86 protein-coding genes and 1 pseudogene (2 of these 87 only partly in view) are annotated in these 115343 nt (G+C 42.7%); 40 read left to right on the top strand and 47 right to left on the bottom strand.

Going from position 1 to position 115343, the window contains the following annotated elements; translation table 11 throughout:
* The 17 genes from HUW51_RS12375 to HUW51_RS12295 all read right to left on the bottom strand — a co-directional run.
* Positions 1-2930 carry the 5' portion of a sensor histidine kinase gene (locus tag HUW51_RS12375; protein ID WP_185274327.1) on the bottom strand. The gene continues 790 nt to the left of window position 1, outside the view, so 2930 of the gene's 3720 nt are visible here — the first part of the coding sequence; it begins with the start codon at positions 2928-2930; its stop codon lies off the left edge, out of view.
* 403 nt (positions 2931-3333) lie between these two features.
* Positions 3334-3531 (bottom strand): hypothetical protein, encoded by a 198-nt coding sequence (locus tag HUW51_RS12370; protein ID WP_228467025.1) that lies wholly within the window; start codon positions 3529-3531, stop codon positions 3334-3336.
* A 76-nt stretch (positions 3532-3607) separates the two neighbouring features.
* The gene (locus HUW51_RS12365; RefSeq protein WP_185274325.1) at positions 3608-4141 is read right to left on the bottom strand and encodes a DUF420 domain-containing protein; all 534 of its coding nucleotides are present in this window, start codon (positions 4139-4141) and stop codon (positions 3608-3610) included.
* Entirely contained in the window at positions 4131-4805 is a 675-nt protein-coding gene (locus tag HUW51_RS12360) for an SCO family protein (RefSeq protein ID WP_185274324.1), read from the bottom strand. The genes HUW51_RS12365 and HUW51_RS12360 overlap by 11 nt, the downstream gene beginning before the upstream one ends.
* A 9-nt stretch (positions 4806-4814) precedes the next feature.
* Positions 4815-5162: a cytochrome C oxidase subunit IV family protein gene (locus HUW51_RS12355; protein ID WP_185274323.1), complete on the bottom strand. Its 348-nt coding sequence runs from the start codon at positions 5160-5162 to the stop codon at positions 4815-4817.
* Positions 5163-5246: 84 nt separating this feature from the next.
* Positions 5247-6005 (bottom strand): cytochrome c oxidase subunit 3, encoded by a 759-nt coding sequence (locus tag HUW51_RS12350; protein WP_185274322.1) that lies wholly within the window; start codon positions 6003-6005, stop codon positions 5247-5249.
* Positions 6006-6074: 69 nt separating this feature from the next.
* Positions 6075-6659 carry a cytochrome c oxidase subunit 3 gene (locus HUW51_RS12345; RefSeq protein WP_185274321.1) on the bottom strand — a complete coding sequence of 195 codons (585 nt, stop codon included), beginning with the start codon at positions 6657-6659 and terminating at the stop codon, positions 6075-6077.
* 11 nt (positions 6660-6670) lie between these two features.
* Complete coding sequence (cyoE, locus tag HUW51_RS12340; RefSeq protein ID WP_185274320.1) at positions 6671-7567, bottom strand: heme o synthase; 897 nt, start codon at positions 7565-7567, stop codon at positions 6671-6673.
* Complete coding sequence (locus HUW51_RS12335; RefSeq protein ID WP_185274319.1) at positions 7567-8640, bottom strand: COX15/CtaA family protein; 1074 nt, start codon at positions 8638-8640, stop codon at positions 7567-7569. Before HUW51_RS12335 ends, cyoE begins: the two co-directional genes overlap by 1 nt.
* An 8-nt stretch (positions 8641-8648) precedes the next feature.
* Entirely contained in the window at positions 8649-10478 is a 1830-nt protein-coding gene (locus HUW51_RS12330) for a cytochrome c oxidase subunit I (RefSeq protein WP_185274318.1), read from the bottom strand.
* 307 nt (positions 10479-10785) lie between these two features.
* Positions 10786-11826, bottom strand: a complete 1041-nt coding sequence (locus tag HUW51_RS12325; RefSeq protein WP_185274317.1) for a cytochrome c oxidase subunit II — start codon at positions 11824-11826, stop codon at positions 10786-10788.
* A 24-nt stretch (positions 11827-11850) separates the two neighbouring features.
* A complete protein-coding gene (locus HUW51_RS12320; RefSeq protein WP_185274316.1) occupies positions 11851-13125 on the bottom strand; it encodes a quinol:cytochrome C oxidoreductase in 1275 nt (424 codons plus the stop codon).
* Between the two features lie 46 nt (positions 13126-13171).
* The gene (locus HUW51_RS12315) at positions 13172-13729 is read right to left on the bottom strand and encodes a c-type cytochrome (protein ID WP_228467024.1); all 558 of its coding nucleotides are present in this window, start codon (positions 13727-13729) and stop codon (positions 13172-13174) included.
* A gap of 113 nt (positions 13730-13842) precedes the next feature.
* Positions 13843-14370, bottom strand: coding sequence for a DUF3341 domain-containing protein (locus HUW51_RS12310; protein ID WP_185274314.1), 528 nt, complete (start codon positions 14368-14370; stop codon positions 13843-13845).
* Positions 14363-15790, bottom strand: a complete 1428-nt coding sequence (gene nrfD / locus HUW51_RS12305) for an NrfD/PsrC family molybdoenzyme membrane anchor subunit (RefSeq protein WP_185274313.1) — start codon at positions 15788-15790, stop codon at positions 14363-14365. Before nrfD ends, HUW51_RS12310 begins: the two co-directional genes overlap by 8 nt.
* A gap of 86 nt (positions 15791-15876) precedes the next feature.
* The gene (locus HUW51_RS12300) at positions 15877-18897 is read right to left on the bottom strand and encodes a TAT-variant-translocated molybdopterin oxidoreductase (protein WP_185274312.1); all 3021 of its coding nucleotides are present in this window, start codon (positions 18895-18897) and stop codon (positions 15877-15879) included.
* Between the two features lie 47 nt (positions 18898-18944).
* Entirely contained in the window at positions 18945-20249 is a 1305-nt protein-coding gene (locus HUW51_RS12295) for a c-type cytochrome (RefSeq protein WP_185274311.1), read from the bottom strand.
* An 804-nt stretch (positions 20250-21053) separates the two neighbouring features.
* On the opposite strand from HUW51_RS12295, the gene rpsF reads away from it, so the two are divergent.
* The 9 genes from rpsF to HUW51_RS12250 all read left to right on the top strand — a co-directional run bounded on the left by rpsF (position 21054) and on the right by HUW51_RS12250 (position 30871).
* Complete coding sequence (gene rpsF / locus HUW51_RS12290) at positions 21054-21434, top strand: 30S ribosomal protein S6 (protein ID WP_185274310.1); 381 nt, start codon at positions 21054-21056, stop codon at positions 21432-21434.
* Entirely contained in the window at positions 21431-21682 is a 252-nt protein-coding gene (gene rpsR, locus HUW51_RS12285; RefSeq protein WP_026463124.1) for a 30S ribosomal protein S18, read from the top strand. Before rpsF ends, rpsR begins: the two co-directional genes overlap by 4 nt.
* Before the next feature lie 14 nt (positions 21683-21696).
* On the top strand, positions 21697-22140 hold the full coding sequence (gene rplI, locus HUW51_RS12280) for a 50S ribosomal protein L9 (RefSeq protein ID WP_185274309.1): 444 nt from the start codon (positions 21697-21699) through the stop codon (positions 22138-22140).
* 157 nt (positions 22141-22297) lie between these two features.
* The gene (locus HUW51_RS12275; protein ID WP_185274308.1) at positions 22298-23284 is read left to right on the top strand and encodes a GSCFA domain-containing protein; all 987 of its coding nucleotides are present in this window, start codon (positions 22298-22300) and stop codon (positions 23282-23284) included.
* 70 nt (positions 23285-23354) lie between these two features.
* Complete coding sequence (locus tag HUW51_RS12270) at positions 23355-25382, top strand: thioredoxin domain-containing protein (protein WP_185274307.1); 2028 nt, start codon at positions 23355-23357, stop codon at positions 25380-25382.
* A gap of 402 nt (positions 25383-25784) precedes the next feature.
* Positions 25785-28313 (top strand): replication restart helicase PriA, encoded by a 2529-nt coding sequence (gene priA, locus HUW51_RS12265; protein WP_228467023.1) that lies wholly within the window; start codon positions 25785-25787, stop codon positions 28311-28313.
* Positions 28314-28476: 163 nt separating this feature from the next.
* Positions 28477-29541, top strand: coding sequence for a DUF6588 family protein (locus tag HUW51_RS12260; RefSeq protein ID WP_185274306.1), 1065 nt, complete (start codon positions 28477-28479; stop codon positions 29539-29541).
* Positions 29542-29639: 98 nt separating this feature from the next.
* Positions 29640-30389: a class I SAM-dependent methyltransferase gene (locus HUW51_RS12255; protein WP_185274305.1), complete on the top strand. Its 750-nt coding sequence runs from the start codon at positions 29640-29642 to the stop codon at positions 30387-30389.
* A gap of 137 nt (positions 30390-30526) precedes the next feature.
* A complete protein-coding gene (locus HUW51_RS12250; RefSeq protein ID WP_185274304.1) occupies positions 30527-30871 on the top strand; it encodes a Rieske (2Fe-2S) protein in 345 nt (114 codons plus the stop codon).
* A gap of 122 nt (positions 30872-30993) precedes the next feature.
* Here HUW51_RS12250 and HUW51_RS12245 read toward each other — a convergent pair whose 3' ends face one another.
* The 6 genes from HUW51_RS12245 to HUW51_RS12220 form a co-directional block, all read right to left on the bottom strand.
* Positions 30994-31656, bottom strand: coding sequence for a peptidylprolyl isomerase (locus HUW51_RS12245; protein ID WP_185274303.1), 663 nt, complete (start codon positions 31654-31656; stop codon positions 30994-30996).
* Positions 31657-31742: 86 nt separating this feature from the next.
* Complete coding sequence (gene hemC / locus HUW51_RS12240; RefSeq protein WP_185274302.1) at positions 31743-32684, bottom strand: hydroxymethylbilane synthase; 942 nt, start codon at positions 32682-32684, stop codon at positions 31743-31745.
* 11 nt (positions 32685-32695) lie between these two features.
* The gene (locus HUW51_RS12235; RefSeq protein WP_185274301.1) at positions 32696-33823 is read right to left on the bottom strand and encodes a DNA polymerase III subunit; all 1128 of its coding nucleotides are present in this window, start codon (positions 33821-33823) and stop codon (positions 32696-32698) included.
* Between the two features lie 118 nt (positions 33824-33941).
* Positions 33942-34265 (bottom strand): hypothetical protein, encoded by a 324-nt coding sequence (locus HUW51_RS12230; protein WP_185274300.1) that lies wholly within the window; start codon positions 34263-34265, stop codon positions 33942-33944.
* A gap of 191 nt (positions 34266-34456) precedes the next feature.
* Positions 34457-35665 carry a GlmU family protein gene (locus HUW51_RS12225; protein WP_185274299.1) on the bottom strand — a complete coding sequence of 403 codons (1209 nt, stop codon included), beginning with the start codon at positions 35663-35665 and terminating at the stop codon, positions 34457-34459.
* A gap of 72 nt (positions 35666-35737) precedes the next feature.
* Complete coding sequence (locus tag HUW51_RS12220; protein WP_185274298.1) at positions 35738-35983, bottom strand: type B 50S ribosomal protein L31; 246 nt, start codon at positions 35981-35983, stop codon at positions 35738-35740.
* 174 nt (positions 35984-36157) lie between these two features.
* On the opposite strand from HUW51_RS12220, the gene HUW51_RS12215 reads away from it, so the two are divergent.
* From HUW51_RS12215 to HUW51_RS12190, 6 genes are all read left to right on the top strand, one after another.
* Complete coding sequence (locus tag HUW51_RS12215) at positions 36158-36688, top strand: phosphoribosyltransferase family protein (protein ID WP_228467022.1); 531 nt, start codon at positions 36158-36160, stop codon at positions 36686-36688.
* A 9-nt stretch (positions 36689-36697) separates the two neighbouring features.
* A complete protein-coding gene (locus HUW51_RS12210; RefSeq protein WP_185274297.1) occupies positions 36698-37381 on the top strand; it encodes an alpha/beta hydrolase in 684 nt (227 codons plus the stop codon).
* Positions 37382-37398: 17 nt separating this feature from the next.
* Positions 37399-38010: a non-canonical purine NTP diphosphatase gene (locus HUW51_RS12205; protein WP_185274296.1), complete on the top strand. Its 612-nt coding sequence runs from the start codon at positions 37399-37401 to the stop codon at positions 38008-38010.
* A 166-nt stretch (positions 38011-38176) separates the two neighbouring features.
* Complete coding sequence (gene tgt / locus HUW51_RS12200; RefSeq protein ID WP_185274295.1) at positions 38177-39307, top strand: tRNA guanosine(34) transglycosylase Tgt; 1131 nt, start codon at positions 38177-38179, stop codon at positions 39305-39307.
* 228 nt (positions 39308-39535) lie between these two features.
* Positions 39536-40612, top strand: coding sequence for an LptF/LptG family permease (locus tag HUW51_RS12195; protein WP_185274294.1), 1077 nt, complete (start codon positions 39536-39538; stop codon positions 40610-40612).
* A gap of 183 nt (positions 40613-40795) precedes the next feature.
* Positions 40796-41731 (top strand): DMT family transporter, encoded by a 936-nt coding sequence (locus tag HUW51_RS12190; protein ID WP_185274293.1) that lies wholly within the window; start codon positions 40796-40798, stop codon positions 41729-41731.
* Here the strand turns inward: HUW51_RS12190 and ispE are convergent.
* Positions 41684-42496, bottom strand: a complete 813-nt coding sequence (gene ispE, locus HUW51_RS12185) for a 4-(cytidine 5'-diphospho)-2-C-methyl-D-erythritol kinase (RefSeq protein ID WP_185274292.1) — start codon at positions 42494-42496, stop codon at positions 41684-41686. The two genes, HUW51_RS12190 and ispE, sit on opposite strands and share 48 nt — an antisense overlap.
* 126 nt (positions 42497-42622) lie before the next feature.
* Between ispE and HUW51_RS12180 the strand changes: the two genes are divergently transcribed.
* Positions 42623-44164 carry a glycosyltransferase family 39 protein gene (locus HUW51_RS12180; protein ID WP_185274291.1) on the top strand — a complete coding sequence of 514 codons (1542 nt, stop codon included), beginning with the start codon at positions 42623-42625 and terminating at the stop codon, positions 44162-44164.
* A 24-nt stretch (positions 44165-44188) separates the two neighbouring features.
* Here the strand turns inward: HUW51_RS12180 and HUW51_RS12175 are convergent, their stop codons facing one another.
* From HUW51_RS12175 to HUW51_RS12160, 4 genes are all read right to left on the bottom strand, one after another.
* The gene (locus tag HUW51_RS12175; RefSeq protein WP_185274290.1) at positions 44189-45334 is read right to left on the bottom strand and encodes a trans-sulfuration enzyme family protein; all 1146 of its coding nucleotides are present in this window, start codon (positions 45332-45334) and stop codon (positions 44189-44191) included.
* A 229-nt stretch (positions 45335-45563) separates the two neighbouring features.
* Positions 45564-47150 carry an NAD(P)/FAD-dependent oxidoreductase gene (locus HUW51_RS12170; protein ID WP_317175626.1) on the bottom strand — a complete coding sequence of 529 codons (1587 nt, stop codon included), beginning with the start codon at positions 47148-47150 and terminating at the stop codon, positions 45564-45566.
* A 131-nt stretch (positions 47151-47281) separates the two neighbouring features.
* Entirely contained in the window at positions 47282-47734 is a 453-nt protein-coding gene (locus HUW51_RS12165) for a DUF4279 domain-containing protein (RefSeq protein ID WP_185274289.1), read from the bottom strand.
* Positions 47735-47756: 22 nt separating this feature from the next.
* Entirely contained in the window at positions 47757-48455 is a 699-nt protein-coding gene (locus HUW51_RS12160; RefSeq protein ID WP_185274288.1) for a carboxypeptidase-like regulatory domain-containing protein, read from the bottom strand.
* Between the two features lie 212 nt (positions 48456-48667).
* Here HUW51_RS12160 and HUW51_RS12155 point away from each other — a divergent pair, with 212 nt between their 5' ends.
* From HUW51_RS12155 to HUW51_RS12065, 19 genes are all read left to right on the top strand, one after another.
* A complete protein-coding gene (locus HUW51_RS12155) occupies positions 48668-49054 on the top strand; it encodes an ArsR/SmtB family transcription factor (protein WP_185274287.1) in 387 nt (128 codons plus the stop codon).
* A 56-nt stretch (positions 49055-49110) separates the two neighbouring features.
* Complete coding sequence (locus tag HUW51_RS12150) at positions 49111-49821, top strand: YjjG family noncanonical pyrimidine nucleotidase (protein WP_228467021.1); 711 nt, start codon at positions 49111-49113, stop codon at positions 49819-49821.
* Positions 49822-49951: 130 nt separating this feature from the next.
* Entirely contained in the window at positions 49952-50317 is a 366-nt protein-coding gene (locus HUW51_RS12145) for a hypothetical protein (protein WP_185274286.1), read from the top strand.
* Positions 50318-50563: 246 nt separating this feature from the next.
* The gene (pruA, locus tag HUW51_RS12140; protein ID WP_185274517.1) at positions 50564-52195 is read left to right on the top strand and encodes an L-glutamate gamma-semialdehyde dehydrogenase; all 1632 of its coding nucleotides are present in this window, start codon (positions 50564-50566) and stop codon (positions 52193-52195) included.
* A 166-nt stretch (positions 52196-52361) separates the two neighbouring features.
* Entirely contained in the window at positions 52362-53300 is a 939-nt protein-coding gene (locus HUW51_RS12135) for an alpha/beta hydrolase (RefSeq protein ID WP_185274285.1), read from the top strand.
* 407 nt (positions 53301-53707) lie between these two features.
* Complete coding sequence (locus HUW51_RS12130; protein WP_185274284.1) at positions 53708-54088, top strand: NADH-quinone oxidoreductase subunit A; 381 nt, start codon at positions 53708-53710, stop codon at positions 54086-54088.
* Positions 54089-54186: 98 nt separating this feature from the next.
* Positions 54187-54729: an NADH-quinone oxidoreductase subunit B gene (locus tag HUW51_RS12125; protein WP_185274283.1), complete on the top strand. Its 543-nt coding sequence runs from the start codon at positions 54187-54189 to the stop codon at positions 54727-54729.
* A 3-nt stretch (positions 54730-54732) separates the two neighbouring features.
* Complete coding sequence (locus HUW51_RS12120) at positions 54733-55245, top strand: NADH-quinone oxidoreductase subunit C (RefSeq protein ID WP_185274282.1); 513 nt, start codon at positions 54733-54735, stop codon at positions 55243-55245.
* 172 nt (positions 55246-55417) lie between these two features.
* Complete coding sequence (locus HUW51_RS12115; RefSeq protein WP_394353956.1) at positions 55418-56665, top strand: NADH-quinone oxidoreductase subunit D; 1248 nt, start codon at positions 55418-55420, stop codon at positions 56663-56665.
* Between the two features lie 60 nt (positions 56666-56725).
* Positions 56726-57235: an NADH-quinone oxidoreductase subunit NuoE family protein gene (locus HUW51_RS12110; protein WP_185274280.1), complete on the top strand. Its 510-nt coding sequence runs from the start codon at positions 56726-56728 to the stop codon at positions 57233-57235.
* Positions 57236-57383: 148 nt separating this feature from the next.
* Positions 57384-58730 carry an NADH-quinone oxidoreductase subunit NuoF gene (gene nuoF, locus HUW51_RS12105; RefSeq protein WP_185274279.1) on the top strand — a complete coding sequence of 449 codons (1347 nt, stop codon included), beginning with the start codon at positions 57384-57386 and terminating at the stop codon, positions 58728-58730.
* 159 nt (positions 58731-58889) lie between these two features.
* On the top strand, positions 58890-59882 hold the full coding sequence (locus HUW51_RS12100; RefSeq protein ID WP_185274278.1) for a 2Fe-2S iron-sulfur cluster-binding protein: 993 nt from the start codon (positions 58890-58892) through the stop codon (positions 59880-59882).
* Positions 59883-59888: 6 nt separating this feature from the next.
* Positions 59889-60974 carry an NADH-quinone oxidoreductase subunit NuoH gene (gene nuoH, locus HUW51_RS12095; RefSeq protein ID WP_185274277.1) on the top strand — a complete coding sequence of 362 codons (1086 nt, stop codon included), beginning with the start codon at positions 59889-59891 and terminating at the stop codon, positions 60972-60974.
* A gap of 231 nt (positions 60975-61205) precedes the next feature.
* Positions 61206-61691, top strand: coding sequence for a NuoI/complex I 23 kDa subunit family protein (locus HUW51_RS12090; RefSeq protein ID WP_228467020.1), 486 nt, complete (start codon positions 61206-61208; stop codon positions 61689-61691).
* Between the two features lie 81 nt (positions 61692-61772).
* Complete coding sequence (locus HUW51_RS12085; RefSeq protein ID WP_185274275.1) at positions 61773-62291, top strand: NADH-quinone oxidoreductase subunit J family protein; 519 nt, start codon at positions 61773-61775, stop codon at positions 62289-62291.
* A 147-nt stretch (positions 62292-62438) separates the two neighbouring features.
* Positions 62439-62768, top strand: coding sequence for an NADH-quinone oxidoreductase subunit NuoK (gene nuoK / locus HUW51_RS12080; RefSeq protein ID WP_185274274.1), 330 nt, complete (start codon positions 62439-62441; stop codon positions 62766-62768).
* Positions 62769-62853: 85 nt separating this feature from the next.
* Positions 62854-64803, top strand: coding sequence for an NADH-quinone oxidoreductase subunit L (gene nuoL, locus HUW51_RS12075; RefSeq protein ID WP_185274273.1), 1950 nt, complete (start codon positions 62854-62856; stop codon positions 64801-64803).
* Between the two features lie 14 nt (positions 64804-64817).
* Positions 64818-66272, top strand: coding sequence for a complex I subunit 4 family protein (locus HUW51_RS12070; protein ID WP_185274272.1), 1455 nt, complete (start codon positions 64818-64820; stop codon positions 66270-66272).
* A 167-nt stretch (positions 66273-66439) separates the two neighbouring features.
* Positions 66440-67822 carry an NADH-quinone oxidoreductase subunit N gene (locus HUW51_RS12065; protein ID WP_185274271.1) on the top strand — a complete coding sequence of 461 codons (1383 nt, stop codon included), beginning with the start codon at positions 66440-66442 and terminating at the stop codon, positions 67820-67822.
* A gap of 74 nt (positions 67823-67896) precedes the next feature.
* Here the strand turns inward: HUW51_RS12065 and moaA are convergent, their stop codons facing one another.
* Entirely contained in the window at positions 67897-68904 is a 1008-nt protein-coding gene (gene moaA, locus HUW51_RS12060; protein WP_185274270.1) for a GTP 3',8-cyclase MoaA, read from the bottom strand.
* Positions 68905-69010: 106 nt separating this feature from the next.
* Here moaA and HUW51_RS12055 point away from each other — a divergent pair, with 106 nt between their 5' ends.
* Together HUW51_RS12055 and HUW51_RS12050 are read left to right on the top strand one after the other, a co-directional pair.
* A complete protein-coding gene (locus HUW51_RS12055; RefSeq protein WP_185274269.1) occupies positions 69011-69253 on the top strand; it encodes a MoaD/ThiS family protein in 243 nt (80 codons plus the stop codon).
* Positions 69254-69455: 202 nt separating this feature from the next.
* Positions 69456-69866 carry a molybdenum cofactor biosynthesis protein MoaE gene (locus HUW51_RS12050; protein WP_185274268.1) on the top strand — a complete coding sequence of 137 codons (411 nt, stop codon included), beginning with the start codon at positions 69456-69458 and terminating at the stop codon, positions 69864-69866.
* Between the two features lie 80 nt (positions 69867-69946).
* On the opposite strand, the gene HUW51_RS24570 is transcribed toward HUW51_RS12050, so the two are convergent.
* Entirely contained in the window at positions 69947-71128 is a 1182-nt protein-coding gene (locus tag HUW51_RS24570) for an NTP transferase domain-containing protein (protein WP_228467019.1), read from the bottom strand.
* Positions 71109-71594, bottom strand: a complete 486-nt coding sequence (gene moaC, locus HUW51_RS12040) for a cyclic pyranopterin monophosphate synthase MoaC (RefSeq protein ID WP_185274267.1) — start codon at positions 71592-71594, stop codon at positions 71109-71111. Before moaC ends, HUW51_RS24570 begins: the two co-directional genes overlap by 20 nt.
* Positions 71595-71854: 260 nt before the next feature.
* On the opposite strand from moaC, the gene HUW51_RS12035 reads away from it, so the two are divergent.
* Entirely contained in the window at positions 71855-72178 is a 324-nt protein-coding gene (locus tag HUW51_RS12035; protein WP_185274266.1) for a DUF7009 family protein, read from the top strand.
* A 231-nt stretch (positions 72179-72409) separates the two neighbouring features.
* On the opposite strand, the gene HUW51_RS12030 is transcribed toward HUW51_RS12035, so the two are convergent.
* The 8 genes from HUW51_RS12030 to nirB all read right to left on the bottom strand — a co-directional run bounded on the left by HUW51_RS12030 (position 72410) and on the right by nirB (position 86815).
* Positions 72410-73348, bottom strand: coding sequence for a Nif3-like dinuclear metal center hexameric protein (locus HUW51_RS12030; protein ID WP_185274265.1), 939 nt, complete (start codon positions 73346-73348; stop codon positions 72410-72412).
* 188 nt (positions 73349-73536) lie between these two features.
* Complete coding sequence (locus tag HUW51_RS12025; protein ID WP_185274264.1) at positions 73537-74745, bottom strand: molybdopterin molybdotransferase MoeA; 1209 nt, start codon at positions 74743-74745, stop codon at positions 73537-73539.
* A gap of 223 nt (positions 74746-74968) precedes the next feature.
* Positions 74969-76426, bottom strand: a complete 1458-nt coding sequence (locus tag HUW51_RS12020; protein ID WP_185274263.1) for a rubredoxin — start codon at positions 76424-76426, stop codon at positions 74969-74971.
* Positions 76427-76702: 276 nt separating this feature from the next.
* Positions 76703-80230, bottom strand: a complete 3528-nt coding sequence (locus HUW51_RS12015; protein ID WP_185274262.1) for a nitrate reductase — start codon at positions 80228-80230, stop codon at positions 76703-76705.
* 383 nt (positions 80231-80613) lie between these two features.
* On the bottom strand, positions 80614-81987 hold the full coding sequence (locus HUW51_RS12010) for a NarK family nitrate/nitrite MFS transporter (RefSeq protein WP_185274261.1): 1374 nt from the start codon (positions 81985-81987) through the stop codon (positions 80614-80616).
* Positions 81988-82026: 39 nt separating this feature from the next.
* The gene (locus HUW51_RS12005) at positions 82027-83484 is read right to left on the bottom strand and encodes an alginate export family protein (RefSeq protein ID WP_185274260.1); all 1458 of its coding nucleotides are present in this window, start codon (positions 83482-83484) and stop codon (positions 82027-82029) included.
* A gap of 348 nt (positions 83485-83832) precedes the next feature.
* On the bottom strand, positions 83833-84204 hold the full coding sequence (nirD, locus tag HUW51_RS12000; RefSeq protein ID WP_185274259.1) for a nitrite reductase small subunit NirD: 372 nt from the start codon (positions 84202-84204) through the stop codon (positions 83833-83835).
* Positions 84205-84304: 100 nt separating this feature from the next.
* Positions 84305-86815 carry a nitrite reductase large subunit NirB gene (nirB, locus tag HUW51_RS11995; protein ID WP_185274258.1) on the bottom strand — a complete coding sequence of 837 codons (2511 nt, stop codon included), beginning with the start codon at positions 86813-86815 and terminating at the stop codon, positions 84305-84307.
* 765 nt (positions 86816-87580) lie between these two features.
* Here nirB and HUW51_RS11990 point away from each other — a divergent pair.
* Together HUW51_RS11990 and HUW51_RS11985 are read left to right on the top strand one after the other, a co-directional pair.
* On the top strand, positions 87581-89056 hold the full coding sequence (locus HUW51_RS11990; protein ID WP_185274257.1) for an ATP-binding protein: 1476 nt from the start codon (positions 87581-87583) through the stop codon (positions 89054-89056).
* Positions 89049-89699 (top strand): response regulator, encoded by a 651-nt coding sequence (locus HUW51_RS11985; RefSeq protein WP_185274256.1) that lies wholly within the window; start codon positions 89049-89051, stop codon positions 89697-89699. The genes HUW51_RS11990 and HUW51_RS11985 overlap by 8 nt, the downstream gene beginning before the upstream one ends.
* Before the next feature lie 963 nt (positions 89700-90662).
* Here the strand turns inward: HUW51_RS11985 and HUW51_RS11980 are convergent.
* The 8 genes and pseudogenes from HUW51_RS11980 to HUW51_RS11945 all read right to left on the bottom strand — a co-directional run.
* Complete coding sequence (locus HUW51_RS11980) at positions 90663-100013, bottom strand: LamG-like jellyroll fold domain-containing protein (RefSeq protein WP_185274255.1); 9351 nt, start codon at positions 100011-100013, stop codon at positions 90663-90665.
* 229 nt (positions 100014-100242) lie between these two features.
* The gene (locus HUW51_RS11975) at positions 100243-101028 is read right to left on the bottom strand and encodes a response regulator (RefSeq protein ID WP_185274254.1); all 786 of its coding nucleotides are present in this window, start codon (positions 101026-101028) and stop codon (positions 100243-100245) included.
* Between the two features lie 5 nt (positions 101029-101033).
* Positions 101034-102845: a tetratricopeptide repeat-containing sensor histidine kinase gene (locus tag HUW51_RS11970; RefSeq protein ID WP_185274253.1), complete on the bottom strand. Its 1812-nt coding sequence runs from the start codon at positions 102843-102845 to the stop codon at positions 101034-101036.
* A gap of 169 nt (positions 102846-103014) precedes the next feature.
* A pseudogene (locus tag HUW51_RS11965) lies at positions 103015-103185 on the bottom strand (phosphoheptose isomerase); the annotation flags it as partial.
* Between the two features lie 127 nt (positions 103186-103312).
* Positions 103313-108433, bottom strand: a complete 5121-nt coding sequence (locus HUW51_RS11960; protein ID WP_185274252.1) for an FG-GAP-like repeat-containing protein — start codon at positions 108431-108433, stop codon at positions 103313-103315.
* A gap of 267 nt (positions 108434-108700) precedes the next feature.
* Complete coding sequence (locus HUW51_RS11955) at positions 108701-112666, bottom strand: hybrid sensor histidine kinase/response regulator transcription factor (RefSeq protein WP_185274251.1); 3966 nt, start codon at positions 112664-112666, stop codon at positions 108701-108703.
* A gap of 173 nt (positions 112667-112839) precedes the next feature.
* Positions 112840-113340: a cupin domain-containing protein gene (locus HUW51_RS11950; RefSeq protein WP_185274250.1), complete on the bottom strand. Its 501-nt coding sequence runs from the start codon at positions 113338-113340 to the stop codon at positions 112840-112842.
* Positions 113341-113566: 226 nt separating this feature from the next.
* Positions 113567-115343, bottom strand: the 3' portion of a protein-coding gene (locus tag HUW51_RS11945) for a sodium:solute symporter family protein (protein WP_185274249.1). The gene runs 104 nt beyond the window's last position; the window shows 1777 of its 1881 coding nt (coding positions 105-1881); the start codon falls outside the window, past its right edge — the gene reads right to left on this strand; it ends in the stop codon at positions 113567-113569.

Raw genomic sequence — 115343 nt, 5'->3', positions numbered from 1 at the left:
GTAAGGGTAGTTTGTTTTAGTTTTTGCGTAACCAGTTTTAAAGGTACTGTTAAGGCCCTGGAAGCAATATAGGTAAGTACCATAAAAACAATAAACATGGCGGTAAAAATGTTCATTATGGTGGTAAAAAGATCAATCAGCTTAGAATCAAGCTCTTTTTCCGAATCAAAAAAGGGCAAGCCAATAAAAGCTTCTACCTGGTTATTATACTCATCTTTATAAAGCGGAATGTATAAGGCGTTAAACTGAATGTTACCGGCCCTTTCCTGTAACAACACCCTACGGGCGTGCCCTTCTTCAATCGTTACAAATGCTTCGGGGTTAATGTACCTCGACAAAAGTCCTGCCTCGAAAATAAGTGGTTGGCTCGAGAAGATTAATTTGCCCTGGCTATCGTAAAGGTTTATGTCGGTTTCTGATAAATCGGCGAGTTGCCGCACCTGCACGGCTAAACCATCCTGGCTGTCGTCGTTGCCATTCTTGGCAACGTTGCTCAAAAAGTTTTCCTGAATTAATTTGCCCCGTTTATAATAAGTATCTTCCAAGTCTTGGCGGTAAGAGCCGGTTACTAAACTGGCCGTGGCAATACTAATTAAAACTAAAGGAATTAAGATACCAAAGTTTAGATACAATTGAATTTTGGTACTAAAATTAGCGCTGAACTCCTGTATATACCGTGCCCGCATCAAGAAAAAGAGCAGCATGTAAATAAGCAGGTACAACGTGTGCACCAGGAATAAGGCCGAAAAATTAGAACCTACATCCCGTAAGGAATAACTAGCCGTGGTTACCACCAGTAACTTGCCGCCCTTCGTAGGAAAACCTAAATGATGGTACCCATTTACTTGCAACCCATTTATTCTTAACTCCGGATTGTCCAGGATGGCGGGTGAAAAAAAGCGCGTGTAATTATAATCACCTTCGTTGTAGGTCAGCTTTTTATCCTGGTAAAAAGCATAACTAAAATCCCGGTTATATAAAGGCTGAAAAAACTTTTGATCAACCAACAATTCCGGAATAACGCTGTAAGGAGTTAATTTTTTTAAATTTAGCTCCAATACAATGGTGGCTAAAGCTTTAATTACGGTACGTAACCGAATAAATTGGATGTACCTGCGGGAGTTTTGCTCTTCTTCTTCTTTAATTAAAAATAAACCGTCGCGCTCGGTTGGTACCGCATCGCGGAGTACATTTTTAATGTATAGCGGCAGGTTAATATCGCTATTCTCATTTCGGAGCGTTATATCATTCGGGTTTAAAATTTGGTCGTTTGCATCAAATACCAATACGTTAACTTCGTACTTATCAAAGTAATCGCGCAAATAATATCGTTCTATTTTTTGCGTGATAAAATTTACATCAATATAAGGGTCTAGCGCAAACTTGTTTCTAATAGAAATATCTGCCTGTACTTTCTGCGAAACATCATTCAATAAATACTCTCCTTGAATATCATTATCTAATAAAATTCCGGAAGCAAACTTTTGTTTGTTTACCAATAATAAATTCTGGTAATGCACGTACATGGCCAAACTCCCGGCTGCGGAGCTCATGCCAATAATCCAAAAAATAAATAAATAGGTTTGGTAAGGGTTAGCGGTAATATTCCGGCGAAAGCGGACAAAGATGATGGCTACAAAAAACAGTAAGCTTAAACCAAATAAAATAATACCGGCTTTATTGTTTAAGGCCCCAATCAGAACAAAAAATCCACCAGAACCAGTAAGCAGGTAATACCAGTACGGCGCTGTATTATCTGGTTGAACCGCGTGAAAGATTTGGGTTAAAAAATGAACAAAGATGAAAAATATAACGGTATGCAGAATAAAAGCCGTGTAGAGCAAAAATTTATAAAAAGAAAAATCTAAACTCTGCGATACATCCAACACGAGTAAAGAGTTGGTAAAAGAATCTAAATAAAACACGTACAATCCGTGCAGCATCAGGTAAAAGATTACAGCACAACCTAATTTTACTAAAATCCGCCCCCGGGTATTTAAATTTCTGAGCTGGTTGGTAATATGCAGCTTCCGGAAAATATAAGCCAGATTAAAAGTAAGTACGGCTAACAATATAGCATTTAACAATAAATCGCCGATGGATGGCGACCAGAAAGATGCGGCGTAGAGTTTGGGGTTGAAAACTTCCAGTTCCAGAACAGAAAACGGAAAATTAAAAAACAGGAGCATTATCCGGAGCCCGAACAATGGTATAATTAAAATAGCCAAGCCCCGCACAAACTCATCGCGCCTTAAGTACGACTGGCTTATAAAAATGAGGCAATAAACCAAAAATCCTATTCCTAAAGTAATAATGGCAATTGCTGCCTGGCTACTTTTCCGGACATCCGTTTCTACTAATTGCTGCAGCGAAAACAAGTAGGTGCCATCGGAAGTCCGTAATTTAGGAAAAGGCGAATTAGGATCGGTGAATAAACGAGCCTGCATACTCCCGAAAATGGCATCGTTTAACCCAGATTGCAGATAGTTGTTATTAATGCCAAAACTAACTTCCAGCGGAATATAGATAAGAATAGTAAAGTTCTGATGATTTTTTTTACTAACCAGATACCTCCCAAATTTAGATTCAATTACACTATACCCTTCTTTAATGGTAGCATTATCAAATTCAGTAACCGTAGTATGATCAGACCAAAAAACCAGCCGGTCTTGTTTTAAAATAAAACAGGGATATTGAGTTTTGCCTAATAACCTCAAAAAAAGAACGGTATCTTCCCGCAAATACGTTCTGGCTAATACCATATCCTGGTCGGCCGCATTAATGGCCTTGCTGATGTTATCCGCTACAAAAGAAATATTTTTATCTGCCGACGACTGGGAAAAATAAGTATACAGGTTAAGAATAGCGGCTGCCGCAAAACAGATGATAGCCGCTATTAAATGGATATAAGGAAATGGCCGGGATTTCAAATCAAAAAAGTATGGTTACACGAACTTATTCAAAAATTATGCAAATTCCGCAGAAAAGAACAGCTATTATGCTTTTAAAGTACTATTTCGCGAACCAGGTTGCATAAGAATAAACCAACTAAACCCAATGCTTAGTTTAACCCGGAAGCATGTTCTTTAAATTAAATTTTATCGAGTGCATTAAAGCCATAAGAATATGTTTAAATAATAATTTGTAATACCACCAGGAGCAATTTGCTTTAATGATCTAATTAGGCTAAATATAACGATGACAAAATTTAAAGAAATAAGTTTATTGTAGCGAGTGCCGGTAAATGAAAACATCAAAACTACTAAAAGCAAAAATCCCCGGAATTACCGGGGATTTTTGCTTTTAGTAGTTTTAAGAATGTAAATAACAGAACTATTTACCTTTATTTTTTCGATTATGCCGGTACCATAAAAACCCTACTGTACCCACCATAATGTAAGGGACCGACACCAAAAATAATATACCTTTGTTTAAGCCATTGCCAAATTTACTTAGCTTTTCATCGGCCCGGTTCGATTCAACCGACGAGCGGCATAAGGCACATTGTGCCGAAACAGGAATCTCTAGCATTGCAGTAAATACCACGAATGAGAACAGAAATACGAAAATTTTAAAAAATCTTTTCATACAATAATATTTAGCTAACTTAAATTTGATAATAAGGAGCAATCATAAAATATACCACTACGCCTGTTACGGCCACATATAACCAAATCGGGAATGTCCAGCGGGCAATTTTTCTATGCCGGTTTATTTGATTGCTCGCCGCAAAATACACCGATAATAATACCAAAGGTACGATTACTGCCGCTAACACAATATGCGTTATAAGAATTACGTAATAGATAGTTTTTAAGGTTCCTTCTCCCCCAAATTTAGTTGGTGGAGCTTGGTAATGGTACGTAACGTAAGAAATTAAAAAAAAGGCCGATAAAGTAAATGCCGTAACCATGGCAAACTTATGCCCCCGGATATTTTTATTTTTTACGTTATAGTATCCAATAATTAAAGATAGAGCAGTTAAAGAATTAAGCAAAGCATGCAACTTTGGTAAAAAAGTAACATCTACGCTACCTAGCTTACCTGTTTGGGGCACAAACAATAAAAAAGCTACGATTAAAGGAACTGCCACCGATAAAATGGCAATTAAAATCAAATAAGTACGATCGTTATTTTTCATTTTGCTGATAACTATGCAACAGCACAGTTATTTCGGTAATTAGGCGGTCTACGTCTTGCGCGTTGGTACCATCATAAATACCGCGCACATGTTTTTCTTTATCTACTAAAATTAGTTTTTCGGAATGAATAAAATCAGGCACGGTTCCGGGAACTTCCACGGCCGCTACTTTATAACCCGTCTGCGCTAAAGTGTAAATTTCTTTTTTAGGTCCGGTTACAAATAACCATTTTGCCGGATCAGCTTGGTACATGTTGGCGTATTGCTTTAATACGGCTACCGAATCCCGTTCCGGATCTACGGTATAAGAAATTAACTTTACTTGCGGATTATTACGGAAAGCCTCATTTACCCGTACCATTTGAGCCGACATTTTCTTGCAAACATCCTGGCAAGAAGCAAAGAAGAAGTTTGCCACATAAACGGTATTTTGCAAATCGGCCTGCGAAACGGCTTTGCCTTCTTGAGAAACTAAACGGAAGTCGGGAATTTTTTGAAAAACAGTATCTCCATCACGAACAATGGGCATTTCCGTATTTTCATCAACTTCCGGATAATAAAAAGGTAAGGCGTAATGGTTCGTACCAAAACCTTTTAAAAATAAAAATAAAAAAATAGGTACTAATAATAGTAAACCTAGTATTAGTACCTTCTTAGGTGACATATAATCGTATTATTTTAAATAATTATAAACACTATCGCCGAAGTAGGTTCCTTCGGTTATTAGAGCAATCAGTAACCAAATTAACAAAGCCGTAGGAATCAAAATACTCCAAATTAAAGATTTAGTCTCATGCTTTAAGTGCATGAATTCTGCTACGATAAAAAATGCTTTAAAAATGGTAAGTATAATAAAGATACTGTTCCGTAAAGTACTTGGGTCCATCATAAAGGCAAAAGCGAATTCTACGGCAGTTAAACCACATAGAATTAAGAATACCCGCCAAATACCTTTAGTTTGTGGAGCTGGAATATCGCCTAAAAATTCTTCCTCTTGTGAATGATGTGAATGCGAAGCCATATTTTTAAATTTTTTATACTGCTACTTAATAAAGTAAGAGCAAGTTAGATATATAAACTAATTAAACCTTAAAAGTGCTTTTTGTTAAACCAGGTAGAAAAAGGTAAACACGAACACCCATACTAAATCTACAAAGTGCCAATACAAACCTACCTTTTCTACCATTTCATAATGTCCTCTTTTCTGGAAAACACCATTAACAGTCATGATAAACATGATAATTAATAATACAATGCCGCTAAATACGTGTGTTCCGTGAAAACCAGTGATAAAGAAGAATAAATCGGCAAATAAGGGTGGCCCGTATTGATTTAAGGTAAGATTAGCACCAAATACCTTAGAACCATCGGCTAAGGTTAAGCCACCTTCTGTACCAGTTATAAAGTGAGCCCATTCCCAAGCCTGGCAACCAATAAAAGTAGAACCAAAAAGAATAGTCCAAAGCAGCCATTTTTCTACATCTTTTTTATCCATCCGGTGTCCAGCCTCCACGGCTAGTACCATGGTTACCGAAGAAAGAATAAGAATCATGGTCATTAAAGCCACAAAAGCTAAAGGCAAATCTACTCCGTGAAAAAATGGAAAGGCATTAAATACTTTATCCGGAATTGGCCAGTAATTCTGCGAAAACACGAATTTGTCATGCTCTCCAACATAGGCCAGGTGCCGGTGTCTGATTAAACCATAAGTTGTTAAAAATGCCGCGAATGTAAACGTATCAGACAGTAGGAAAAACCACATCATGAGTTTTCCATAACTGGCTTTCATGGGTTCATTTCCGCCATCCCAGGTTCCGGTATTAGGCCGATCTAGAGTTGCTGTACTAGATGTTGTGCTTGACATAGTTTGGTTATTAAGTATTCTAATTTTAACGGATAAACAAAGGTTGGCAATTACTGCCTAATAGTTTTATTAATGGTATACTGTTAAAAACACGTAAAGATACACCCAAAGCGCACTTAAAAAATGCCAGTACGTAGTACATAAGCCAATTCTTAATAAATTTTTGGCATGTACCCGATATTGAAAGGCAGAAAACAAAACAATGACCAGGAATATCAATCCTGTAATCAGGTGAAACCCATGAATGCCGGTTAAAACATACATGAAAGAACCGGATGGGTTTGATGTTGGTCCCCCGAAATAAATTTTATTAGTCACGAGTTCTCCCCATACATTCCACTGCCCTATCAAGAAAGTAATTCCCAGAATAAAGGTAACTAATAAAGCAATTTTTAAAATATTTATATTGTCTTTTTTAGCCAAAAAATAAGCCCATTGCATGGTAACACTACTCAGCACTATTAAAAGAGTATTTAATAGTAATCCACCAGGCAGGTTATATTCTAACCAGTTTCCTTCGTCGCGGCGAACAATGTATGCGCTGGTAAAAGCAGCAAACATCATTACAATACTCATTATAATTAACCACAAAGTAAATTTAAGCGGATGTATTCCTGTTGTGGTTCTATTCTCGTCAATTGCTCTCGCGTTCATCTCTTTCCTATCTATAATTTATCTAATACCAAGGCAATCTGCACAATTGGTAAATACAAAAAAGACCCAAACATAATACTCATAGCGGCCTTTTTAGAGCATGTTTGCATTAAGTAAAGTGTTTGAGCTAAAAACAATACCCCACACATTACCGCAATTATGGCTGATGTTTTACCAGTCATTCCAAACTGCAAAGGCAGCATGCTTAACGGAATTAGTAATAAGGTGTAAGTCATTATCTGAAAAGCAGTTTTTAAATTTTTACCACCTTCCATGGGCAACATTTTAAAACCAGCCCGTTTATAGTCATCATCCAATACCCATGCAATAGCCCAGAAATGCGGAAACTGCCAGGTAAATTGAATGCCAAACAAAATCCATGCTTCAATACTTACTACTCCAGTAGCTGCTACCCATCCTAATAATGGAGGTAATCCGCCTGGTATGGCTCCTACCAAAACACATATGGGCGAAATTCTTTTTAAAGGAGTATAAACAAAGCCGTATAAAATTAACGACATTAATGCAAGCACCGCCGTTAAGGTATTAAAGTAAAAGGCCAATAAGGCTATACCGGCTATGCCCAGTATAAAACTAAAAACAGCTGCTTCAGTGACAGACAAGGCACCAGTAGGTAATGGCCGTTGAGCAGTACGCTTCATTAACTTGTCCAGATCTTTTTCTAAAATCTGATTAACGATATTAGCTGATCCGGTTACTAAAAAGCCGCCCAGCATAATGAATAATACATTTAGGAATTCTAAATGCCCTTCCCCCAGCATATAGCCAATCGCACTCGAAAAAGCTACGGTACTGGATAATCGAAACTTCAGCAAACGAAAAAAATGCTTTACTTTCGTCATGACTAACAAGGCAGGCAATTCTTTTTCTACTTTTTCTACCAACATTATCTAACTGCCAACTTTAACACCCGATTATGGGCGGCGTAATAATAAACGATTAACATGTAAAACTGCAAACCAAATACAATGGTGGCTAAAACTAAATGTATTGGTTGTAAAGCAGCTGGAATGTCAAAATAGGAAATAATTATGCCCACCAGAATTTCTACACCCATACAAGCAAGTAGCCCGTTAGCTAACCGGCTTAAACGAGCATCATGCAAAGCATATAGTTGCCAGCACAAATATACATTCACTACAAATATAAACGCTGAAAAAGTGCGATGTATATAAAAAGTAGTCCCAATCTTACTTATCCAGATATCCCGGCCGGTATAGTTTAGTTCCGAGGCAATAATATCTACTAATTCGCGAACCTGAGTACCTAAAAGAATTTGCGCAAATGATAAAGCAATTACAAAATAAAAAGTACTGTAAACTTTATTACTTGCCTCTTGATGGAGTTGATGAAAAGCGCTTTTTTGCGAACGGGCAACGGCATATATCAACAGAGCAACTAATACCAATGCCAAAGCCATATGAATAGTAACCGTAATTGGCAAAAGATTAGTAGATACTACCAAGGAACCAAGCCAACCTTGAAACCCTACCAGAACAAAGCTGAAAAGGGATAAATAAAATATAACTGGATCTTTCTTTAAATACGGAAAAGAATAAATTAACGTGAGAAATATGAAAATACCAATTAATACTCCCACCAAGCGGTTTAGATATTCAATCCAGGTCTTTGTTACATTAAACTCGGTTTCCAAGTATTGCGATGGATGTTGAAAAATATTTTCAGCAACTTGCGTAAAACCTAAATTTTTTAAAAAACCGGCTAATTTCTCGTTTTTCTGAATACGCTTGTTTTTATAAACTTCCAGGTAATTTGTAGGTAATTGGCTAACATTAGTAGGAGGAACCCAACTACCAAAGCACTTAGGCCAGTCTGGGCAACCCATTCCTGAACCAGTACTCCGAACGACTCCTCCTACTAAGATTAAAAAATATACTGAAGCAATAGTTAGAACTCCTATATTTCTAAATCTTTTAGAACTAAAAGATTTATTACTCATATTTCTAGTTATTCAAGCTCCTTTTCGTTTGGCAAATTAGAAGACTTAGTTTGTGAAAATGGCACGGTTTGCGGAATATAATCTTCTTCAGCGCCTGGTTTAGAATAATCATAAGGCCATCTGTAAACAGTTGGGATTGGACCTGGCCAGTTACCATGGCCAAGTACTACCGGCGTAGTCCATTCTAATGTATTCGATTTCCATGGATTTTGCTCAGCCCGACGTCCGCGGAAAATGCTATAAACGAAGTTAAATAAGAAGAGAAACTGTCCCAGGAACGCCAGTATAGCTGCAATACTGATGAACATATTTAAATCAGCGAACTGGTTAAATGTTTCAAAAGCGGTCCAGGAATAGTAGCGGCGCGGGAAACCAGCAATACCCACGTAGTGCATTGGTAAAAACACCAAATAAACACCTAAGAAAGTAAGCCAGAAATGCACATAGCCCAATTTCTCGTCCATCATGCGGCCAAACATTTTAGGGAACCAATGATAAACGCCGGCAAACATACCAAAGAAAGCAGATGAACCCATTACCAAGTGGAAGTGAGCCACTACAAAATAGGTATTGTGTAACTGAATATCTACCGCTGAGTTTCCTAATAATATACCGGTTAAACCACCCGAAATAAATAAAGACACAAAGCCAATTGAAAACAACATGGCGGTAGTAAATACAATATTTCCTCGCCACAATGTAGCTAACCAGTTAAATACTTTTACTGCCGATGGTACCGCAATAATCAAGGTTAAGAACATGAAAACCGAGCCTAAAAACGGATTCATCCCGGATACGAACATGTGGTGCGCCCATACTACGAGCGACAGTATGGCAATACCTAAAATAGAACCGATCATAGCACGATAACCGAAAATAGGTTTACGCGCATTAGTAGATAACACTTCGGATACAATACCCATAGCAGGTAATATAACTATATAAACTTCCGGGTGACCCAAGAACCAGAATAAGTGCTGGAATAAGATAGGGCTACCACCCGTGTTTGATAAAGCTTCTCCAGCTATATAGATATCAGAAAGGTAGAAACTGGTACCGAAGCTACGGTCAAAAATTAACAACAAGGCGCATGAAAAAAGTACTGGGAAAGAAAGAACCCCCAGAATAGCAGTTACTAAAAATGCCCATATTGTTAAAGGCAGTTTAGTCATGGACATTCCGTTTGTACGCAAGTTTAGTACTGTAGTAATATAGTTAATACCACCTAACAACTGCGATACAATAAAGAGGGCCATTGAAACGAGCCACAAGGTCATACCCGCACCAGATCCTGGAATCGCTTGCGGTAAAGCACTTAAAGGTGGGTATATCGTCCAGCCCGCACTAGCAGGTCCAGTTTCCAAAAACAAGGATATGAACATAATAACACTGGATAAAAAGAAAAACCAGTAAGAAAGCATGTTCATAAATCCAGAAGCCATATCCCGGGCTCCTACCTGTAGCGGAATTAAGAAGTTACTAAAAGTACCGCTTAGGCCCGCTGTAAGCACGAAAAATACCATGATGGTGCCATGCAGGGTAACTAATGCCAGGTAAAATTCTTGATTTAACTTACCACCTTCAACCCACTTACCCAAAATAGGTTCTAACCAAGGCATGGTTTCGTTTGGCCAACCTAGTTGAATACGAAATAAGCTGGAAAGTGCGCCGCCAATAAAAGCCCAAATAATACCGGTTATAAGAAATTGTTTGGCAATTACTTTATGGTCCTGGCTAAAAATATATTTAAAAATAAATGGCTGATCATGATGGTCGTGATCATGCTCTTCGTGTGCTACCGGCACGTTATTGTGTAAAGAGATATCGGTGCTTGCCATGTGAAAAAATTTATTCGTTTCTTTTTTGTCCTACTAATACTAAGCTTTATTTAACATATCGGCTATAGGCCAAAGAAAGCTATCCTCTTATATGATACTTATTTTAAGTTGATCTTAGGAGTTAAAAATTTAAAATTTTAAAAAATAAGTTCAATTTTTTTCTTGTAGAAGCATTCATTTGCTTACAAACTTTAAACGTCTTCTAGCTTCCTATATTACACCAGATCTTACTAGCTGATAGTTTTATAGTTTTCGTAAATTTTTAAAATTTTAAATTTCTAATGCTAAAATCAATTATCCTAGATTTTTACAAGGAAGCTTTATTGGTTTCATTCGATTCCAAAACAATTCCTTGGGGCGATTTTCCATTTTGTAGTAATTCCGGCTTATCCGCTACAAACGCTTTCTGGCTATCTATCCATTTTTGATAATCTTCCGGCTCATCCACTATAACTACAGCCCGCATGGCAAAGTGGTTGGCACCGCAAATCTGGTTACACACCAACTCATATTTAAAGTCGGGGTTACCTGTTTCAGTTGCCATATCGGCCGTAGTTTTTGTTGGCACAAACCAAAACTTCGTAGGCATACCGGGTACCGCGTGCATCTGCGCCCGGAAGTGCGGCAGGTAAAAACTATGCAGTACATCGCGGGAGCGAATCTTAAATAATACAGGTCGGCCTTTAGGAATATGTATTTCGCTTGGCACTATATCATCTATACTATTTTGATCCGAAAAATCAATACCGAGTTCATTGGTTGCATCAATCAACTTTGTTTTTACGGTTCCTAATGCATTGTCAGCACCTGGGTAGCGCACAATCCAGTTAAATTGCTTGCCAACAATTTCCACCACTAACGCTTCTTTAGGTGCCGGGTCTGTGATTTTAGTCCAGGTTTTCCAACCTTTGAAAACCAACAGGGCCATAACAACGGCCGGAATAATAGTCCAGATTATTTCAATTTTGTTATTATGCGGAAAGAAATAAGCTCTTTTCTCTTCTTTATACTGGTAACGGTATGAATAATAAAATAGTAATATTTGAGTAATTACGAATACAATTGCCAGAATTACCATGGTCAGCCAAAACATATCATCAATCCAAACCCCGTGTACTGACCCTACAGGAATATGTATTCTTTTTTCAGCATTCTGGAAAGACCAAATAAAGGCAATGCCACCAATTATTAAGAAAAGTAAAAGTAAAACGGCGTTTACCTTATTACTTTTACCTACTCTTTTCTGAAAACTTCCACTAAATATGGAAGATAAAATTTGTATTCGAAAGAGTAGAGCTAATATGACTCCAATCAGAATTAATGATATTATTATCGCAAATGTAATCATTATAGGATGCTTTTAATTTTTTGCTTAAACTGTATGGTGAACACTTTCTTCCAGGAACGGGTGATTAACAGGAACCAATGAAGCTTTGCTTAAGCCTCTTGTGAAGGTTAACAAAAATATACCTAAAAATGTAAGTGCAGCACCCAACTCTATAAATCCGAAACCACTTTCCCCACGCAATGTTCCTGGCATGATCATCAAGTAAAAATCTAACCAATGCCCTACTAATATGGCTATACAAACCAATTTTAACATGATCATTTGGCGTTTTGCATCTCTAGTCATTAAAACAAGGAAAGGGAATACGAAATTTACTAGAAGATTAACAAAGAAGATCCAGGTATAATGATCTTGGTACCCGCTTAGTCTCTCCATAAAGTAAATAGATTCTTCCGGTATGTTCGCGTACCAAATAAGCATAAACTGTGAGAACCACACGTAAGTCCAGAAAATGCTAAACGCAAACACAAATTTACCTAAATCGTGCAAGTGGTTTGCATTAACCATTTTCATGTACCCATTTTGCTTTAGGATAATCACAGTTAAGGTAGTAGCAGCTAATCCGGAAACAAACCAACTGGCAAATACATACCAGCCAAACATAGTACTGAACCAGTGGGTATCAATTGAAAGAACCCAATCCCAAGCTGAAAGAGAAGAAGTAACGCCGAATACTACCAGGAACATGGCACCTATGCGAATGCTCTTATTATAGTATTCCAATCCGCCTTCTAAATCTTCTGCTAATGATTGTTTTCTCATCCAAAGGAAGAATATAATCCACAGGGCAAAATATCCTACCATGCGTATCAGGTAAAATGGAATATTTAAAAATCCGGCTTTACCAGCTATAATGGGATCGTAGTTTGGATTACCTACTTCGTATAAAGTATGATCTGTCCAGTGAAATAATTCGTGTTGACCAAGTAAAAATACGGCTAACATAATAACTCCACCTACTGGTAAGTAATAGCTTAATGCTTCTAGTACCCGCTTTATAAGAACGGACCATCCTGCATACGCCACGTATTGTACCGCAGTGAAAAACAACCCAATTACAGCAATACCAGTAAAATACACATTGTTCAACCACAAATTAGCGAACAAACGGTTTTTCCAGGTAATTGCGTGATGCCCGCCAGCACTAGCAGCTTCGTGTTCGCCGCCACCGCCGTGATGACCGCCACCACCGTTCATAGTTAAAAATATCCCCAAAATCAGCAGTACCAAACCTAGCCCAATCATCAAGTACAACCGGTTGTTTGTTCTTCCAGAAATATTTAATCTTTCTTCTAACATTATTTGTAAAATTTACGCTTGTGTTTAACTATTAGAACCTGGTTGGTTATTCTGTTGCTGTAGTACCTGTTGCTTGTTGCACATTATCACCATCTGAAGAAGAAGCTTCTGTTGCTGCTTCGCTATCTACTTGGTTGGTTTGCTCACCCGCGCCTTGCAGAACATTCTTCACGTACAACGAAATTTTCCACCGTTCCTCTGGATTAACCTGAGAACCATGGGGCATCATCCGGCCTTTACCATTGGTAATTACGTGATAAATATGACCTAAGCTGGCAGTTTTTAAAGCATCTGATTGCAGATTAGCTACCCCCTTAAACTTTTGACCAACTAAACCGTCGCCTTTACCTTCAGCGCCGTGGCAGTGCTGGCAAAATCTTTCGTACAACACCTGACCTTCTTCTAAAACCTGATCATTTACAGCTAAAGGATTTTTTAAATTATTTGCTTGATTCAAGCTATCATTCTTAGGAATGTGGTTGAAATAAGCCAGCTTACCTCTAGGTATGGTATTCTTTGCTGGAACCCGCATATTCATGCGACCCGGATTTATAGTGTTATAGTCTGCTTGCTTTAATGCCTCGTAAGCAACGTCGTCATACATTTGAGGCGCATACTGTGTTCCGGTGTCATTTGGCTCTTTACTACAAGAAAATAACGATACGGAAGCAAAGATTACCAAAGAATTTCTTAGCGTATCTTTTATTGTATTTCTCATTATTCTTCTACCTCCTTCTGGTTTACTTCCACAGCTCCATTCGAGCGAAGCAGGTCATTTACTTTAGTTATATCAGTTACTCCTTCTTTTACTTCAATAGCCATTACAAATTTATCATCTGTAGAGCGCACATCCAGTACGGGTACTTTTAATCGGGGGTACAAACCGCATACAATTAAAAAGGTTAAAACCATCCCGTGGGCAGTACAGAATACCGTTAATTCAAAGCTAACCGGAATAAAAGAGGGTAATGCAACATGTGGTTTACCGCCAATAATCATGGGCCAATCATATCCCATCATATATATCTGCATCCACAAGGCAAAAGCGAGTCCGCAGCAACCGTACAAAAAGGCAGCTATAGGTAAACGGGAACGCTTAATTCCTAATACATCGTCAATTCCATGAACAGGAAATGGCGTAAAAACTTCGTATATCTTAGTTCCGGCGGCTCTTATATTTTCAATAGCATGAAGTAAAACTTCTTCATCTTCAAAAACGCCAAGAATAAACTTCTTATTAGTCATGATGCTTGTTTTGATGAGTTACAGGTGTAGTAGCGTGCATGGATTTTTCAGGGTCTAAAGAATGTGGTACCCCTGAAGATGATTTTAAAATAGTTTTAACTTCAAACATGTTTACCACCGGAAAATACTTGGCAAATAACAGGAACAGTGTGAAGAATAATCCTAAAGTACCCACATAAATACCAATATCTATGCTGCTTGGCGAGAACATAACCCAACTAGATGGCAGATAATCTCGGTGCAAGGAGGTAACAATAATTACAAATCGCTCGAACCACATACCTATATTCACGAATATGGTAATGATAAAGGTAGCCACAATACTTCTTCTGATTTTACGAATCCAAAAAAGCTGGGGAGTAATAACGTTACAGGTCATCATGGACCAATATGCCCACCAGTAAGGTCCGGTAGCCCGGTTAATAAAGGCATATTGCTCATATTCAACACCAGAGTACCAGGCAATAAAGAACTCTGTTATATAAGCTACCCCTACAATAGAACCTGTTAAAATAATTACTTTGTTCATAGATTCAATATGTTCCAAAGTAATGTAATCTTTCAACCGGAACACATCACGGGTTATAATCATTAGCGTTAATACCATCGCAAATCCGGAGAAAATAGCACCAGCTACGAAATAAGGCGGGAATATAGTGGTATGCCAACCCGGAATTACCGCTGTTGCAAAGTCCATTGATACAATGGTGTGTACCGAAAGTACTAGTGGCGTAGAAACACCCGCTAATATAAGTGACACGGTTTCGTAACGAGACCAATGCTTAGCGGAGCCTTTCCAACCTAAACTTAATAAAGCATATGCCCGGCGTGCAATCGGTCCTGTTGCTCTATCGCGAATGGTTGCAAAATCCGGCACGAGACCTAAATACCAAAATACTAAAGAAACAGTAAAGTAAGTAGAGATCGCAAATACGTCCCAGAGTAAGGGAGAATTAAAGTTTACCCACAAAGAACCAAAGGTATTTGGCAAAGGTAAAACCCAGTATGCTAACCAAGGGCGCCCCATGTGTAATACCGGGAACATGGCCGCACAGATAACCGCAAATATAGTCATCGCTTCTGCTGCCCGGTTGATAGAGCTTCTCCACTTTTGGCGGAATAACAAAAGAATGGCAGAGATAAGCGTTCCGGCATGACCAATACCTACCCACCACACGAAGTTGGTAATATCCCATGCCCATCCTACGGTTTTATTTAAGCCCCATTCTCCAATCCCATACCATAAGGTGCGATAAACAGAGTAAATAAAAATGCCCAAAAAGAATAAGGCTACGGCCAAAGCGATTGCCCATCGGATATTAGGTTTCGCTTCTACCTGCCGGCTAACATCTTCCGTGATGTCATGGTATGTTTTTCCCCCAGTTACTAGAGGTTCCCTTATCGGAGATACATGCTGCATATACTTATTTTATTTTTCTTAGATTAATTCTTCCGTTTTAATAGTACGGACTTTGGCAGTCACTGTCTACAATTCTATTTCCCTAATTAAGCCAGATTTCTAATCTTCGTTAAATAGGTAACGTTTGGCTGTGTATTAATTTCTTCCAACACATGGAACGCTCTTTCACCTTGTTGTTCCCGTAATACTTGGGAAATTTGGCTTTCCGGATCTTTCATGTCGCCAAATATAATGGCGTTTGTAGGACAAGACTGAGCGCAGGCTGTAACTATTTCACCATCTTTCGGCCGGCGATTTTGTTTTTTAGCTTCTAATTTACCTAATTGAATCCGTTGCACGCAGAAGCTACATTTCTCCATTACCCCTCTGGCTCGAACAGTAACATCCGGATTTAAGACCATCCGGCCTAAATCTGAATTCATTTGCGGATTTGGTTCAGCAAATTTTTCGTTGTCGTAATAAGCAAACCAGTTAAAACGGCGTACTTTATACGGGCAGTTATTGGCGCAATAACGGGTACCTACGCAACGGTTATAAACCATTTGGTTTAAACCTTCTGTGCTGTGCATGGTAGCTGCAACCGGACATACGGTTTCGCAAGGAGCATGATTACAATGCTGGCACAACATAGGTTGGAAAATAACCGACGGATTTTCTGAAGGCTCTTCCATAGCATGGTATTTCTCCACAGTACCTTTACCTTCATCCGACTTATGCGCATCACTGCTGTAATACCGGTCAATCCGCAACCATTGCATTTCACGGCGATTCAACACCTCTTGCTTGCCCACTACGGCCACATTGTTTTCTACCTGGCAGGCTACAGAGCAAGAAGAACAACCAATACAAGAGTTCAAGTCGATGACCATACCCCAATGGTGATTCTTATATTCGTAATCTTGCCACAAAGAAACCTTTGCCGGAGTTTGAGCGCCTTCTGGTGTGGCTATCTTTACATACTCCGTTACACTTTTCGGATCTTTCTTATATTTATCTAAAGTAGATTCTTGCACAACCAACCGATCCATAATGGTATGGTGGGTTTGGGTTTGTGCAATTGGTTTTTGAGCTCCTGTTTTCTTTAGAGTTACGGTATTACCATAAACTAACCCATTATTAACAACAGAAATCAGTTTATAAGCATTTGCTCCTACTCCGTTAGCTGCCGGACCTGTATGCGTACGGCCGTAACCGGTGGCAATACCTACTGATCCTTTTGCCTGACCTGGTTGAATAAGCGCTGGCAACTCAACAGTTACCCCGTTAGCACTTACACTAAGTATATCATTTTGCTCTACTCCCATTTCCACGGCAATGGCCCGTGGTAGTGTAACATAATTATCCCAGGTTGCTTTGGTAATTGGGTCAGAAGTTTCTTGTAACCAAGGGTTATTTGCTTCGTAACCAGGCCCAATATTTACTTTCTCATAAATTACAGCTTCAATGCCTTTACCAGCGGCACTAGCTGCCTTATTTATAGCTACTGCTGCCGCCGCTAAGGTCATAGCGGGTGCAGTTGTTTTGGCAGTATTGAAACTAGAAACTCCAGTACCTGAATAAACTCCATCATGGATGGCTTTATCCCAGGCAGCTTGCGATCCTAATACACCTCGCCAGTTATTTTGTAAGTAATCGTAGTAAGAAGTATTATTACCAGACCATTTTAGCAGGCTTTCCTGTGCCTGACGGGTTTGGAATAAAGGGGAAATAGCAGGTTGAGAGAAGCTAAATTGTCCGCGTTTTGGCTCATAATCATTCCATGATTCCAGGTAATTATGATCCGGACAAACATAAGCAACACGCGCCACCGTTTCATCCATCCGGTCGGTTAAGGCAATGCTAAATGGCACTTTTTCTAGACCGCTAATTACTTTTTCGGCTTGCGGATGATCATATACCGGATTAGCTCCGTAGAATATAACGGCTCCTACCGTTCCGGCATTCATTTCATTGATTATCCGGATCATGTTGGCATCATCGCCTTGGCGTACCAGGGAAGGAGTTGTATCTATAGTAGTACCTTCAGCTCCGAGTGCCCGGTTAATTTCAGTTACCAACATTTGTACTGCTGGATCATTTGAACCAGCTACTACCAATGCAGCACCTTTGTTAGCTAATAACTCTTTTGCGGCAGCATCTAACCTAGCGTTATTGTAGGCAGGTGCATTAATTGGCTGAGCTGCAATTTTATTATATAGGGCAGCAACAACTAAGGCTTGTTCTGATGGTTTTACCGGCACCCGTATATCAGCGTTAGCTCCTGTAAGAGAAAGCGTAGATTCAAACTGGTAGTGCCGGGACATAGCCGGATTAGTTTTGCTAACCTTACGGGTAGTAATATATTGCTTTGCGTATTCAACCGGCGATAACCAAGTTCCCAGGAAATCAGCGCCAACACTTACAATTACTCTGGCTTTGCTGAAATCGTAACCCGGAATTACACCTCCGTTTGCTTTTAAAAGACCCGAAGCAGAGTTCGGATCGTATGTTACATGTTCAAAAGAAGTAAATTTTCCACCAAATTCATTAATGGCCCGCTTGGTTGTAGGACTTATTATGGTATTGGATATAAGCGCAACTTTACCTTTTACACCTCTTAACTTAGAAGTAATTTCACCATCTACTTTCTCCCAGGTAGCAGACTTTCCGTTGATTAAAGGAGCTTGCAAACGGTTTTTATCGTATAAACTTAACACAGAAGCTTGCGCTCTGGAGCTAAGGCCACCTTTAGTAACTGGTGACAAGCCGTTTCCTTCTAATTTTATGGGCCGACCCTCACGGGTTTTAACTAATACACTATTGTAATCGCTGCCCACAAAATAAGTAGAAGCATACCAGTTTGCGATACCTGGATCTACTTCTTCAGGTTTATTTAAGTATGGTATTGCCTTTCTTACCGGCGCTTCGCAAGCAGCAAGCGTAGTTGCAGCAATACCAAATCCTAGTAATTTCAGGAAATCGCGGCGGGGCGCTACTTCCTTATCACCTGCGTTATTTGTTTCTTTTACCGGAAGGAATTCAGCAAACTCATTATGTTTTGTTTTGTTGAATTCGGGAGTGTTTTCGAGCTCTTCCAGCCCTTTCCAGTACTTAATTGTTTCTTGCATATATATTATAAAGAAAACTCAGATTCTTAATTTAACTCAGATCAAGATTAATAATGGCATTTAGAACACTCTGTACCACCATTTGATGACACAGTGAATGCCGCTCCTTTATTAGCCTGATCATGCAGTTTTACCAGGTTATCGTAGTATTTATTTCCTTCGGTATTTAAAGGTGTTTCCCGGTGGCAGTTAATACACCAGCCCATAGTAAGCGGGGAATACTGGTAAACCACATCCATATTTTGAATTGGTCCATGGCAGGTCTGGCATTCTATTTTACCTACCTGGGTATGTTGCGAGTGGTTAAAGTATGCTAAGTCCGGCAGGTTATGAATCCGTACCCATTCGATAGGTTTGTTATTTTCAATGGCCCGGTAAATTTTTTGAATCTCCGGTGACTCCTTCTTGATTTGGCTATGGCAATTCATACAGATATTAGCCGAAGGAATGTTAGCGTTTTTGCTTTTGTAAACAGAAGTGTGGCAATAGTTACAGTTAATTTCATGCTGACCAGCGTGCAGGGCGTGCGAGAAAGCGATTGGCTGTGTTGGCTGGTAGCCTTGTTGAATACCTACGCCGTAGGTTTCTTCGATAACTGCATCCAAAACAATTACCGCAAATATTAACCCCACAATTACTTGTACGGCTCTGGATTTATATACTTTAGAAAAATCGAAGCGCTGGTTTACGATTTCTAAATCGCGGCCATCCAGATCTTTTTTACCTTTTAAATAACCGCTTAAAATGTTAGCGATTATTAACAAGGTAATTACCATTACAATAAGCACTACGATAAGGGCAATTAAAACATAGTCCAGGTATTTACCAGATGCACCAGCCGCATTTCCGCCACCTGGGCCATCGGTACCACCTTGTGCTACAGCCGAGCCACCGGTTGCCGGATCAGCTGGCAAAGCAGCAGGAGCCGCACTTGCTTTTTCAATGTATTTAAGAATGGAGGTAATTTGATCGTCAGAGAAAGCAAAGCTTGGCATTTGCTGTTTACCGTACTCATTAAACAAAGCCACTGCATCTTTGTCCCCTTTCTGCACCATCTGGGATGAATTCCGAATCCAGCTAATCAGCCAAGGCAATTTCCGGCGCTTGTGCACATCTTGCAAAGCCGGGCCAACTACTTTCTCGCCAATAGCATGGCAAGAGGCACAATTATTTTTAAACAGGGTTTCACCGGCAGCAGCAACAGCATCATCGCCAGAAGCAGTACCAGCCGTTAAGCCGTCCTGGGCTACAGAAGCCTGCTCACCTTGAGCAAAAGAAGTAGAAACAGTAAAACTTAAAAATAACAGAGATAAAAAGAACGAATATGTTGATTTGATTTTACAGCTAATCATAGCCAGGATCGCTTTTTTAGTAAGGTGAAACTACATTACGGGCACAAATCTACTATGCGAATTCTATTATTCAAACATAATAATCCAGATTTTTGAACCTTCTAATCTGTGCTTAATTTGAGGTTGCTTAATTACATGAATACCAATTAGTAATGACTATTTGATTACCTAATTTAGAATATTTTTAAATTACAAAATATGCATTAATAAAAGGAATAATTTTAAAAATATCCAGCCATTTACGGGAGAGTCATTCGAAAATAAAAACAACATACTTATTAATATAGATGCTGCTACGCTCTTTTACGGAGGCTCCTTCATTCTTTATATACTATTTATATTAGTACCTTAAATACTACTTTTAATTGAATTAGCGTTACTATTATTTATAAGCTTAGTATGTGTATGCGTTTTTAGGAATTACAAATACTAACCTATACAATTAAAAGGATATAGATTCAGGAGTTTTTAAGTATTACTCATTTTTTAAAAGAGAGTTTAAATTTTAACGCTTAAACACGCGTTAAACAGATAAATTCTTGATAATATACTCCTATTGAGTAACCACTACTATTTAAAATAATACTTTAACTAAGTTTCTTACAGAGGTTATTTAAAGGTAACGCGAATAATAGATAAATTAACAAAATCCTGCGTGTTGCTTCATCATTTATGTATACCTATAATATATACTATTATATACGATGCCAGCCAGCAGGTTTTTAATAAAGGTATCTGCTTGTTAGTAAAAGATTTATTCTTATATTTGCAACCTTAACTAAAAATTTAAAAATTTTAAGCCAAATGGTATTAAAAAATTACGAAACGGTCTTTATCCTGACTCCGTTGCTGAACGAAGCGCAGGTGCAAGAAACGGTCGAGAAGTTCAGACAGGTGCTTAAGGAAAATAGCGCCGACATTATTCATGAAGAAAACTGGGGGTTACGTAAATTAGCCTATCCGATTCAGAAAAAATCTACTGGTTTTTACATTCTGATTGAGTTTAGTGCACCATCTACTATTGTAGACCAGTTAGAAATTGCCTACCGCCGCGATGAAAAAGTAATCCGGTTCTTAACTACGGTTTTAGACAAACACGCTCTTTCTTACAACGAGCGTCGTCGTAACGGAGAAATGAATCAGCAGAAAGCTGCTAAAAGAGAGAAGGAGACCCAAGCATCATGAGTTTAGTTAACGAAAAAATCCACAAACAAGATACCCGTAAAAAATACTGCCGCTTTAAGAAAAACGGTATTCAGTATATCGATTACAAAGACGGTAACTTTTTATTAAAATTTGTAAACGAGCAAGGCAAAGTATTGCCTCGTCGTATTACCGGTACCAGCCTTAAGTTTCAGCGTCGGGTAGCGCAAGCAGTAGCCCGTGCCCGTCACTTAGCTATATTACCTTACGTTACTGATTCGTTAAAATAAGGAGGCCAAGAGAAATGGAAGTTATATTAAAAGACGACGTAAAAGGCTTAGGCTTTAAAAACGATATAGTAGAAGTAAAACCAGGATATGGCCGTAACTACTTAATTCCGCAGGGTATCGCCGTAATGGCCGATAAAACCAACAAGAAGATTGTAGCCGAAAATATCCGTCAGGCCGCTCACAAAGCGGAAAAATTAAAATTAGACGCTCAGGCTATTGCCGACCAAATTGGCGATCAGGTATTTGAATTACCTGCCAAAGTAGGTGAAAGCGGTAAAATTTTCGGTGCGGTTACTACCACTCAATTATCCGAAGCTTTACGGGCTAAAGGCATTGAAGTAGACCGTAAGAAAATCTCTTTCGACCAGGAAGTAAAATCTGCTGGTGAGTATACTGCTTCTGTAGCGCTGCACAAAGAAGTAAAACATACCGTACGTTTTAACGTGGTAGCCGAATAAGCTAAACTAAGTTTAGATATAAAAGTCCTGCTGGGTAAACCGGCAGGACTTTTTTGTTTTTAATTATAATATAAGCTTTGTTATAATTACTTCGTTAAAGGCTTATTATAAACCCAGCGTTTTTCAAATAAATACCCATTAACAATTTTTTAAAAAAATGCCTTTTAGCTTCCGTACCGAACTCAGTATACCACCCCAAAACCGGCGGCTGACTTTGCATACACCGGTTTTTACCGCTGGTTCTTGCTTTGCCGAAGTAATGGGCCAGAAAATACAACACTATAAAGTTCCCACGCTGGTTAATCCGTTTGGCACCATTTTCAATCCGGTTTCGCTTTTTACTTTATTGCAAGCGGCATTACAGTCACCGCCAACATTTACCGGGGAATTAGTACAGCGCGAGGAATTGTGGTTGGCTTATGATTTTCATTCCTCTTTTGCTGCCCCTTCGGGCCCTGAACTGTTAATGCGTATTCAGCAAGCAATAACGCAAAGCCATAACTTTTTAAAACAAGCGGATACTCTTGTTTTAACTTTTGGCACTGCCGTAGGATATATCCATAAGGCCAGCAACCAACTGGTGGCAAATTGCCACAAAATACCGCAATCGCAGTTTCAAAAACGCTTATTAGCAATTTCCCAAATAGTAGCATCCTTTAACAGTTTTTACGCTGTCCTGCAGCAAGTAAACCCAAACGCGCGAATTGTTTTAACAGTTAGCCCGGTTCGGCACCTCAAAGAAACCATCGAAGGCAATAGCGTGAGTAAATCTATTTTGCGGGTGGCTTGTCAGGAATTGCAGGAGCGCTATGCAGAAGTTAACTATTTTCCTGCTTACGAGTTACTTTTAGACGATTTACGTGATTATAGATTTTACAAACCCGATCTGATTCATCCGACGGAAGTTGCCGAAGATTATATTTGGGAAAAGTTTAAAACTGCTTACTTCGACCAGGACTTCCAGCAGTTTACCGAAAAATGGGACAAAATCAGGCAAGCGCTGGCGCATAAACCTTTTCATCCGGAATCGGTTAATCATCAACAATTTTTAAAAAAATTGCTTAACCAGCTAGAAGAGTTAAATACCAAAGTTGATTGCCGCAGTGAGATTTCTGCTGTAAAAAAGCAATTAATTGCAGGTTAAAAACAGGTTTTTACGTATGCCTATCACCGGCAGCTGTTTGCTGGTTTGCCACATGTAACCGATACTAACTATGAAGAAAGCGAACCGTTTGGTACACGAATCCAGCCCTTATTTGCTACAACATGCTTATAATCCGGTAGATTGGTACCCCTGGGGTGATGAAGCTTTGCAAAAAGCCCAAGAAGAGCAAAAGCCTATTATCGTAAGCATTGGCTATGCCGCTTGCCACTGGTGCCACGTTATGGAACATCAATCGTTCGAGCACGAAGGCATTGCAAAGCTGATGAACGAGCATTTTGTTTGTATTAAGGTAGACCGGGAAGAACGCCCGGATGTAGACCAGATTTACATGGATGCCCTGCATGCGATGGGTTTACAAGGTGGCTGGCCCTTAAACGTTTTTTTAAATTCTGAAGCAAAACCTTTTTACGGGGGTACGTATTTTCCACCGCAAAACTGGGCGCAATTGCTGCAAAATATTGCCAAAGCGTATACCGAAAACCGCGAAGAACTGGACCAATCGGCAGAGCAGTTTGCCGAACACTTAAACATTTCAGATTTACAAAAATACGGCATACAACAAGCTAATTCAGAATTTACCGATCAGGACTTCCGGCTGCTTTACTCTAATTTTAGTTTACGTTTCGAAAAAGAACGTGGTGGCATGGGGCAAGCGCCTAAATTTCCGATGCCGGTAAATTACCTGTTCTTGCTGCGGTACTATCAATACGACAATCATACGGCTGCCCTGGATCACGTAAACTTAACGCTCCGCGAAATGGCTTTTGGTGGTATTTACGACCAGGCTGGTGGCGGCTTTGCCCGGTATTCGGTAGATAGCGAGTGGCTGGTACCCCACTTCGAAAAAATGCTATACGACAATGGCCAACTAATTAGTTTATATTCCGAAGCTTACCAAGTTACCAAAAACCCGCTCTATAAAGAAGTAGTTTACGAAACTATTGCTTTTGTAGAACGCGAACTCATGAGCCCGGAAAATGGATTCTACTCCTCACTGGATGCGGATAGCGAAGGGGAAGAAGGCAAGTTTTACGTTTTTACTAAAGAAGAACTCCAAGAAATTATTGGCGCGGAGGAACCTTTATTTTCGGCTTACTACAACATTCGGGCGGAAGGAAACTGGGAACACAACCTAAACATTCTGCACCGCCGGCAAACCGATGAAGCATTTGCCGCTACACACCAGTTAGAGTTGCCCGTTTTAAAAGAGCTGGTTAAAGGCTGGAAAGAAAAAATAATGCAAGCCCGTTCTAAACGGGTTCGACCGGGCCTGGATGATAAAATTCTTACCTCCTGGAATGCTTTAATGCTGAAAGGCTTAGCCGATGCGTATTATGTTTTTCAGGATGAAAAGTTTCGCCAATTAGCTTTACAGAACGCTTATTTTTTACGGCAAAATATGAAAAACGGGTCAAAGCTGTTCCGGAACTATAAAAACGGAAAAGCCACCATTCCTGCTTTTCTGGAAGATTATGCATTGTTGATTCAGGCTTTCATCCGGCTATACGAAATTACCTTCGACGAAACCTGGCTCAACGAAGCCCATCAGTTAACAAAATATACCCTCCGTAATTTTTACGACGAAACCGAAAGTTTATTCTTTTATACCGATAAAGAAGGCGAACAATTAATTGCCCGTAAAAAAGAAATCATGGACAATGTTATTCCGGCTTCCAACTCGGTATTGGCGGCTAACCTGCATTTTTTAAGCTTGTATTTCGATCAACCAAAGTACGCAGAGATTTCGGAAGCTATGCTGAGCCAGGTAAAACAACTTTTGGTAAAACAACCCTCCCATTTAGCTAACTGGGCTAATGTTTATTATACCAAACTAAAACCTACCGCCGAAATAGCTATTGTGGGCCCAGAAGCACAAAGCTTCCGGAACTCTTTTGCCGATTTTTACTTACCCAATGCCATTTTCGCCGGAACCGAGACCGAGAGCCAATTGCCCTTACTCACCGACCGCCTGGCTTTAGAGGAAGAAACAACCATTTACGTGTGCTTTAATAAAACCTGCCAATTACCCGTAAACAGCGTAGCCGAAGCGCTGGAGCAGTTAGATAAAATTGGGTAAGCAGGTTGCTGGTTGAAAAGTTGGAAGGTTGGAAAGTTTAAAAGTTGCAAGGTTAGGTTGGTGATTGAAAATTGAAAAATTTAAAAAATTCTGATAATTAATGCTGGAGCGGGCGTTTTGCTCGTGCTTATTTGGTTGATAGGCATTAGCAGCATTTACCGGCACAGCTTCAATGGAAAACAACCACCCCTACCCCTCCTAAACTTAGGAGGGGAGCTTGTACCTCAACTTATCGGGTGTCATTCATTTCCCAACCTGTAACTTTCCAACTTTCTAACCTTTCAACTTTCCAACTTTCCAACCTTTCAACTTACCAACCTTCTAACTATTTGGGAAAGATTCGGGATCTTGCGACCTTTGCTTTAGCTGAAAACTCTTCGGCTATTTAAATCAGGAGAACTGTTGAGCCAGCCATTATTATTTCAATCATCAGAACAAGCTACCGAGCGGATAACTTTATTTGCCGACGTTATTCTGCCATTACCTTTACCTAAACTTTACACCTACCGCGTACCCTACGAAATGAACGACGATATCTTCGTGGGAACCCGGGTTATTGTACAGTTTGGGGCCAAGAAAATTTTAAGTTGCATTGTAGCCGATGTGCACGAAACGCCGCCTGCGGGTTATCAGGCCAAATACATTCTGGAAATTATCGATGAAACGCCGGTTGTAACTCCTCCCCAGCTTAAAATTTTTAATTGGATTGCCGAGTATTACATGTGCACCATTGGCGAGGTAATAAACGCAGCTTTACCATCGGCGTTAAAACTAAGCAGCGAGTCGCGCATTCAGTTACACCCGCAGTTTAATCCGGAGTATTCCAAATATCCGCTTTCGGCGGCCGAAGAAAAAATTATATTTGCTTTAGACCAGAATAAAACCCTCACCTTTACCGAGGTAGGTAATCTTCTCCAGATCAATCATTTTCATAAAATAATAAAATCGCTCATCCAAAAAGAGGCTATCATTATTTTTGAAGAAATAGCCGATAAGTACACGCCTAAAGTAGTCAAAAAGCTACGTATATCGCCGTACTTTATTCACGAAGCCGAGATGCTGGAAGAACTCATGAACCAGCTAGCTGCCCGCCCCAAGCAGTTAGACGTGATTCTGAATTACCTGCAAAAAGTACCCGTGCACCAAAATGTACACCTCAACGAAAAAGGCCTGGAGAAAAACGTGCTTACTTCCAGCCCCCATTTATCGTTGTCGGCGATTAATGCTTTAATTAAAAAAGGCATTCTGGAGCAGTTCGAGACAATCGTTTCCCGGTTTCCGGTAGATGATACCAAACCTCTTCCGGCATTTAATTTATCGGTACACCAGTTAGCGGCCCGCGACGAGATTTTAGATTTATTTGAGAGCAAAGATATTGTATTGCTGCACGGAATTACCGGCAGCGGAAAAACCGAAGTTTACATCGACCTGATTAAGAAAGCCCTGGATGGTGGCGGTCAGGTGTTGTATCTACTGCCCGAAATTGCCCTTACGGCGCAAATTGTAACCCGTCTGATTAAAGTGTTTGGCAACCGGTTAGGCGTGTATCATTCGAAGTTCTCCGACAACGAGCGCGTTGAAGTTTGGAACGGAATTTTATCGGGTCGTTTTTCGGTAGTTATCGGGGTGCGGTCAGCCATTTTCCTGCCTTTCCATAATTTATCGCTCATCATTGTAGACGAAGAACACGAATCGTCTTACAAACAATACGAGCCAGCCCCCCGCTACAATGCCCGCGAAGTGGCGCTGATGTTGGCCACTTACCACAAAAGCAAAACTTTACTGGGTTCGGCTACTCCCGCCGTTGAAACTTACTACAACGCCAAAACCGGGAAATGGGGTTTAGTAACCATGAACAAACGTTTTGGCGAGGCGGGATTACCCGAAATTGAACTGGTAGATACGCGCCGGGAAAGCCAGAAAAAAAACATGCACAGTCACTTTTCGCAAAAACTGCTGCATGAAATTGAGCAAAAATTAAAAAAACAAGAACAGGTAATCTTGTTTCAAAACCGGCGGGGCTATGCGCCTTACATTAACTGTCACGACTGCGACTGGATTCCAAAATGTAAAAACTGCGCGGTAAGCCTCTCCTACCATAAATACAATCGCGAGTTGCGATGCCATTACTGCGGCTACCACGAAGGAATGCCGCACGATTGCCCCGCTTGTGGCTCTACCATGATTAAAACCGTAGGTTTTGGCACCGAGAAAATCGAAGATGATTTAAAATTATTACTGCCTGAAGCCAATATCCAGCGGATGGACTTAGATACCACCCGTAGTAAAAACAGCTACCAGCAAATTATTGCGGATTTTGAAGCCAATAACACCAACGTGCTTGTGGGTACCCAAATGGTAACAAAAGGCCTAGATTTTGAAAATGTAAGTTTAGTGGGCATTATCAATGCCGATAGTATTATTAATTACCCGGATTACCGGGCTCACGAACGCGCTTACCAAATGTTTGTGCAGGTAAGCGGCCGGGCTGGCCGCAAAGGCAAAAAAGGCTTGGTAATTATACAAACCGGCAATCCTACACAGGGTATATTCCAAAAAGTAATCGAGAACGATTATTTGGCTTTATACGAATTTGAAATACAGGAACGTCGTAAATTTAATTTCCCGCCGTTTATGCGTGTTATTAAAATTACCGTTAAACACGTGGATGAGAAAATAAACGAGCAAGCCGCGGCAGTATTGGCGAAAGAATTTACTACGCGTTTACCGAAAAACCAGGTGCTTGGCCCGGAAGTGCCTTATATTTTTAAAATTCGGAATTATTACCTCAGCGAAATTCACATTAAACTCGACCGTGAACATACCAGCCTGAAATCGGCTAAACTCTTGATTGCCGATGCCATTAACCAGGTAAAATTAAATAAAGATTTTCGTAACATCCGGGTAGTGGTAGATGTAGACCCCGTATAAAGCTAGAGTTTACATGATAAAAACTGAAATCTTTAAAAAATTTAAATTTCGGAACTTAAAGGAGTAATTAAAGATTAGCAAAAATAACTATTGCGCTAGAATCAAGCACTTTTTTGCTAAATTCCTGTATAATTCATTTTTGTACTTTATCTATCTTCTAAAAATGAGAAAAGTTTATCTTCTTGTTTTAACTATTGGTTTGTTGTTAGTAAAAAACGAGGCTCAAGCCCAATCCGAAACTGCCGAGTTGATAAAGAGCGGCATTGTAAATGCCGAATTATTAGGCAAGGCTTACGGCACTCCTTTAAGTAAGGCTTTTGGTACCGACATAAATACCGGCTGGATTACTACCGGCGAAGCTTTTAAACCCGGTCGGTTTGAGATTAGAATATTCGCCAATGCTACCTTTGTGCCCCAAAAAGACCAGACATTTGATGTTAGTACGCTTGGGTTAAACTCTAACGTTCGGGTGGCCTCGGGCAGTGGTACCCAAGCGCCTACCGTTTTTGGGGCAGATTCGCCTGGCCCTTTGTTAAACGTATATGCCACCCGTCCCGATACAAAACAAGAAGAACAAGTGGCCTCTTTTAATACCCCACAAGGCATTGGAACCAACATTGCCCCTATTCCCATGGCTCAGCTTTCTGTTGGGGTAGTAAAAGGTACAGAATTGATGTTCCGGTTTATTCCCGAAAGCAAGGTGGGCGATTTAAAGCTTAATTTATGGGGTATTGGCATCAAAAATAATGTGAGCCAGTGGCTTCCGGCTTTAAGTGCCTTACCTTTCGATCTTACCGCCGCCGTAGCTTTTTCTTCTTTTAGATCTAATTATGGTTTGCAATTAAACCCTCAGAGCGGCGTAGCTAACCCTAATCCCCTGGATTATTCCAATCAGAAAGTTATTTTTAATTCCAAAGCTATTATGGCCCAGCTAGTTGCTTCTAAAACTATTTCGGTTATTACCGGGTATGCCGGCGTAACCTATAGCCAGAGCCATTCCACTACGGCCATGCGGGGCAATTATCCCGTAACCACTATCCGGGAACAAGCGCCTTACACCAAAGAAATTCAAAATATCACAGATCCGGTAAATATTCCTTTAGATTATAACCAACTAGGGTTAACGGCGGGGTTGCGCTTAAAACTATCTATATTGAGTATTAATGCCGAAGGTACCTGGGCCAAGTACCCAACCGTTTCGGCAGGTATCGGTTTAGGCTTTAATTAAACTGGGAGCTAGTTTTTCAATCTAACAAGGGCATCGGTATATTAGTAATGCAACCCAGTGCGTTGTAAATAACAAGGAACAGTTGCAGCGTACCCACCATGCACGTATTTTTTAAATTAAGCGGGTTTGTTTTAGTTTTTGCGGTAATCAGCCGGTTAGCGGGTTGTAATTACAACAGCCAGGCTACTACTGCTACGCAACGTACCGATTCATTGTATGTGTTTAAACCGCCCATCGACCCGAATGGAATTGGTAAGTACTACCGGGGCCGGCAAATTGCCTATACCATGGATCACGCCGAAGCTAGCTGGCTGGAACGCAGCGAACGCGAAAAAGAAGAACGCACCGATTTACTACTCCCGGCCTTAAACCTTCACCCCACCGATGTAGTAGCCGATATTGGCGCCGGCAGCGGGTACATGACTTTCCGAATTAGCCCTTTAGTACCCAAAGGAAAAGTATTTGCGGTGGATGTGCAGCAGGAATTTTTAAATATGTTGCTGGATAACCGCATTATAAACAACGCTTTTAATGTAGAGCCTGTTCTGGGTACCGTACATAGCCCTAATTTACCCGACCAAAGCGTAGATGTAGCCTTATTGGTAGATGCGTATCATGAGTTTTCGTATCCGCACGAAATGCTGCTTGCAATCAAAAAATCTTTAAAACCCGGCGGGCGCCTGATTTTAGTAGAATACAAAGCCGAAGACCCTTACGTACCCATTAAAGCGCTGCACCGGATGTCGGAGAAACAAGCAGTAAAAGAGGTTACGGGGGTGGGCCTAAAATTTGTAGAAAACCAAAGTATTTTACCTTTACAGCACATTTTGGTTTTCCAAAAAAGGTAAAATTTAAAAAATTAAGGTTTTGTCTCGGTAAGCATAAATGGCAACCGGTTGTTTTAACTTGTAACAATCCCAACTATCTGCTTTATTAAGCCGAATTTTCTAACCCACTACTATCTATATTCTGATTGGGCTTATTTATGACCGAACCAACTCCGAACCAGCAACATAAACTTTTTGATTCTTTAGCCGCAGCCGAACAGGCTTTACCCTTAGGAAAACCCCAGAAGTTATATATTTCTGGTCGGGCAGAAGCTATTTGTTTGGTCAGAACACGAAAAAGCATTTTTGCGGTACAGGATAATTGCCCGCATCTCGGCGAATCGTTAAGTAAAGGTACCGCCAATTACCTCGACGAAGTGGTGTGCCCGTGGCACAGTTACCGCTTTTCTTTGCTTACCGGCCAGGAGTGTAATAACCGCACAACAAACCTAAAAACCTTTGTGGTAGAAGTAAAACCCGATGGTGTTTATCTGCAGGTATAATTAAAAAAAAAACAGGTCAGTGCTGACCCTGACCTGTTTTTTACTACTGAAGCTGATATGACCAGCAACTGGTTTCGCTGATTACTTTTGTTACTCATATTTTAAAGTTGCAGCTATATTATTTAAGCCGGATAAGAGTAACCGTACAGTTTGGCTATTTTTTTCTTTTTTAATTTTTCTACTTTTACCGTCATCCGAATATCGGCCAACGGGCGGTCGCGCGGTCCTTTTGGTTGTTCGGCAATTTTATCAATTACGTCTAAACCACTAATTACCTGGCCAAAAACGGTATACTGATTATCTAAATGCGGTGTACCGGCGTGGTTTTCTACAATGTAAAACTGCGAACCACTCGACTCTCTTTTGGGATTAACATAATCACCTTGCCGGGCAGCGGCCAGGGCACCACGCACGTGCTTAAATTGAGGGTTAAACTCTGCCGGAATCTGGTAGCCGATATCGCCGGCGCCATCATTAGTGGGGTCATCATCCTTCGAGTTTTTATCTCCTCCCTGAATCATAAAATCATCGATAATACGATGAAAAGTGGTGTTATTATAAAATCCCTCTTTCGCCAATTTTAAAAAATTTGCTTTATGCTGAGGCGTTTCGTCGTAGAGTACCACCACCATATTGCCGAACTGCGTGGTTATGGTAACTATATTATCTTTCTTGGGTTTCTTCTTGGCAAAACCCTCGGTGGTACTTGCTCCCAAAAACAAGAGTAAAACAAAGATTTTTAAAATAACTGTACCAATAAGTGAAGTCAGCTTTTGATAAACCATATCCAGATAAAAAATTAAAAATTTTAAAATTTGTATTCAGCTACAATAAGATCATGCCAAATGGATAAGTTAATACCCACTTAACTTTAAGCACGGGCTTTCTTAATAGAATCCAGGATTTCGATACCACCCATACCTAAAATGTTTTGGGCTAATTTTGTTCCTAAAGCATCGGCTTCGTGCGGAGGCGCCTGCAAAGTATCGTTAATCATTTGCTGGCCATTTAAACTGACGATGCCGCCCGTAATTTCCAGGTGCGCGCCGTGCAAAGTAGCCAACGCAAACGACGGAATGCTGCAACCCCCTTCCATGGTGCGCAGAAAAGCGCGTTCAGCAGTTAAACAAATATGCGTGGGTTCATGGTCCAGGCAATTCCGGAGAGCCAGTTTTTTCGATAAAGGCAAATTCTTGGCGCATTCAATGGCAATGCTGCCTTGTCCGGCGGCCGGCACAAATTTATCTTCGGGTAAAACTTCGGTAATTAAATGGCTGTATTGCATCCGGTGTACTCCGGCGTAAGCCAGCAATATCGCATCGTATTGTCCGTCTTTTAATTTCTGCAAGCGCGTTTGCAGGTTGCCCCGGCACTCAGCCGTAATAATATCCGGATAGTAACGCTTGAACAAGGCCCGCCGGCGCGTAGACGATGTACCGATTACAATTTGCTCGCGATCCAGGGTAAAGCTGGAATCAAAAGAAATAACTACGTCGTTAACCTTCTCCCGCTCCATAAAAGCCAGGATCTCTAAATCGTCGGGTAAGGTAGATTGTAAATCTTTGGCGCTGTGCACGGCAATATCTACGGTTCCGTTGCGCAGACTTTCTTCCAATTCTTCGGTAAATACGCCTTTTGCGCCTATTTTATCCAAAGAACGATCGAGCACTAAATCACCTTTGGTCTGGATTATTTCTATTTCTACGTTAAAATTAGCGGCACGTAGTTTTTCCGCTACATGGTGGGTTTGCCAGAGCGCCAGGCGACTGCCACGGGTAGCTATGCGAATGGTATTTTCAGCCGGTTCGGGCATGATAAAAAGTTTTAATTTTGTAATTTTAAAAATCGGGCAATTTGAATAGAAGAATCAATAAAAACCATTTTGGCATTGGCATTCCGTTCGATGTGGTAATGCGCCTGGTTTAATTCTTCAGTTAATAAGGGAGCGTTACTTTCGCGCACCACTTTCGAAAATCTTTGAATAAAATCGCTCTCTGTGGGCGGAATAAAAGAAATTAAGCCGGGATCAATGCCGTATAGTAATACTTTGCGCAAGCTACTTAAAGCATAATGCAAAAAGTTTTTCTGGTTTTCGCGACCCATTTTTTGAAATTCATCGCTTAAATCAACCACCTCCCCAAACTTATTGGCATAGCAATGGCGCATCCATTTCACAAAGAAATCGAAATAATCGTTGGTCATTTCGGCGCTGAGCTGCATCGCCACCTGCAGATTACCTTCGGCTAATAAGGTAACTTGCTGCGCACTGGCAGCGTTGGCTAAACCTTTGCGCGTGAGGTAAGCAATAATTTCTTCGTCAGTAAAGGCGCGTACTTTTACAATTTGCGTGCGCGACAAAATGGTAGCCAGTAATTTATCGTGGCTATTGGCCACCAACAAGAATATTGTATTGGAGGGAGGCTCTTCCAGAAGCTTGAGCAAGGCATTAGCCGCCGCTGGATGCATCAATTCGGGCAGCCAAATTAAAATAATTTTAAAAGTGGCTTCAAACGCTTTTAATGAGGCAAACTTTACCAACTGCCGGCTCTCATCTTTCGAGATGTTACCTTGTTTGTTCTCGGCGCCAATAAACTGCATCCAATCATTTAAACTCTGGTACGGATTAGTTAATACAAACTCCCGCCATTCCGCTAAAAACTTCTGGCTCAAAGCATCCTTGGGCTGCGCTTTGGTGGTAGTTACCGGCATTACAAAATTAACATCCGGATGTATCAGTTTATTTATTTTAACGCAGCTCGCGCACGTACCGCAGGCATCGGCAGCTTGCTTGTTTTCGCAATTCAGATAGGTAGCATAAGCCAAAGCTAAGGCCAGATTAGGGCTTCCTTCCGGGCCTAAAAACAATTGGGCATGCGCCACATGGCGGTTTTTTACCGAGTTTACTAATAATTGTTTGGTGTCGTCGTGCCCCTCTATTTCAGAAAAAAACATGCAATTTAGTTGTTAGTCCGTAGACAATGGTTCAAAGAAAAAATGATGGTGCCTTCTTTCATTGAACTTAATTAATGAGCAGTTATAAACTATGGTCTCTTGTCCATAGACGATAGACTTATTTATTAAATTTTCTTAATCCTAAAATTAACCGGATACAAATAGCAATTAAAGCAACCAGAAACATTAACAGCACAATCATTTTTACTGTTGGTAGCAATAAAATACTACCGGCAATTAACAAACTGATAAAGCCCATGCTGCTTAAGTTATTACCCACAAAAGTAGAAAGCGCTTTTTTATCTTTTACATTTTTTACAATTAAGCCCGGCAACATAATAGATTCTATAGACTGCTTTTTTCTGATATGATTGCCGATCCACCCGAGCAAAATCCCACAAGAGCTAAATACTACCATTAAAATAATACTATTTGGCTGCATGCTGGTCATTTTTAAATTTTTATAATTTCTCCTGACTTAAAATAGGTACTAACGAAAAATATTCTTTCTGATTGCTATACTTTTTAATTAAAACTAAACTATTTATTAAGGATTTAAGATTGGCAAGTTGTATACTAAGCGGCAAAACAAATAGTAGTTAGATTCTTGCCATTCCTTTTTTATCTTAATAATTATCCCTTTTCCCAGGTACGGTATTCTTTGGTTTGCTCGTATACATTGCTCAGAATACTTTTTTCAATTTCGGTGAGTTGGAGTTGGCGGCGTTCCATAGCGCGGGCAGCCGATTCAAAAAATTTCGGCAAGGAGTAAGTTTCCATGCCGGGAGCCCCACCCCAGGTAAAAGAGGGAATAAAATTACGCGGATAACCCGCCCCAAAAACATTAGCACTCACGCCCGTTACGGTACCCGTATTCAGCATGGTATTAATGCCACATTTGGTATGATCGCCCATAATAGATCCGCAGAACTGCAGGCCTGTGTCTTTCATGCCGCCTTTGGCATAATTCCAGAGCTTTACATCGGCATAATTATTCTTCATGTTAGAGGTATTGGTATCGGCTCCTAAATTTACCCACTCGCCCAACACAGAGTTTCCTAAAAAGCCATCGTGGCTTTTATTGGAATAACCAAAAATAACCGAATTGCTAATTTCGCCGCCTACTTTGCAAAAAGGTCCAATGGTAATATCGCCGCGCATTTTGGCGCCCATATTTAACATACTGCCTTCGCCCAATGCAAATGCGCCCCGTATAACGGCACCTTCCTGCACTTCACTATTTTTACCCAGGTAAATTGGGCCACTTTCGGCATTAAGTACTACGGCTCGCAGCTTTACGCCTTCTTCCAGAAACACGTTTTCGGGAGCGTAAACTACTGAATGCGGATCCGTAACTGGACAGCTTTGCCGACCAGCGGTAATTAAATCAAAGTCTGCTTTAATTTGCTTGCCGTTCCGGGTAAATATTTCCCAAACCTCCTGAATAATGGTTACCTCGTCGTTAAAGTTTTTAGGTACGGCGTTGCTGCTGTTGTAAAAATCAGCTAAGGTCTCAAACACCTGATCGTTGCCGTTAAAAGCCAATAACACGTTGTTTTTAAATAAAGCTTTGCCGGGCTTCAGTTTTTTAAGCGCATTCAGCAAATCAGCGTTTGGGCAAACGGCCCCGTTAACGTATAAATTAGCCGTTGGCTTTGGGCTGCAAAGATATTTTTTTTGTAAGTAGGGCTGCGTTAAGTAAGAAACCGCCTGGCCGGTAAACTTTTGCCATTTTTCTGCTATCGTTAAAATCCCGACGCGTATTTCCGCTACCGGGCGGGTAAATGTAAGCGGCAATAAGTTCGGACGAATGATTTTATCGTCGAAAAGAATAATGTTCATAGGGCAAAAATAAAAAAGTCTTCCCGACTTTATTCAGGAAGACTCTATTTAAAATAAAAAAGGATAATTTCCTTATTTTTTTGCGTAACGCTTCTGGAATTTTTCTACCCGACCGGCAGTATCCACGAAAATGTTTTTACCAGTATAAAACGGGTGCGACTCTGATGAAACCTCTACTTTAATTACCGGATAAGTTTTGCCATCTTCCATGGTAATGGTTTCGTTAGAAGTCATGGTAGAGCGGGTAATAAATTTAAAATCGCTGGATGTATCCTGGAACACTACTTCTCTGTAGGTAGGATGAATATCTTTTTTCATTGGTACTTATATGGTTATAAACGAGCTACTTTCGAAATTTAGGATGCAAAATTAAAATATTACGCTCTTATTAACAAGTATTTTCACAAATATAATTGCTATTTTACCTACTATATTTGTGAAAATTGATAAGTTACTTGAGTATTTTTGCAAGCAAATTACCTTAATTGAATTATGATGTTTACCGAACCTGTGAGTTTTAGCCCTAGTTCCTGCATTCTTACCCGCCAGGAAATTATGCAGAAAATTAAGCGTATGGCTTACGAGATTTACGAGAAAAACTTTGAAGAGGAAGTACTCTACTTGGCCGGTATTCACGAAAACGGGTATCAGTTAGCGGAACTGCTGGCTGCTGAACTGCGGCAAATTTCGTCGCTTACCATAAACTTACTGGGCATTACTTTAGATAAAATACGGCCTCTAAGTCAGCCTATCGCCTTGGAACCGGATAATCTTAATTTAGAAGGAAAGGTGGTAATCCTGGTAGACGATGTTTTAAATTCCGGTAAAACCATGGCGTACAGTTTACCCTTGTTTTTAAATGCCGAAGTAAAAAAAATAGAAACAGCCACGCTGATTAACCGGCATAATACCTTGTACCCGATAACGGTTACGTATACTGGTTTATCTTTAGCTACTACCCTGCTGGAGCACATCCGGGTGGTTCTTACGGAAGACGAATCGTACGGTGCTTACCTGATTTAAATAATTTCGTTGCAAAAAGAATTACCGATACTGTATCTTATTCCGGGCCTGGGTGCCGATGCGCGCATGTTTCAGTTACTCCAATTGGATGTTAGCCGATACAACGTGGTGATTCTGGATTGGTTAACTCCTTTTAAGCAAGAATCTTTGGTAAGTTATGCCCAACGAATGGCCAATCAAATTTTGGTAAGTAATCAGCCCATTTTACTTGTGGGGGTATCTTTCGGAGGAATGATAGCCGTAGAAATAAGTAAAATTTTAAAACCAGCCCGTACTATTTTAATTTCAAGTATTAAAACCAGCAACGAATTGCCGGGTTATCTGCGTTTTTTAGGGCAACTAGGCCTACACCCTTATTTGCCTTTACACTGGGTTAAAAAACTGCCTGGGCTTTATAACTGGATATTTGGCGCTAAAACGCCCCTGGAAAAAAAAATTCTTCATCAGATTATTCAAAGCACGGATCTTTCTTTTGTAAAATGGGCTTTTACAGCCATAGTAAACTGGCAAAACCAGGAGCAACCGGCTAACTTGATTCATGTGCACGGTAATCAGGATAAAATTTTTCCGTTATCGTACATTAAAAACCCGGTGGTTTATGCCGGCGAACATTTAATTATTCTGGGTAAAGCCGATGAATTAAGTTCGTTTATAACCCGGGAAGCCAACCGTATATTTTATTCAGAACTCTAAACAACACCAAACAGCTTATGCTTACGATATGTTTTGCCAGCAACAACGCCCACAAGCTAACCGAAATCCGGCAAATTCTGGGCGACCAATTTGATGTGAAGAGCCTGGCGGATATTGGTTGCCACGAAGAATTACCCGAAGAACAAACCACCTTGGAAGGAAATTCGCGACAAAAGGCCGAATACGTTTGGCAAAACTATCACGTAAACTGCTTTGCCGATGACACCGGTCTGGAAGTTCTGGCCTTAAACATGGAACCCGGCGTTTACTCGGCCCGGTACGCGGGTCTGCAGCGCAGCAGCCAGGACAATATAGAGCTACTTTTAAAAAATCTGGCGGGAAAAGAAAACCGGGCTGCCCAATTCCGGACTTCCATTACTTTAATTTTAGATAATAACTTGTTTCAGTTTGATGGGGTGGTGCAAGGCCAGATTACCGAAGAACCCCGAGGCACGCAAGGTTTTGGCTACGACCCCGTATTTATTCCGGAAGGCTACTCCCAAACTTTTGCCGAAATGGATGCTGTTGAAAAAAACCGCATTAGTCACCGAGGCCGAGCGGTTCAGCAACTCGTGGAGTACTTACATATTGTCTTAACCGATCCGAAACCATTGGGCGAAAGACCGTAAAGGTGGAAGGTTTAAATTTACAAAGTTTAAAAGTTGATTTTATAACAGAGAATCAATAACTGTTACTTATAACAATTGCTAAAATTTTAAATTTTTAAAAATTTAGTAATTCAACAATTTAATTAATAAAGCCGTGGTCTATCGACCATAGACTATGTACTAAGAAATGACATTTACTTTAACTGCACACGATAAAGAATCAAAAGCCCGGGCAGGTACGCTTACTACCGCTCACGGAACCATACAAACACCCATATTTATGCCGGTGGGCACGGCCGGCACCGTTAAAGCAGTACACCAACGCGAAATAAAAGAAGACATTCAGGCGCAGATCATTTTAGGCAATACCTACCATTTGTATTTACGCCCCGGTTTACAAACCTTAGAGCAGGCGAGGGGGTTACACCGTTTTAATGGTTGGGATAAACCCATTTTAACCGATAGTGGCGGCTACCAGGTGTATTCCTTGTCGGGTACGCGCAAAATTGTGGAAGAAGGCGTAAAATTTAAATCACACATCGATGGTTCTACGCATTTCTTTTCGCCGGAAAATGTAATGGATATTCAGCGAACCATTGGCGCCGATATTATGATGGCTTTTGATGAGTGTACGCCCTACCCTTGCGAATACAACTACGCCCGCAAATCCATGGACATGACGCACCGCTGGCTCAAGCGCTGCTGCGACCGCTTTGATAATACCGAAGGCAAATACGGTTATGAGCAAAACCTTTTCCCGATCGTACAGGGCAGTACTTTTAAAGACTTACGCGTAAAATCCGCCGAAACGATTGCTTCTTTTAACCGCGCGGGTAATGCCATTGGCGGCTTATCGGTAGGCGAGCCAGCCGAGATGATGTACGAAATGACTGAATTGGTTTGCGATATTTTACCCGCCGATAAACCCCGTTACCTGATGGGCGTGGGTACACCCGCTAATATTCTGGAAAATATTGCTTTGGGCGTTGATATGTTCGACTGCGTATTGCCCACCCGCAATGCCCGCAATGGCATGTTATTTACTACGCAAGGCATTATCAACATCCGCAACGAGAAATGGAAAAACGATTTTTCACCCATCGATGAAACACTAGGTGGTTATGCCAGTACGTTTTACTCCAAAGCGTATTTACGCCACCTGGTGCACAGCGGCGAAATGTTGGGTGCCCAAATTTCCAGTGTGCATAATTTAACGTTTTATTTGTGGCTGGTGAAGCAAGCCCGCGAACAAATTTTGGCCGGCAGTTTCCGGACCTGGAAAGACAAAATGGTGAAAGATTTAATGGTACGGTTGTAGTCGATGGTCGATGGTCCACAGTCAACGTGTAAATTATTAGCTGATCTGTTACTTTACCAGATTATTTCTAGTTACAGGTGATGGTTTAAGACTAATAAATTACTTAAAACTAATTTTGAATGTAGAATCCATAACTTTGCTAGCTCCAAACTTTACAACTTTCTAACTTTTAAACCTGTTAACTGAAAAACAACTTGCAACCTGTAACCTGCAACTTGTAACCCATTTATGAAATTACTTGATAAATATATCCTTCAGAAATACCTAAGCACCTTTGTGTTTGTGGTATTAATTCTGGTGGTAATTATTTGCGTAATCGATTTTACGGAGAAAAACGACGATTTTCTGGAAACCAATCCGCCGTTTAAGTCCATTATTTTCGATTATTATTTGAATCTGATTCCTTTTTACTCTAACATGCTAAGCCCGATTACGGTATTTATTGCTACCGTTTTTGTAACGGCTAAGTTGGCCGGGCGCACCGAAATTGTGGCTATTCTGAGTAGCGGCGTTAGTTTCCGGCGGATGCTGGTGCCCTATGTGATGGGAGCCAGCATTATTGGCGCCTGTACCTTTGCCCTGATTGGCTGGGTTATTCCGAACTCCAATAAAACACGGGTAGCTTTTGAGGTAAAATACATTAAAAAGCCTTACACTTTTGAAGGCCGTAACATTCACTTTAAACTTAACCCCGAATCGTACGCCTACATCGAAAGCTACAACAACACCGCTAATATTGGCTATAAATTTACTTTAGAAACCATTAAAGGCAATGAGCTGCTAGCTAAACTAACCTCCGATGCGATTACCTGGGACGAAAAGAAAAACAAGTGGCACCTGGATAATTACGTACTCCGGAAATTTGAGGGCGACAAAGAAATTACCCGGCAATACGGCCCTTTGGATACTACTTTAAACCTGCTACCTAAAGATTTTGCCAGTACCTACCGGCTCGCCGAAACGCTCACCCTTCCGGAACTGAACAAGTTTATCCAACAGAAAAAAATGCGTGGTGCCGACGATACCGAAATCTACCTGATTGAAAAGTACGAACGCTTTAGTTATCCTTTTGCTATTATTATTTTAACGGTAATTGGAGTAATCTTAAGTTCCCGGAAACGGCGGGGTGGTATTGGCTTGCAGGTAGCGCTCGGATTTACGCTGGCTTTTATTTTTATAATTTTTGTTATTCTAAGTCGCAGCTTGGCGCAAGTCGGTGATGTGAGTCCTTTTCTGGCCTCCTGGATTCCTTCTATTATTTTTACCGGCATTGGTATTATCCTGTACAAAACGGTACCACGTTGATGGTTGCAAGTTACAGGTTGCAGGTTTCAAGTTGTTTAAGGGTTGGAATTTTAAATTTTTTAGGATTCCCATTCAACTTCTTCACTTTCCGGGGATTACTTAAAAGCTAATCCGCAATATAACCATTCAACAATCTAATAATCATGGTCTATCCTCCGTAGACTATCGACTATCAACTAATCAATGGCTTCGTTCCGGCATTATTTAGAACTGCATTTTATTGTATTTGTGTGGGGGTTTACCGCTATCCTGGGCAAGTTAATTTCTATTCCGGCGGTGGAGCTGGTATTTCTCCGCACCTTTATTGCCGCTACTGCTTTAGCAATAATCATAAAGTTTACCGGCAAATCGTACCGCATTGGCCGCAAACCCATCATTAAAATAATTGGCGTAGGTATGATGATAGCGGCGCATTGGATGTTGTTTTTTGCATCGGCACGGGTATCATCTGTTTCTATTTGCCTGGCTGGTATGGCTACCAGTAGTTTATGGACGGCAATTCTGGAACCATTATTTTTTAAAAAGAAAATTAAACCGCACGAAATTGGTTTAGCCTTACTGATATTTTTTGGTTTATACCTGATTTTTCAATTTGAATTTGACCACGCTCTGGGCATATTAATGGGCGTTGGCTCGGCCATGCTGGGCGCGGCTTTTTCTATTATCAATAGTAGGTTAACCCGTACTTACTCCCCTATTAACATTACCTGCTACGAAATGGTGGGCGCCTGTATAGGAACTGCTTTGTTTATGCCTTTTTACCAGCTTTTCCTGAGTCCGGATAATACCTTGCACTTTGTTTTAACCACCATGGATTGGGTTTACCTACTCACTTTAGCTTTGGTGTGTACGGTTTATCCGTTTACCGGCTCGGTGCGTCTCATGCAACGAATCCCTATCTTTAACATGAACCTGAGCATTAATCTGGAACCCGTCTACGGAATTGTATTTGCCTACTTTATTTTCGGCGAAAGCGAGCACATGTCTACTGGTTTTTACCTGGGGGCATTAATTATTTTGTTCAGCGTGTTTATTCACCCATTTCTGGATCGCCGTTACGAAAGTCGGCAATTACAAAGCACCTTGCCAAACGGCATAGGTGGTGTGGGGCACGAGTAAAGTTTGAGTAAAATCCGGCGAAAAAATACCAAATACCGCCGAGCCGGAACCCGTCATGGAGGTGTAAATAGCTCCGGATTGGTACAGGTATTCTTTTAATTCTGGCAAAACCGGATATTTTAAAAATAAAGCTTTCTCAAAATCATTATCCACCCGGTTTTTCCAGGTAGGAAGCGGTTGTTGCAGTAACTCCCGTAAATTGTCGGCCGGAGCCTGGGGCACTACTTCCCGGTACGCTTCGGCGGTAGTAATATGCAAATCCGGATAAATAACCACGATCTTGTAATTACTTAAATCTAATTTTAACGGTTCAAACACATCGCCTTTCTCAATTGCAAAAACCGGTTTGTTCTGAATAAAAAAAGCGCAATCGCTGCCTAGTTGGCGGGCGTAATTTTCTAAGTCCGGTACGGATATTTCCAGGTTAAACAGGTTATTCAGTAATTTTAAGGTAAACGCTGCATCGGAAGAACCGCCACCCATGCCGGCCCCAATGGGTATATTTTTGTGCAAATGAATGCGAACCGGTTTTAAATTAAAATCTTGTTGCAGCAGGTGGTAAGCCTTTAAACAAAGATTTGTGCTGGCCTTGCCCGGAATGGTTAAGCCGGATGAAGTAAACGCCAGGTTAGTAGCCGGAATAATTTCTAAAGCATCGCACCAGTTTACCGGGTAAAAACAAGACTCCAGGTTCCGGAATCCATCGGGCCGCAAACCGGTAACACGTAAGCCAATGTTTATTTTAGCGTTCGGGAAAGCAATCATTTAAAAACTTTTAGCTCGCAATTTACAAAACTTTAATCCGGTAAAAACCCAATCGCGGCGGCACTTATAATTTTTTAAAAATTTAACGAAAAATGCAGATATTGAGCGGCAAGCTAAGCTCTTGATATGGTACTGAACAACTCTCGCTTTTCTGTTTTACTGCTAGTGCTGGTGCTTATTAAGTTTGCGCTTTCTTATGTGTCGGTGCACCCGGCTTACGAGTTTCAGCGGGACGAGTATTTGTACCTGGATGAAGCGAACCATTTGGCCTGGGGCTTTCTAGAAGTGCCTCCTGCTTTAGCTCTGCAAGCCTGGCTTACCAAAGCCTTAGGAAACCACTGGTACTTGGTGCGGTTTTGGCCGGCATTGTTTGGCGCTTTAACCATGTGGGTAATTGGCTTAACCGTGAAGCGCCTGCAAGGTGGCTGGTTTGCCTTAGCCCTGGCGGGTATTGGCTTTTTAGCTTCGGCCTACCTCCGGATAAATATTTTGTTTCAACCAAATGCGCTGGAATTCCTGTGCTGGTCGGTTTATTTCTATCTGCTTATCAGCTACCTGCAACAACCTAAAAACAAGTACCTGTACCTCTTGGGTTTGTTTATCGGGGTTGGTTTATTGAATAAATATTCCGTCATCTTTTTTCTGGCGGGCGCTCTGCCAATCATTGCTTTATCGCGCTATCGTGTGGTATTTTTAAAACCTGCTTTTTACCTAGCCATTGGTCTTGCGTTTTTAATTTTTCTACCGAACCTTATCTGGCAATGGCAGCATAAATTTCCGGTTTGGCAACACATGCAAGAACTCAAGGCCACCCAGCTAGACTTAGTAAAACCCACTGATTTTTTAAAAGACCAATTACTAATGAGTTTTCCGGGGGCGTTTATATGGTTAGCCGGTTTAATAGCCTTGTTACTGGCCCGCTGGGCCCGGCCTTACGCGGTAGTTGGCTTGATTTACCTGGCAGTTATTGGTATCTTTTTGTGGTTACACGGTAAAAGTTATTATGCCTTAGGTTTATATCCGGTATTATTGGCTTTTGGAGGAGTAGTCTGGGAGAGAATAGTAGCTATGAGATGGCAATTGTTTTTAAAACCGATTTTACTTTTAATACCCCTACTTTTGATAGCTCCTGCTGTGCCGTTACTCCTACCTGTTTTGTCGCCGGAAGCTACGGCTCGTTATTGCCAGAAATTTAAAGCCACTGGTATTTTGCGATGGGAAGACGGGCAGGATCATTTACTCCCACAAGATTACGCCGATATGTTAGGTTGGGAAGAAATGGCCACCTTAGTACGGCAAGCTTACGCGCAGATTCCGGTGGCGGAGCGCGCTGAAACCATTATCTGGTGCGATAATTACGGCGAAGCGGGTGCCGTGAATTATTACAATGCCAAATACCACTTACCCCGCGCCCACAGCACCAATGCCAGTTATTCTTTATGGAGTCCGCCCCGGGTAAATCCGAAAGTTGTTATTTTAGTAAGTGATGAAGCCGCAACTGACTTAATGCCGCATTTTAAATCAACCCAGATTGTTGGCCGGTTGAATAACCCCTTGTACCGCGAATCGGAAACGCACGTGAGTATTTTACGGGAACCAGACCAAGCGCTACTGCAACGCTGGAACGCCGAAATCATCGCTGAACGGCAGAAATTCGGGATGGAATAGCCAGAAATTTAAAATTTTTAAATTTTAGATTGCAGCTAAGGCACTTTCCAATTCCTGAATTAAATCTTCTGCTTCTTCTACCCCCACCGACAACCGAATTAAGCCGAGCGTAATCCTTAATTTCTCCTGTTTTTCGGGGCTAAAAGACCGGTGTGATGTGCGGAGCGGATGCGAGATAGAAGTAGTAACTCCCGCCAGCGAAGGCGCAAACGGAATATGTGGCAAAGCCTGCATAAAAGCGTTCACTTTCTCCAACTCATCGCTAATCTGAAAAGATAACATCCCCCCGAATAAGCCGTTACCTTGTTGCTTAGCCAACTCATGCTGCGGATGATTTTCGAGGCCAGGATAATACACGCGGCGCACTTTAGGATGCTGGCTTAAAAACCGGGCAATTTCTAACGCATTCGCGCTGTGTTGTTTTATACGGAGACGTAAGGTTTTTAGTCCCCGGGCGGCCAGCCACGAATCAAACGGGCTTAAATTTAACCCGTAATACATCACAATTTGCTTAATCCGCTTAGCGGCTTCTTCGCCTTTCGCCACAATTACCCCGGCGGTAACATCGCTGTGCCCGGCTAAATATTTGGTTACGCTGTGCATCACTAAATCGGCGCCTAAGTCTAATGGTCGGGTAATAACCGGCGACGCAAAAGTATTATCAATAATTAACTTAAGCTGATGCTCCCGGCACAGCGTTGCCATGCGGGCAATATCCAGCACCGTTAACAGCGGATTGCTTAAAGTTTCGGCCAGAAGGGCTTTGGTGTTTTGCTGCACGTAGGGTGCTAAATCGTAGGTGTGCTCGGTAGGCACAAAAGTTACGGTAATACCCAAACGCTGTAATTCCTGGTGGAGTAAAGTGGCCGAACCGCCGTAAATTTCTTCGGCGCAAAGCATGTGGTCGCCGGCCTGGCAAAAAGTAAGCACCGCTGTTAAAATCGCCGACATACCCGACGAAGTAACTACCGCCCCATCTCCTTTTTCCAGTTTATTCACTTCAGCGGCCAGTTCATCGGAATTGGGATTTCCAAAACGGCTGTACATGTAATGCTGCCCCGGCTGGTCGAAGTATAATTCCAGTTCGTTTAAATCAGAAAAAGTAAAAACCGAAGTTTGGTAAATGGGGGTTATTTTGGGTTTAATGGGTGCGTGTTCGTTAGCCGACATAATAACTCTTTTTGCTTCGGGGTAAATGTACTCGGAATGTGATTAATATTAAAACTCTATGGAGTTAAAGGACAAAGCTTAATGCCGTAAAAGCAAATTTTTTAATTTTTTCATTTTTGCATCAATAAAAATGGTTGGCTTAATAGTAATCCTTAAAAGCAAGTCCAAAATACTTCTGCATAAAAAAGACTTTCTGTTAATCAGAAAGCCTTCTTTTATCTCTTTAGTTTTATGGAGTTCCTGGTGGTATTTTAAAAGTATTGGGTGCCAGTTGGTTAAAGCTTCCGGTATTAGCTGATGCTACCGATTCGGTAGTTTGAGCCTGCGTGGCGCTTTGCCTCGTATTAGCGGTGGCATTTACCGGGGCAGAAGCAAATTCCGGTTTAACCGGATTAGTTGCAGGTGATGGCGCGTCGGCGGTTTGTGGGTTGTTGTTTACTGTAGGTACTGCCGGCTGCGGCGCTTCGGGTTTGTTGGGGTTGCCTTCCTGCGCCGCAGGCGGTTGCGGGGGCGAGGGTTGTTGTTCTTTCCCATCGCGGGTTTCTTTTAAATACGGCCGGATAATTAAACGCAAAGCGGTATCAAAAGCAAAGTAATTCCATACCCAACCCACAAACGTTACCAGCTTATTCCGGAAGCCAACCAAGGTCATTAAATGCACAAACATCCAAACGAGCCAGGCAAAGAAGCCCCCAAATTTGAATTTTGGTAAATCCACTACGGCCCGGTTACGGCCCACCGTTGCCATTACGCCTTTGTTTTTGTACAAAAATTCGTGGGGCGTTTGGCCAGCCATAATGCGGGGTAAGTTTTCGGCGAGTAACTCGGCCTGCTGAATGGCTACCGGCGCTACCATCGGGTGCCCTCTGGGGAAATCCTTGGTTTCCATGTTGGCAATGTCGCCGATGGCAAAAATATTAGAATAACCAATTACCTGGTTCCAGGTGTTCACATTGATGCGTTTATTCCGGCTCACGGCCTGGTCGGCTAAGCCCGGGATATTGGCGCCAAATACACCGGCGGCCCAAATCATGGTAGAAGCATTAATGGTTTTGCCGCCGCCAAATTTCACCACGTTATTTTCGAAAGATTCTACCGGAGCGCTTAATTCTACGTGTACGCCCATATCTTTCAGGTAATTTAAAGCTTTTTCCTGCGATTCTTTGCTCATGCCGTTGAGTAAAGTGGGTCCGGCTTCAATCAGGTAAATATCCATCATGCTCATATCCAGCTCCGGATAATCTTTCGGCAGTACGTATTTTTTCATTTCAGCCAGGGTGCCGCTTAGCTCCACGCCGGTTGGTCCGCCGCCCACTACCACAATATCCATCAGCGGGTCGCGTTGTTCGGTGCGGCTCATGAGCAAAGCTTTTTCAAAATTTTGAAAAATTAAACTTCGCAGGTTTAAAGCGCTCGGAATGCTTTTAATCTGCATGGCATTTTCTTCGATTTGCTTATTGCCGAAGAAGTTGGTAGCGCTGCCCGAAGAAACCACCAGGTAGTCGTAGCGAATATCGCCGATGGACGTTTGAATCTGATTGATCTCGGGGTGAATAGCCGTTACATCGGCCATCCGGAAATAAAAGTTTTTCTGACCGGTAAAGATTTTCCGGATCGGGTAGGCAATTGAATCGGCCTCGAGGCCACCGGTGGCTACTTGGTACAATAGCGGCTGAAAATTGTGGTAATTATTCCGGTCCACGAGTACAACTTGCACGTTGGCGTGGCGCAAATTTTTGGCAAGCCGCAGTCCGGCAAAACCACAGCCAATAATAACTACCCGCGGCAGATCAGTTTGAGGTATATTAATTTTCATCGGAAATTCAGTTAATTCAACAAACAGGTTAACCCTGACCCTGTTTTAAACTGAAATTTACCGCAACTGGTTACTTGTAAGGCCTTTTAATTGTTTTTTATTGATTAAAATTACAATTGTGGAATTTAAATTTACTTATCTTTTTTATCTGCCCGGGCCTCTATCTGGTTTTCTAGATCAGGAGGATAAAGAGTAAAACCAAGGTCTATATTTAGTTCGCCTAGTAATTTTAACAGTTCTGAGGGAAAGGAATCTGCTTGAATAGCAACATTTTGATAACCTATGCGCAAATCTATTCCAAAATCCAAAGTTGAACCATCAACTAATTCATCAAAAGTAACTTCAGCAATTTGAGCCTTATATTTTTTTATAAATTTGATAGCGTCCTTTATTTGTTTCTCTAAATCATCGAAACTTGCATTACTAACATTATAATTTATTCCAGACGTTTTATTTTTCCGGCCATTAGGTTTACTCTTAAGATAAGGTTCTCCTTTTCTGTATATAGAAACTGGTTTTTGATCTATTAATAGAATAAGTTTTTCAACATTCAAATTTTGCCCCGAAATTCTAAGTACACACATTTCTTATTTTTATAACTGCAACCTAATCGTCTTTATACTTCCGTTTTAAGTCGCCGTTTTTAATTTGGTTGATGAGTTGGCCCCAGGCAAATGGGTTAAGCAGCGGGTTATTGTTATAACGGTTAGGCATGGATTGCTTATTCAGATACATTTGCTGCATATCCATGGTGTTCCGGAAGTTAGCCGATGGCCCAACGGGCGTATTATCAAAAATGCGGGCCATAAGTTGTTCGTTCAGGTTTTTCTCGGCCGCTGTTTTTTGTTCATCGGGAACACGCAAAGCCAGGAACGCTTTTTTAAATAATTCTTCGGTAGGATACGGGAAAACGCGCACCTCGGGCAGTAAGGTGGCATCTTCTTTTAACTCCAGCACCACCGAGTAACTTTGCTTATTGTAATTTTTCGGAATTTTTAACGTTAAATGTTTAAAACCCAGCGCCCGCACTACCACGCTATCACCCGCCAGCACTGGCATCGAAAAGTAACCGTATTCGTTGGTAACGGTTCCCCGTCCCGCTTTGGGCACGTACACGGTTACCCCGGGTACCCCGTACAAACTGTCTCCGCTGGCTACTACCCCCGATAACTGTACCACCGACGATTTGCCTTGCGCTAAGGCTTTACCGGGTAACAAAAAACCGAAACCAAACAGTAAACCAAGCAATACTACTTTATGCGTATTTTTTAAAAATTGTATATAAAAAGGGTAATTTCGTAACATAGCTAACTTCATTCTTTACAAGTATACTATTTTTCTGTAGTAATCAGAACATATTATTCTTTAAAACTAAGTCCAATTTGCTAAATATTGGCGCTTGCCTGTTTTATTAAAAATCAATTTTCGGCTTAATCTGTTGTTATACGGTATAGCAAACACACATAAATTTTAAAAATTAACGATAAGCCTACTATTAAACTCTTTAACTAACGCAAATGCGGCTTAAACATTTTAACGTAGCTTTTGGGGAGCAGGTATTCAAAGCGCTCGGCGACGAATCCAGGCTGCGGATTTTAAACCTGATTTACCGGAATACCGAAATGTGTATTTCGGATATAGAACAGGTCCTGGATTTTACCCAAACTAAAACCTCGCGGCACTTATCCTATTTAAAGCTTTCAGGTTTAGTGGCCTTTAAGCGCATTGATAATTGGGTTTATTATTACTTACGCGACGAAACCGCTGAACTCCTGCACACTATCTATAATTACCTGGAAAAAGATGAATTGTTACTGAAAGACCAGGAAACTTATCAGGTTTTATACTCGAACCGCGAATTAGCCGTAAACAAACTTCACAACCGTAAATGGATGCCGCAATAAGCAGATGCAAAAGCAAAGTGAGCGGTTGCCTCTTTAACCCGAATTAAATTATCTCCGTGAAAATATTTCCCTTAAAAAACTATAAACACATTTTCTTCGACCTGGACCATACCCTCTGGGATTTTGAAAAAAACGCCGAAGAAACCATTCTGACGCTCTACGACCAGTTTGAACTGGCAAAATTTAAAAAATTTACGTCGGCCGCGTTTTACCAACAATACAGCATTATTAACCACCGCATGTGGCAGTTGTTCCACCAGGGCAAAATAACCCAGCAGGAATTACGCGTTAACCGGTTTACGCAAACATTAACCACCCTGGGATTAACGCCAGAACAAATACCTACCGGGCTACCCGAAGCGTTTACCACCCTTTGCCCGACAAAAACGGCCGTTTTTCCGTATACCTACGATGTTTTAAATTATCTGCAAAGCAAATACAAGCTGCATATTATCACTAACGGCTTTAAGGATGTCCAAAAAATTAAAATGACGTCTTCGAAGCTGCACGGCTACTTTACCGAAGTTATTACCTCCGAATGCATTAATTGCAGTAAGCCCGATCCTAAAATTTTTGAATATGCCCTAACCCGCGCCAACGTAAAAGCCGCCGATTGCCTGATGATTGGCGACAGCCTGGAAGCCGATATCCTGGGCGCCCAAAACGTTGGTATCGACCAGATATTTTTTAACCCGGATAAAAAACGGCACCACCAGCAAGTAACCTACGAAATAAGCTGCCTTAGCGAGTTAATGCGGGTGTTGTGAGTTGATTAGTTGAAAGGTTGGAAGGTTGGAAAGTTAAAAGGTTAGAAGGTCTGAAATACACGACAGATTTACCTCAACATACAGATATTTAAAATAAAAAACTCAACTTCTTAAATAATTATTATTAAAGTTGGATAAGCAATTAGACTATCACGATGCTGAAATTACTAAACTAGAATATTTGATAGAAAAGAATGAGTTGATTATTAGAATCAGAACTCATAATGAAGCAATATATGATTTGCGCTTTATAGAAATATTAGGCTGGGAATTTTCTTCCTTTGAAATCCAAAATCATCTTCTAGATTTTAGAATCTATAATTCCGAAACTTTACCGGCTTATATTCTAGAGGAGTATGAGGTTCAGGCGGCTTATTTAGATTTAATGAAAAATATGAATGGGTATCTATTTGAATTAGATCCTGCAACGGGGCTTGGTGGATATATCATAGCTCTGGATTTTCAAGAGAATAAAATTAAAACTTTAGATAATTAAAAAAGAAGTATTTAAACATTCTATATTCTAAAACTAAGGATTTAGAATATAGAATGTTTAATGTGACTACCCACAATAACTGGAATACGCCAAAGGGTTCCTTAAGTAAGCATAGATCTAAAAGTAATGGTTTTAATAGCCCATTAAAATAAACACGAAAGCCTGCTTCGCGTTAGTAATACTGGATTTAACTTTTTCATAAGTTAACTTTACACCTTTTAAACCCGCAACTAAGAAACCTAAAATATTATGTCAGGATTTTTTAAAGTACCGCAACCGGTAAATGAGCCGGTAAAAAGTTATGCTCCGGGTTCGCCGGAAAGAAAAGAATTACAACAAACCTACCAAAATTTAAAAAATCAGCAACTAGATGTACCCATGTACATTGGCCACGAGGAAGTACGCAGCGGTAATAAACAACCGCTTACCATGCCCCACGATCACCAGCACATATTAGGTTACTTCCACGAAGGCGATGCCAGCCACGTAACGCGGGCTATTGATGCGGCTTTGGCCGCCCGGGAACAATGGGCCAATATGCCGTGGCAAAGTCGGGCCGCTATTTTTTTAAAAGCCGCCGACTTACTCGCTGGCCCTTGGCGCGCCACGTTAAATGCCGCTACCATGCTGGGCCAATCGAAAAATGCGTACCAAGCCGAAATTGACTCGGCTTGCGAAATGATAGATTTCCTGCGGTTCAACGCGAAATACATGACGGAAATTTACGCCCAGCAGCCCGAATCGAGTCCGGGAGTTTGGAACCGACTAGAGCACCGGCCTTTAGAAGGATTTGTGTTTGCATTAACGCCATTTAACTTTACGGCTATTGCGGGTAACCTGCCGGCCGCTCCGGCCATGATGGGCAACGTGGTAGTTTGGAAACCCGCTTACACCCAGATTTTTGCCGCGCAATTTTTAATGCAGTTATTCCGGGCGGCTGGTTTACCGGATGGGGTTATTAACTTAATTTACGTAGATGGCCCGGTGGCCGGCGACGTTATTTTCAGTCATCGTCAGTTTGCGGGCATTCACTTTACCGGTTCTACCGCGGTATTCAACAACATCTGGAAAACCATCGGCAATAACTTACACCTGTACCGGGGCTACCCGCGTATTGTCGGCGAAACTGGCGGTAAAGACTTTATTGTGGCACACCCCTCCGCCGAAGCCAAAGAAGTAGCCACGGGCATTACCCGCGGAGCTTTTGAATACCAAGGGCAGAAATGCTCGGCTGCTTCGCGGGCTTACATTCCGGCTAACTTGTGGCCGGAAGTAAAACAAGCCATAGTGGATGATTTAAAAACGTTTAAAATGGGCTCGCCGGAAGATTTTGGCAATTTCATCAACGCCGTTATCGACGAAAAATCGTTTAATAAAATCACGAAATACCTCGAAGCTGCCAAAAATGATCCGGAGGTAGAAGTAATTGCAGGCGGCAACTTCGACAAATCCGTGGGCTACTTTATCGAACCAACCGTGCTGTTAGTAAAAGACCCCACCTACGTTACTATGTGCGAAGAAATATTTGGTCCGGTAATTACCATTTATGTGTACGAAGAATCGCAATTCGAAAACATACTGGAGGTAATAAATACCACTTCGCCTTATGCCTTAACTGGTTCTATTTTTTCGCGCGACCGTTACGCCATTGACTTAGCCACCAGCAAGCTGCTGCACGCCGCCGGTAATTTTTACATTAACGATAAACCAACCGGTGCCGTAGTAGGCCAGCAACCCTTTGGTGGCGCCCGGGCATCTGGTACGAACGATAAGGCCGGTTCGGTTTTTAACCTGATCCGCTGGACTTCTACCCGCACCATTAAAGAAACCTTTGTACCACCGGTAGATTACCGCTACCCATTTCTACAAGCAGAATAACAGCCAAACGGTTATTTGCCATAAAAAGTCCGGTTATAACAGAACCGGACTTTTTGTTTTAATGACTTCCAGAATTGATTTTTTTAAAAATTAATCAAACCTGAACCAAAAAAGTTTACCCGCTTTTCCGGAAAAGATTAATTTGCGGTTTAATAACCATTCGTTTATGAAAAAAATAGCTATTCTGCTGCTTGCTCTTACTAGCTTTAATTTACATTCTGTGTTTGCTCAAACTAAACCGGCGGAGTTTCCTTTGTACGAAGGTAAAATCCCCAATGAAAATCCCGGGCCGAACGAAGAAAAATCAGAAACCGACGGTATTTTGCGCATTAGTAAGGTGCGCAAACCAACGTTAACCGCTTACTTACCAGCTAAAGATAAAGCAACGGGTGCCGCGGTGGTAATTTGCCCGGGTGGCGGTTACTCTATTTTGGCAGCCGCCCACGAAGGCGTAGATATTGCCCGTAAATTTAACGAACAAGGCATTGCTGCTTTTGTGGTAAAATACCGTTTACCCAGCGCTAAAACCTCTACTAACCCAGAAATTGCACCCCTGCAAGATGCGCAGCAAGCCATTCGGGTGGTACGTAAACGGGCGGCGGAGTGGCAGGTAGATCCGCAGCGCATCGGCATTATCGGCTTTTCGGCCGGTGGTCATTTAGCCTCTACGGCCGGTACGCATTTTCAAAAAGCCGTTATCCCCAACCCCGATAATATCTCGGTCCGGCCGGATTTTATGATTTTGGTTTACCCGGTAATCAGCAGCCAACCCGGAGTAGCGCATACAGGTTCTTTCGAAAACTTATTGGGCAAGAATGCTTCGCCGGAAAAATTAAAAGAATACAGCAACGAGCAACAAGTTACCGCTCAAACCCCGCCTACTTTTTTGGTGCATGCTTCCGATGATAAAGTGGTACCGCCTAATAACAGTATTTTATTTTACCAGGCCTTGCAACAACAAAATATCCCCGCCGAAATGCATATCTACCCCAAAGGTGGGCACGGTTTCGGACTTAAAAACCCCACTACTCCGGATTATTGGTTCGACCGTTGTTTAAATTGGATGATAGCAAGCCAAATAGTACCGGCTGCTTCTAGTAAATAAAAATTAAAGCAACCGGCCTTTTCTCTTTTAAGAAAAGGCCGGTCGCTATTTATACCCAAAACATACTACCTGAATTATCGTTTTATAGATAAAATTTTAAAATCTGTGTAAAACAGCCAACATTAAAATAGGATTAAAACAAAAAAGTTATTTTCTGCTTTTTCCTGTTTCAATCGAGTTATTAAGTAAAGGGCATGCAACATTCCGAATCTTCAAAGTAATTTATAATAATTCTAAAAATGGCCTAAACCACCTTACTGCTAGTTATTAAGGCAGTTATCAATTTTAAACCGCTTTATTACAATTAACTTTATTTTAGCCGACTAGTTAACAAACGTCACATTTTTTGAATCTTTCTGATTTATCCGTACTTTTGCTCCCAAATTTTAACAACCGATTTGTTAGAGATGGAAACAGCCACAACTGCTCAATTACCTTCCGATTATTTACCGATATTAATACAATTTGCCGCCGCTTTAGGCTTTGTTATTTTCGCTATTGTAGTTACCCACTTAATCGGCCCTAAACGCCACAGTAAAGTAAAAGATGCCGCTTGGGAATGCGGCGTAGAATCCGTAGGTAATGCCCGTACGCCGGTGTCCTATAAATACTTTATGACCGCTATTCTTTTTGTACTTTTTGACGTAGAAGTAATTTTCCTTTATCCCTGGGCCGTTAATTTCCGGGGTTTAGGCATGGAAGGCTTTATTCAGATGATTGTATTTATGGCCATGCTGATGTTAGGATTCTTCTACGTAATTAAGAAAGGAATATTAAAATGGGAGTAACTCCTGCCTAAATACTTAGGTGTGGATAAACTTTTAAGATTATAGCCGTGTTAAGATTTAGGATATTTCTTATTCTTAACTTCTAAATTGAAACTATCATGAGTAATATAAAAACGGTAGAGGCGCCCGAAGGCGTAGAAGGACAAGGCTTTTTTGCTACTTCTCTGGAAAAAGTAGTAGGTATTGCCCGCAGTAACTCGCTTTGGCCGCTACCTTTTGCTACTTCCTGCTGCGGTATTGAATTTATGGCCACCATGGGCTCTACGTATGATATAGCCCGTTTTGGTTCTGAGCGACCCAGTTTCTCGCCCCGCCAAGCCGACTTGTTAATGGTAATGGGTACTATTGCTAAAAAAATGGCACCTATTGTAAAGCAGGTTTACGAGCAAATGGCCGAACCGCGTTGGGTATTAGCTATGGGGGCTTGTGCTTGCAGTGGCGGTATTTTTGATACATACAGCGTTTTACAAGGCATTGACCGCATTATCCCGGTAGACGTGTACATCCCTGGATGTCCGCCTCGTCCGGAGCAAGTGCTGGATGGTTTAATGCAGGTGCAGGAATTAGCTAAAAACGAATCTTTACGTCGCCGGAACTCGCCGGAATATCAGGAACTATTGGCTTCTTACAACATTAAATAATCCATGGCCGAGCAAGGGTTAACCAACCAACAAGTTTTAGAAAATATTACTGCAAAATTTGGCGAAGCCATTTTTAATGTGGAGGAGCCTTACGGCTTGTTAACCGTAACTACCACCCGCGATCAAATTATTCCTTTACTCACGCATTTATACAACGATGCCGAGCTTAAAATGAATTTCCTCACTACCATGTGCGGTATTCATTATCCGGATAACAAAGAGCAGGAGTTAGGGGTTATCTATCACGTGCATAGCCTGGTACACAATGTGCGTCTCCGGATAAAGATTTTCTTTCCAATTGACAATCCGGTGGTGCCAACGGCTACCAATTTGTACGCGGCGGCCAACTGGATGGAACGCGAAGCTTTTGATTTTTACGGTATTCAGTTCGAAGGTCATCCAAATCTCATCCGCATTTTAAATGTAGAAGACATGACTTATCACCCCATGCGCAAGCACTATCCATTGGAAGATGGTACCCGGGAAGATAAGGTAGATACTTTATTTGGACGCTAATATAGAAGTACATGTTGTTCGTTGCCTGGCAATTAAATGTATTTAAAACCAAGTATTAAATTGCCGTAACGAATAAATTTAAAAAATTAACCTAGCGTTACTTGTTTAAAGTGGAAGATAGAAAGCGGAGAGCAATAAGTAACGAACAACGGAAAACGCTAACATGGCAGAAATTATAACAGAAGAAAAAGTGAACACCAACACAGGAGTTGAAAAAATTCCGGATTCACTGCCTGCGCAATATAACGAAAACGAACGCGAACTTACCACGCTTAACCTGGGGCCGACGCACCCGGCTACGCACGGTATTTTTCAAAATATTTTGCAAATGGACGGGGAACGGATTGTTTCCGGAGTACCTACCATTGGCTACATTCACCGGGCTTTCGAGAAAATAGCCGAGCGCCGTCCATTTTACCAGATTACCCCCCTCACCGACCGGATGAACTACTGCTCCTCGCCTATTAATAATATGGGCTGGTGGATGACCGTAGAAAAGCTATTAGGCGTGAAAACGCCGAAGCGGGCGGACTATATCCGGGTAATTGTAATGGAACTGGCCCGGATTGCCGACCACCTGATTTGTAATAGTATTTTGGGCGTAGACTCGGGTGCTTTTACTGGTTTCTTGTACGTGTTTCAGGAGCGGGAAAAAATTTACGAGATTTACGAAGAAATTAGCGGTGCCCGTTTAACTACCAACATGGGCCGGATTGGGGGCATGGAGCGCGATTTATCGCCGGTTGCTATCCACAAGCTTCGCGAATGGATTGCCGGGTTCCCGAAAGTGATGAAGGAATTCGAAGCCATGTTTACCCGGAACCGCATTTTCGTAGATCGTATTAAAAACGTTGGCCCAATTACGGCGGAACGTGCTCTGAATTATGGCTTTACCGGCCCTAACTTACGGGCTGCTGGCGTAGACTACGATGTACGGGTAATGAACCCTTACTCGTCTTACCAGGATTTTGATTTTGAAATACCAGTAGGTACCACCGGCGATACTTATGATCGTTTCATGGTTCGGAACGAAGAAATCTGGCAAAGCTTCCGGATTGTGCAGCAAGCCCTGGAAAACTTACCCGAAGGACCGTACCATGCCGATGCTCCAGAGTACTTTTTGCCGCCAAAGCAAGCTGTTTATAAAAACATGGAAGCTTTAATTTATCACTTCAAAATTATTATGGGTGAAATTGAAGCTCCGGTTGGTGAAGTGTACCATTCGGTAGAAGGTGGTAATGGCGAGTTAGGTTTTTATTTAATCAGCGACGGAGGCCGTACGCCTTACCGCTTACATTTCCGGCGCCCTTGCTTTATATATTACCAAGCCTATCCCGAAATGGTGGTAGGCACTCAGTTATCCGATGCTATTTTAATTTTAAGTAGCATGAACGTAATTGCGGGAGAATTAGACGCTTAAAATAATAGATTCAGCCGACTACTCATTATAGGTAATCGGCTGAAATTCTTTAATGAATAGATGAACGAAATAACAACTCAAGCCGAAGTACAATTTTCTGAAGAGGCAATGGCCGAAATCAGAAGATATATTTCACACTACCCCCCGGATCGGAAAAAATCAGCTCTGCTTCCTATCCTGCACATTGCGCAGGCGGAGTTTGGTGGTTGGGTAAGCCCCGCGGTTCAAGATAAAGTGGCCGAGATCTTAGAAATTCAACCGATTGAGGTTTACGAAGTAGCCACTTTTTACACCATGTTTAATTTAAAACCGGTAGGTAAGCACGTTTTGGAAGTGTGCCGCACTGGGCCTTGCATGTTACGTGGCGCCGACCAGTTAATTGAGCATCTGGAAAACCGCCTTAGTTGCCACGTAGGAGAAAATAGCGCCGATGGCATGTTTACTTTAAAAACGGTAGAGTGTTTAGCTGCTTGTGGTTTTGGCCCGATGCTGCAAATTCGGGAAAAGTATTACGAGAACCTCGATCCGGAAAAAATAGATCAGTTACTCGACGATTTGAGAAAGCAATAATTTAGGAATAAGCCGTTAGGTATCCGCTATAAGGGTTTTGATCATTATTCCGGATTGAACAGCTTTCATCTAAATAGAAAATTTTTAAAATTTTATTAGTCTTGATACTTGTGTCCTGATACATGTGTCTTAGAAAGGATAGATAATAATGGGACTTAAAATATTAACCGAACATATAAACGTACCAGGCATTAATACTTTCGAAACTTACCGTAAAATGGGTGGGTATCGGTCGGTAGAAAAAGCTTTAAAAACCATGACGCCCGACGAAGTGGTGGACGAGGTAAAAAAATCTGGTTTACGTGGCCGCGGTGGTGCCGGGTTCCCAACCGGTATGAAGTGGAGCTTTTTGGCTAAACCAGAAGGCAAACCCCGCTACTTAGTTTGCAATGCCGACGAATCAGAACCAGGCACTTTTAAAGACCGGGTTTTGATGGAAAAAATACCGCACGCCTTAATTGAGGGCATGATCACCTCCAGCTACGCTTTAGGTGCCCGAACTTCTTATATCTACATTCGGGGCGAGCTCATGTTTGTGCTGCGAATTTTAGAAAAAGCCATTGCTGAAGCTTACGCAGCAGGATTTTTGGGCGAGAACATTCTGGGTTCCGGCTACTCTTTAGATTTACACGTGCACCCCGGCGGTGGCGCTTACATCTGCGGCGAAGAAACAGCTTTATTAGAATCACTAGAAGGTAAACGCGGTAACCCGCGTAACAAGCCGCCATTCCCGGCGGTGCAGGGGTTATATGCCTGCCCTACAGTAGTTAATAACGTTGAGTCCATTGCCACTGTGCCGTGGATTGTAAATAATACCGGCGAAGAATACGCGAAGATTGGCGTAGGCCGCAGTACCGGTACCAAATTAATTTCGGCGGGTGGTCATTTAAATAAACCTGGCGTTTACGAGATCGAATTAGGTTTACCCGTTGAAGAATTCTTATTCTCGGATGAGTACTGCGGTGGTATCTGGAAAGGCCGTCAGTTTAAAGCCGTAGTGGCGGGTGGCTCTTCGGTTCCTATTTTGCCGGCTCAATTATTTTTAAAAACTGCCGAAGGTACCCCGCGCTTAATGACTTATGAATCCTTGTCGGAAGGTGGTTTTGTGAGTGGTACTATGCTGGGTTCTGGTGGCTTTATTGCCATGGACGATACTACTTGTATTGTACGCAATACCTGGAACTTCTCACGGTTTTACCATCACGAATCCTGCGGACAGTGCAGCCCTTGCCGGGAAGGAACAGGTTGGATGGAGAAAATTCTGCACCGGATTGAGCATGGCCACGGTCACATGCACGATATCGATTTGCTGGTAAATGTATCGAAGCAAATTGAAGGAAATACCATTTGCCCCTTGGGTGACGCAGCAGCCTGGCCGGTAGCCAGTGCAGTTCGTCACTTCCGCGAAGAATTTGAATGGCACGTGAAACATCCGGATAAAGCAACAGCCCCGGGTGCCGTGTACCGCGGAGCCGAAGATTTGGCTTTCGCGTAAGCGCTTCGCGCGATGTTCGATTCTTAGATCTTGGATTATTCGAAAAGCTAAATTCGAAAATTCGAAAATCGAGTATCAAACATCATATATATAATTTAAATACCTGAAAGCTGAGTAGTTTTAAAAAGAACGAAAAGCAGTTAAAGAATAAATAATTAAATGGCAAAAATAACTTTCGACGGCATTGAGGTTGAAGTAGAAGACGGAACTACCATCCTGAATGCTGCCCGTAAAATAGGTGGCGATGTAGTGCCCCCCGCCATGTGTTACTATACCCCTTTAAAAGGCAGTGGTGGTAAATGCCGCGCCTGCTTGGTGAAAGTAACGGCTGGCTCCGCAAAAGATCCCCGTCCCATGCCCAAACTGGTTGCATCGTGCGTAACACCGGTACAAGATGGCATGGTGGTTGAAAATACGCTTTCGCCGCAAGTAATGGAAGCCCGCAAAGGCATTGTAGAAATGCTGTTAATCAATCACCCGCTGGATTGCCCGGTTTGTGACCAGGCCGGTGAATGTGATTTGCAAAACTTCTCTTATGCCCACGGTACCTCGGCTACCCGTTTCGAAGAGGAACGGCGTACGTTTGAGCGGCAAGATATTGGACCATTAATTCAATTGCACATGAACCGGTGTATCTTGTGTTACCGGTGCGTGTATACCGCCGACCAAATTACGGATAAGCGGGTACATGGAGTTCTAGGCCGTGGCGATGCTGCAGAAATTGGCACCTACATTGAGAATGTAATTGATAATGATTTCTCGGGAAATGTTATTGATGTTTGTCCGGTGGGTGCTTTAACCGATAAAACTTTCCGGTTTAAGAATCGCGTATGGTTTACCAAACCCGTAGACGCGCACCGCGATTGCCCTAAATGTGCCGGTAAAGTAGTACTCTGGACTCGTGGGAATGATGTGTTACGCGTAACGGCCCGCAAGAATGAGTACGGCGAAGTAGTGGACTTTATTTGTAATGAATGCCGCTTTGAGAAAAAAGAAGTAGCTGATTGGACCATTGAAGGACCACGGCATATTGCAAGAGCGTCTGTAATATCCGCGAACCACTATGAGTTGCCGGTTATTAACCCACAGATTATTGCGGATTTACCCGAAAGCACTACCAAAGAATTAAATATTATCCCGAGACCATATTAACCAAGCATGGAGATTCCAGCATTAGCCATACAGGCCGCCATTATATTAGCTATTTTTGGTATTACTCTATTAATTGCAACCTATTGTACCTGGGCCGAGCGTAGAATTGCCGGTTATCTGCAAGACCGTCCTGGTCCAAACCGGGTAGGTCCCTGGGGTTTAGGTCAGCCGCTGGCTGATGCCGTGAAGTTGTTTTTTAAAGAAGAATTTATTCCGGCTACTGCCAATAAATGGTTATTTATTGCGGGTCCATCGTTGGCAATGTTAACCGCTTTAATGAGCAGTGCCGTAGTTCCTTTTGGCAATACCATTTTGTCGGATACTTTTGGTACTACCCGAATACAAGGGATTGAAGTAAACATCGGAATGCTTTATGTTTTTGGGGTTGTATCCTTGGGCGTGTACGGCATTATGATTGGAGGATGGGCATCTAACAATAAGTTTTCGTTATTAGGCGCTATTCGGGCTGCATCGCAAAATATTAGCTACGAAATTGCCATGGGTCTTTCTATTATTGCTATGCTGATGATGACCGGAACGCTTTCGTTGCGCGAAATTGCTTTACAACAGTCGGAGCCGTTGTTTGGAATATCAGGTTTTAACTGGAATATTTTTTACCAGCCCTTAGGATTTATTATTTTCTTGACCTGCTCCTTTGCCGAAACAAACCGGACTCCTTTTGACTTACCCGAATCGGAAGCAGAACTGGTAGGTGGTTACCACACCGAGTATGGCTCTATGAAATTAGGCTTATACTTGTTTGCCGAATATGTAAATATTATTGTGGCGTCGGCGGTAATGAGCACGCTGTACTTTGGTGGCTTTAACTTCCCCTTTCAGGATCAGGTTGGTGCATTAATATCCAGCGACCCGGTAGTGGCCCATAACGCCGTTACTATTATCGGGACAGTAGTATTATTTTTAAAAATATTCGGTTTTATCTTTTTCTTTATGTGGGTACGCTGGACTTTACCACGTTTCCGCTACGATCAACTATTAAATTTAGGCTGGAAAGGATTAATTCCTTTATCCATCATTAACATTGTTCTAACTGGTGCTGGGATCTTATTGTATGAGTACTTTAAAGGTTAATTTTTAAATTTTTTAAAAACTCATTTTTAGATTTTACTGGCTGAAATACTAGATTAACCAATGATTATTTTCTACTGCATTACAACTGGTAACAGCCGTAATGCAGTAGAAGCAAAATAAATTTTAAAATATTATTCTCTAAGTAAAAGTTAATAAATACTGAAAGAGAAGTAGATATAAATATAAATGGAATCTTTATCGAATAGAAAAAAGGTATTAGAGCAAAAGCCCATGACAATAACCGAGAAGATGTACCTTCCGGCTATTTTTCAAGGTCTGTCTATTACCATGCGGCACTTTTTTAAGAAAAAGCCCACGATCCAATACCCCGAGCAAAAGCGGGAATTTGGCCGGGAATTCCGGGGATTACACGTTTTACGCCGCGATGAGCAAGGACGGGAACGTTGTACCGCTTGTGGCCTGTGCGCCGTAGCTTGCCCGGCCGAAGCTATTACTATGGTAGCCGGTGAGCGTAAAAAAGGCGAAGAAAATCTGTACCGTGAAGAAAAATACGCAGTTACTTACGAAATAAACATGCTGCGTTGTATTTTCTGCGGTTTGTGCGAAGAAGCTTGCCCAAAAGAAGCTATATTTTTGCAAAACGATAAAACGGCTCCGCCTCGTTTCGAGCGCGACGAATTTATCTATGGCAAAGATCGTTTGGTAGAGCCATTATCGCGGGCAAATTCAAAAGAAAATATTAAGTACAGATATTAACATAGTCCACGGTCGATAGTCCAAAGTCCACTAAATTTTGATCTGACGGCTGTGGTCTATCGGCTAAATAACTAAAACTAAATGACTGGTAATCTTTTTTACTTCCTGACTTTTATAACCTTGTTCGCGGCTTTAGGAGTGGTATTTTCTAAAAACCCCGTTTACAGCGTTCTTTGCTTAATTTTAACTTTCTTCAGTTTATCCGGGCACTATATTTTACTTAACGCGCAGTTTGTGGCTGCGGTAAATATTATTGTGTACGCGGGCGCTATTATGGTTTTGTTTCTTTTCGTGATTATGTTTTTAAACTTGAATCAGGATACGGAGCAAACCCAACACAAATCCACGCTGATGAAAGTAGCCGGCGTTATTTCGGGAGGTTTGTTATTAGTTATTATGATTGCAGTGTTAAAAGATGCGGAATTAGGCACTGTGGATACGGCTAACTTTGATTCTCAGATTGGTATGGTAGAAAATCTGGGGCAATTATTATTTACTAAATACCTTTTACCTTTTGAGTTGGTATCGGTATTGTTTTTATCGGCCATGGTTGGTGCGGTAATGTTAGGTAAAAAAGAATCGCAGCAGCGGCATTTTTAAAATTTTTAATTTTTGATGGCGGCATAACTTGCCGCCATTTGTATTTACATAAAAAAATAAATAGTTGGCTAAATAGTAAAATGGCGGTAACTTGCGCCGCTTATTGCTAAGGCTACCTAATAAAAAGCTACCAGCGCTTACAAAACAATGAACGAAATTCCTGAAGTAATCAGAACCATTCCTTTACACTACTACCTGTTCTTCAGCAGCACTTTATTTGTTATCGGCATTATAGGCGTTCTTACCCGCCGCAATGCAATTATTATTTTTATGTGCATAGAGCTCATGCTCAACGCCGTAAACCTTCTTTTAACCGCGTTTTCGGCTTATCGCTCTGATGCAAACGGGCAGGTTTTTGTATTTTTTATTATGGCCGTTGCTGCTGCCGAAGTTTGTGTAGGCTTAGCCATTATTGTAATGATTTACCGGAACCTGCGCACAACGGATATTAACATTTTAAGCAATTTGAAATGGTAGTTTAACTTACCATTATCAGAAATTACTTTTTTAAAAAACCTGTCTGTTCGAAAAAATAACGAACAACGAACAATAAAATCAAAGGATGCAAACAAACTTACTACCTGCCACCAACTCCAACATGGCATTGTTCTGCTTACTTATTCCGCTTCTTCCTTTTATCGGATTTTTAATTAATGGCCTTGGCAATCGCTCGCTCCCAAAAGGTGTTCAGACTTTAATTGGTTGCGGCAGTGTGCTGGCTTCTTTCATTATTTCGCTTTACCTGTTTTTTAATTTTAATGGGCAATCGTATGTGGTTAATTTATTTGATTGGATAAACGTAGGCAATCTGCACATTCCGTTTGCCTTTCAAATCGATCAATTGTCTTTAATTATGTTGCTTTTGGTTACCGGTGTTGGGTTTGTGATACACGTGTACTCCGCCGGCTACATGAGCCACGACGTTAACTTTGGAAAATTCTTCGCTTTCCTGAATTTGTTTATTTTCTCGATGTTACTGCTCGTAATGGGTTCTAACTACGTGATGATGTTTGTGGGTTGGGAAGGAGTTGGTTTGTGTTCTTATTTATTAATTGGGTTCTGGAACAAAGTTACGCCTTATAATAATGCCGCTAAAAAAGCCTTTATTATTAACCGTATCGGCGACTTAGGCTTTTTGCTAGGTATTTTTTTAATTTTTATAACATTTGGCAGTGTCTCTTACGCCGAAGTTTTTCAGCAAGCGTCGCAAATTCACGAAGTAAATCAGTCGGTAATCATAACCATTACCTTGCTGTTATTTGTGGGAGCCATGGGTAAAAGTGCTCAATTACCGCTTTATACCTGGTTACCCGACGCGATGGCGGGTCCTACCCCGGTTTCAGCCTTAATTCACGCGGCTACCATGGTTACTGCCGGTATTTACATGGTTATCCGCTCTAACGTATTATACACGCTAGCACCAGCCACTTTAGATTTTATTGCTATTATTGGTTTAGCTACTGCCGTTTTTGCGGCTACTATTGGTCTTGCCCAAAACGATATAAAGAAAGTATTGGCTTATTCTACCGTAAGTCAGTTAGGTTACATGTTCCTGGCCTTAGGCGTAATGGCTTATACTTCCTCCATGTTTCACGTATTAACCCACGCCTTTTTTAAAGCTTTATTATTCTTAGGGGCTGGTAGCGTTATTCATGCTATGAGCGGGGAACAAGATATCCGCAGCATGGGGGGCTTACGCAAGAAATTACCAATCACTTTTATTACTTTCTTAATTGGCACTTTGGCCATTTCGGGTATTCCGCCGTTTGCGGGTTTTTTCTCGAAGGACGAATTATTGGCTCAGGTTTACGAACACAGCAAAATTATGTGGGCGTTTGGTTTATTAACTTCCTTCATGACGGCGTTCTACATGTTCCGGTTGCTGTTCCTGACTTTCTTTGGCACTTTCCGTGGTACCGAAGAACAACGCCACCATTTACACGAGTCGCCAAGTAGCATGACTTTGCCCTTAATTATTCTGGCCATACTATCTACTGTAGGTGGGTTTATGGGTTTACCAGCAGTATTCAGCGAAAATCATATTTTATCCCGTTTCTTAGAACCCGTTTTAGGCTTTTCCCGTGCAGCGGTACCCAGTGCCTTTGAAAAAGCGCATTTAGACCACTCTACCGAGTACTTGTTAATGGCTATATCGGTAGCGGTGGCCGTAGTAGCTATCATCCTGGCTTATGTTATGTATGTGAGCAAGAAAACTGTTCCGGCTGATGAAAAAATCGAAACTACTGGCTTACATAAGCTCATTTACCACAAGTATTACATTGATGAGATTTACAATGCCTTGATAGTTCAGCCGATTATGGCTCTTTCTACTGGTTTATACCGCTTCGTGGAAAAAGGAATTATTGATCCGATTGTAAACGGTTTCGGCAAAGTTACCATTGCGGGTGGTCGAAATCTGCGCTTTTTACAAACTGGCGCCATTGGCTTTTATATTTTTGCCATGGTCATCAGCATTGCCTTGATTCTACTCCTGAATTTTATTATCAGATAAGTTACTCCTGAAATATGTCTAACCTTACCCTTTACCTACTCCTTTGGCCGACCATAGCTGGTATTCTGATTTTATTTTTAAAAGGTCAGAGTGCTAAACGGACAGCTTTTGGAGCTGCTTTAATTGAGTTTTTTATGGCTATACTGGCCATGATTCAGTACGAGCCCAATGCTTACCGGCAGTTTACCTTTGATCATACCTGGATTGAAAACTTTGGAATCAACTTTTCCATTGGCATGGATGGCATCAGCCTGTTATTGGTTTTCTTGACTACCTTTCTGGTGCCTTTAATCATTTTATCTTCTTTCCCGCATTCTTATAAAAATCCGAATGTATTTTATGCTTTAATCCTGTTTATGCAAACCGGCTTAATTGGCGTATTTACTTCGTTTGATGCTTTCCTGTTTTATTTCTTCTGGGAAGTTGCTTTAATTCCGATTTACTTTATAGCGGGTATCTGGGGTGGCGAACGTCGCATTCTGATTACTTTTAAGTTTTTCTTGTACACCATTATTGGTTCTTTATTTATGCTGGTGGGTTTTGTGTACTTGTATTTCCAAACACCGGGCACACATACTTCTGACATAAACGCTTTTTACCAGTTAAACTTAAGCGCTACCGACCAAAGCTGGATTTTCTGGTTTTTGTTTATTGCTTTCGCCATTAAAATGCCGGTGTTTCCTTTCCATACCTGGCAACCCGACACCTACACCGAGTCGCCCACCCAGGCTACCATGTTACTTTCGGGCATTATGTTGAAAATGGGGATTTACGGTGTTATTCGTTGGTTATTGCCCGTAGTACCTAAAGGAGTAAGCCAATGGGATACGTTAGTAGTAGTTCTGGCAATTATTGGAATTGTTTACGGCGCTATTATCGCTATCCGGCAAAGTGATTTAAAACGTTTGGTGGCCTTTTCTTCAATTTCGCACGTGGGTTTAATTGCCGCTGGTATTTTTACTCTAACCGAGCACGGCATGCAAGGGGGCATTATTCAAATGTTGAGCCACGGGATAAATGTAGTGGGCTTGTTCTTTATTATTGATATCATTTACCGCCGTACCCACACCCGTGAAATAGCCAACTTAGGTGGCATTACCCAAACTACTCCCGCTTTATCCATTTTCTTTTTGATTTTACTTTTAGGTACCGTAGCCCTGCCGCTGACCAATGGTTTTGTCGGGGAGTTCCTCTTATTATCGGGCGTATACCAGTATAATAACTGGATGGGAGCTATTGCCGGTTTAACCATTATCTTGGGAGCAGTTTATATGCTGCGGATGTTCCAGGGGGTTATGTTTGGCGAACAAAACAATGTTACGGCCACATTCCACGATTTAACCAGACTGGAAAAGGCCGTACTGATTCCGTTAGTGATTATGGTGTTCTGGATTGGTTTGCACCCAAATACGTTTATGAGCCTTACAGAACCAACAGTGGGCCATTTACTGGGTATTATCAATCGGTAGTCCAAACTAGGTGTTGCCTGGCTATCGTTTAGTCAGAAAATTAAAATTTTTAAAAATCACCGGTTAGCTTATTCATTGCCTTAACTTTCTGGTGCTACATACATTAAAACAAATTGGATGAAGGGCGTTGCATTACCAACCAGTAATCCATAAAGAGTAATTATAACATGAATTCCATTATACTACTAACAACCTTTGGCATTTTGAACCTATTTGTGGGGTTCCGAAAATCGAACAAGCTGGTGTTACCACTGGTATTCTTGTTTTTGGTTGTGGTGTTGCTCGCCAATTTTTACGATTGGAACAATACCCAAACCTACTTCGAGCAAATGTTAACCGTAGATAATTTTGCGGTAGCATTTACAGCAGTAGTAGTATTAACCACCATATTGGTAGTTCCTTTTGCCAAACGATACGCCGATGAGCAAAACGAAAGCTTAGCCGAGTTTTTCTCCATCCTGTTGTTTTCTTTAGTTGGCGCTATTATGATGGTGGCTTACGAAAACTTAATCATGCTTTTTGTAGGTATCGAAATCTTATCTATTAGCATGTATGTTTTGGCAGGTAGCGATAAGAAAAATTTAAAATCCAACGAGGCCGGGCTTAAGTATTTCTTAATGGGTTCTTTTGCTTCGGGCATTTTGTTGTTTGGCATTGTATTAATTTACGGGGCTACCGGCACTTTTGCCATTGCCGAGATTAACTCAGTGGCCACCACCGGCTCCGCTGATGCCTTAACTTCTCCGTTGTTAGCGATGGGGTTATTATTTACCCTCATCGGAATTTCTTTTAAATTATCGGCTGCTCCTTTCCACTTCTGGACTCCCGATGTATACGAAGGAACCCCTACCCTTTTCACGGCTTTTATGAGTACCGTGGTAAAAACAGCTGGTTTCGGTGGTTTTTACAAACTCATGTCGGTTTCTTTCGCCGGCGCTTATGACATCTGGTTCCCGACTTTAGTAGCCATGACGGTAATTACTTTAGCCATCGGGAATATTGGCGCTGTAGCGCAAAACAGCTTTAAGCGCATGATGGCTTACTCCAGTATTTCGCACGCTGGTTATTTGATGATTGCCTTATTATCTTTTAACGACCGGTCAGAGAATGCTATTTTCTTTTATTCCTTAGCTTATTCAGTAGCCACAGTAGCAGCATTCGGAATTTTAAAAATAGTATCGGATCAGCGGGATGATATTTCCTACAATGCCTTTAATGGCTTAGGCAGAACTAACCCCTTGTTAGCCGCCGTAATGACCATTTCGATGTGCTCTTTAGCAGGTATTCCTTTAACGGGTGGGTTCTTCGGTAAACTTTTTATTTTTAGTGCCGCCTTAGAACAAAATATTTTGTGGTTGATTATTGTGGCAATTATTATGTCGATGGTGGGAATTTATTATTACTTCCGGGTGGTTATAGCCATGTACATGCGCGAACCCAGCGGCGACCGCTTAAAAGTAGATTCTTCTGCTAGCTTTGCCTTGATTTTTATTGCGGTGCTTACTCTTATTCTAGGAATTTTCCCGGGATTGTTCAGCGATATTTTGTAAAAACATTATTTTTTAAAATAAAAAAGTGGCCTTGAAAACAGGGCCACTTTTTTATTTTAAAAAATTTAAACTGGTTAACCGCCAATCATCGACATTGATTCGAAGACCGGCAGCAATATAGGTCGCTGCGCTTCAGCTTCGTAGCCATCTTTGGCCCGGCTGTTAAAAGCTTTTAACAGTTCTTCCGTCAGGGTTGTTTCGGATGCCCCGCTACGTAAAATTTCCTTTACGTTCAGCACATCATTCCCGTAAAGACAGGTTTTTAACCCGCCTTGGGCAGTTACCCGAATACGATTGCAAGTGCCGCAAAAAGTGCGGGAAAAAGCCGCAATTACTCCAATGTTTCCTTTATAACCTGGTATAGTATAATGATTAGCCGTAGAATGCGGCGCATCCGAAGCTCTAGATAAAGCCGGAAAAGCAGTTTGTAATTCTTGAATTATCTTCCGGTAATTCCAGGTTAGCACCGGATAATGCTGGCCTTCGCCGTTAAAAGGCATTTCTTCGATAAACCTCACCGAAACCGGATGGTCTTTGGTTAAGGCCGCTAAAGGCACAATATCTTCAATATTCTGCCCTTCCATTACAACCGCGTTTATTTTTACCGGAATCTGATTAGCCAATAATGCATGATACGTTTGCATTACTTTTTCGAATTCGTCGCGACGGGTAATTTTTAAAAATCGCTCCCGATTTAAAGTATCCAGACTCAGGTTAACCGAATTAATTCCTAGTGCCACTAAATCCGGAATATATTGCTCCGTAAGCACGCCATTGGTGGTAATATGAATTTCGTCAATGCCCGGGATAGCCTTTACCTGCTTCAGAAAATAAGTTAAATCTTTCCGCAAAAAAGGTTCGCCGCCCGTAATACGCACTTTACTAATACCCAAACCGGCTAACACCTGCAGCAAACATTCCATTTCTTCGTAAGTAAGCAACTGCTTTTTCGGCAGATAATCAATGCCTTCGGCGGGCATACAGTAAAAGCAGCGCAGATTGCACCGATCAGTAACAGCTAACCGCACGTACGTTAACGGACGGCCATGATTATCTACTATTTGCGGGCGATGTTTTGTCATGATCGGGTGCTTGCTACCGAAAGTACAATAAAATTTTGAAATTGTAAATAGATAACCAATTCTGTTATAAATTAGTTAACTTTAAAAGGTGTTTATTATTTAATCTATGCAATTAAAAATTCGTTTATTTGGCATTACCAAAGACATAATTGGCCAAACCTGGACATCTGTAGATATTCCGGAGCAAGCCAAGGTTCAGGATTTACTGCAAAATTTAAAAAATACTTATCCGGGTTTAACTAAACTCCATTCGGTTTTAGTAGCCGTAAACGACGAATACGCCAAACCTGATGTAACCTTAAACCCCAACGACGAAATTGCTTTAATCCCACCCGTGAGCGGAGGATAATAGTAGTAAGTGTAAGTAGTAGGTTATAAGTAGTAAGTAGTAAGACTTTTGCATGAAGCTTAAATTCTACTTTTTTACTCTTTTTAGTGCTATTTGCTTTAACTACTTATAATTTGAAAATATTATTTAATCATTTATCCTTTAACGTTCAGTATCCTGCTACTTAATACTTAATACCTGTTACTTAATACTCAATACCAACATGATTGCCTTAACGGACCAACCAATTAATAAAGAAGAAGTAATAGCGGCGGTGCAGTCGGATGGCGCTGGGGCAGTAAATGTTTTTATTGGTACCGTACGGAATAATACCCAGAAAAAACCTGTAGTGCGGTTAGAGTTTGAAGCGTACGAATCCATGGCGGTAAAGAAAATGCAGGAACTGGCAGATATGGCTTCTGAACGCTGGCCAGTACTAAAAGTAGCCATTGTGCACCGTACCGGCGTATTACCCATAGGCGAAGCTGCCGTAGTTATTGCCGTTTCTACCCCGCACCGGAAAGCCTCTTTCGAAGCCTGCGAATTTATTATTGATACCTTAAAAGAAATCGTACCTATCTGGAAGAAAGAAATATTCGAAGATGGCGAAGTATGGGTAGCAGCGCATCCTTAAACGGTTGAAAGTTGCAGGTTACAAGTTGCAGGTTTTATTCAATATTAAAATTTAAATTACAAGCCGCTAACCCCATTCTCCTATTTCTGCTGGCTCAAATCAGTTAATGCTTCTTTATACGCTTGCGGGTCGTTTACATTGCGCAGTTCCTCTGCATCCGGAATAGTAAGCAATTTTACATCGGAGTTGATTAAGGCTTTCCGCGGACAGGAATAACCTAAACTTAAAAACTGCAACAAGCTCGAAAAACTGCGTGGCTCCCAAATCGTCAATAAAGGTTCCGGAAATTTGCCATCCGAATCATAAAACGCTGTGGCCATTTTGGTGGGGTCGCGGTGCTGCACTAAATAATCCAGAGTTTCTTTACTTAAAAAAGGCAAATCGCAGGCTACCGCTAACCAAGCCGCATTGGGATCATGTTGCAAAGCCGTTAAAATACCGCCTTTGGGCCCTAAATTTAAAAATCTATCTTCCAAGTAAGGCAGCTTTCCTTCCAATTCTGCAGCTTGAGAGGCATTGCACGACACAAAAGTATTGGAGCAAATAGAACTGAGCATTTGGTAAACATGCGTACGTTGGTCTCGATCATGGTAGCGCAATAAACCTTTATCGCTTTGCATGCGGGTACTTTTACCTCCGGCTAAAACCAATCCGTTTACGGGCGGAATGTTCTTTTTGTAAAAACCAGAAACGAAATCTGTAATTTTCTCGATTTCAGAAACGGGATAAACGGGTATCGGAGATTTTTGCGATAAATGCTTTTGAATGAAGTCGGGCACTTCCGTTACTCCTTCTTTTAATAATATTAACTGCACGTTGGTGAGTTTATCCAGCTTCTTCTCCAAAGGCTTTGTCGGGTCAATTACTATTATTTGGGCTTGGGCTGGAAAATGATTACCATTTACTAGAATTAAATCTGCGGCTTGAAAGAAAACTTTCTGCTGGTATTCGTTCCAGGTAGTCCGGTAATCTAAGCGCTGAAAAGTAATTTTATCGGTATACTCCAGAAAACTGCCGTAGGCTAAAGCGGTATTTACGTCTGGGCCGTTGCTCGCTTCTGCATCGGCGCTTTTATGGTCGGCATCTACGTAGGCAATTTTTAAATTTTTGGCTAGTTTCTCAGTTAGTGCAAAAGCTAATTTTTTAATATTGCCGCAAGGCGTACCCAGAATAGCCAATTCGGTTCTTCCAAAATGCCCCAAAGCGGGACGGCTTAAGGCAACATGCTTCTGGTAGGCTGGTTTATTTTCGGATGAAGTCACTTTTACCTCCGGTTTTACTAATTAATCGGGTTTCTTTAATAACAATGTCGTGCGAAAAAGCTTTACACATATCGTAAATAGTTAAGGCCGCTACGCTGGCACCGGTTAAAGCTTCCATTTCAACGCCGGTTTTGCCGGTTAAGCTGGCGGTGCATTGAATCACCACTTCGTTCGCTTCGTTTACCTGAATCTGAAATTTACAGCTTTCCAGACCCAACGGGTGGCACAAGGGAATCAGGTCGGACGTTTTTTTGGCACCCATGGTACCCGCAATAATCGCCGTTTGAAACACGGGTCCTTTTTTGGTTTGGATATCGCCGTTACTTAAATGCTGCATTATATCATCGCCCAAAACCACAATACTCTGAGCGATGGCCGTACGCTTGGTTTGAGATTTCGCGCTTACGTCTACCATGGCCGGATTACCGGCCGCATCCAGGTGCGAAAAAGTTTTCTCTGGTTCCATTTTAGTTGAAAGTTGCAAGTTACAGGTTACAAGTTGGTTGAAAAGTTGGAAAGTTATAAAGTTAAAAGGTTATCTTGGTTGTATGTTTTAAGTAATACGTTGTACGTTTGCGAAAGGAAGGCGTAATTTTCTTCCTAAACAATTTAGGAGTTCAGTAATAATCTTTGTCCTATAGTCTACCTGATTGCAGACTATGGACTAAAAACAAATTTAACTATAATCCTATGGTCCATCGACTATGGACTATGGACTAATATACTATGAAACTCAGAATCCAAGGAAACAGTTTGCGTTTGCGCCTTTCCGAAGCCGAAGTTACGCAATTTGCCGACACAGGCCAGGTAGAAGAAACGATTACCTTTAGCCCCGATACTACCAACGCTTTGCGCTATCTTCTACAACAAACTTCTGATAAAGAAGTGAGCGTTCGTTTTACCAACAACCTTATTACGGTTTCTATTCCGGAAGCAATGGCAAAAAAATGGACTGATACCAACTTAGTTGGGTTTGATGACCTGATTGACGTAGGTAAGGAGAAACAGTTGAGAATTATAGTGGAGAAAGATTTAGACTGCAGACATTAACAAACGACCAGTTTAAGATCTCCTATCTTCCCTTATAATGGCATACGCTGGCGCAAGTGTTAAGCGAAGCGTCACTTGTGCTTAATATACAAAAGCCAGTCTCCAGACTGGCGAATAGCAATACTTAAACACGTCAGTCTGGAGACTGACCAATGTCTTTCCGGCACAAGTCTCGCTCCGCTAAGACTTGCGCCAGTGAAGGTCATAGCTCAAGTCAAAATTTTAAAATTTCTACATAAAAGACAAGGGGTTTTTAGACACCACGTGCGTTACTTTTAAGCCAGAAAATTTAGATTTGAGCCAGGAAGCCATCCATTCTGCGCCGGGTTCTTCGCTTACAGCGTGCCCCAACAACACTAACGAAAGTTTATCGCCTTTCGCCCGGGCATCCCGCACGTATTCTACGGTTTCCCATTCCTGCGCTTCGCCCACCAGCACTACATCGGGCTTCTCTTTCTCTATTTCCGCGATATGTCTTCTGGCGCCGGATGCTCCCGGTAAAAGCAAAACCTTCTGGCAGGATTGCGTAGGATCTCCTACGTAACGCACCATCTGGATATTTAATTTTGATTTTACATGCGATATTACATCTTTAAGAGAAGTAGCAGGTAGTACAAAACGGGCCTGAGATCCGGACTGAACATACTTTTGCCAACTCAAAGCAGCTACCAGCCCCGCCATAACACCATCGGGTTTGTGGGTATGCAGGTAATCGTGGTTACGCCAAACCGTAATGTTGTGTTGTTTTAGTAGATTAGCTTTGTACTGATACACCTCGTCTTTTTGAAGCCATTCGGTATCATCCTGGTGGCTATAAAAAGTGGGTTCGTGCGCAATGATAAAGTTAGCTTTTAAATCAATGGCTTTCCGGATTACTTCTACGGTGGCAAACATGGTAGTTACGATACCGGTAACTTTGGTATCCATACTTCCCGATTTTAAAGTATCCACGGTTTTATCAAACGGAGCTTCCGGTATTTCCTTCAAAAACAAATCTATAATTTGCTTAACCGTATACGATTGTTGAGGAAAATTTAAACTTCCGGCATTTGTTACGAACGGGCTAGCCAGCAATGCCGAAGCCCCAACGGCTTTGGTTAACGATGTGATAAAGGTCCTTCTATCGGTGGTGCTGGTTAAAAAAGTCGGGTTATTTTTCGGAATGGCCATTTCTTTCGGAATAGATTAAATGCATAAAACAATGCTGCATTTTAACCATTATATTCTGAATGTAGCGACATAGCTATTCCTATTTTTTAAAATTTCTTTAATCCGAAAGCGCAGTAAAACAGGTAGCTAACCAACCACTATCTGTTTTATCTACGGGGAAAAAGAATTATTTAAAAAAATCCGGATTACTAACTTCTAAAACCAATAAACGGAAAAGTATCTCCTGGCGAAAACTTGATTTGGTCTGGCGGAAGCTCCAGAAATCCGTCGGCGGCCAGCAAGCCGGCAAAATCGCCGGACCCACCAATGGGCACGGGTTGCGCGCGCCAGCCAGTAGCGGAAATAAAAACTTTTACCGGTAAAAAATAAGTAAGCTTGGGATTAAAAGTAATTTCGGTGGTTAAATGAGCCTGCAGATTCCAGGCGGGCGCAGCGCCCAATATTGCCCGCAGCCAGAGCCTGATGTATTTATAATAGCACACAAACGTAGAAACCGGATTACCCGGCAAAGCAAAAACTACCGGACCAGCCGCCTGTTTCCCGAACCAGAATGGCTTACCAGGCCGTTGAGCTACCTCGTGAAAAACCTGCTCTACGCCTAATTCTTGTAAAACTTCCGGAATAAAATCGGCTTTGCCTTTACTTACGCCCCCACTTAACACCAGCACCTGATACTTTTTAAATTTTTGTTGTAGTTCATCCAGTAGCAACGATTTATCATCTATTAAATGAAATACATCGGCCAACACGTTTTGTTCGCGCATGGCCGCCTGCAACATATAACTGTTAGATTTCCGGATCTGGTGGGGCAAAGGCGTTTGGGTTACCTTCACCAATTCATCACCCGTTGAGATAATCGCCACCCGGGGCGCTTGCGTAACTTTTAAACTCGCTTTACCCACGGTAGCCGCCACGGCTATTTCGGCAGGCGATAAAAGAGTACCTTCCGGAATTAGTAAATCTGTAGCTTTCCGGTCAGAGCCTTGCTGGTGTACATTCTGGAGCCGCATTTTGGGAGCAGCTAAAATATGCGCGTAACGTTTTCCCCGCCGTTCAATAATGCTTACATCTTCGTAGCGGATTACCGTATCGGTATTTTTGGGCAAAATAGCGCCGGTCATTACTTCCAGGCACTCGTCTTTGTGGGTTAAAGTTTGGGCTGGTGCCCCGGCCAGTTGCATGCCTTCTACCCGAAAAGTATCTTCACCAGCCAGATACGATTCGTACCGGATCGCAATGCCATCCATGGTTACCCGGTGGTACGGCGGAAAATCCCGGTCGGCATAAATGGGCTCCCGCAAAATTTTTCCTACGGCTTCTTCCAGGCTAACCTCGGCAACAGGCAGCTCTATTTTCTGGGCCATTATTCGGGCAAAAGCTTCGTCAACTGGTATCATCGTCTTTTAAAAAGCCTCTAACTTACACAATTTTCCGGGAAATGTAGAAGTTTCTACCGGGCAACATTTCTATTGCCTTTAAGCAGATGGTAAGTAAATGGCTTTTCAGCTTACGCAAAACAAAATCCGCTCTAAGCTTTAATAGGTTCCGTGTTCTTTGTACAGAGCCTTTAATTTCCTGACGAACTCGACATTTTAAAAAATTAGAGCCTCTCTTAAAATTCTAATGCGGTGTTTTTTCCAGATGCAGTTCCACAAAATCTTTTTTAGGTGCTTCGCACAACGAACAAACGTACGATGATGGTAACTCTTTAAAAGTAACTCCGGCCGGAATACCCGCATTTTCATCACCAAAAGCTTGATCGTAAACCGTTAAGCAATGGGAGCATTGGTAAACCGGGTGCAGGGATTTTTGCTCCACGGTTGGCTTACTTACTTTTACTTCGGGCTCGTAATGTAATTGTTCGTAGTACAAGCGGCTTAATTCCATGAGCAGAGGCGCCAGGTCTTCTTGTAACACATCTTTCGCGTAAGCCAGATAATCGCGTTTGTTTGGATTGAAATCTCGGCAGTACAAAACATTGTAAGTGGGCAGCAGTTCGTACTTATCGGAATACTTAGAAGCCGGATTTTTCTCGATCACGATGGAGGTGAACAAGACCATCGGAACCGTTTTAATCGCGAACGTTAAACCTTCGGTGCTAATGTCGTTCTGGTCGAAGGTGCGTACGAGATAACGTTTCAACTGCAGAGCTTCTTCGTCGAGTACCGGCAAGTGCCAGTTTAGTTCTAGCGACGAATGCCGCATGTTTATCCCGAATTTACCCAGCAGCTTTTCAAATTTTATTTTATCGCACTCGGCAATGCCTTTAATAATAAACGATTTCCAGGGCGTAATGCTGATTTTACCAATATTGGTTTGCACGCATAAATCGCAGAGAGCCTGCAAAAAGTTAATGGTATACTGGTTATTGCGCCAATAAAGCCCCAGCCAGTATTTATCGCCGGCCATTTTGTTCATGCCCTCGTACGTCGGGAAAGGAACAGTAGGTAATTCCAGTTCGCTTTGCAAAGGCCGGTTATTTGCTTTTATGCTGGCGTTGGTTTGGTCGTACAAACCGGTAATGGGTAAATTAGGTTGATCCAGGTAAACCGCTTCCAAGGCTTTTACCGTGCGCACCACATCGAAAGTATAAATCAAGGCTGGCCAGCAAACCAATTTATTTCCGTATTTGGGTAAGCTAACATACAAATACCAGTAATTTTCCTGCTTGGAAGCCACAAAATTTAAATTTCCGGTAAAAAGAGGTACCAGCGTTTGCCGGGGATCAGCAATGTTTACTTTTAGTTGCGGACGATAGCGCTCAAAATCATCCAAAATATACAAATAGGTATCAGAGTGCAGCCAGCTGGTGGCGGGTAATATATCGGCGGCTACGTATGAGCTAACTATATTTTCGTAATGCTTGCCGCCAAAATCATAGTCCGTGCGAATGGCCTGAAAAGTAGTATCCAGAATCGTTTTGCTGCGGATACTTACCGGAAACAGAATATCCTGCCGCGACCCAAAATGAATCACCTCGTTCCCAAACTCACTAGCAGTTGTCAGAATCTGCTTTAAATCTCCCGGCGACACTACTCCCCCCCGGGCAAATACCCGGACTAAATCTCTTTTTTCCATGGTTTAAGTTTTAGGGTTGTAAAGTTGGAAAGTTGAAAGGTTAGAGATTCAACAAACCTCCATTTCACCATTATCATTTTCAATTTCCTTTTCTGTTCTCTATCGCGAGCGTCCTCGCTCGTGATGCCCATTGTCCGGCCTCTGGCCGGTAGTAGCTTTGTATTATTTGCTCGTAATTTAAGTTTATCCGTTAGTCCGGCCAGAGGCCTACTAGATGGTAGACACGAGCGAGGCGTGCTCGCGCCAGCAATTAGCCAGCAAAATTTTAAAAATTAACTACACTGAAATTGGTTCCGATGGTAAAGCCCGTTCCAAAATGGCTTTTACTTCGGGTTTGCAGGAACCACAGCCCAGCCCCGCGCCAGACTGCTGGCATAGTTGCCGGAAATCGGTGCAGCCGCCTTTTACCATGGCGGTTAAATTTCCTTCGCCTACGTTGTTGCAGGAGCACACCAGTTTACCCATAACCGGCGCAATCGGTTTACCGGACCGGAGCAATTCCATGCGTTTTTCCGATAATTCAATTTTATTTTCGATGAGGGTTTTAAACTCAGCAAATTCGCTTTTGTCACCCATCAAAATAGCTCCCACTAACTTATCCTGATGGATAATGCATTTCTTGTAATAGCGTTTGGCTTTGTCCGTAAAAATCACCTCTTCGTAGTCCGGGCTATTATCGGGCACTTCTACCATGCCTAAAGAACACAAGTCCAGATCAGCCAGCTTTAAAATATTCATGAAGATGGAGCCAGAATAATAGCTACTGAAATCACCTGCCAGGAAACGGGCGGCGACATCGGCTTGTTGCTCGGCGGCTGCGGTAATGCCGTTTACTACACCATTAAATTCGGCTACTTCGCCCATGGCAAAAATGTCGGAGTCGGTAGTGGTTTGTAAGTAATCGTTTACTAAAATTCCGCGACCGCAGGCAATCTGGGCTTCCAGGGCAAGTTCTACGTTGGGGCGCGTTCCTACGGCATATACTACTGCGTTACACGGTAAGGCTTTTCCACTTTTTAAATTTACTACCAGTCCAGGTTCGTTTTTATTCGGGAAAATGGTTTGTACCTGGTCGTTGAAATAAACTTTAACGTCCATCTCGTCGATGTGCTCGCGCAGTAAATCCCCGGAAATTAAGTCGAGTTGCCGCTCCATGAGCCGCGAGCTCAGTTGCACAATGGACACGTTAATATCTATTTCACGTAAGGAGGCGGCTAACTCCAAACCTAGTAAACCTCCTCCTACAATTACTACGTGCCCCTGGTGGTTCAGGAAAGTTTTTAAACGGTCGGCATCGCCGCGGTTACGCATGGTAAAAATACCCGGCAGCTCCATGGGTACATCTTTCGGCACGAAGGCCCGGCTACCGGTAGCAATAATTAGCTTATCATAAGTGTGAACTTTGCCGTGGGTATCAGTAACAGTTTTGGCTACCCGGTTAATGGACCGGATACCCGTGGATTCGTGCAGGTACACGTCTAACTTAGCAAGTTCACCGGCTTTAAATTTTTCGAGTTGTTCCCAGTTCAGGTGGCCGTTCAGGTATTCGGGCAATAATACCCGGTTGTAAAACGGATAAGCTTCCTGCGAAAACACATGAATATCGTCGGTAATATTCTTCTCTCGGTAGGTATTGATAAAACGGTAAGCAGCTGCCCCGGCGCCAATAATGACTATTTTCTCGAACGGCTTCTGGTATTTCTGAACCTGTACCGCCGAAAATTTAAAATCCGGTTCTTTCGATTTTAGGTCGACGAGGGTATTGGTTAAGTTGTTGGTACGGCCAAAATCGCGGTTTAATATTTTTCCCCAGTGCATGGGCAGGAATATCACGCCGGTTTTAATATCGGTTGTAACCACGGCATTTACCCGAACTTTACCGCGCTGGCTTACAATCTCTACGGTATCTCCGTCATTGATATCGCGCAGAGCAGCATCTAACGGGTTAATTTCCAGGAAGGGTTTACCTAAGTGTTGCTTGAGTTTATTTACTTTCCCGGTGCGCGTCATGGTATGCCATTGGTCACGAATACGGCCGGTAGTTAAAATCAAAGGAAATTCCGGACTCACCGGCTCCGACTGGTTATGCACCGAAGCCGGGGACAAGATTTTAGCGCGTTTATTTGGGGTGTAAAACTGATGGTCGGTAAACAAGCGAGGCGTGCCTTCATGACCCAATGCCGGAACCGGCCATTGGATGCTGCGTTTTTCCTGCAACGCTTCGTAATTTAAGCCGCTAATATCAATGTTGGTTCCTTTGGTCAGGCGGGCGTGCTCTTCGTAAATTTCATCGGTTCGTTTGTAATCAAACCCAGAGAAATTCATTTTCTTGGCAAAACGGCAAAGAATTTCTACGTCGGGCAAGGCTTCGCCGGGAGGTGATACTACTTTGTTTAAGTAGCTTATGCGTCGCTCGGAGTTAGTCATGGTGCCTTCTTTTTCGAGCCAACCGGCCGCAGGCAATATTAAATCGGCGTACTGTAAGGTATCGGCTTTGTTTGAAATATCCTGGACCACTACAAAACGGGCTTTTTTCAAAGCTTCTTCTATAATACCGGCCTCCGGCAAACTTACTAAGGGGTTGGTACAAATAATCCAAACGGCTTTTAATTTATCTTCGCGTAGTGCCCGGAACATTTCGGTGGCGGTAAGGCCGGGTTGAGCGGGTACGCTGGGCACCCCCCAGTAATTCGCCACTTCCTGGCGGTGCACGGGATTAGCTAAATCGCGGTGCGCCGATAACAAATTAGCCATACCACCTACTTCACGACCGCCCATAGCGTTTGGCTGGCCGGTTAAGGACAAAGGCCCGGAACCTGGTTTACCAATCTGCCCAGTGATGAGAGATAAGTTTAATAAAGCCAGGTTTTTATCTACCCCTATTACGCTTTGGTTCAGGCCCATGGCCCACATCGAAATAAAACCGTTGGCATTGCCAATGTAAGTAGCGGCCAGTTTTATATCCGAAACAGACACATCGCAGATAAAAGCCGCTTCTTCGATACTGGTCTGAAAAACAAAGTTTTTAAAATTTTCAAATCCATCGGTATGGTTCTGCACGAAAGCCTCATCAATCAAATTTTCTTCGATGAGATAACGGGCAATAGCGTGGTACAAAACAATATCGGTACCCGGATTTATCTGTAAGTGTAAATCAGCGAGCGCGCAGGTTTTAGTACGCCGCGGGTCAACTACAATTATTTTAATTTCCGGATGCTGTTCTTTGTGCTGCTCTAAACGCCGGAAAAGAATGGGATGGCACCAAGCCGGATTGGCACCGGCAATAAAAAAACAATCGGCTAATTCGATATCCTCATAGCTTGCCGGGACAGCATCTTCGCCGAGGGCCATTTTGTAACCCACCACTGCCGAACTCATGCACAACCGGGAATTGGTATCGAGGTTATTCGTACCCAAATAGCCTTTTACCAGTTTGTTCACGATGTAATATTCTTCTGTCAGGCATTGTCCGGACGCATAAAAGCCAACCGAATCGGGTCCGTACTTATCAATAATGGTTTTGAAAACGGCGGCAGCCCGGTCTAAGGCGGTATCCCAGCTTACCCGTTGGCGCGGTTGATTTTTAGCCCAGCGCATTTCGGGGTACAGCAACCGGTCAGAATGGTCCGAAACGACATAGTGCAAATTCATTCCTTTGGAGCAAAGCATGCCTCTGTTTACCGGATGCTCCGCATCGCCTTCTACCCGAATTTTACCTTTCGCGTCTTGCTCCACCACAATGCCGCAGCCTACGCCGCAGTATGAACAGGTAGTTTTAAAACGATGGCTCTTATTCTTTTTCATTTGCTTTAATCTCCATTATTTAAGGTATTTCACCTTTTATTTTCGCTCTTTCGGATTTGTAATCCATAAGCTTACTTGCTGGGGATTTGCAATCCCCGATTGCTACGGTGCTATCTAACTTGCTAACTTCAAGTTTTGCCTCATGGCCGGCGGGCCTCGTTTGGCTCTTTCGGGCGGTCTAAGCTTCCTTTCCTCGACTCCGTCTGCGGAATGCTGCTATGCAGCACCGGAACCTTAGAAGGCCCTCAACAGCCAAACTGGTGTCTTTGCTTTTAGCTTCAGCTTGTCTTGGAATTCAAGATTTTTAAAAATTTGCTAATTCTAAAATCCGCGTAATCCGTCAAATCTGTGTATATCCGCGATTCGAAATACGCGATTCTGATTTATGCGATAGCAGGAACCGGGGTTTCTGAACTGGTCGGAACGGTACCTAAAGACTCGTTCATTTCTTGTTGCGCTTCGGCTTCGTGGGCTTTGGTGAAACGTACCAGGAACGAGGCGAATGATACCGCCATTACCGTACAACCAATGATAAATAAAGCATCGCTGTAGGTTAAGGATTCGTCTTTCAGGAGAAAACCGGCTAGTACGGCGCCTACGTTACCGCCAGCTCCCACAATACCGGACACAGAGCCAATGGCTTTTTTATTAATAAATGGTACCACGGAAAACGTAGCTCCTTCCGACATTTTCACGAATAAGCTAAAGAACAACATGGCGGCAATGGCAATGGGTAAAACGGTCATTTGGGAGAAAAGAATCAGGGCCACACCTTCCATGAATAAAGCGAACGCCAGAAATAAAACCCGACCTTTTAAACCGTACCGGATACCAGCTTTATCACCGAAATAACCGCCCAGGGTGCGGGCAAAAATATTCATCATTCCGAACAGACCGGCAATTAAACCCGCTGTTTCCAGGTTCAGCTTAAACTTATCGAAGTAGTAAATGGCGGCAATGTTGTCGATGGTGATTTCGATACCGAAGCAAGCACCGTAGATTAAGAACAGCATCCACACCCGGATATCTTTGCAGGCTTTCCAGAAAGCGCCTTTGCTCTCGGCTGCTTTCATCCGGTAAGCCGGGTCGTTCTTTTTTAAATCGGCTATGTTGCCTTCGGGGGTATCCTGGGTAAATTTATAATAGGCAATCCCCATCAAGAATAACAAAACTCCGGGTACTACCATTGCATACCGCCAGGCGGCCGTATCTACGTAACCCAAACCAATAAACCCGGCAAAAATCAGGGGCATAATAATTTGAGTGGCGCCACCGCCCATGTTGCCCCAACCTGCTGTAGTAGCATTAGCGGTGCCTACTACGTTAGGCGCAAACATTAATGAGGTATGAAACTGGGTTACCACAAACGATGCCCCGATTACGCCAATGGCCAACCGGAACAGCAAAAAGGATTCGTAGCTATTGCTTAGGCCAATAAACATGACCGGCAACGAACCCAGAATTAAAATAATACTGTAGGTAATCCGGGGACCAATTCTATCGCACAGCCAGCCGATAAACAAGCGGGCAAAAATGGTAATACCTACCGAGGAGATAATAATGTTACCAATTTGGGCTTTAGTTAAATGAAACTCTTCGCGGATTACTGGCATTAACGGGGCCACGCCAAACCAGGCAACAAAACAAAGAAAAAAGGCAAACCACGTAATATGAAACGTACGCATGTGCGGGCCGGCAAAACTAAAAATCTTGATTTTGGTGGCTTTACCGACTGTAGGGCTGGATAGTAGCGTCATGACTGATTGGTTATGGTTAGTAAATTATTTTTAATTTTTTTAGGCTTTCGGTTGCGCCGTAGCTTTAGTAGCCAGGAATTCAGGTTTGATGTTAATCATGAGGTAAGCCCAGTTGGCCTGGCGCTGCTTGGGCAGGTAAGTGTTGTTAGCGGCCGGAAACCCGGAAGTTTTGATACGGTTTAGGGAATTAGTACCGAACATATGGGCATAACCCGCTTCGAAGGTGATGTATTTGCCGTAAGTAAAAGTAGAAATCACATCTACTTCGGTGCCCAGGTTGGATTGGTAGCGGGTTAAGGCATCCGCATTATTTTCGCGGTAGGCAATCTGGTTGCCGGATAAAAACTGGTGCAGGTCTACGGCCGTAGAAAAATTACCTTTGGTATAGCGACTTTTTACATAAAAATCTTTCAGACCCGCTGGTCCGTGACCATCGGCGGCGTAGAAATAATCCATTAAACCACCAAACTTATGCGGTGTGCCGTAGAGCGGATCAAAACGGTGATTGACTTTGGTAGTCTGTTCGCCGTTGTTGCCGGAGTAAAAATCAAAACCCGGACCGGCCGAAAATACACCAAAAGAATAGCTGCTGTAGATACTGGCAAAATAAGCTTTGAGCGGGTTTCCTTCTTTATCTTTGTTTCCCTGGTAATAACCCGAAACATTCAACATTAATTTATTCGTGGGGCTTGGCAGCAATGCAGCATTTAGGCCGGTGGTATACCGGGAATTCAGGCCCTTCGTGAAAATACGGCCCGTAGTAGTTACCCTGGATTTTTGAAAATAATCGTTAAATAACAACCCTGATACCTTAAATGCCCCTACTTTTTTACTCAGGTAAGCATAGTGAAAAGCCTTGTACATTTGCCCGATGCCGTTGGTACCCGCTGGGTTTACTGTTCCGGTTACCGGAATCTGCCCGGTAGTTGTTCCTGTGGGCACATTACCCGGCACGTATATTCTGCCTTCTTTTAATTCAGCATTTTGGTTATAAGCTACGCCTACATCTAACTGCACACCTTTGTGCATTAATTTAAAAATGGCCGCATCGTGGCGGCGGGCTTGCTGCAACCAATCCAGGTTGCCGAGTAAGCGTTGATCGTCGTAGCTTATTTCTTGACGGCCGATTTTTAAACCAAAGTAATCCAGGCCTTTAATGGCAGCTGTTGAATCCGCAGCATTGGCGAGCACGATTTCGGCCCACATTTCGTGCAGCATTAATTTATTGCCGTCGGCGTTACTAATCGTAGAAGCGTCTTGCCCCCAAATGCGTACATCCTGAATAGCCGTAAAAAATTTAATTTTATCCAGGCTGTAGCCCAAATTCAGGCGGGCCCGCTGCGAAGTAAAAAAGGCCGGCGAGGCACCTTTGTTCGGCAAATTGCCAAATCCATCGCGTAACTCCGTACGGGTACGCAGTTGCCCCGAAATGGTAATCTGCGCCTGCGCTTGGTAAGCAAATAGGGCAAGAAACGGAATAAGGTATTTCTTCTTCATGGATTTTAGGCGGTTACACGGGTGGATTGATTTTGTTTAAATGGATGGCAATGAAATTTTTAAAATTTGCTAGCGTGGGATTTTTAAAATTCTGATATCGCGAGCGTCATCGCTCGTGATGCTTATCGTCCGGCCTCTGGCCGGTAGAAACTTGTTGCTGATTGGCTTTTTTAAGTTTATCGGTTCACCCGGCCAGAGGCCTACCAGATGGTTAGACACGAGCGTGGACGCTCGCGCCAGCAGTGATTTTTGGAACCTCATCCCCCTACCCCTTCTCCTCCAGGAGAAGGGGAGTTGTGCACGTTTTTGAAGTCCCTCGCCTGGAGGAGAGGGATTTAGGGTGAGGTGCTAATCCCGCAAACCGATGTACACGTAGCCGTCTTCTATTTTAACCGGGTAAGTTTCAATGTGGTAGCATTCGCCGTTCAGGTTTTCACCGGTGAGCAACGAGAATGTTTTTTTGTGAAACGGACAAGCCACTTTGGGTTCGCCGCACTGGTCACCGATAAGGCCGCGCGACAAAATCATTTGCTGTTTATGCGGGCATAAGTTCTGAGAAGCGTACCACTCGTTGCGCTTAGCAAAGTGATATACCGCAATTTGTTGGTCCTGGTATTTCACGCAGGCCCCACCGTTTTCCGGAAAGGCGCTTACTTCGGCGGCTTTAAACCAAAACGAAACATCAGCGAGGCGGTCGGCAGAAGGAGGCGTTTGTATCATGATCGTTAATTTTTAATTTTTTTAAAAAATCAGGCAAGCCGCTGGCCGGATAGCCCAAAACCTATCTTTTAATTTTCACTAAATCGTTGATTAATAAGCATTAAACCACCGGCACTTTTTGGCCGCGTTCGGGTTTAAAGCGGATAGACGGATCAGGTTCGGGTGTGTTAATGAAGTGCTGGAAGCGTTGGCGCAGCTCCGGATTGTTCACTACTTCTTTCCATTCACAGGCGTAGGTATCAACCATAAACTGCATCTCACGATCCAGGTCGGCGCAAATACCTAAAGAATCTTCTACAATCACCTGGCGCAGGTACTCCATACCGCCTTCCATTTTGTTTAACCAGGTGGCGGTTCGGTTTAAGGGTTCAGCGGTTTTAATGTAAAACATCAGGAACCGGTCGAGGTATTTAATGCAGGTTTCACTGTCGAGGTCGGTGGCGAAAAGCTGGGCGTGCTGGGGTTTAGCGCCGCCGTTACCGCAGATGTACAAATTCCAACCTTTTTCGGTGGCAATAATGCCAAAGTCTTTCGATTGCGCTTCGGCACATTCGCGCACGCAACCCGAAACCCCGCCTTTTAATTTGTGCGGCGAACGCAAGCCTCGGTAACGCTCTTCTACCTGAATGGCAAACCCTACCGAATCGTGCAAGCCGTAGCGGCACCAGGTAGAACCCACGCAGCTTTTTACGGTTCGTAAGCTTTTGCCGTAAGCGTGGCCACTTTCGAAACCGGCATTTATTAATTCTTCCCAGATATCGGGCAACTGATCCACCCGGGCGCCGAACATATCAATCCGTTGGCCGCCGGTAATTTTGGTGTACAAGCCATATTTAGCCGCCACCTGCCCGATGACAATTAATTTTTCCGGAGTAATTTCGCCGCCGGCAATGCGGGGCACTACTGAATATGTACCACCTTTTTGAATATTAGCCAGATAGCGGTCGTTGGTATCCTGGATGGTGGCTTGTTTTAGAATGAGCTCGTTCCAGGTGCTGGCCATGATAGAAGCTACGGCTGGTTTGCATATTTCGCAACCATCACCGCGACCGTGGCTGTGCAGTAATTCGTCGAAGCTGCGGATATTATTTACTTTTACAAGATCCAGTAACTCTTGCCGGGAATAATCAAAGTGCTCGCACAATACTTTTTTCACTTCTTTACCCATCTGCTTTAAGGTAGCATTGAGTAAATCATTCACCATCGGAATGCAGCCGCCGCAACCCGTTCCGGCTTTGGTGCATTTTTTTATTCCGGCTACATCCGTACAGGTTCCATCTTTTACAGACGAACAGATATCCCCTTTACTTACGTTTTCGCAAGAGCAAATCAAAGCTTCGTCGGGCAAACTCATTACACCCGCACCAGCCGATTCAGAAGCGCCTCCACGAGAACCTAAAATCAAATCTTCGGGGTCTTGGGGTAGGATAATTTTGTTTTGTACGGTTTGCAGCAACATGTTGTAGTTACCGGCATCACCTACCAAAATACCACCTACTAAGTGTTTGCCGTCTTCCGAAATATTAATGCGCTTGTAAATACCTTTGGCTTTGTCTTCGAAAACAATAGAACGGCTGGTGGCCGGACTGGCAAATGCATCGCCGAAGCTGGCTACGTCTACGCCAATCAATTTTAGTTTGGTAGACATATCGAAACCTTTGAAGGTTTTCTCGCCGCCCAATAAGTTAGTTACAACGGTGTCGGCCATATCGTAACCGGGCGCTACCAAACCGTAAATCATGCCACCGTGTAAAGCACTTTCGCCGATAGCGTAAATATTAGCATCCGACGTCTGTAAGGCATCATTCACCATAATACCACCCCGAGGCCCTACGGCTAAACCGGCTTTAATAGCTAACTCGTCGCGCGGCTTAATACCCGCCGACACAATAATCATATCTACATCCAACTCGCTACCATCCGCAAAAAGCATTTTCTCTACCCCCGGTCCTCCCAGAATAGCGGTAGTACTTTTATTTAAATGAATGCTGATGCCCAGGCTTTCGAGTTTTCGCTTCAACATTTCGGAACCGGCTTCATCTAATTGCCGCGGCATTAACCGGGAAGCAAATTCAATTACATGAGTGGTCAGGCCCATATCTACCGCTGCTTTGGCTGCTTCTAAGCCCAATAAACCTCCGCCAATAACAGCAGCAGTTTTAGCCTTAGGCGCATATTCCAACATAGCATCCAGGTCTTCGATGGTGCGGTACACGAAAACGCCTTCTTTTTCCACGCCGTTAATGGGCGGCACAAAAGCGCTGGAGCCGGTAGCTAATATTAGTTTATCGTAGCTAATGGATTCTCCTTTATGAGTGGTAATAGTTCGGGTAGCGGCATTTACACTGGTAACTAATTCGCCTAAATGCAGATTAATATTATTCTGCGCATACCATTCTACCGGCGCCATGGTTAGTTCTTCGGCGGTTGTACCGGAAAAATAAGCACTCAGGTGAACGCGGTCGTAAGCGGGGCGAGGTTCTTCGCCGAAAACAATAATTTGGAAAGCACTGGGTTGGGCTTTAGCTACAAGCTTTTCACAAAACTTATAACCAACCATACCATTTCCTATTACTACTATACGTTGGGGCTGTGCTACTAAACTGCTCATACGTTTTATGTTTTCGTGACTATTAATTACTTTCTAGATTTAGGCTGCTTTTAAAAATAAGCTCAATTTTTAAGTCTTTATTCTAAATTCAACCTTTTTCATTCTGTCTTCACTTAAAATCTAAGGTGTCTTTATCTAAATTCTTTTACTTTCTAGTAAATACCATCAAATATCAACCTTAACTTGAGTAAAAGTACTTAATTTTTGATTAGTTGGTTATTTTTTGGTGGCATAAACCAAAAATTTAGTTTTTTCACAAAAACATACGCTGTTTTAAAGAGCAAATTTTTAAATATTTAATCAATTAGAAGCATTCTTGTATTTCGAACCCATTTTTTAAACACAATTCAATTAAAATACCAGGTGAAAGCTCAAAATATCACACAAAATTTAAAAAACGACTTTATTTTAATAGCTAAAATCTAAATTAGCGTGGTTTTATTAGATGAAAGATTAACAATCAAGGGTAAATAGCTCTAAATAGAATAGAGTCAGCTAATTACTAAGGATCATTTTCCGATGAAGATTTCTAGGAAGAAGAGTTTACGTTTAGATGGTACGGTGCCGCATAGTTTAAGCAAGAGAAGCACCCGGCAGTAAATTAAGTAGAATTACTCAATTCATTACTAAGATTAAAATATACAGGAGAATCCATTTGCTTCTGATACACAAAAGCATTTGGTTAAAGAGTAATTAAATCGGCGGCCTCTTTTATTTAAAATCCTGCGAAAATGGCGTGAATCTATTACCAATAATATTAAAAGTATGAGTTCAACGGATGCCAGCATCTACAAAAAAATTACCCGCCTCTATTTATTGGCGCTAACGGCTGTAGCCATACTTTTATTAATTGGGCAGTTATTAGTACAACGTTCATTACGGCGCCAGCTTACCGATTCCCGGATCATAAACATTGCCGGCAGGCAGCGGATGTTAAGTCAGAAAATTTGTAAAACGGTGGTATTGCTGTACCATCAAAAAAACCAGGCGGCCACTCCTATATATGTAGCGGATTTAAAAGAAGCTTTAGACCTCTGGAAAAAAAGTCATGATGGGTTGAAAAACGGCTATTTAACTTATCTGCAAACGCCGGTAAATAACAGCGCTACTATCCGAAACAAGTTTTCCCAAATAGAACCGCTTTTTCAAAATGTATACACCAATGCCCGAGCTATCAATAACTATTATCAAAATAAACGAACGAGTACTATTGCTTCCGCGGAGGTGCAACGCTGGGTAAATCAGGTATTAGAAAACGAGCGGTCTTATTTGCAGGCCATGGACCAGATTGTGTTTCAGTACGATGCTGAAGCCAGCGAGCGGGTAAATAACTCCCAGCGGATGGAGAACATTGTCTTGTTTTTTACCTTAGGCGTGTTACTACTGGAAGCTTTGTTTGTTTTCCGGCCGGCGGTAACGCAAATTAAAAGCACCATTAAATTACTCTTGGAGGCCAAGCAGCAAACCCAACTGGCCAACGAAGAATTAATCCGGACGAATAAATCGCTGGCCGAAACGAAAGAAGCTTTACTGGAAGCCACCAATCAAAAATACCAACGGGAAATAAATGAGCAAAAGCTTCGCTCGACTTACCTCCTGGAAGGGCAGGAAGAAGAACGCAAACGCGTAGCCCGGGAAATTCACGATGGTTTGGGCCAAATGCTCACGGCTTTAAAATACGGGATTGAAAAGATCAGCGACTCGATGGATGGAACCGAGACGGCCCAAAAGAATTTTACGGAGCTGCGCCATTTGGTAAGCCAAACCATTACCGAAGCCCGAACCATTTCTTTTAACCTGATGCCCGCCGTGTTAAGTGATTTCGGTTTGGCTTCTGCTCTTAAACTATTAAGCAATCAACTCGCTTCCGGCTCCAACATAAATGTTTCTTTTAATACCAACTGGAACGGAAAAAGGCTGGCGAAAAATATTGAAATTGGTCTTTACCGGATTAGTCAGGAAGCATTACATAATGCGGTAAAATACGCCCAGGCCAAGCACATAACCGTTGATCTTCAGGCTAAAAAGAAATATATTCACCTGCATATTGCGGATAACGGGCAAGGCTTTGCCCCAGATGCTCTTTCGGTTCCCTCGGGCAAAACGGGTCTGGCTCACGGTATCAGCAACATGAAAGAACGCGTTTTTTTACTAAACGGCCTTATAAATATTAATTCTAAACCAGGGGAAGGCACCCAAATACACGTAAAAGTACCTTACCTGGCCCTTGACCATGACTAAAATAAAAGTATTACTTGCCGATGATCATACCCTAGTCCGGAACGGTATTCGTTCGATGCTGGAGAACTCCACCGATTTAGAAATTGTAGGTGAGGCCCAGAATGGAGCCGAAGCCCTGACTAAAGTAAAAGAGTTAGCTCCGGATGTGCTGCTCATTGATATTGCCATGCCCGTAATGACTGGCATTGAAGCTACCGCCCAGATTAGCAAACTACACCCCAATACCCGTTGCCTGGTACTATCCATGCACCACGACGAAGATTACATTTTAAAATCGGTAGAAGCCGGGGCATTTGGCTATTTACTAAAAGATAATACCCGTGAAGAAATGTTACGAGCCATCCGGAGTGTAGCTGCCGGGGAAAAGTATTTTAGTCCTTCGGTTTCGAATGTGATTGTAGAATCTTACCTGCAAAAAGTAAAAGAACCGGAACTGGCAGCCGCGCCCAAGAAGAAATTATCGAAACAGGAAAAAGCCGTTCTCACCTTTATTGTGGAAGGTTCGAACAGTCGCGAAATTGCTGAAAAATTAAATTTAAGCGTGCGCACCGTAGATAACCACCGCGCCAGCATGATGAAACGTCTGAAAGTAAAAAATGCGGTGGAATTGGTAAGAAAAGCTTTGGACGAGAAATTAGTCTGATTTAAAGAGAATCTTGTAACTGCCAGGTTAAGGTCGTATGGATCATACTTTTTGTTAATAATAAATATCACCTAATAAATAGTATATTCCCTAAAGAGAAAAAGAAGGTTTATTTAGAAAGTAAATGGCTGATCTATGGAGCCTTTTCAAGTCTCCATGCTCAAGTGCTATCTAATTAGGTAAGGCTGAGTTTGCCTCCTGGCCGGCGGGCCCCGTTTGGCTCTTCCGCACTCGCTAGTCTTCCTTTCCTCGTTGCACTGCGGAATGTGGCTGCGCCACACCGGAACCCTAGCAGGTGCTCTACAGCCAAACTGATGTCATTTACTTTTAGCTACCGACTCAACTTATTTAGAGTAGTACTAATTGTTTGAGCTATCTTCTATTAAGTTAGTTAAAAAGGCAAACAAACTAGGAAATTAATTTTAAAAAATCTATTGGTTGCAGTCAATAAGTTTAAAGTTACAATCCTTCATTCATTCGGAATGAGCCAGAAAAGCCGAAGCTAAGAGCAACTGACACTAGTTTGGCTGTGGAGGGCCTTCTAAGGTTGTGGTGCCGAGGAACGAGGCATTGTGAGGTACGAACAAAACGAGCTTAGACCAGCCCGGAAGAGCCAAACGGGGCCCGCCGGCCAGGAGGCAAACTCAGCCTGTTCAAACAAGATAGCACCAACGCCTGGAGGCTTGAAAAGGCTCCAAAGAACTACAGTAACCTGGACCTGCTATGGAAAACTCCTTTAGCTTTTTAATATAATACCTTGGTAAATATTTTTTTAAATTTTTTTACCGGTATCAGCTTTAACCAGGAGCTCACCTGGCTAAAGCTAATGGTTGGTTGGTGTTGATACCGGATTTAGTTAGGTGGTGTTATTTAGTGGCTTTACTTCTGCTTTTCGGTTGTAAATTCTTAAAAATTTTAAAAAATCAAGGTTACTCCGTTAGTTAAGCGGGGTAAACCAAAAGGCTAGTTTTTAATTACCCGAACAATTTCCTGCTTCGTTCCTTGGGTAATCCGCAGTAAATAAACGCCGGCCCTTAAGGATGCTTGCTGTTGCGGCGGACAAGTATAGGAACCTTGTTCCGTAGTTATCTGGCCGCTCCAGAGTCGTTTTACTTGCCGGCCTGCTAAATCATACAGCTCCAGGGTAACCGTTTCGGTCGGATTGTTTTGCCATTCTACCGTAAATGTTTCGGTAAACGGATTAGGAAACACCCGGGCTGCTTGGGCAACTTTCTCCGCCGGTTTCTCCCAGGTGCCGTTGGTAGTAAACCGGAAAGGTTTCAGAATACTACCGGTAAGCTGCTCGCTCTGGAAGAGTAAGGTTTCTTTCAGGTTCACCAGTAAGTTACCCTGCTTGTCGTGGTAAGAAAAACGCAATGCCTGATTTTCCTGGTTAGCGAACATAGTAATGAAAAATAAAACTTTGTCTTCTACCAGGTAACCCGTACCCCAACCAACTTTTTCGCCGGTAGCCGCATTGTGGACCAAAATTCCGGTTTCTTCCACAATTTGGTCAGAAGCTATCTCGGCTACCATATTCATGTTATAGGGGTAAACTCCCGGGTTTACTAATTTAGCTAGCGGCGATTCAGCATTTGCCGTGCGGTTGCCTGAATTCACGGACATTTTTGGATAAGCAAAATTTAAATCCGCGTTCTGCGATGATTGTATGCGGTAACCTTGGCCGTTTTTAAGGGTTTTTAAACTACCTACCCAACCTTTATTCTTATCGTACACGGCAAAATCGGTTTGGCTTTTAATAATATCGCCGTCGGCTAAGTTTACGCCGGCTAATGCATCGGTCACCGGCATACTCACCTGCGGCGTGTAACCTACCCAATTCCAGCCTTTTTTGAGGGTAATTATCTCGTTCGCTGGGTTTAACATGCTGCCTTTTACCTGTAACTTCTTCGCTGCTCCTACTTTCAGTAAATAGCTGGCCACGTTGGTAACCCGTTTGCCGGCCGGCGACCATACCCCCGCCGAATAATCCGCTACCCAATCCTGCGACATAAATACGGAACTGCGGTCAATTACGGTTGGGTCCAGCACGGCAGCAAGATCTTTGTTTTTTACATCCACGTTAAAAGAAATCCAGTTCCAGCCCGCTTTTAAGTCTAGTTCCTGGTAAATGGTGTTATTGGCGGTCAGCAGATACGGGTTAGCGGTAGAGCCATGCACCGTTCCATCCTGAAAAGCCAACGTAGCCGGTATTACATCGGTATGCGTGACGCCCAAATCGGCATTCCAAATCTGGAAGCTTATTTTCTCATTCGCTACGCCCGGTCCGTACACTTGCATAAAAAACAAGTAACGGTCGTAGGCGGGTACGTACTCCATTTGGGCTACTCCCCGGCATTGCCCATTTACAAAAGCGGCCACTTTATCGTCGGGGTTAATGGAGAACTGGTTGTTGATTTTTACCTGTCCAATGATACTCATGGATTGGCTGAAGTTGCGCGGATTTACGGTCCACTCGGGAGCTGGGGTAAATACTTTCAGGTGCAAGGCCAGTTTTTCGTCGTAGCCAAAATTGGTCCGGAGCAAAATATCTTCGGTATACCGGCCCATGTTTAAGCTTTCGCTCACGGTAAACACCAGCGTTTTGCGGCTGTTGGGCTCGATGGGCCCATTGGCGGGGCTAACCGTTAACCAACCCGGCAGACCATCAATTTGAAAACTTTCCTGGTTACCGCCCAGGTTGGTAATCTCCACTTCGAACTGTAAAGGCTTATTTACTTCTTTTTCAAAATTACGGTTAGAATCTACCCATTTTACCTGGTTTTTATCGACAAACACCGACCAGGTTTTAGCCCCGGGCATTACGTTGCTGTTTTTATCCATGACACCTTGCACGGTTATATCCAGAATCGTTTTCTCCACTAGTTCCTGCGGCTCGTTTAAAGTAATCAGCAATTTATCTTGGTTTATAACGTAGTTAAAATCTACTTTTTGCTCGGGTTGCGGCCGGTCAATTTTCGGCGATTCGTTGGTGTAGGTAGCGTTTACAAAAGTAGCCTGATCCGTGGTTTTGCCGCTTTGTTCTTTATCCGAGTCTACCGACAGCATCACGCCGCTGTTGTCCTGGTAGGCTTCGAATGGGTAATAAATTTGTAAATCGGCCAGGTCGTTGGGTTGTTTCGTGGTTAATGAACGGTTTATCTGTTCGGTGGTACGGGCCGAGTTCCAGAAACGGATTTCGTCTAGCTGGCCTTTAAAATAATTACTAAAGGTAGTTTTGGGCGTACCCCCTGCGGTAGAAGTCTGATCGTAACGCACCCCAAAGTACAAGGCCGGAACGGTTAATGGTGCCAGAACATCAGCTTTGCGGTAATTGGTCAGCGCCCCATCCAGCAAGAACGATAGGTTACCCCGCCGGTCCACGATCATGGCCAAGTGGTGCCATTTGCCATCCAGGGTATTGTTTTCTACGGCGTTAATCAGCAGGTTATTTTGTTTCAGAAAAATAGCGCCTTGTTCATCAAATTCTAAAAACCATTTTACATCGGTATTGAGTAAGGCGGCCGAGAACAAAGCGGTATTAACAGCATTGGCACCCGCTTTATACCAGAATTCCAGGGTAAAGTCGCCGTCTTGCGTGATAGGAGTATGACCACTGTTTACTTTTACGTAACCATTGCCGTTGAGCGAAATGGCTTTTGAAGCGGGTTCGGTTACCCATTGGGCGGCTACCTCGGCGTGTAAGGCCCGGGCCAGATCTTTAGCTGTGGTTCCTTTTAAATCGTTGAAAGGCCAGTAACCTATTAAGCTGCGTTCCCCACCGTTCGACCGGATGGATTGGGCCGCGTATATTTCGTCACGGTTTTTATACTGATCCCAAACGCGAAGCGCGTGTACATCGCCCTGGAAAGCATTGCCGTTAACCGGCGAAGAACCAATATAAACTACGCCCTGTCCGGCAACCACATCCACCTGATTTTTCTCGGCTAATAATTGATCGTTGCCATAGAGACTTACTTTATTGGCCGGGGCATCGTAGGAAACCGCGTAATGCTGCCAGCTGTTGGCCGGCAAGGTTTTAGTAGCCAGTACCCGGGGCGTGGTTCCCCAACCAGCAAACAGTTTACCCGTTTTATCAAAACCAATGGTGATGGCTTCGGTTCCGGTACCTTGGGTAAAGAGTATCTGGTCATCATTGGCGGTATTGGATTTTACCCGCGCCCAGAACTCCACGGTAAACGAACGGTTATTGATTTGTAAGCCCTCCGGAATGCGCACATCACCTTGTTTGCCATCAAAATGCAGGAAAGCACCGTGCGCCAGATCCGAGCCATTGAGTACACCCCGTACGGTAATATTGCTTTTGTTAATCAAACCAGCTTCTACCGGGTCGGCAAACTGAATCATAATTTCGTCGTTCGGCGACAAAATACCGTCGGCGGGTTGCGGGGCGCCAAATACCAGCGGCGGCACCACGTCTTTCAAGCCTTTTTTCACTTCGGTATAACTCACCGAACCATCGGTACAATTAGATTTAGCGCGTAACTCGTAATTCCGGTCGGGTAAATCGGTTATATCCCAGCTAAAGTTAATGGTGGTTTTACCACCAATTTTAGATACAGCAGCATCTTTGTTTTGCGCAATAGCGGCATTGTAATCGGCCTCTTTATTAAAGAAAGTATGAATAGTAGCCCAGGTGTTAGAAGCCGTGGATTTGTATTGCAGCTCGATGCTCTTAAACGACCGCAGGTTTACGTCATAGCCCGATAGTTGCACGGGCACTTTACCTTGCGCATCCACATTCACGAGCCAGTTATCCAAAGGTGCTAGCATGGTAACGGGCGTACAGGCCGGGGCAAAAAAAGCGGAAATTTTTACGGTGTCGGAAACCGTACCGGGTTCGCAGAGCGAGTGCAGCACAATGCCCAGGTTCTCGTAGTTAAATATTGCGCCAGGTCCTTTTTTCACGGTTAATATTTTTTCTACTACTTCGCCGTGCGGTACCCGGAAGGCCCGGTTGGGAGTAGAACCATCGATGGTAATTACCGCCCCGCTAGGGTTAGAATTTTCATCGACCTGCACGCCGTACCAGATATCTTCGTCGGAGTCACCGTTGTTTTGCAGCAAAATTTTAAAAACGGCGGCATTGGTTTCGGGCACCCCCGTAACAATGTTGTTTTCCACGTTTATTTCGGGTTTTTCGCGGCGCAGGGTAGCGGCATTTAATATTTTACCGGGTTGGTAATACTGCGTTTTTTCGTCGCATTCGTACGGGCAGGAGGTTTGCCCGCCCCGGGTGTAAAACATCGGCGAAAAGAACCCATTGTTGTATCCTTCTTTGCGATCGGCAAATTCTTCTTTTACGTTGTAATAATCGGCCCAAACTACATGGTCGCCTTTATCATTTAATAATTTAATGGCTGATGGGTCAATCACATCTACGCTGTAAAAATCTCCTTTATCCCCATCAGATAAAACGTAGCCAAAGGTTAAATTCTCGTTCGTGGATTCGCCAACGGAGCCGGAAAAATTATTGAAAAAGTTGGCCTTTACCCGAATGGTAGCCCCAAAACCGTTAAACTTACCACCCGTCATAAATTCCAGCGAAGCGTCGGCGGTTACTTCAATGGTGGTATTGGTACCCCAGAGCGAATTTAAGTTTTTCTCCCAGGTTTGGGTTACTCCGCCATCGAAGGAAACATTGGTAATACCTTCGGCGGTGCCTTTGGTTTTAGCATCCAGTTTATTGGCTTCATTGCTTCGCAGGGCTTCTTGCCAAAGCGTTATTTGCTGATTAAGCAAGTACACCGAATCGGGATCGCCGCGTTTAGCCGGATTGAAACTATAACTGGGGCCAGAATATGCGCCACGGGTGGCTACACCTTCGGCGGGTTTAGACAAAGCTGCGTTGGCAAATATCTGTTGGTCGTAGTTATCGGCACCAAACCGGGCATCTCCTTTGGCGATTTTAGAAACATACACGTTATCGCCGCGGAGCAACAAACTATTCCGGAAATTCTTGAGGGTAGGAATTAAATTATTTTGAATATGCTGTTGGGTATACATAAACCGGGTGCCGTAATTATCCTGCGCGGCGGCCATCCCCTGCCGGCGCACCAGCGCGTACGTTTTGCCCTGGTAAGTAAAAGGAGCCGAATGCGGAAGCTGATCAAAAGGCGCTTTTAGTTCTAATAATTCCAGTGTTTCGGTTTTACCCAAGATAAAATTCATAGCCCGGCCCACAAATAAATCGGCGGTGCTACCGACTAACTCCGGGTCGTCGCTGGTTTTCCAACCTTCGGTTACCTGTAAACTTTCCACTAACTGCCCATTTTCCGACCTTTTTTCGGTGATTACATCTTCGTTGGAAAGTACATGCTCAATTTCGGTTTCGGTTATTAAAGCTACCCCAAAACCAGCAGAAGTTTTAATTTCGGTACCCAGATAAAAGGTTGGATTAATGGTTTGGGTGCTGCCTCCTACATTCGAGATCGACATGGTTTTGGTGGTAGTAGAGCCTTTGCTCAGGTAGGCGTAGCTGTTCGTTCCCGGTGGATCACGCAGAATAAATTCTACCACATCGGGGCCTTTGGTAACAAAACCAGAACCCGACGTAATCTGCCCCAAAATATAACCGGGAAGCGTACCTAAATCGGCGTAAGATTGGTCTCCAATTTTTATGGCCGCCGAAAAGTTATAGGTGTAGGTGCCACTTAAATTAGGGCTGCCGGCCCGGAATTTATAATTGAAAACACCCTGCGGATTATTCAGAATCAGTTCTTCGTCGGGGTTTCCTTGCTTCCAATTATTAACTAGTTTTATTTTAGCGTTGGTTACCGGCACCAGTTCTTTTTCGTGATCGTCGGCATTTTCGTATTCTTCAAAAAACCGCAATGGAAACTCGTACTGGGCGTTCATGTAAAATACCGGCGCACCGAAGGGTTTACTCGAAAGGTCGATCTCCGGACCGCTGTTGCTGAGTTTAATTTTCTCCTCCCCGATGAGCTCGTTATTGTTAATGGACCACTTGGTTTGATTGTGCAGCACAAACTTTTTGCTGAAGTGGTAACTGGCCGAATCTGCTTTCTTGCCATTATTATCCAGTTGGTACTCCCAACGTAAATCCGAAACAGGTAAACTTAAATCCAGAATAGGTTGCTCCCCGAAATTATAGCGCGAACCGTCGGTAAGGGTATTGTTGGTTTTTACCTCCTTTACAATAAAGCGCTCGGGTATGATCCAGGCGGTGTATTCGCCGGTTTGCGGATCGGTAGTTAAATCAATGGTTTTTTTAAAATTTGTGGGCGATTCATCCAGGTCGCCGCCTTTTTCGGGCTCTAAGGTAATTTTGGCCGTACCCAAATTGTTTTTTGAAAGACCCATGCCCAAAGGTTTATCCCCTTGTACCTGGCCACCGGCTACCCGGCCGATTAGTTTTACTTTGGTAGTATCCAGTATTTCGAGTTGCCCGCGTAAGTGTTCCTGAAAATCGTGCGGTTGGTTTTCGGCGGGCCAGTACGCATTCTGGAAAACGTGGCCGTTCTTCACAAATGATAATACGTGCTGCCCAATCGGCACCCGGGCTTCAAACTCACCTTTGGCATCCGACATTACCGGTACATTGCTGGCATTGAGCAAGGTTTTGCCATCCACGAGCATCTGCACGCCTTGCACCGGGAAAGAAGTACCCTGGTACCGAACGCTGCCTTTCGTAATAAACGACGAGATATCTTTAAAATCTTTCCCGTTGTGGCTCAAAGCACCTTCGCCAATAAATAATAAAAGCGAGTTTGGATCAAAAGTATGCACACCCAGCAGCGGCGTTATCTCGAAGCTTTCCCCGGAGCCCCGGAACTGGATATTGGTGAGGCGGTAATTGCCTTTGCTATCGGTGTAGGCCACGTTGGCCAGTTGGTCCTCGGAAGGAATGGTGGTAGTCCACTCGAAGCTGCCTTTTAATTTTGCGTGGTTTTCGTTGTATTTCCGGTCTACGCGCGAACCATCAAAAGCATAATCACTGAAACCTTCGTTTAGCTTCCAGTAAGCAATTAAACCAGGTTCGCTGCCATCTAAAAACCGGCTGTAATCCTGCACTAACTGCGCCGCAGTGCGGGGTTTATTCCAGATTCTTATCTCGTCTATTACACCCTGAAATCCTTGGTTGTAGGCCCGGCTGTTACCAAAAACCAAAGACAGATCGGCATTAGTGTTCGGTTGAAAAGCATTGGTGAGTTGTTGCGGAGTAAATACCGAATCGTTTACTACCCATTGTACTTGCCGCGAAACGGTATTCAAGCTAACCGACAAGTGGTGAAATTCATTATTTTTTAAAAAATCACCCGGTTGTATACTTACCTGCTCCGCTCCGGCACTTAATATGTAGCGGCCATTCTCGTAGCTTATTTGCAATCCCTGGCCATTTTCCAAATGGTCGTAGAGTACGTAGTTAGTAGCTATATCCGTTGGTCGTAACCAGGTTTCTAAAGCCCAACCTTCCTGGCTGGGCCAGAATATGCGGGAAGCTTTGATATCAAATGCGGCCGTGTTATTAGTAAAAGCAAGCGCTTTGCCGGCGGCCCCATCGGTGTTGCGGGCCCGCACCTGCACTTTTTCTACTACTTGCCCGCCTTCAAAAAAGATGCGGCCACTTACAGTACCAAAAGGCGCCCGAAAACCCAAAGCTTTGGCTTCGCGGCTTTTAATAGGTTGCCCGTTACAAGTGGCTACTCCTTCAATGGTATATTCATACATGGTGTTGGCTTCGGCAAACTCGTCGAGCCACTGCGTAGAACTGCCACCTTCGGCTACATGCACCAATTCCCGGGTATTGTTAGTACCGGCAATTTTCCGGTAAATTTCATAACTCTCGATGCGGCTTTTGTATTTGGCATCCCACTGCAGCTGAATGTAACTGGTAAAAAACCCTTTCGAAGCTTTAAATTTATAATCGTGGTTGTAAAACGGGTTTTGCGGATTGTTCCGTTCAGTTACGTCCGTGCCCCATTCCAGGGCATCGGCAATCTGATCGGGTACCGCTTTGCTTAATATGTTACCGGCTACTTCGGCGTACTGGTTCACGGCTACCAGCTGGTACTCGTAGGTATTACAGGCTTGTAACTTTTCATCTGCCCAGGCGCCAGGCTTTGGATCCAGGTTAGTAGTAGTGTTCTCAATGATCTTACCCGCTTGTATAACCTTGCGGATAAGTTTGAAGTTGGTAACACTAGCACAAGAATAACCCGACCAGATAATTTTAAAATAAGTACCGTAGTCGGCTAAACTAATTTGCGGGGCGGCCGGACTTAAGTCTGGAGTAATACTGGCCACTTCCGAAGTTAGCTCCGTAGCAACCTGCTTATCCGGCCGGATGACCTGAATTTTGTAGTAATGTGATTTTTGATGTTGTAAATTGGTATCATCGAAATAAGTAAGCGTATTCAGTCCGCCGTTAACATCAAAAGTATTTGTGATTGTACTAAAGTCGGGCCGGGCACTCCGCAATATTTTATAAGAATAAGCGCCGTCTAAATTAGGTCTGGGCCAAGTTAGGGTAATGCCGGTGGCACACGGAACAAAAGTAGGCGTTAGAACCAGTTTACTGTTTTTCCAGGCTACTACATTGGCGCTCCCGGTATCAAAGTAATTGGGGTTGTTTACTAAAAATTCGCGGGTTAGATTTACCCGGGCTACTATCCGGTAATTGTAGCGGTACCCGTACACGGTATTGGGGTCGATGTAACTGGTGGTATTGTAGTCCAGGCCCGCAATCAATTGATCGTTCTGGTAAATATAATACCGGATTCTTTCGGGAGCGTAGCCGTTCGCACCCGGCTTTTCCCAGGTAAGCTTTACCTGATTTTGTTCGCCGGTCGGGAATGCCGTAATCGTGGGTTTGCCTTGTAAACCCGCAATCTGAAAATCATTTACTTTATCCCCTTGCTTATCGTCATTATCGCCCCAATCGTAATGGGTTCTGAAAGTTAGCGATTTACCAATCCAGTCACTGGGAATATTAAAATAGTAACCTTGCCGGTCGTAAGTATCCCCCCAGCCGGATCCATTATTAACCAGTAACACATTTTTATAAGTACCGTTACGGTTGCCATAGGAAGCATTATCCAGCAGGGTGTGGGTAACTCCGTTGAGGGTAACGGTAATGTCCAGGTCTTTCAGCTTATCATTCTTGCAAGTACCGCAATCGCGTTCATCCACCGATACGGTAAAAAAAATACGACCCGACTTCTGGTCGTAACCAATCTCATATAAAAAATTGTGGGCAAAAACTGAGGTGCTGCCTATCCCCAGAAAAAACAGGAAGAATAAGCCTAAAAAACGTTTGTAAAAGTGTTTCATGACCAATGAGTTAGTAGTAAAATAAAGGTAAATAACATAGAAAAATCTCCCCCGCACGGATGCGGGTACCGGAACTTGGGCGCTTTTGGCTGGTTCATAAATGGCTTCGGCCAGTCTTGCTTGAACTAATAGCCTGAATGTAGGAAATGAAAGAAGGGGGTAGGAAAAATAGTATGCTAACTACAATGGTTTGTATGCGAACAAATAAAGGTTGTATGTAAACGGAAGCTTACAAAAAGTTGAAATTTTTAAAAAATTCCTCTTTGTAGTTGCGGCCCAAAGGAACCTCGTGCTTGCCGATTACCACGAAGCTATCGTTAAAAGTTTCCAGGTGTTGCAGGTTAACGGCATAAGACCGGTGTATTCGCACTAATTGCGGTAAATTTATTTTTTCGAGTACGTGCTGCAAGCCGTTGCGCAAAACAAACTTATTATCCTGGGTATAGATGTAGGTAAAATTACTGTCGGCCTCTAACAGCAAGATATCGGTTAACGTAATTTTTAAAAACCGGTAGTTTTGTTTTACAAAAATGGCGTCGTTAATGGCCAGAATGGTTTCGGAGGAAGGGGCATTTTTTTCTTTTTCAACCGGCTTGTTCAACGGAATTACTTTAGCTTCAGCGATTGATTTACGGAAGGCAAACTGGTGCAAAGCCATTTCGATGGCAATACGCAGGTTGGTTTGCTGGTATGGTTTGGTAAGATAAGCGGCCGGAAAAGTGTCTTTGGCCCGGTTAACGGTAGCTTCGTCGGCAAAGGCAGTAAGGTAAATAAAAGGAATATCTTTTAGTTCGCGAATGTGCCGGGCTGTTTCAATGCCGTCCCAATCGCCTTTTATGTGAATATCCAGCAAAACCAAGTCCACCGGATTTTCTTTTAATAAGCTAATCGCTTCTGGGCCATTATCGGCTATTCCCACAACTTCGTACCCATCTTGCAGCAAGGTATCTTCCAGACCTAAAGCCAGAATGCCTTCGTCTTCCACAATTAAGATGCGCACATTGTTATCCGCCATAGAGTTTAGCTTGCTTTTTTTAAAATTTTCTCCGGGATGTGCAGGGTAAAGGTAGTACCGTGGTGGTTTTCAACCGAGCAGTTACCGTTTAACTGTTTGCTGAGCACTTTTACTAATTTTAAACCGAAGGACGTTTGCGGTTTTTCCCAGATGGCTGCCGGCAACCCGGGCCCGTTATCCTGGATGTGTAATTGTAACCCATTGCTATCGTGCAGGCTGATGCTTAACCGAGGCTCTGGAACGTATTGATAGGCGTATTTAAAAGCATTGGTAACCCACTCGTTTATTATCAAACCCAGAGGCAAAGCTTTATCTACATCTAGTTCCGTCACGCTAACGTGTAAATCCAGCGTTAATTGGTTTTTATCTACCCCGAAGCTTTCCATCAAACTTTCTACCAAATCGGTAATGTATTCCGGCATATTTACTAGGTTGGGCTGGTCTTGCTGATACAAACTCCGGTGAATTAACGACATGGCTTCAATGCGCTGTCGGCCTACTTTCACAGCTTTTCGGGCGTCTTCATCCTGCAAGCGGTTCGATTGCAAACTCAACAGACTCGATACAATTTGCAGATTGTTTTTAACCCGGTGGTGCAGTTCTTTCATGAGCAATTTCAGCTTTTCGGCTTGCTCGTTTATTTGCTCGTTTTGAGAATTCAGTAAGCTGTTTTTCCGCCGGATGGTCCGGAATTGCAAGCCAAAAATCACCCCGGATATTACCAGAACTCCCATAATACCGAGAGTGGCATACATCTGCATAGCACGGGTTTTACTCTTTTGAGTAAGAACGTTAATTTCCTGATCTTTTCTACCCGCCTCGTATTGTACTTCCAGTTCATTCATCAGCCGTAAGTTTTCCAGCAAAGCCAAGGAATCGCGCAGTAAATCGTAGCGGGTAAAGTAAGCGAAGGCTTGCTGGTAATTACCCCTTTGCTGATTACAACGGGCTATTACCTGATAAATCTCCATTTCCCGGTAAGGAAGTTTAATTTGTTGGGCAAACTGCAAAGCTTGTTGCAAATATTGCAAACCCTGCTCTTGTTGCCCCAGTTTAAAATAAGATTCGCCCAACCAATTGTAGGAATAAGTTAAAGAAGTAAACTGTTTGTATTTAGTGGCAATAGCCAAGGCCTTTTGGGCGTAATAAATTGCCCGCTGGTAATCTTTTCTATCGGTAAGGTAAATCTGAGCAATGTTGTTATAATAAGCGATCCGGTCTTTTTCGAAGGTAGGCGAACTCTCCGCTAAGGTAAGTCCGTTTAAATAAATTTTAAATCCCTGGTTTATTAAAGTGGAGTCTTTAAGCTCGGTGCCGTAGCTTCGGGTAAACAGCGCTTTTAGCCGGATATGAAAAATAATATTGGCAGTATCTTTTAGCGTTCGCGCCGCTTCTAAGCCTTTGGTAGCAGATTCCAGAGCTTTGGGGTAGTTCTTTTTTTCTTTGTAAAGATTACCAATAATAGAATAAATTACCGGCAACTCCGGGTTCAACTGCGATTGCTGCGCCAGTTCTAAAGCCTGTAGTACCGTATGCATGGCACTTTGGTAATTACCCGTAAGCCAATAATACTTTGCTTTTAAAATTTTTCCTTTTAAGCGGGCATCAATGCTGGTTTTACCCAAATGCAGCAAGGAATCGGCCAGGGCTCCAACCGTATCCATACTCCGCATGTTTTGGTACCCTAAATCGTATAATTTTTTAATCTTATCCGGATGAGCTGCATTTACTTTGAGCTGAGTGGAACGCGTTTGGGTACAAGCCGGCAAAAAGCAAAGCCCGGCCAACAGAAAACACAGTAATATTATACTATTCAAAATGAATGGATTATACTCCGGGAATATACAGCATTTAGCGTATTGATCTGCAAAGAAAAAAGCCTAAATTCTTAATTTTAGATAAAAAAGAAATAATAGCCTTCGCTTTTAGGAAAGTTACCATTTCTCTAAAATTTAAAATTTAAAAAAATTAAAATTTCATTCAATCTTACCGGCCAAAATCATCTTGTACCCGCACAATGTATTCTTCGTCCGACGGATTGCTTGCATCCGTGTGTTGCCAGATTTCAGCCAGCCGAAAATGGCACTGCCATGAGAGACGGGTTTGCGGCGCTACTACTAGAATTTTTGAACTGAGTTTCTTCGAAATTTTCAAATTTTTATAATTTACGCTCGAGCTTGATTACTAGGCGAAAGCAAAAGTTATCGTTGATAAGGAAAGTCTATTTTGGCTGAGAGTTCCTGGTTTCCACAAGAATTCTCAGCCAATTTTAATGCAGGATTATTTAGTTTGATTTTATCATTTTAAGCACCTGACGGCTTTTTCCGGATTGCCATTGGAGCAAATATATTCCTACGGGTTTTCCGGTTAAGTCCAGTAGTATCCTGTTCTCTCCCAGGGGTACTACCCCGTGATGTATTACTTTTCCTTGAATATCAAACAGTGTTATAGTAGCATCGGCGGGGAACGGTTGAGGAAGCTGTAAGGTAAATTTTTGTTCAAACGGATTAGGATAGGCTACCAGTTGGCCGAGCTTTATTTCAGCCGCTGGAGTGACTTGCCGGGCCTCTACCCTTACCTTAGGTACACCTACGCTTTCAGGAGCTACTTTCACTAACCAAAAATCGGTGCCACCTTGATTGGGTTGGGTTCGATCACCACTTACTCCGGAGTCAGACTTTCCAGCCAAGAGCAGACCGCCATCATTAGTCTGGATAACGGCTCGTAGTTCTTCCACGCCGCTGCCCCCATAACGTTTATCCCACTGGTACATGCCGTCCGCATCTGTTTTCACGATCCAGTAATCGCTCGAGCCCTGATTATTTTGCGATTTATTACCGCTTTTGTTGGAGAAAGACTTACCGGCCAAGATATAGCCGCCATCACTGGTCTGAATGCTGGCCCGGAGTTCATCGTCTTTGGTGCCGCCGAAGCGTTTATCCCAGATTTTGGTACCGGTACCGGTAAACTTAATAAACCAGAAATCTTTACCCCCCTGGCTCCCTCTGGTTTTATCCCCGCCAGCCGGCGAGTCGCTTTGGCCCGAGATAAAGTAATCGCTGCTGCCACTCCTGCCTAAAGAGTAAGCTTCGTCGTTGCCACTACCCCCGTAAGTTTTATCCCAAAGTTTATTACCATTTTTGTCTAAACTAATTAGCCAGAAATCAGAACCTCCCCGGCTATCTTCGCTCTTATCCCCGCTTTTACCAGATAAGGAACTACCGCCTAGCACAAAACCGCCACTTGAGGTTTGCACAATACCCCCTAAAACTTCATTTAAATTTCCACCGTAACGTTTATCCCAGATTTTTTTACCCGTGTTGCTTACCTTCACCAACCAATAATCGTTGCCGCCCTGGCTACCCTGGCTTTTGTCGCCGCTCGCCGGAGAATTACTATACCCAGCTAAAATATATTCACCCGTAGAAAGCTGTATTACTTTTTTGAGCTCATCGTAACCCAAGCCACCATAGCGTTTATCCCATTGTTTGTCGCCAGTATCACTGATTTTAACAATCCAGTAATCGCGATTGCCCCGGCTCGCCTGGGTTTTGTCGCCGCTAATACCGGAAAGGGAGCTTCCCGCCAGTAAATAGCCGCCATCTTTGGTAGGAATAATACGATTTAAGTAATCATCACCCGAACCGCCGTAACGTTTATCCCAGAGTTTTTTACCAGATGCGTCACTTTTCACAATCCAGTAATCATTTTTACCCTGGCTGGCCTGGGATTTGTCGCCGCTGATCTCAGAATTAGAATAACCCCCAGAGAGATAGCCTCCGTCGGAAGTTTTAATTACGGCCGTAAAGCCTTCGTTAGCGGAACCACCATAGCGGAAGTTCCAGGCCTTTGAATCGTCATCGGTTATTTTTACCATCCAGTAGTCCGTATTGCCCCGATTACCTGTACTTTTATTGCCGCCAGTATCGGAATAAGAAGTACCACCTAGTACAAATTCATTTTCCTTATTTTTAACTATTACCGATAACTCCTCATTCCGAAGTCCGCCCTTCACTTGATCCCACAATTTATTTCCTTGAGCATCTATCTTTACCAGCCAATAATCATATCTTTCCTGCAGGGTGGTATCGGTTGCCGAATACCAACCAATTGCACTTTTATCCCGCCCTTTTACCGCATTGGAACTTCCGGCTAGCAAGAAATTACCTTCGGCAGTAGCCACCATCGATTTTAGTTCAGAATCACCAATAACAAAATACCCTTTATTGATATCAAAATAATCTTTTGTATTCCCCCCAATGGTCTGGTCCCAAAGTTTATTTCCTTCACCATCAATTTTTATTACCCAATAATCCCGTAACCTGGTAGTAAAATTAGTATGATCTGTATGGAGGTTGTTTTCTCTTTTTTCATTTCCTTTGTCGGCATTAGAAGAACCCCCTAGCAAAAAACCACCATCCGGCGTAGCCAATAAAGACGACAAAATAGAGCTTCCAAAATAATAATAACATTCGGGGTCAGGATTTTCATCTCCCACGCAAGATTCGTATAACAAATAATCGATGGCTCCGCCAAAGGTTTTATCCCATATTTTTTTTCCGGTATTCGTAATTCGTATGACCCAATAATCAGCTATACCCCGCGTAGCCTGGCTTTTATCTCCAGAAATATTAGAAGCAGAAGAACCGCCGAGCAAATAACCATTGGTAGTAGCCACAATGGCCGTTAGGTTATCTGCATTTTGGCCTCCGTAGGTTTTATCCCAGATTCTTTTACCGTTGGCATTAATTTTTATGATCCAATAGTCGGTTTGACCTCTGTTACTCTGGATTTTATCGCCAGTTTCCTCCGAATCAGAGGCTCCCCCAAGTAAGTAACCGCCATCTGCGGTAGGAATCATAGCCGTAAGCTGGTCAGAGTTATTCCCGCCCAATGTTTTATCCCATACTTTTCTACCCATTCCATCAATTTTTATGATCCAAAAATCATAATTTCCCTTGCTATCTTCACTTTTATCACCTGAGCGAGGAGACTCAGAATATCCCCCTAATAAATAACTACCATCCGGAGTGGCTAATAAAGCTGTAAGTTTGTCCTCGCCACTACCACCAAATCGCATATCCCACATTTTGGCGCCATTACCATCCGTTTTTACAATCCAGTAATCCGTATCGCCACGGCTATCTTGGCTCTTTTCGCCGCCTGCACCTGAAAAAGAATACCCGCCGAGTAAATAGCCTCCGTCCATGGTTACAATGGAAGCGGTAAGTTTATCCTGGTCGGTGCCACCAAAGGTTTCGTCATAATTAATCCGTGGTAGAATGGATATGGTTAACGGACTTATGGCGGTACCCGCGGGCGTTGAAATACTTACTAACCCAGATGTAGCGTATTGCGGTACCTGGGCGGTAATGGTTTGAGAATTTACTACGGTAAATACAGGCTGTTTAATTTGATTAAAGCCGATGGCGGTTATGTTGGCGAAGCCCTGGCCTGTAATTGTAATGACATCGCCGGGCCGGACTACATTAGGACTAATATTGGTGATGGTGGGCAGAACCGAAAAATTAACAGGCTCCAGGGAGGTTCCGTTCGGAGTAGTAACCGTTACCGGGCCCGAAGTAGCCCCTTCTGGTACCAGCACCCGAATCTGCTCGTTACTGAGTACGCCAAAATCCAGAGCTTTTACTCCGTTAAATAGTACCTCGGTAGCATTTAAAAAATAATTACCCTTAATGGTAACCCAAGCTCCCGGCGAGGCCGCAGCAGGGGCAATTTTACTAACAGTAGGTGAATATTCAACAACAAACCCTTGTTCCAGGGCAAAAGCTGAACCGGCAAAAGCCTGATCTATAGCTTGCACACTCCAGTAATAAGTGCCTTTGGGCAAGTCATTTAGTTTGAAACTGGTATTTAACTGGGCATTGCCCCAGGTTGCAACCCGGCGATAGCCATTTTGGAGATTAGCTTGCGCGGAAACTTTTTGCTGATTACCCGGACTGGTACCGACATACACATTGTAGCTTAAAGCGGCGGTAGGCGTTTGTTCATCTTTACTGGGGTTCCAGGACAAGACTACATTCTTTTCTTGAACTTTATAAGTCAGGTTAATTGGGGTTATAGGAATAGTATTTTTTACCGCTATATCGTTGCGATAAATTTTAGAAACAGGTCCTTTGTCCGTATCCCCGGAAAGCAGAATATCCAAATCCCCGTCGTTGTCGTAATCGCCCCAAGTGACTGAGCTACTTAGTAAACCTGGTAATGCTATTTTACTGTTTGTAAAGGAAACTCCCTTATTACGGTATATTTTGGTAGAGGGACTATTACAATAATCGCCTATTGCGGAACGACAGGTTCCAGAGATTATAATATCTAAACTGCCGTCATTATTATAATCCCCCCAAGTAGCATCTCCTTCAGCCGCCGTTTGTCCAATAAATATTTTTTCTTTACGCTCAAAGGCACCATTTTCATTTGAGTAAAGTCTAGTTTCTACATCGTATATTCTTCCCCCCACATACCGATATCCTGAAATAATAATATCCAAATCATTATCATTATCATAATCGGCCCAGGATGCCGCACCATCTGATAAATCCATTGCGATTTCTAAACTAGTGAATTCACCACGTCCTAAATTGCGGTATATACGACAGGAAAATAGGGGTGCTTCTATTCCAAGAAATTCCGCAAATAGATCAAAATGCTCACCCATTACCAAAACATCTAAATTACCATCCTTGTCATAATCTCCCCAAGCTGCCGAGCTTTTAAAAACCCCTGTCATATGGGTTGAATTTCTTGTAAACACACCTCCCTGGTTATCGTACACTGCCGTTATATAGGTCTTTTTGGTAGTGCCAGCATTACCAGAAATTAATAAATCCAAGTCACCATCCTTGTCGTGATCGCCCCAGGCTACTGCGCCACTTTTCACCGGAGGTAGTGTAGCATTTACATTAACAAAATTGCCATTATTATTTTGGTAGATTATAGAAACTAGTCCGTTACTGCTCCGGCCGGTTAAGGCAATATCCAGGTCGCCGTCGTTATCGTAATCGCCCCAATCGGCCGCACTTTCGATTACTCCTACCAAGCCCGCATTAATATCAGTGAAACTGCCGTTGGTGTTGCGGTAAATTTTAGCGACGTAATTTCCACCGCTAGCCCCGGTGATTAAAACATCCAGATCGCCATCGTTATCGTAATCGCCCCAATCTGCCGAACCGGATCCCACGCCTACCAAGTTAGCCTGAATGTCCGTAAAAGCCGGGTTGTCCTGGGCGGCTACTGGGGTGTAGTGCAGCAGCCCCAATCCCAACAATAAGAACAAGATACATTTACTTGTAGGAGCAAATAATTTCTGGATGAAGAACGCCGGATTTAGATAATGAGGAAAGATAGTAGCCGGAAACCAAAAAGATAGTAGAGGTAAATACATGGGCTTAAATAGTTTAGGTTAACTTAAAAGAAGGCGTAAGATTTTGGTAAGGAAGACTAGAACTGATCATGCGTCGCTTTTACCCGAACAGGATTTTTCAGCGAAAACGATTTTTTAAAAAATCATTAACTCTAGTGAAGCAATCCGCTCTTTAGTGGACTAAACTTATTATTTAAGGCGCGAAAAGGCTTTTACTTTTGGGACAAAAGCCTTTGATTTTGGGACAGCGGGCAGAAATAGCTGTTATTGAGGCCAAAAAAGCTGCTTTTACCTGGCCGGCACAAAATAAGAAGGTGACTGATGATGAAATTCTTTAAAAACCGTAGCAAAATAAGCTGGACTTTCGAAACCAACCCGGTAAGCTGTTTCGCTAACCGAACAACCGGCACGCAGCATTTCTACGGCCCGGTTTAGGCGGTATTGGCGAATAAGTTCGTTAGCCGCAATACCCAACACGGCGGTTAGTTTCCGGTGCAAGGTACGACGGCTCATTCCTATTTCGGCAGCTAATTCTTCCACCCCAAATGCAGACTCGTCGAGGTGGGCTTCGATGAAAGCATATATCTTTTTAAGAAAAGGATCCAGCGAAACTTCCGCGCTTTGGGCAGTTTGGGGCGCAACAAGTTGCCGCTGGTAAAACTCCCGCAGTTTTTCTTGCCGCTCGAGTAAATTGCGCACCCGCCACTGCAATTCATCCAGGTGGAAGGGTTTAGTCAGGTAATCGTCTGCCCCGCCCACCAAACCTTCCATCCGGCTTTCGTGCGAAGCCCTGGCGGTTAACAATACTACGGCAATGTGGTTTGTCTGGGGATCCGTTTTAATGGCGCGGCAAAACTGGTAACCATCCATCTTGGGCATCATCACATCACTAATTACCACATCCGGCAGTTCTTGCCGGGTCGATTCCCAACCTTGAGAGCCGTCTTCGGCAGTTATTATGCGGTAATTTTCTGCCAAAGTTCCGGCGATAAATTCCCGAAGTTCCGTGTTATCTTCTACTATTAACAACAAGGGAGCTGCCAGCAATTTTTCTGTATGAGGAGCAAATGTTTCTTTTAAAGTTGGGGTTGGTAGTTGGGTTATTGGAGTAATATTATCGGTTTGTCCCGTATTAGGCGTTAAAACAAGCGGCAATTTAACTTCACAAGTAGTGCCTTGCCCTAGTACACTTTGTACGGCAATTTCGCCGCCCAATAAATCAGTTAATTCTTTTACCAAAGCCAATCCAATACCCGTGCCTTCATATTGCCGCGTGCAGGCATCATCTACTTGGTAAAATCGGTCGAAAATATGAGCGAGTTCTTCCGCCGCAATGCCAATTCCCGTATCGCTTATTTGTAACCGAAACCATTGCTGCTGCTGAATTTGCGCCACTACTTTTACTTGTCCGGTAGAAGTAAATTTAAGCGCGTTGGAAAGCAGGTTATAAATTATTTTTTCCCATTTGTCGGCATCAAACAGATAATCGGCAGTATTGCTTGTGCTATCTAAACAGAGTTGGATTTGTTTTTCTTCGGCCAACAAACGAAAGGACGCTACAATTTTTTCGAGGAAAACCGCAGGGTTGCCCCGTGATACATGTACGGGCATGCTGGCTGCTTCTAACTTAGAAATATCCAGTAATTGGTTAATTAAACGGAGCAATTGCTGGGCATTTCGGTACACCGAACTCAGTAGTTTATGCTGTGCATACGGTGGTAACTCTTTGTTTTGCAGCAATTGTTCCGTCGGCGATAAAATCAGGGATAAAGGAGTACGAAATTCATGCGTGATATTAGAGAAAAACCGCGACTTCATCTCATCAACGGCTTTTAGCTGTTCCGCTTCCCGGCGTTGTAACGCTATCGCTTGTCTTTCGCGAGCTTGTTTATTCCGGAACCGCCCATACGCGTACAAACTAGTACCCACCACTAAAGCATAAAAACTGTAGGCCCACCAGGTGGCCCAAAATGGTGGCGTTATTACCAGTTGCAATTGCCTGGTGTGGCGGTTCCAGACCCCATCGGTATTAGTTACCTGCACCTTAAACACATAATTACCAGGAGCCAGCTGGGTATAATTCGCCGTGTTCTGATTACCTGTGTATACCCAATCCTGATCTACTCCTTCCAGTCGGTGACGGTAATTAAGTTTTTCGGGCTTGGTAAACGCTAAACCAGCAAAATCAAAACTTAAAAAATTCTGGGTGTAATCCAGGTTAAGCCGCTGGGTTGCGTTAATAGATTGTGTTAAAAGAGAACCCGGTTTACCTGCTTCTACGGGCACATTATTTATTTTTAAAGCGGTAAATACTACCGGCGGAGAAAAAGAATCTTCGTGAATAGCAGTTGGATCAAAAACGGTCATCCCGGTTTTACCCCCGAATACCAAACGCCCGTCAGGTAAAGCCGCCGCATTATTCCGCAAAAATTCGTTTTCCTGAATTCCATCTGCCGCCGTGAAGTAGCGCATCTGTAAAGTTTTAGGATTTAGCCGTATCAGTCCCTGATTAGAACTTAGCCAGATAAAACCTTTTTTATCGGGCAGCATACTATTAATGGTGTTAACCGGCAAACCTTCTTTTTCGCCAATTCGATCAAAGCGCATGGTTCGGGTATTTAAGCGGCATAAGCCCCCGCCTTGCGTACCAATCCATAATAAGTGCGTATCGTTCGGGTCAAGGAGCAAACAGTTTAAGGCATTTGTACTTAACGAGTTCGAATCTTTAGGCTGATACTGCAGCTGGCGCGTAATTTTTTGCTGCTTCCAGTCGTACTGAAATAACCCATTTCCATAATTTGTGGCTAGCCATACCCAATTAGCCTGAGGTTGAATATCTACTACATCAAAGGCCACGGGTGCCTTTTTAAACCTCGGCGGCATTAAGCTATTAGCAAAGAGTTGCGCCTGAAAAGCTAATGTATCCGTCCGGAGCAGGCCTTTTTCGTTGGCATAGAGCCACAAGTAACCATCAGCAGCAGGCTTCATATTAATATACCACCGATAGCCATGTTCCGGAAATCGAAGTTTTTTAAAAATCCTGCGTCGCTGCGGATCATATTGATACAGCGCATAAAAATCAATAAACCAAGTACTTTTTGCCTGAGGCGGTCTGCCGAAACGGACCCAGGCCGCGTGGCGTTCGGGGTGCTCCCACTCCGGGACAGGCACTTTTAACTCTACTTGCAAAAGATCTTCTATAAAACCCCGCTGGTAAGGGTAAGATTTAAAAGGCAACGCCTTTAAATCTATTTTGGTTAAGCCTCCCCGGTTGGTAGTCAACCAAAGCACCTCCGAATGGTCGAGCAAGAAAACTTTAATAAAATTAAAGGAAGGTACCGGGTTCTTACTTTGCCATATTAGTTCCAGTTGGTCATGCTCTGTTAAGCGGTACAGGTAGGTACCGCAGCCCACGTAAATGTTACCATTACGTACCTTCGTTAAAGTATAAAAACTATTATGATCCAGCTTAGTAGGTATCGGAATTTGCCGTACTATTTGTGATCTGGCCACACTATAAAGCAAAATCTGGTGATTCCCGATAATTACTATGTCGCCGTTGTTACGTTCCACCAGGTACTCGCTGTTATGCACTGGCATAATTGGGTTGTTCGCCAAAGGTTTACCGGGAAATAGAATAATGCGTCGGCGGTGGTTTTTCGCATCTACTTCTACTAGTCCATTATTAAAGCGCACATAATCTAACCCATTGGAAGCCCGCAAAATATCCCGCATAGAATTGTGCTCGCCCGTTAAGGCAAACTCATCCCGGAAAGAAAATTTCTTACTTAAGAAATTATAGTAAACTACTTTATCTCCCTGGATAATACCCCAGCCTGCTGTGCCATCGGCAGTTAATCCAAACTCATCCATAGAAGCTTGATTTTGGACCAGGTATTCAGCACTGAAAATAACGGAAAAGCGTTCGGTTATGGGATTGAAGCGTAAAAAATCTCCATTAGCGGTACTGAGGAGCAATGTTCCTTTATCGGCCAATGCTAAACTTAGAATATGATTATCGTGTGCTAAACGAAAATTTTTGAAAGTGCGGCCATCATAGCGGGCCAGGCCATCTTCGGTGGCAATCCAAATAAATCCTACTTTATCCTGCACCATCCCGGTAACGCTGCTATGGGGCAAGCCATTCGTCAGGGTTAAAGCAGTAGCAGTGTAAGTATTTGTTTGGCCATAAATAAGTTGGCTATGGTAAAGAGAGAGCAAGAAAAAAGCTAGCCAAGACAAGAAGTACTTCATGGTAGAACCTAATAATATATGACCATAAAGGAACCGCCATTTAAAAGTAGTCGCGTATTTAAATTTATTAATTATTTTAAAATACCCGCATTTACGCAAAAAATCTTTTAAGGCCAGTAAAGTTACCAGGCCTTAAAATTTAAAATTTTAAAAAATTAAAATATCATCTGTTCTTATCTGCCAAAATCATCCTGTACCCGCACAATATCTTCTTCGTCCGAAGGATTACTGGCATCCGTGTGTTGCCAGATTTCGGCCAGCACACCCCAATCATCCAGGCCTACTAAGCGGTGGCGCTCGCCTTGTTTTAGGGTAATTAAGCCGCCTACTTCGTAGGTTTTCAGTTCGCCTTCTTCGTCGGTGGGGCTGGTAATTACGCCCACTTTCCCCTGAATTACTTTCCAGATTTCGGCCCGCCGAAAATGGTACTGCCACGACAAACGCGTTTGCGGAGCTACCACCAGGATTTTCGGACTGAGTTTACCTGAAATTTTTAAATTTTCGATGGGTATGCCGTCAAAATACGTATCCGCAAAAGCCTGCGCCTGGTCTTCGTTGATTACAAAAAAACCACCCCAGGGTCGGGTTTGATCTTGTTTATCGATGGTGAACTGGTGCGCGGCTAATTGATCGGCTATTTCGCTAAAAACAACTTCTTTGCTTTTTCCGGACATTGGGGATTGGTTTTTTAAATTTTTATCTGCTTGGCGTTAAATATGGCTACTTTACTCCTACTTACCAAGCCTTTTGCCAATCCTTTATGAAAAGAGATTAAAGTATATAAATATTAGATGTTAGACTTTTTAAAATAAGGATTGAGTTGCATTTAATCGGCCTAACTCATTTTTATCTTCCTGATTTTTGAATGCGAAATTTTAATCCAGCAAAATAAACCACCTATTAAATTTGCTGCCCGGCTAATACCCGCTGGTTTTTATTTTGATAAGTAGGATTGTCGGTGGGTAAACGGTTCCACCAGGTTTTTTTGAGGATGAGTATACAAACAATCAGCACTGCTACAGTTACCCACAATTGAGTATGCAATTGGATAATGAAGTACATGGGCAGCAAGGTTAAGCAACATTGAGCCGTAACGCCAATAATTACATTAAACACATCTAAGGTAAAATTCTGGTTTGCTTTAAAAGCCGGATCTTCGTTTTTAATTAGTTTTTCAATTGGTTGCCAAAAACCCCAGGGCCGCACAGTTTTGTAGAAAGATTTTAAGGTAGCGGTTTCGGTGGGTGGTGTAACCAGGGAACCAATAATACAACCCGCCAGTGATAACAGAAACAAAACCGGAAAGTAGTATAATTCTAACGTTTCTTTAAAAATTAGCGGCATAATCAAAGCCGGTACAATGCCTGCCAGCATTCCCCAGAAAAAACCATGGGCATTTAAGCGCCACCAATGCCATTTTAAAACATTAGCTGCTACGTAACCACCAAACAAAGCCGATACAATCCACTGCAAAATACTGTTTACATCTTTGGTAAAAAAGCCCATAAATATACCTACCATTGCCACACACAAACCTGCCAGGTAATTCATGTGGCTGATGCGCTTGTTGGTAGCTTGGGGGTTCACGTATTTCAGGTAAATATCATTAACTAAATAAGCCTGCGCGGCGTTGAGCGTACCCGCAAAGGTGCCCATAAAAGCTGCTAAAAAACCGGCTAAAAGCAAACCCACTAAACCCGCGGGCACAAACTGCACTATGGCCGCCGGTAATATTTTTTCAAAATCAATACCGGTAGCCGATTGCAGGTTTAACTGATCGTAATACAGTAAGGCCAGCACCGCAAACCCCATAATCATGGCGTACCGAATGGGCAGTAAAAAAACAGAAACAAAACCGCTCATTTTGGCGGCATCCTGCGGCGACCGGGCAGAAAGCACTTTCTGCATATCGTAACTCGGAGCGGGTCCGGCTAAACTGGCCAGAATACCTTTAAAGAGCATCATCATGAAGAAAACACCAAACAAGCCAAACTTATCTTCCTTAATTTTAGCATTTACCTCGTCAATGATTCCGGTCCAGTTAAGGTCGTGAAGGGTGGCGCCAAAGAACGGAGTAAACCAACCTTCCGGCACGTTTAAACTGTTTTGAGCCAGGTTTTGCATGGCAATAGAAGCAATCACCAAAGCGGCTACCGTCATGATGCCGTACTTAAATAAATCGCCGATTACAATGCTGGTCATGCCGCCCAGAATGGCGTAGAACACCGCAAAAGCCGTAAAGATAATGCCGTAAAAATGTGCCACGTACGCGGTAGGTACGGTAAAAGGCAGGTAAGCCGCAATACTATTGTACGGAATAAAAATTTCGATAAACTTACCTAAACCCACAAAACCGTAGGCCAGAAAACCCAGGCAACTCAGAATAGCAAAAATTACCATAATTAGGTGCGAGGCCACAGCGCCCTGCCCGTTACCAAAACGGGTAGTTATCCATTCGGCCCCGGTAGTTACGTTGGAGCGGCGTATCCAAACCGATAGGTACATCATGAGAAAAACCTGGTTGAAAACGGGCCACAACCACGGGATCCAGAGACTTTTCAGGCCATACACAAATGCCAGGGTTACCATCCACATCGTGCCCGAAATATCGAACATATCCGAAGCGTTAGATAAGCCCAACAAGTACCAAGGCAAGGTTTTGCCGCCGAGTAGGTAA

It is taken from the genome of Adhaeribacter swui, assembly GCF_014217805.1.
GTDB classification, from domain to species: Bacteria; Bacteroidota; Bacteroidia; order Cytophagales; family Hymenobacteraceae; genus Adhaeribacter; species Adhaeribacter swui.
The sequence above is the reverse complement of the archived record's forward strand: the minus strand, read 5'-3'. Positions and strand labels throughout refer to the sequence as shown.

Excerpts from the sequence above, each read along its gene's own strand:
- HUW51_RS12370 (WP_228467025.1), bottom strand. The coding sequence starts at position 3,531 with ATGCTAGAGATTCCTGTTTCGGCACAATGTGCCTTATGCCGCTCGTCG.
- HUW51_RS12365 (WP_185274325.1), bottom strand. The coding sequence starts at position 4,141 with ATGAAAAATAACGATCGTACTTATTTGATTTTAATTGCCATTTTATCG.
- HUW51_RS12360 (WP_185274324.1), bottom strand. The coding sequence starts at position 4,805 with ATGTCACCTAAGAAGGTACTAATACTAGGTTTACTATTATTAGTACCT.
- HUW51_RS12355 (WP_185274323.1), bottom strand. The coding sequence starts at position 5,162 with ATGGCTTCGCATTCACATCATTCACAAGAGGAAGAATTTTTAGGCGAT.
- HUW51_RS12350 (WP_185274322.1), bottom strand. The coding sequence starts at position 6,005 with ATGTCAAGCACAACATCTAGTACAGCAACTCTAGATCGGCCTAATACC.
- HUW51_RS12345 (WP_185274321.1), bottom strand. The coding sequence starts at position 6,659 with ATGAACGCGAGAGCAATTGACGAGAATAGAACCACAACAGGAATACAT.
- cyoE (WP_185274320.1), bottom strand. The coding sequence starts at position 7,567 with ATGTTGGTAGAAAAAGTAGAAAAAGAATTGCCTGCCTTGTTAGTCATG.
- HUW51_RS12335 (WP_185274319.1), bottom strand. The coding sequence starts at position 8,640 with ATGAGTAATAAATCTTTTAGTTCTAAAAGATTTAGAAATATAGGAGTT.
- HUW51_RS12330 (WP_185274318.1), bottom strand. The coding sequence starts at position 10,478 with ATGGCAAGCACCGATATCTCTTTACACAATAACGTGCCGGTAGCACAC.
- HUW51_RS12325 (WP_185274317.1), bottom strand. The coding sequence starts at position 11,826 with ATGATTACATTTGCGATAATAATATCATTAATTCTGATTGGAGTCATA.
- HUW51_RS12320 (WP_185274316.1), bottom strand. The coding sequence starts at position 13,125 with ATGTTAGAAGAAAGATTAAATATTTCTGGAAGAACAAACAACCGGTTG.
- HUW51_RS12315 (WP_228467024.1), bottom strand. The coding sequence starts at position 13,729 with ATGTATGACGACGTTGCTTACGAGGCATTAAAGCAAGCAGACTATAAC.
- HUW51_RS12310 (WP_185274314.1), bottom strand. The coding sequence starts at position 14,370 with ATGACTAATAAGAAGTTTATTCTTGGCGTTTTTGAAGATGAAGAAGTT.
- nrfD (WP_185274313.1), bottom strand. The coding sequence starts at position 15,790 with ATGCAGCATGTATCTCCGATAAGGGAACCTCTAGTAACTGGGGGAAAA.
- HUW51_RS12300 (WP_185274312.1), bottom strand. The coding sequence starts at position 18,897 with ATGCAAGAAACAATTAAGTACTGGAAAGGGCTGGAAGAGCTCGAAAAC.
- HUW51_RS12295 (WP_185274311.1), bottom strand. The coding sequence starts at position 20,249 with ATGATTAGCTGTAAAATCAAATCAACATATTCGTTCTTTTTATCTCTG.
- rpsF (WP_185274310.1), top strand. The coding sequence starts at position 21,054 with ATGGTATTAAAAAATTACGAAACGGTCTTTATCCTGACTCCGTTGCTG.
- rpsR (WP_026463124.1), top strand. The coding sequence starts at position 21,431 with ATGAGTTTAGTTAACGAAAAAATCCACAAACAAGATACCCGTAAAAAA.
- rplI (WP_185274309.1), top strand. The coding sequence starts at position 21,697 with ATGGAAGTTATATTAAAAGACGACGTAAAAGGCTTAGGCTTTAAAAAC.
- HUW51_RS12275 (WP_185274308.1), top strand. The coding sequence starts at position 22,298 with ATGCCTTTTAGCTTCCGTACCGAACTCAGTATACCACCCCAAAACCGG.
- HUW51_RS12270 (WP_185274307.1), top strand. The coding sequence starts at position 23,355 with ATGAAGAAAGCGAACCGTTTGGTACACGAATCCAGCCCTTATTTGCTA.
- HUW51_RS12260 (WP_185274306.1), top strand. The coding sequence starts at position 28,477 with ATGAGAAAAGTTTATCTTCTTGTTTTAACTATTGGTTTGTTGTTAGTA.
- HUW51_RS12255 (WP_185274305.1), top strand. The coding sequence starts at position 29,640 with ATGCACGTATTTTTTAAATTAAGCGGGTTTGTTTTAGTTTTTGCGGTA.
- HUW51_RS12250 (WP_185274304.1), top strand. The coding sequence starts at position 30,527 with ATGACCGAACCAACTCCGAACCAGCAACATAAACTTTTTGATTCTTTA.
- HUW51_RS12245 (WP_185274303.1), bottom strand. The coding sequence starts at position 31,656 with ATGGTTTATCAAAAGCTGACTTCACTTATTGGTACAGTTATTTTAAAA.
- hemC (WP_185274302.1), bottom strand. The coding sequence starts at position 32,684 with ATGCCCGAACCGGCTGAAAATACCATTCGCATAGCTACCCGTGGCAGT.
- HUW51_RS12235 (WP_185274301.1), bottom strand. The coding sequence starts at position 33,823 with ATGTTTTTTTCTGAAATAGAGGGGCACGACGACACCAAACAATTATTA.
- HUW51_RS12230 (WP_185274300.1), bottom strand. The coding sequence starts at position 34,265 with ATGCAGCCAAATAGTATTATTTTAATGGTAGTATTTAGCTCTTGTGGG.
- HUW51_RS12225 (WP_185274299.1), bottom strand. The coding sequence starts at position 35,665 with ATGAACATTATTCTTTTCGACGATAAAATCATTCGTCCGAACTTATTG.
- HUW51_RS12220 (WP_185274298.1), bottom strand. The coding sequence starts at position 35,983 with ATGAAAAAAGATATTCATCCTACCTACAGAGAAGTAGTGTTCCAGGAT.
- HUW51_RS12215 (WP_228467022.1), top strand. The coding sequence starts at position 36,158 with ATGATGTTTACCGAACCTGTGAGTTTTAGCCCTAGTTCCTGCATTCTT.
- HUW51_RS12205 (WP_185274296.1), top strand. The coding sequence starts at position 37,399 with ATGCTTACGATATGTTTTGCCAGCAACAACGCCCACAAGCTAACCGAA.
- tgt (WP_185274295.1), top strand. The coding sequence starts at position 38,177 with ATGACATTTACTTTAACTGCACACGATAAAGAATCAAAAGCCCGGGCA.
- HUW51_RS12195 (WP_185274294.1), top strand. The coding sequence starts at position 39,536 with ATGAAATTACTTGATAAATATATCCTTCAGAAATACCTAAGCACCTTT.
- HUW51_RS12190 (WP_185274293.1), top strand. The coding sequence starts at position 40,796 with ATGGCTTCGTTCCGGCATTATTTAGAACTGCATTTTATTGTATTTGTG.
- ispE (WP_185274292.1), bottom strand. The coding sequence starts at position 42,496 with ATGATTGCTTTCCCGAACGCTAAAATAAACATTGGCTTACGTGTTACC.
- HUW51_RS12180 (WP_185274291.1), top strand. The coding sequence starts at position 42,623 with ATGGTACTGAACAACTCTCGCTTTTCTGTTTTACTGCTAGTGCTGGTG.
- HUW51_RS12175 (WP_185274290.1), bottom strand. The coding sequence starts at position 45,334 with ATGTCGGCTAACGAACACGCACCCATTAAACCCAAAATAACCCCCATT.
- HUW51_RS12170 (WP_317175626.1), bottom strand. The coding sequence starts at position 47,150 with ATGAAAATTAATATACCTCAAACTGATCTGCCGCGGGTAGTTATTATT.
- HUW51_RS12165 (WP_185274289.1), bottom strand. The coding sequence starts at position 47,734 with ATGTGTGTACTTAGAATTTCGGGGCAAAATTTGAATGTTGAAAAACTT.
- HUW51_RS12160 (WP_185274288.1), bottom strand. The coding sequence starts at position 48,455 with ATGTTACGAAATTACCCTTTTTATATACAATTTTTAAAAAATACGCAT.
- HUW51_RS12155 (WP_185274287.1), top strand. The coding sequence starts at position 48,668 with ATGCGGCTTAAACATTTTAACGTAGCTTTTGGGGAGCAGGTATTCAAA.
- HUW51_RS12135 (WP_185274285.1), top strand. The coding sequence starts at position 52,362 with ATGAAAAAAATAGCTATTCTGCTGCTTGCTCTTACTAGCTTTAATTTA.
- HUW51_RS12130 (WP_185274284.1), top strand. The coding sequence starts at position 53,708 with ATGGAAACAGCCACAACTGCTCAATTACCTTCCGATTATTTACCGATA.
- HUW51_RS12125 (WP_185274283.1), top strand. The coding sequence starts at position 54,187 with ATGAGTAATATAAAAACGGTAGAGGCGCCCGAAGGCGTAGAAGGACAA.
- HUW51_RS12120 (WP_185274282.1), top strand. The coding sequence starts at position 54,733 with ATGGCCGAGCAAGGGTTAACCAACCAACAAGTTTTAGAAAATATTACT.
- HUW51_RS12110 (WP_185274280.1), top strand. The coding sequence starts at position 56,726 with ATGAACGAAATAACAACTCAAGCCGAAGTACAATTTTCTGAAGAGGCA.
- nuoF (WP_185274279.1), top strand. The coding sequence starts at position 57,384 with ATGGGACTTAAAATATTAACCGAACATATAAACGTACCAGGCATTAAT.
- HUW51_RS12100 (WP_185274278.1), top strand. The coding sequence starts at position 58,890 with ATGGCAAAAATAACTTTCGACGGCATTGAGGTTGAAGTAGAAGACGGA.
- nuoH (WP_185274277.1), top strand. The coding sequence starts at position 59,889 with ATGGAGATTCCAGCATTAGCCATACAGGCCGCCATTATATTAGCTATT.
- HUW51_RS12090 (WP_228467020.1), top strand. The coding sequence starts at position 61,206 with ATGACAATAACCGAGAAGATGTACCTTCCGGCTATTTTTCAAGGTCTG.
- HUW51_RS12085 (WP_185274275.1), top strand. The coding sequence starts at position 61,773 with ATGACTGGTAATCTTTTTTACTTCCTGACTTTTATAACCTTGTTCGCG.
- nuoK (WP_185274274.1), top strand. The coding sequence starts at position 62,439 with ATGAACGAAATTCCTGAAGTAATCAGAACCATTCCTTTACACTACTAC.
- nuoL (WP_185274273.1), top strand. The coding sequence starts at position 62,854 with ATGCAAACAAACTTACTACCTGCCACCAACTCCAACATGGCATTGTTC.
- HUW51_RS12070 (WP_185274272.1), top strand. The coding sequence starts at position 64,818 with ATGTCTAACCTTACCCTTTACCTACTCCTTTGGCCGACCATAGCTGGT.
- HUW51_RS12065 (WP_185274271.1), top strand. The coding sequence starts at position 66,440 with ATGAATTCCATTATACTACTAACAACCTTTGGCATTTTGAACCTATTT.
- moaA (WP_185274270.1), bottom strand. The coding sequence starts at position 68,904 with ATGACAAAACATCGCCCGCAAATAGTAGATAATCATGGCCGTCCGTTA.
- HUW51_RS12055 (WP_185274269.1), top strand. The coding sequence starts at position 69,011 with ATGCAATTAAAAATTCGTTTATTTGGCATTACCAAAGACATAATTGGC.
- HUW51_RS12050 (WP_185274268.1), top strand. The coding sequence starts at position 69,456 with ATGATTGCCTTAACGGACCAACCAATTAATAAAGAAGAAGTAATAGCG.
- moaC (WP_185274267.1), bottom strand. The coding sequence starts at position 71,594 with ATGGAACCAGAGAAAACTTTTTCGCACCTGGATGCGGCCGGTAATCCG.
- HUW51_RS12035 (WP_185274266.1), top strand. The coding sequence starts at position 71,855 with ATGAAACTCAGAATCCAAGGAAACAGTTTGCGTTTGCGCCTTTCCGAA.
- HUW51_RS12030 (WP_185274265.1), bottom strand. The coding sequence starts at position 73,348 with ATGGCCATTCCGAAAAATAACCCGACTTTTTTAACCAGCACCACCGAT.
- HUW51_RS12025 (WP_185274264.1), bottom strand. The coding sequence starts at position 74,745 with ATGATACCAGTTGACGAAGCTTTTGCCCGAATAATGGCCCAGAAAATA.
- HUW51_RS12020 (WP_185274263.1), bottom strand. The coding sequence starts at position 76,426 with ATGGAAAAAAGAGATTTAGTCCGGGTATTTGCCCGGGGGGGAGTAGTG.
- HUW51_RS12015 (WP_185274262.1), bottom strand. The coding sequence starts at position 80,230 with ATGAAAAAGAATAAGAGCCATCGTTTTAAAACTACCTGTTCATACTGC.
- HUW51_RS12010 (WP_185274261.1), bottom strand. The coding sequence starts at position 81,987 with ATGACGCTACTATCCAGCCCTACAGTCGGTAAAGCCACCAAAATCAAG.
- HUW51_RS12005 (WP_185274260.1), bottom strand. The coding sequence starts at position 83,484 with ATGAAGAAGAAATACCTTATTCCGTTTCTTGCCCTATTTGCTTACCAA.
- nirD (WP_185274259.1), bottom strand. The coding sequence starts at position 84,204 with ATGATACAAACGCCTCCTTCTGCCGACCGCCTCGCTGATGTTTCGTTT.
- nirB (WP_185274258.1), bottom strand. The coding sequence starts at position 86,815 with ATGAGCAGTTTAGTAGCACAGCCCCAACGTATAGTAGTAATAGGAAAT.
- HUW51_RS11990 (WP_185274257.1), top strand. The coding sequence starts at position 87,581 with ATGAGTTCAACGGATGCCAGCATCTACAAAAAAATTACCCGCCTCTAT.
- HUW51_RS11985 (WP_185274256.1), top strand. The coding sequence starts at position 89,049 with ATGACTAAAATAAAAGTATTACTTGCCGATGATCATACCCTAGTCCGG.
- HUW51_RS11980 (WP_185274255.1), bottom strand. The coding sequence starts at position 100,013 with ATGAAACACTTTTACAAACGTTTTTTAGGCTTATTCTTCCTGTTTTTT.
- HUW51_RS11975 (WP_185274254.1), bottom strand. The coding sequence starts at position 101,028 with ATGGCGGATAACAATGTGCGCATCTTAATTGTGGAAGACGAAGGCATT.
- HUW51_RS11960 (WP_185274252.1), bottom strand. The coding sequence starts at position 108,433 with ATGTATTTACCTCTACTATCTTTTTGGTTTCCGGCTACTATCTTTCCT.
- HUW51_RS11955 (WP_185274251.1), bottom strand. The coding sequence starts at position 112,666 with ATGAAGTACTTCTTGTCTTGGCTAGCTTTTTTCTTGCTCTCTCTTTAC.
- HUW51_RS11950 (WP_185274250.1), bottom strand. The coding sequence starts at position 113,340 with ATGTCCGGAAAAAGCAAAGAAGTTGTTTTTAGCGAAATAGCCGATCAA.